The sequence below is a fragment of the Phycisphaerales bacterium genome (assembly GCA_029268515.1).
Classification (GTDB): Bacteria; Planctomycetota; Phycisphaerae; order Phycisphaerales; family SM1A02; genus JAQWNP01.
The window spans coordinates 57,672-173,014 of sequence record JAQWNP010000017.1 but is presented as its reverse complement, the minus strand read 5'-3'; the positions used below and the strand labels follow the sequence as shown (position 1 = coordinate 173,014).

85 protein-coding genes, 3 tRNA genes, 1 other RNA gene and 1 riboswitch (2 of these 90 cut by a window edge) are annotated in these 115,343 nt (G+C 50.5%); of the genes, 45 read left to right on the top strand and 44 right to left on the bottom strand.

Translation table 11 applies throughout. From position 1 onward, the window contains the following. From P8J86_12410 to P8J86_12345, 14 genes are all read left to right on the top strand, one after another. Positions 1-50 carry the end of an ABC transporter permease gene (locus P8J86_12410; protein MDG2055495.1) on the top strand. The gene continues 1,318 nt to the left of window position 1, outside the view, so 50 of the gene's 1,368 nt are visible here — the last part of the coding sequence; the start codon falls outside the window, past its left edge; its stop codon occupies positions 48-50. Positions 51-580: 530 nt separating this feature from the next. Further along, positions 581-2,032, top strand: a complete 1,452-nt coding sequence (locus P8J86_12405) for a hypothetical protein (protein ID MDG2055494.1) — start codon at positions 581-583, stop codon at positions 2,030-2,032. A 32-nt stretch (positions 2,033-2,064) separates the two neighbouring features. Further along, positions 2,065-3,711 (top strand): GspE/PulE family protein, encoded by a 1,647-nt coding sequence (locus P8J86_12400; protein ID MDG2055493.1) that lies wholly within the window; start codon positions 2,065-2,067, stop codon positions 3,709-3,711. Between the two features lie 7 nt (positions 3,712-3,718). Then, a complete protein-coding gene (locus P8J86_12395; protein MDG2055492.1) occupies positions 3,719-4,951 on the top strand; it encodes a type II secretion system F family protein in 1,233 nt (410 codons plus the stop codon). 47 nt (positions 4,952-4,998) lie between these two features. Continuing rightward, positions 4,999-5,421, top strand: coding sequence for a type II secretion system protein GspG (locus P8J86_12390; protein MDG2055491.1), 423 nt, complete (start codon positions 4,999-5,001; stop codon positions 5,419-5,421). A 26-nt stretch (positions 5,422-5,447) separates the two neighbouring features. After that, on the top strand, positions 5,448-6,050 hold the full coding sequence (locus tag P8J86_12385; GenBank protein ID MDG2055490.1) for a prepilin-type N-terminal cleavage/methylation domain-containing protein: 603 nt from the start codon (positions 5,448-5,450) through the stop codon (positions 6,048-6,050). Further along, complete coding sequence (locus P8J86_12380) at positions 6,044-6,511, top strand: hypothetical protein (protein MDG2055489.1); 468 nt, start codon at positions 6,044-6,046, stop codon at positions 6,509-6,511. The genes P8J86_12385 and P8J86_12380 overlap by 7 nt, the downstream gene beginning before the upstream one ends. Continuing rightward, on the top strand, positions 6,504-7,574 hold the full coding sequence (locus P8J86_12375) for a hypothetical protein (GenBank protein ID MDG2055488.1): 1,071 nt from the start codon (positions 6,504-6,506) through the stop codon (positions 7,572-7,574). Before P8J86_12380 ends, P8J86_12375 begins: the two co-directional genes overlap by 8 nt. A 5-nt stretch (positions 7,575-7,579) precedes the next feature. Then, positions 7,580-8,899 (top strand): type II secretion system protein GspK, encoded by a 1,320-nt coding sequence (locus P8J86_12370; protein ID MDG2055487.1) that lies wholly within the window; start codon positions 7,580-7,582, stop codon positions 8,897-8,899. After that, positions 8,896-10,815: a hypothetical protein gene (locus tag P8J86_12365; protein MDG2055486.1), complete on the top strand. Its 1,920-nt coding sequence runs from the start codon at positions 8,896-8,898 to the stop codon at positions 10,813-10,815. Before P8J86_12370 ends, P8J86_12365 begins: the two co-directional genes overlap by 4 nt. Further along, positions 10,812-11,411, top strand: a complete 600-nt coding sequence (locus P8J86_12360) for a hypothetical protein (protein MDG2055485.1) — start codon at positions 10,812-10,814, stop codon at positions 11,409-11,411. Before P8J86_12365 ends, P8J86_12360 begins: the two co-directional genes overlap by 4 nt. Position 11,412: 1 nt before the next feature. Beyond that, positions 11,413-12,369, top strand: a complete 957-nt coding sequence (locus tag P8J86_12355; protein ID MDG2055484.1) for a hypothetical protein — start codon at positions 11,413-11,415, stop codon at positions 12,367-12,369. 28 nt (positions 12,370-12,397) lie between these two features. Next, on the top strand, positions 12,398-15,208 hold the full coding sequence (locus tag P8J86_12350) for a secretin N-terminal domain-containing protein (GenBank protein MDG2055483.1): 2,811 nt from the start codon (positions 12,398-12,400) through the stop codon (positions 15,206-15,208). A 15-nt stretch (positions 15,209-15,223) separates the two neighbouring features. After that, positions 15,224-16,399 (top strand): hypothetical protein, encoded by a 1,176-nt coding sequence (locus P8J86_12345; GenBank protein MDG2055482.1) that lies wholly within the window; start codon positions 15,224-15,226, stop codon positions 16,397-16,399. Positions 16,400-16,436: 37 nt separating this feature from the next. Here the strand turns inward: P8J86_12345 and P8J86_12340 are convergent, their stop codons facing one another. From P8J86_12340 to pheA, 5 genes are all read right to left on the bottom strand, one after another. Then, the gene (locus tag P8J86_12340) at positions 16,437-18,332 is read right to left on the bottom strand and encodes a hypothetical protein (GenBank protein MDG2055481.1); all 1,896 of its coding nucleotides are present in this window, start codon (positions 18,330-18,332) and stop codon (positions 16,437-16,439) included. 34 nt (positions 18,333-18,366) lie between these two features. Beyond that, the gene (locus P8J86_12335) at positions 18,367-20,619 is read right to left on the bottom strand and encodes an oligopeptide transporter, OPT family (GenBank protein ID MDG2055480.1); all 2,253 of its coding nucleotides are present in this window, start codon (positions 20,617-20,619) and stop codon (positions 18,367-18,369) included. A 100-nt stretch (positions 20,620-20,719) separates the two neighbouring features. Next, the gene (locus tag P8J86_12330) at positions 20,720-21,235 is read right to left on the bottom strand and encodes an asparaginase (GenBank protein ID MDG2055479.1); all 516 of its coding nucleotides are present in this window, start codon (positions 21,233-21,235) and stop codon (positions 20,720-20,722) included. A 17-nt stretch (positions 21,236-21,252) separates the two neighbouring features. Further along, positions 21,253-23,661: a DUF255 domain-containing protein gene (locus P8J86_12325; protein ID MDG2055478.1), complete on the bottom strand. Its 2,409-nt coding sequence runs from the start codon at positions 23,659-23,661 to the stop codon at positions 21,253-21,255. Between the two features lie 51 nt (positions 23,662-23,712). After that, positions 23,713-24,945 (bottom strand): prephenate dehydratase, encoded by a 1,233-nt coding sequence (pheA, locus tag P8J86_12320; GenBank protein MDG2055477.1) that lies wholly within the window; start codon positions 24,943-24,945, stop codon positions 23,713-23,715. A 49-nt stretch (positions 24,946-24,994) separates the two neighbouring features. Between pheA and P8J86_12315 the strand changes: the two genes are divergently transcribed. Next, positions 24,995-25,888, top strand: coding sequence for a hypothetical protein (locus P8J86_12315; GenBank protein MDG2055476.1), 894 nt, complete (start codon positions 24,995-24,997; stop codon positions 25,886-25,888). Between the two features lie 20 nt (positions 25,889-25,908). On the opposite strand, the gene P8J86_12310 is transcribed toward P8J86_12315, so the two are convergent. The 5 genes from P8J86_12310 to P8J86_12290 are packed head-to-tail and all read right to left on the bottom strand — an operon-like array spanning position 25,909 to position 32,686. Continuing rightward, the gene (locus P8J86_12310; protein ID MDG2055475.1) at positions 25,909-27,498 is read right to left on the bottom strand and encodes an NADH-quinone oxidoreductase subunit N; all 1,590 of its coding nucleotides are present in this window, start codon (positions 27,496-27,498) and stop codon (positions 25,909-25,911) included. After that, on the bottom strand, positions 27,491-29,167 hold the full coding sequence (locus P8J86_12305) for an NADH-quinone oxidoreductase subunit M (GenBank protein MDG2055474.1): 1,677 nt from the start codon (positions 29,165-29,167) through the stop codon (positions 27,491-27,493). Before P8J86_12305 ends, P8J86_12310 begins: the two co-directional genes overlap by 8 nt. After that, on the bottom strand, positions 29,164-31,377 hold the full coding sequence (gene nuoL / locus P8J86_12300; protein MDG2055473.1) for an NADH-quinone oxidoreductase subunit L: 2,214 nt from the start codon (positions 31,375-31,377) through the stop codon (positions 29,164-29,166). The genes P8J86_12305 and nuoL overlap by 4 nt, the downstream gene beginning before the upstream one ends. Before the next feature lie 5 nt (positions 31,378-31,382). After that, entirely contained in the window at positions 31,383-31,718 is a 336-nt protein-coding gene (gene nuoK / locus P8J86_12295; protein MDG2055472.1) for an NADH-quinone oxidoreductase subunit NuoK, read from the bottom strand. Further along, the gene (locus tag P8J86_12290) at positions 31,715-32,686 is read right to left on the bottom strand and encodes an NADH-quinone oxidoreductase subunit J (GenBank protein MDG2055471.1); all 972 of its coding nucleotides are present in this window, start codon (positions 32,684-32,686) and stop codon (positions 31,715-31,717) included. The genes nuoK and P8J86_12290 overlap by 4 nt, the downstream gene beginning before the upstream one ends. Before the next feature lie 262 nt (positions 32,687-32,948). On the opposite strand from P8J86_12290, the gene P8J86_12285 reads away from it, so the two are divergent. Both P8J86_12285 and P8J86_12280 read left to right on the top strand, forming a co-directional pair. Beyond that, positions 32,949-33,632 carry a CDP-alcohol phosphatidyltransferase family protein gene (locus P8J86_12285; protein ID MDG2055470.1) on the top strand — a complete coding sequence of 228 codons (684 nt, stop codon included), beginning with the start codon at positions 32,949-32,951 and terminating at the stop codon, positions 33,630-33,632. Continuing rightward, positions 33,629-34,138: a phosphatidylglycerophosphatase A gene (locus tag P8J86_12280; protein ID MDG2055469.1), complete on the top strand. Its 510-nt coding sequence runs from the start codon at positions 33,629-33,631 to the stop codon at positions 34,136-34,138. The genes P8J86_12285 and P8J86_12280 overlap by 4 nt, the downstream gene beginning before the upstream one ends. A gap of 43 nt (positions 34,139-34,181) precedes the next feature. On the opposite strand, the gene lysA is transcribed toward P8J86_12280, so the two are convergent. The 4 genes from lysA to gcvPA are packed head-to-tail and all read right to left on the bottom strand — an operon-like array spanning position 34,182 to position 40,116. Continuing rightward, positions 34,182-35,480, bottom strand: coding sequence for a diaminopimelate decarboxylase (gene lysA, locus P8J86_12275; protein MDG2055468.1), 1,299 nt, complete (start codon positions 35,478-35,480; stop codon positions 34,182-34,184). Next, positions 35,473-37,158: a hypothetical protein gene (locus P8J86_12270; protein ID MDG2055467.1), complete on the bottom strand. Its 1,686-nt coding sequence runs from the start codon at positions 37,156-37,158 to the stop codon at positions 35,473-35,475. Before P8J86_12270 ends, lysA begins: the two co-directional genes overlap by 8 nt. Positions 37,159-37,216: 58 nt before the next feature. Next, positions 37,217-38,743 (bottom strand): aminomethyl-transferring glycine dehydrogenase subunit GcvPB, encoded by a 1,527-nt coding sequence (gcvPB, locus tag P8J86_12265; protein MDG2055466.1) that lies wholly within the window; start codon positions 38,741-38,743, stop codon positions 37,217-37,219. Continuing rightward, the gene (gene gcvPA, locus P8J86_12260) at positions 38,740-40,116 is read right to left on the bottom strand and encodes an aminomethyl-transferring glycine dehydrogenase subunit GcvPA (GenBank protein ID MDG2055465.1); all 1,377 of its coding nucleotides are present in this window, start codon (positions 40,114-40,116) and stop codon (positions 38,740-38,742) included. The genes gcvPB and gcvPA overlap by 4 nt, the downstream gene beginning before the upstream one ends. 300 nt (positions 40,117-40,416) lie before the next feature. On the opposite strand from gcvPA, the gene P8J86_12255 reads away from it, so the two are divergent. Then, positions 40,417-42,537 (top strand): M28 family peptidase, encoded by a 2,121-nt coding sequence (locus tag P8J86_12255; GenBank protein ID MDG2055464.1) that lies wholly within the window; start codon positions 40,417-40,419, stop codon positions 42,535-42,537. 49 nt (positions 42,538-42,586) lie between these two features. Here P8J86_12255 and rnpB read toward each other — a convergent pair. Beyond that, an RNA gene (rnpB, locus tag P8J86_12250) (RNase P RNA component class A) lies at positions 42,587-43,020 on the bottom strand. Positions 43,021-43,077: 57 nt separating this feature from the next. On the opposite strand from rnpB, the gene P8J86_12245 reads away from it, so the two are divergent. Continuing rightward, positions 43,078-44,037, top strand: coding sequence for a hypothetical protein (locus P8J86_12245; GenBank protein MDG2055463.1), 960 nt, complete (start codon positions 43,078-43,080; stop codon positions 44,035-44,037). Positions 44,038-44,064: 27 nt separating this feature from the next. Here P8J86_12245 and P8J86_12240 read toward each other — a convergent pair whose 3' ends face one another. The 7 genes from P8J86_12240 to P8J86_12210 are packed head-to-tail and all read right to left on the bottom strand — an operon-like array spanning position 44,065 to position 49,604. Then, positions 44,065-44,808 (bottom strand): hypothetical protein, encoded by a 744-nt coding sequence (locus P8J86_12240; protein MDG2055462.1) that lies wholly within the window; start codon positions 44,806-44,808, stop codon positions 44,065-44,067. Positions 44,809-44,854: 46 nt separating this feature from the next. Then, the gene (locus P8J86_12235; protein ID MDG2055461.1) at positions 44,855-46,093 is read right to left on the bottom strand and encodes a DUF418 domain-containing protein; all 1,239 of its coding nucleotides are present in this window, start codon (positions 46,091-46,093) and stop codon (positions 44,855-44,857) included. A gap of 16 nt (positions 46,094-46,109) precedes the next feature. Beyond that, positions 46,110-46,808: an HAD hydrolase-like protein gene (locus tag P8J86_12230; GenBank protein ID MDG2055460.1), complete on the bottom strand. Its 699-nt coding sequence runs from the start codon at positions 46,806-46,808 to the stop codon at positions 46,110-46,112. 18 nt (positions 46,809-46,826) lie between these two features. Next, positions 46,827-48,026 carry an ADP-forming succinate--CoA ligase subunit beta gene (gene sucC, locus P8J86_12225; GenBank protein MDG2055459.1) on the bottom strand — a complete coding sequence of 400 codons (1,200 nt, stop codon included), beginning with the start codon at positions 48,024-48,026 and terminating at the stop codon, positions 46,827-46,829. 51 nt (positions 48,027-48,077) lie between these two features. After that, positions 48,078-48,734 carry a PH domain-containing protein gene (locus P8J86_12220; protein ID MDG2055458.1) on the bottom strand — a complete coding sequence of 219 codons (657 nt, stop codon included), beginning with the start codon at positions 48,732-48,734 and terminating at the stop codon, positions 48,078-48,080. Positions 48,735-48,765: 31 nt separating this feature from the next. Beyond that, positions 48,766-49,176: a secondary thiamine-phosphate synthase enzyme YjbQ gene (locus tag P8J86_12215; GenBank protein MDG2055457.1), complete on the bottom strand. Its 411-nt coding sequence runs from the start codon at positions 49,174-49,176 to the stop codon at positions 48,766-48,768. A gap of 50 nt (positions 49,177-49,226) precedes the next feature. Beyond that, a complete protein-coding gene (locus tag P8J86_12210; protein MDG2055456.1) occupies positions 49,227-49,604 on the bottom strand; it encodes an FHA domain-containing protein in 378 nt (125 codons plus the stop codon). A gap of 228 nt (positions 49,605-49,832) precedes the next feature. Here P8J86_12210 and P8J86_12205 point away from each other — a divergent pair, with 228 nt between their 5' ends. Together P8J86_12205 and P8J86_12200 are read left to right on the top strand one after the other, a co-directional pair. After that, the gene (locus P8J86_12205) at positions 49,833-50,495 is read left to right on the top strand and encodes a hypothetical protein (GenBank protein MDG2055455.1); all 663 of its coding nucleotides are present in this window, start codon (positions 49,833-49,835) and stop codon (positions 50,493-50,495) included. A gap of 18 nt (positions 50,496-50,513) precedes the next feature. After that, positions 50,514-51,245, top strand: a complete 732-nt coding sequence (locus P8J86_12200) for a phosphatase PAP2 family protein (protein ID MDG2055454.1) — start codon at positions 50,514-50,516, stop codon at positions 51,243-51,245. On the opposite strand, the gene ade is transcribed toward P8J86_12200, so the two are convergent. From ade to P8J86_12180, 4 genes are all read right to left on the bottom strand, one after another. Beyond that, positions 51,221-52,975, bottom strand: coding sequence for an adenine deaminase (ade, locus tag P8J86_12195; GenBank protein ID MDG2055453.1), 1,755 nt, complete (start codon positions 52,973-52,975; stop codon positions 51,221-51,223). The two genes, P8J86_12200 and ade, sit on opposite strands and share 25 nt — an antisense overlap. Before the next feature lie 33 nt (positions 52,976-53,008). Beyond that, positions 53,009-53,917 carry an aminotransferase class IV gene (locus P8J86_12190; protein ID MDG2055452.1) on the bottom strand — a complete coding sequence of 303 codons (909 nt, stop codon included), beginning with the start codon at positions 53,915-53,917 and terminating at the stop codon, positions 53,009-53,011. 2 nt (positions 53,918-53,919) lie between these two features. Then, entirely contained in the window at positions 53,920-54,663 is a 744-nt protein-coding gene (locus tag P8J86_12185; GenBank protein ID MDG2055451.1) for a hypothetical protein, read from the bottom strand. Between the two features lie 485 nt (positions 54,664-55,148). Beyond that, positions 55,149-56,075: a metallophosphoesterase gene (locus P8J86_12180; protein MDG2055450.1), complete on the bottom strand. Its 927-nt coding sequence runs from the start codon at positions 56,073-56,075 to the stop codon at positions 55,149-55,151. Positions 56,076-56,178: 103 nt separating this feature from the next. On the opposite strand from P8J86_12180, the gene P8J86_12175 reads away from it, so the two are divergent. Next, positions 56,179-56,985, top strand: coding sequence for a polysaccharide deacetylase family protein (locus tag P8J86_12175; protein ID MDG2055449.1), 807 nt, complete (start codon positions 56,179-56,181; stop codon positions 56,983-56,985). A 102-nt stretch (positions 56,986-57,087) separates the two neighbouring features. On the opposite strand, the gene P8J86_12170 is transcribed toward P8J86_12175, so the two are convergent. Further along, positions 57,088-58,992 (bottom strand): glycosyl hydrolase family 18 protein, encoded by a 1,905-nt coding sequence (locus P8J86_12170; GenBank protein ID MDG2055448.1) that lies wholly within the window; start codon positions 58,990-58,992, stop codon positions 57,088-57,090. A gap of 480 nt (positions 58,993-59,472) precedes the next feature. On the opposite strand from P8J86_12170, the gene P8J86_12165 reads away from it, so the two are divergent. Together P8J86_12165 and P8J86_12160 are read left to right on the top strand one after the other, a co-directional pair. After that, positions 59,473-60,087 carry a YceI family protein gene (locus P8J86_12165; GenBank protein MDG2055447.1) on the top strand — a complete coding sequence of 205 codons (615 nt, stop codon included), beginning with the start codon at positions 59,473-59,475 and terminating at the stop codon, positions 60,085-60,087. A gap of 30 nt (positions 60,088-60,117) precedes the next feature. Further along, a complete protein-coding gene (locus tag P8J86_12160; protein MDG2055446.1) occupies positions 60,118-61,038 on the top strand; it encodes a hypothetical protein in 921 nt (306 codons plus the stop codon). 497 nt (positions 61,039-61,535) lie between these two features. Here P8J86_12160 and P8J86_12155 read toward each other — a convergent pair whose 3' ends face one another. Continuing rightward, the gene (locus tag P8J86_12155; GenBank protein ID MDG2055445.1) at positions 61,536-62,453 is read right to left on the bottom strand and encodes a hypothetical protein; all 918 of its coding nucleotides are present in this window, start codon (positions 62,451-62,453) and stop codon (positions 61,536-61,538) included. 30 nt (positions 62,454-62,483) lie between these two features. After that, entirely contained in the window at positions 62,484-63,245 is a 762-nt protein-coding gene (locus tag P8J86_12150; GenBank protein ID MDG2055444.1) for a prepilin-type N-terminal cleavage/methylation domain-containing protein, read from the bottom strand. A gap of 167 nt (positions 63,246-63,412) precedes the next feature. On the opposite strand from P8J86_12150, the gene P8J86_12145 reads away from it, so the two are divergent. Continuing rightward, positions 63,413-63,793, top strand: coding sequence for a transcriptional repressor (locus P8J86_12145; protein MDG2055443.1), 381 nt, complete (start codon positions 63,413-63,415; stop codon positions 63,791-63,793). Here P8J86_12145 and P8J86_12140 read toward each other — a convergent pair. Both P8J86_12140 and P8J86_12135 read right to left on the bottom strand, forming a co-directional pair. Next, positions 63,794-63,866, bottom strand: a tRNA-Thr gene (locus tag P8J86_12140). Between the two features lie 5 nt (positions 63,867-63,871). After that, positions 63,872-65,995 carry a hypothetical protein gene (locus P8J86_12135; protein MDG2055442.1) on the bottom strand — a complete coding sequence of 708 codons (2,124 nt, stop codon included), beginning with the start codon at positions 65,993-65,995 and terminating at the stop codon, positions 63,872-63,874. 376 nt (positions 65,996-66,371) lie between these two features. Further along, positions 66,372-66,621, top strand: a riboswitch (cobalamin riboswitch). Between the two features lie 17 nt (positions 66,622-66,638). On the opposite strand from P8J86_12135, the gene P8J86_12130 reads away from it, so the two are divergent. The 4 genes from P8J86_12130 to moaD all read left to right on the top strand — a co-directional run bounded on the left by P8J86_12130 (position 66,639) and on the right by moaD (position 70,107). Then, entirely contained in the window at positions 66,639-67,688 is a 1,050-nt protein-coding gene (locus P8J86_12130; protein ID MDG2055441.1) for a hypothetical protein, read from the top strand. Between the two features lies 1 nt (position 67,689). After that, entirely contained in the window at positions 67,690-68,556 is an 867-nt protein-coding gene (locus tag P8J86_12125) for a type II secretion system protein (GenBank protein ID MDG2055440.1), read from the top strand. Positions 68,557-68,620: 64 nt separating this feature from the next. Beyond that, positions 68,621-69,850, top strand: a complete 1,230-nt coding sequence (locus P8J86_12120) for a molybdopterin molybdotransferase MoeA (protein ID MDG2055439.1) — start codon at positions 68,621-68,623, stop codon at positions 69,848-69,850. Then, entirely contained in the window at positions 69,847-70,107 is a 261-nt protein-coding gene (moaD, locus tag P8J86_12115) for a molybdopterin converting factor subunit 1 (protein MDG2055438.1), read from the top strand. The genes P8J86_12120 and moaD overlap by 4 nt, the downstream gene beginning before the upstream one ends. Positions 70,108-70,121: 14 nt before the next feature. On the opposite strand, the gene mutL is transcribed toward moaD, so the two are convergent. From mutL to P8J86_12090, 5 genes are all read right to left on the bottom strand, one after another. Next, complete coding sequence (gene mutL, locus P8J86_12110; GenBank protein MDG2055437.1) at positions 70,122-71,939, bottom strand: DNA mismatch repair endonuclease MutL; 1,818 nt, start codon at positions 71,937-71,939, stop codon at positions 70,122-70,124. Between the two features lie 24 nt (positions 71,940-71,963). Beyond that, positions 71,964-73,688, bottom strand: a complete 1,725-nt coding sequence (locus P8J86_12105; protein ID MDG2055436.1) for an NAD+ synthase — start codon at positions 73,686-73,688, stop codon at positions 71,964-71,966. A gap of 181 nt (positions 73,689-73,869) precedes the next feature. Beyond that, on the bottom strand, positions 73,870-74,454 hold the full coding sequence (locus P8J86_12100; GenBank protein MDG2055435.1) for a response regulator: 585 nt from the start codon (positions 74,452-74,454) through the stop codon (positions 73,870-73,872). A 267-nt stretch (positions 74,455-74,721) separates the two neighbouring features. Continuing rightward, entirely contained in the window at positions 74,722-76,317 is a 1,596-nt protein-coding gene (gene pckA, locus P8J86_12095) for a phosphoenolpyruvate carboxykinase (ATP) (GenBank protein MDG2055434.1), read from the bottom strand. A gap of 156 nt (positions 76,318-76,473) precedes the next feature. Then, positions 76,474-76,546 (bottom strand) — tRNA-His (locus P8J86_12090). A 250-nt stretch (positions 76,547-76,796) separates the two neighbouring features. Here P8J86_12090 and P8J86_12085 point away from each other — a divergent pair. Beyond that, positions 76,797-76,869 (top strand) — tRNA-Phe (locus P8J86_12085). Between the two features lie 59 nt (positions 76,870-76,928). Here P8J86_12085 and P8J86_12080 read toward each other — a convergent pair. Further along, positions 76,929-77,438, bottom strand: a complete 510-nt coding sequence (locus P8J86_12080) for a hypothetical protein (protein MDG2055433.1) — start codon at positions 77,436-77,438, stop codon at positions 76,929-76,931. Between the two features lie 262 nt (positions 77,439-77,700). Here P8J86_12080 and P8J86_12075 point away from each other — a divergent pair, with 262 nt between their 5' ends. Further along, complete coding sequence (locus tag P8J86_12075) at positions 77,701-80,367, top strand: MMPL family transporter (protein MDG2055432.1); 2,667 nt, start codon at positions 77,701-77,703, stop codon at positions 80,365-80,367. A gap of 21 nt (positions 80,368-80,388) precedes the next feature. Here the strand turns inward: P8J86_12075 and P8J86_12070 are convergent, their stop codons facing one another. The 3 genes from P8J86_12070 to hflX all read right to left on the bottom strand — a co-directional run bounded on the left by P8J86_12070 (position 80,389) and on the right by hflX (position 84,105). Continuing rightward, the gene (locus P8J86_12070) at positions 80,389-81,525 is read right to left on the bottom strand and encodes an aminopeptidase (protein MDG2055431.1); all 1,137 of its coding nucleotides are present in this window, start codon (positions 81,523-81,525) and stop codon (positions 80,389-80,391) included. A 124-nt stretch (positions 81,526-81,649) separates the two neighbouring features. Then, positions 81,650-82,618 (bottom strand): hypothetical protein, encoded by a 969-nt coding sequence (locus P8J86_12065; protein ID MDG2055430.1) that lies wholly within the window; start codon positions 82,616-82,618, stop codon positions 81,650-81,652. A gap of 74 nt (positions 82,619-82,692) precedes the next feature. Next, entirely contained in the window at positions 82,693-84,105 is a 1,413-nt protein-coding gene (gene hflX / locus P8J86_12060; protein ID MDG2055429.1) for a GTPase HflX, read from the bottom strand. Positions 84,106-84,189: 84 nt separating this feature from the next. Here hflX and tsaD point away from each other — a divergent pair, with 84 nt between their 5' ends. From tsaD to P8J86_12040, 4 genes are read left to right on the top strand one after another with little or no spacing between them, the layout of a single operon-like run. Next, a complete protein-coding gene (gene tsaD, locus P8J86_12055) occupies positions 84,190-85,278 on the top strand; it encodes a tRNA (adenosine(37)-N6)-threonylcarbamoyltransferase complex transferase subunit TsaD (protein ID MDG2055428.1) in 1,089 nt (362 codons plus the stop codon). Beyond that, complete coding sequence (locus tag P8J86_12050; protein ID MDG2055427.1) at positions 85,275-85,802, top strand: peptide chain release factor-like protein; 528 nt, start codon at positions 85,275-85,277, stop codon at positions 85,800-85,802. Before tsaD ends, P8J86_12050 begins: the two co-directional genes overlap by 4 nt. 16 nt (positions 85,803-85,818) lie before the next feature. Beyond that, positions 85,819-87,054 (top strand): M20 family metallopeptidase, encoded by a 1,236-nt coding sequence (locus P8J86_12045; GenBank protein ID MDG2055426.1) that lies wholly within the window; start codon positions 85,819-85,821, stop codon positions 87,052-87,054. Between the two features lie 9 nt (positions 87,055-87,063). Beyond that, positions 87,064-89,730: a serine/threonine-protein kinase gene (locus P8J86_12040; protein ID MDG2055425.1), complete on the top strand. Its 2,667-nt coding sequence runs from the start codon at positions 87,064-87,066 to the stop codon at positions 89,728-89,730. A gap of 8 nt (positions 89,731-89,738) precedes the next feature. Here the strand turns inward: P8J86_12040 and P8J86_12035 are convergent, their stop codons facing one another. Both P8J86_12035 and P8J86_12030 read right to left on the bottom strand, forming a co-directional pair. Continuing rightward, complete coding sequence (locus P8J86_12035; GenBank protein MDG2055424.1) at positions 89,739-91,025, bottom strand: dockerin type I repeat-containing protein; 1,287 nt, start codon at positions 91,023-91,025, stop codon at positions 89,739-89,741. A 226-nt stretch (positions 91,026-91,251) separates the two neighbouring features. Continuing rightward, positions 91,252-92,562, bottom strand: a complete 1,311-nt coding sequence (locus tag P8J86_12030) for a hypothetical protein (protein MDG2055423.1) — start codon at positions 92,560-92,562, stop codon at positions 91,252-91,254. 466 nt (positions 92,563-93,028) lie between these two features. Here P8J86_12030 and rplK point away from each other — a divergent pair, with 466 nt between their 5' ends. The 9 genes from rplK (at position 93,029) to P8J86_11985 (ending at position 109,961) form a co-directional block, all read left to right on the top strand. Then, positions 93,029-93,457, top strand: coding sequence for a 50S ribosomal protein L11 (gene rplK, locus P8J86_12025; GenBank protein ID MDG2055422.1), 429 nt, complete (start codon positions 93,029-93,031; stop codon positions 93,455-93,457). A 2-nt stretch (positions 93,458-93,459) separates the two neighbouring features. Then, complete coding sequence (rplA, locus tag P8J86_12020; GenBank protein ID MDG2055421.1) at positions 93,460-94,143, top strand: 50S ribosomal protein L1; 684 nt, start codon at positions 93,460-93,462, stop codon at positions 94,141-94,143. Between the two features lie 24 nt (positions 94,144-94,167). Then, entirely contained in the window at positions 94,168-94,713 is a 546-nt protein-coding gene (rplJ, locus tag P8J86_12015; GenBank protein MDG2055420.1) for a 50S ribosomal protein L10, read from the top strand. A gap of 111 nt (positions 94,714-94,824) precedes the next feature. After that, positions 94,825-95,235: a 50S ribosomal protein L7/L12 gene (gene rplL / locus P8J86_12010; GenBank protein ID MDG2055419.1), complete on the top strand. Its 411-nt coding sequence runs from the start codon at positions 94,825-94,827 to the stop codon at positions 95,233-95,235. A gap of 325 nt (positions 95,236-95,560) precedes the next feature. Then, positions 95,561-99,379, top strand: coding sequence for a DNA-directed RNA polymerase subunit beta (rpoB, locus tag P8J86_12005; GenBank protein MDG2055418.1), 3,819 nt, complete (start codon positions 95,561-95,563; stop codon positions 99,377-99,379). Positions 99,380-99,441: 62 nt separating this feature from the next. Beyond that, complete coding sequence (rpoC, locus tag P8J86_12000) at positions 99,442-103,833, top strand: DNA-directed RNA polymerase subunit beta' (protein ID MDG2055417.1); 4,392 nt, start codon at positions 99,442-99,444, stop codon at positions 103,831-103,833. Positions 103,834-104,136: 303 nt separating this feature from the next. Beyond that, positions 104,137-108,900: a S8 family serine peptidase gene (locus P8J86_11995; protein ID MDG2055416.1), complete on the top strand. Its 4,764-nt coding sequence runs from the start codon at positions 104,137-104,139 to the stop codon at positions 108,898-108,900. Positions 108,901-109,114: 214 nt separating this feature from the next. Continuing rightward, positions 109,115-109,477: an STAS domain-containing protein gene (locus tag P8J86_11990; protein ID MDG2055415.1), complete on the top strand. Its 363-nt coding sequence runs from the start codon at positions 109,115-109,117 to the stop codon at positions 109,475-109,477. 58 nt (positions 109,478-109,535) lie between these two features. Beyond that, positions 109,536-109,961 carry an ATP-binding protein gene (locus tag P8J86_11985; GenBank protein ID MDG2055414.1) on the top strand — a complete coding sequence of 142 codons (426 nt, stop codon included), beginning with the start codon at positions 109,536-109,538 and terminating at the stop codon, positions 109,959-109,961. A gap of 574 nt (positions 109,962-110,535) precedes the next feature. Here the strand turns inward: P8J86_11985 and P8J86_11980 are convergent. Continuing rightward, a complete protein-coding gene (locus P8J86_11980) occupies positions 110,536-113,442 on the bottom strand; it encodes a hypothetical protein (protein ID MDG2055413.1) in 2,907 nt (968 codons plus the stop codon). Positions 113,443-113,744: 302 nt separating this feature from the next. Continuing rightward, positions 113,745-115,040 carry a glutamine-hydrolyzing carbamoyl-phosphate synthase small subunit gene (carA, locus tag P8J86_11975; protein ID MDG2055412.1) on the bottom strand — a complete coding sequence of 432 codons (1,296 nt, stop codon included), beginning with the start codon at positions 115,038-115,040 and terminating at the stop codon, positions 113,745-113,747. 26 nt (positions 115,041-115,066) lie between these two features. On the opposite strand from carA, the gene priA reads away from it, so the two are divergent. Then, a protein-coding gene (priA, locus tag P8J86_11970; protein MDG2055411.1) for a primosomal protein N' crosses the window boundary here: on the top strand, positions 115,067-115,343 show its 5' portion. Its footprint extends 2,108 nt past the window's final position; only the first 277 of its 2,385 coding nucleotides appear in the window; its start codon is at positions 115,067-115,069; its stop codon lies off the right edge, out of view.

Here is a 115,343-nt window from a genome sequence, read left to right as displayed (position 1 = left end):
GCAAAGCTCCATCCCCATTCGAAATGATCCGCTGGATACGGTATCGCTAGATCCGTTTTTCTATGCCAAAATTGGTGTTTTTGGGCATCTGATTATCATCTTGCAGCCCCTTTGACGTCGATCTAAGGCTGCTGAGATGGCTGATATTGGTGGTAAACCGTAGAAATCGAACCAATGGCTGGCCAATCTCGTCTCAAAGACAATACGACCTCTTAAATACCGTTTTTTGACCCCTAAAAACCCCTTTTTTCAATACTCAGCGGATCGATATCAATACTTTGGCAAGTCTGCAGGATCATTCGATTTCTCCACTCACTCCAAAGCGACTCATTTGCCGATTCTCTTGCATAAGAAACTGTTTTTAGACGTTCAACAGCCGCAGCCGGGATTGTTCGTGAATTGGGGGCCAAGAAGGCGGCCATGTAACCCCGGATGAAGTGATGGAGAGTGAGCACTGATGAGTCTGCAGAGCACCCAGATTTGAATGTGCGGAGAGGCCCAAACGGCCAAAAGAACTGGGATACTGCCTTCGAGTCAGCCCAACAATATATGCCTCTTAACAGAGGCAGGAGTTACCACGATGAGAAAGATTAGCCCCCTCTACAGATCACTACGATGCGCCCTTCCAGCCTGCCTGGTGCTCGCCACTTCAGCACTCTTATTGCAACCAGGAAGTGCCAATGCGCAGCTCGGAGAAGCCACCAGCATTGCACGCGCTATGCGACCAGAGTACATGACACGCGACGTTCAGATTTTCGTAGAAGGCTTACAACTTGACCCCAGCCAAGCAATGATCGTCGAGACACTTTTCGACGACTATAACGATACATTTGAATTGGGCCTCGAGGGCATGTCTGCACAGATTGAGGGCATGCGAGAACAAATTTTGGAGATGAAAGATGACCAAGATCGTCTACTCGATCTTGTGCTTGTACCAATCTCCCAATGGCTCGTCAAAAGAGATGCACTCGGCGAAGAGCTTCTTGGAAACGTGCAAGTCATTCTCATGCCCTACCAACTAGAGCTCTATCCTAAATTCGAACAACGGCTTTACCGCGAAAAGCACCTTCATGAAGGACGCTTCTCAGGTGAAAGCACTGATCTCATTCGTATCTACCGCGACATGCAGCTTGATCGCCAATATCAAGAACAGTCAGATCTCGTAGTTGATCAATATGGTCACAAACTTCATGATGTGCTGACGCAGCGCACGAAAGCGCTTTATGGATCTCCTAAAGATATCAAGCGGCTCATGCATCCAACTGCACGAGACGCTGAACAGAACCTCATTGAAATCGATGAAATTTCTCGCCTGCGAGTCCAGGTGCGGGAAGTGAATGATGAGTATGCCCAACTTATTTCAGATGCGTTACCGGCTGCTGAAGCGGACGCTTTTTTCAATAAAGTCATGGAGAAAAGCTACCCTCGCGTCTTTAGATCCACTCCAGCTGAACGAATTTTCGAAGACGCTGTCATCAGAGAGGATCTCGATCCAGATGTGATTACATCTATTGTCGCTCTCATGCAGCAGTACGGCATTGAACTAGAGGCTTCAAACATTGATCTTCTTGAAGCAATACGAAGAGACGAGCCCAAAAAACCTCGAGCCACGGCCGAGGTTGCCATGATGCGTCGCCTCGGCGAGCCAATTCCGCGACAAGGACTCGATGACATTCGCAATGCCATCCGAGCCAGAGATGAGCTTTCACGCCAATACATTTCGCAGCTCAGAGGCCTCCTGTCAGAAGAGCAGTTTGCTGAGCTACCTGGTGCAAGGCGTTGGATTCCCCGTGAAGAACGCCGCGTCAATCCAGTGAGAATCCCAGACAAAGGGGCACAGAATGGAAACAAAGCTTCAGCTGCTAACAATTTCAAATCTACCGGCGAGGAAGTCGACTCCAGAGGCCGCGTTAATGCTACCGGTGCTCCAGGCAATGATGTAGAAAACAAAAAGAAATCTAAAACTCAGTCTGAAGATTCAGACAGTGAAAAAGATTCGACGAATACAGAATCCAGCGAAGACAACTCTTAACTTCTCACTGCACAATTTTTCCATAGGCGACAATGGCTGAAAATCATTCCATTACCGAGTCCACTGAACTGCCAAACACAGTTCAAAATGAGCCTCTAGCGAACTCTAACGACACTGCCTCGTTACGTAAGCGTTGCGAGACATTTGGCATCGATTGGACCGAGGAAAGCCTTGAACCATCGATTGATGCCATCGCACTGATCAGCGCTGACATAGCAGTACGCCTACGTGTGGTGCCATTAGCCATTCTTGATGACGGGCGACTTCGTGTTGCCATGCTGGATCCATTAGATATCACTGCACTTGATGAGTTAACAGCGCTCGTCAGTCGACCAATTATCCGCTTAGGCATGGATGACAAAGATTTTGCTGAGTTAATGAGAGCCCACTACGGCACCACCGCTGCACGTATTGCAGAAAGCCTTGCTGATGAAGATGGTGATCGAGACTCAATGCTCGATCATAATTTGGATGCTATTGAAGCTGATGACTTACACAGAATGGCTGAACAGCCAACACTGGTGAACCTGGTCAATCTCCTTCTACTTGAAGCAGTTCAATCACGCGCTTCAGATGTCCATGTAGAGCCATTCGAAAATGAGCTCAAAGTTAAGTACCGAGTAGACGGCGTGCTGGTTGAGAAACCTCCGCCACCAAAGAACCTGCAGCCTGCGATCATTGGCCGTATTAAGATTATGTCCAGCATGAATATTGCGGAACGCTATGTGCCGCAAGACGGACATATCACGCTTCGTTTTGAGGGACGCAAAGTAGACATTCGTGTGTCCACTGTCCCCACTCTCTACGGCGAATCAGTGGTCATGCGTATCCTTGATAAAAGCACGCAATCGCTAGATCTTCGAGCCCTGGGAATGGGCGATGATCTCATGGACACGGTCGACCACTTGATCGCCAAGCCCCATGGACTTGTGCTCGTCACTGGCCCAACAGGCTCGGGCAAGACAACCACGCTCTACGCAGCTCTCACCAAACTCTACGATCCTCGAAAGAAAATCATTACGATTGAAGACCCTGTGGAGTACGAACTCGCAGGGATCAATCAGATGCCTGTGAACCCCAAACGAGGCTTAAGCTTTGCGACAGGCCTCCGAGCCATTCTTCGACAGGACCCAGAGGTCATCTTCGTTGGCGAGATTCGCGATGGAGAAACCGCAGATATCGCAATTCGTTCGGCACTGACTGGCCACCTGATTTTTTCTACCATCCATACCAATGATGCAATTAGCTCAATTGGCCGCCTTGTAGATATGGGCGCTGAACCATACTTGGTGGCCTCTGTCATCGAGGGACTCTTAGCGCAACGACTCGGGCGAAAGCTATGTCTTCACTGCGCCGTTAAAGTTCCCATGCCCGAAGAAATTCAACATCGACTCACACCCGAAGAACTTTCCAGATTCAATGGCATGTCCCACCAGCCCGTCGGCTGTGACGAATGCGGCAACTCCGGATTCTATGGCCGTATCGGTTTCTTCGAGGTCATCACCATCTCTGGAACGCTTCGACGTGCTATCGCTGATAACAAACAAACAGCAGAACTACGCAAGCATCTGGGAGAAAACTTTGTGCCAATGCGAGAAGATGGCATACGTCGCGCTATAGAAGGTGTCACTACTGTTGAAGAAGTCTTGAGAGCAACCCAGGACACCGAGGATATCTAAGTCAAACATGCCCAGTTTTGCATATGAAAGTCGTACGACGTCTGGAGACCAACGTAGCGGGGTGCTCGAAGCTGACAGCCGCGCAGAGGCTGTCCGTGTACTGACCGGCCGAGGCGAAACAGCTCTTTCATTGAAGCAAACCCGAACCCGTTCTAGCAACCGAGCAACAGAATCAACGGGTGACATACGAGCACGATCATCTCGACCCAGCCTCTCTCGTGCTGAAACAGCAACCTTTATTCGGGAGCTTGCAACTGCTCTTGAAGCTGGCCTACCTTTGATGCAAGCGATGCGTACGATTCGAGAGCAAGCGACTGGCAAAGGGATGCCCTTCATTCTTGACTTTCTCATTGAGCGCGTAGAGGCTGGCGAGCAACTACATCAAGCCGCTCAAAAATACGGCCCCCCCTTTGATCAAATGATTGTGGGCATGCTGCGTGCAGCCGACGCGTCCGGACGCGCAAGTGAAATCATGCACCAACTAGCAGACCTACTAGACCGATCATTAGAATTGCGGCGAGAGCTGCTGGGCGCCACTTTCTATCCACTGATCGTAGCCGTGCTCATTCTGGTCAGTATCGTCGTGCTGGCAACAGTGCTCATGCCACGAGTCATTGCGCCCCTTGCTGGCGACATGGAATTGCCATGGCCCACAAAAGTCGTGCTAGGTGGCTCTGAATTTGTGGAGAGCTATTGGTTTCTTTGTCTGGTTATTATTGGGCTGCTTATTTTCGGTTGGATCAGTTGGGTGCGAATTCCTGCCAACCGTCTTCGCCTTGACACTTTCAAACTTCGAATTCCTCTTATGGGAAAACTCACCCGCGATGTGGCCGTTGCACGATTTACACGCACACTTGGAACGCTCTCTGCTGCCGGCCTACCCATCTTAGAAGGCATGCATATCACACGAGATACCTTGGGCAACGCCGCCCTCATGAAGGCAATTGATGACGTGAGTGAAGAAGTCACCGCGGGCAAATCACTTGCAGCACCTTTAGAAAAATGCGGCCTCTTCCCGCCGATGCTTATTCAGGTCATCAATCTTGGCGAACGCACTGGTCAACTTGAACGCATGCTCTTGCACTCAGCCAATGCATTCGATCGACAGGTCAATGCATCCTTAAAGTTGTTTGCCAAGGCCCTTCCACCAGTTTTATTGATATTTATGGCTGTTATTGCAGGCTTTATTCTGGCTGCGATTCTTTTACCTCTGATTGAACTGCAATCACTTATGGACTAGCCACGTTGTCCATATCAAGGACCAACTAAATGCTTGGAGAAATCAAGATGAATACCCGGCTACCAAATAGGTCGATATACCACATGCGTCAGCAGATTCGACGCGGCTTTACGCTGCTAGAAATTGTGATTGTGGTCATGATTATTGCACTGATGGCAACGCTCATTTTACCTAACGTCATGGGACGGTTTTTCTCATCACAGCGAAAAATTGCAGAAGCCCAAGTCGAGAAGGTCAAGACACAGGTCAGTTTGTACATACTCGATGAGCAATTGGGTGGACTCCCTGATGACTTTGAACTGAGCGATCTAGTCAGTGGTGGCTATCTCGGCGAAGACGATCTCTTAGATCCTTGGCGAAACCCTTTTGAAGTCATCAACGACGGCAACACTTTCTATGTTGTCTCTTATGGTGACGGCGGCGAGCCTGGCGGAGAAGAGAATCAAGAAGATATTGAATCAAGCCACTAAGAAAATATTTCGAAATGATCCGATTAATGCCAACAACTTCTGCCCAAACCCGCCGCAAGCGGCGCGGTTTTACATTGGTTGAAATTCTCATCGCATCACTGCTTCTTGCACTTTTAGCGTCACTCACAATCAGCCGTGTTATGGGGACCACCAAAAGAGTGTTCGACCATACCGTTGAAAGTGTTGCTGATTTACTCATCGTCTTTGCGCAACGCAATCAGTTTTCTCGCAATCCAATTGCCCTCCGCTGGGATGAAGGCGGCAAACAGGGCACGCTTAGAGTTGTCTCACTTAATCGCAACGAAGATCTTGATGATGTTCTTCCTGTTTGGGAGATCGAACCAAACTTCCCTTCGGTCATCTTTCCTGAACCACAAGTGGCAAGATTAGTGTCAGTGAAAGCTGACGGTGAAATGGCTGAGATCGCTGAATACCCCCTACCAATTGGCGCCAACATGCCACGGCCCTCCATTGAAATTCGTTTAGAGGATCCCAACGGGCAGATTCATACGGTCTCTCTTGCCGCTCACGAAATATCTCCCAACATTACAGAAACAAGTGAAGCTGGGATGTCAAAACGTCTACCAATTGACCTTAATGAAACCGGACAAAGATGGGAGGAATGGTGATCAATCGCCAATCTCATTCTCATCGACATGGCGTCGCCCTTCTTGAGGTCGTACTCGGTTCAATTTTACTAGCGCTTGGCCTTGGCGTTGTGATGACTATTGGATCACGATCACTTATTGCGCAAGCTGGCGGCGAACAAAAACTCGTCGCAGCATGGCTCGCTGATGAACTACTCGCGATGGTTGTTGTACAAGGCCCCGACAAGTACCGGCTTGGCACCAATGGAGATTTTGAATCGCCGTTTGAAAGATTCTCATATGAGCTCGACATTGACTACCGCAGTGATCAAGAACCTTATGATGTCGTGGCGATCGTGAGCTGGCCTGTTGGAAAAGAAAAACGCTCTATTGAGGTCACGACGAGCATTGCCCGCCGCATCGGAGAAGAAGAAGAGGAAACCCCAAGAGCCCCAATGCTTCCAGTTGATCGTGATATGAGGTATCTCGAAATCGATGCATAACAAAGGCTCCATCTTAAAGAAGCTACCCTTGCGACGAACCGTTCATCGTGGTGGTTTCACTTTAGTTGAGCTCATGGTTGCCGGACTTGTTGCAGCCATGCTCCTTGGAACCATAAGCACGAGCCTCGGCTCTCTTGCAAACGCCAAGTCAGTGGTTCGGCTTCGGGCCAATGCCTTTGCTCGAGCAGATGCTGCATTAGAATCGATACGGCGCGATGTCATCTCTGTGCTGCGACGAGATGATCTCTTTCAGACTCAGTTACTGTTAGTAGATAATTTTGAGCGAACTGCTGCTGGAGAGATGGCTCGAGATGAACTACTACTCTTTAATCTACGCTTGCGAGACATTCGACAAAGCGACTACGCGGGCGAAGGTGCTGAATATGAAACGCAATACCGAATCGAAGATGACGATGAAGGCTCAGTACTCTGGCAACGACGAGATCCAGTACCAGATACAAACCCATACGGCGGCGGCGTCCTCACACCACTTGTTTTCGGTGTCATCAGTTTGAATCTCGAAGCCTATGACGGCGAAGATTGGGTTGACTACTGGGACAGTGATGAAGACGGCATCCCACATGCCATCCGAATTACAGTGATCGCGACAGGGGAGGATGAGTTAAGCAATGTTTTAGAGAGTCCTCTCGCTACACTGCGCACAATCGTGCCGCTTGATCGAGTCATTCCACCTGCTGATCTCTTCGAACCTCAAGAAGAAGAAGAGGAAGAGGAAGACGAGGAAATCAGTGACATGCGCGATCAAATCAATGCCGCGCAGGGTGACAACGAAGAAAATGGTACCGATTCATCGAGCGGTGACGGATCAAACAGCGCCGGCGGTGAGAATGGAAGCAGCGGCGGTAGTGGCGGCAGCGGCGGCAGTGGCGGTAATACTGGCGGCAGCGGCGGCAGTGGCGGCAATACTGGCAGTGGTGGTGGCAGCGGTGGTAGTGACGGCAGTGGCGGTGGTAGTGACCCCATTGACAGTCGCCCTAGCGGTTCATCGGGCGGCAAGGAAGCGCCCGGCTCCAACCCTGATTCAATTGAAGAGAGAGACTAGTGCTGTTGAGAACGATCAAATTTGTGCAAAGCAATCCAAGAACACCACCGCGACATCGTGGTAGCGCTATTCTGATCGTCATTTGGTCATTGACTATTGGCGTCCTAATCGCCAGTAGTGTGCAAATTTTTGCTTATCGACAAGCTGTTCAGGGGGCAGAAGCTGTTCAGCGCATTCAAGCTCGTTGGGCTGCTCGCGCTGGCCTTGAACAAACAATTTCAGCAATGGCTGACTTCACTGAATCACCCGATCCAAATAACGCCTGGGCAATGACACGTGCATTTGATGCGGTCGCTGATGGCGCCACTAAAAATGCCTCCTGGATCATCCGCCATCATATCGATGGCCAGACCTACCTCGGCCCGATGGATGAGCATGCCAAGCTCAACATCAACGGCAATGCTCGTCAGTTCCTCTTATTCTTACTTGATAGTCCGCCAGTCGGAGTGCCTGAAGCAATTGAAGATTGGATTGACGAAGACGACGAAATTACAGGATTAGTTGGCGCTGAGCGAGACTGGTATAACGGTTTCGACAATCCATATAACCCTCGCAACGGGCCTGTACAAAGCATGGCTGAGATAGAACTGATTGCTGGCATCGATCCAATCGATCTTCGAGGCGAAGACTGGAACCTGAATAATCGGCTCGATGCCAGCGAGAATGATGCCTTGATGACGCTCCCCGAGGATGAGCCGGATGGCATTCTAAATGCAGGCTGGAGCCAGCGCATCACGCCCTACTCCCGCGGATGGGGCGCGACCCAGTCAGGGCTACCTCGTCTCGTTCTTGCTGAGACGCTTCCTGAGGATCTCGCTGAGCGTATTAATATCTCCATCGAACAGGCGGAACAGGTGATCGCTTCATCTGAGACTGAAGGGTTCACACTCGAAAACCTCATCACAAATCCGATCAATTCCAGTGGTGATGATGTCGAGCTGCTCACTGATGATGAGATTGGACGAATACTCAGCGAATGCTCCATGTTCCCTCGATATCAGGTGCAATATGGAAAACTAAACATCAATACGGTCCCAGAGGATCTCCTGAGCGATATGTTCCCCGATGATCCAATGCTCGTGGATGAGATCATCCGCATGCGACGCCGCTCTCAGGGAATTACCAGCATGATGAATCTGCTGGATGGGCCTGATATGGAGCGAGAGGATGTCCAACAGATGTCCTTCTATCTCGATACTTCAAGCAATGTGTTCACAATCAGCTCAATTGGCCGATCCGATCTTTCTGGGCTAGAAGTTGAAATTATTGCCGTTGTCGATCGTTCTACCCTCCCCATCCGGATTCTGGAGTACCGCGAAGAATGATCAAATCGATAGAGGACATCAAGAAGCGATTCGGCTCTCGCGGTAGCAATACCGATGAGGTCAGCGATCGCCAAATTGCCTGCCTTCAGCATGATGGAGATCAGTGGCTGCTGATGATTACGTCATTTATCGACGGCAATCTCGAAGTCGTGTCCACGCAAGAAACGAGCGATCCCGTCAATCTGCTCAGAAGCACTGAAATTGAAGAAGTCGTTTGCGTACTCTCATCGGGCACTATTATCTGCCGGGCCTGCGACCTACACGATGGCTCTAATTTGGAACTCCAATCGGCACTCGCCCTGCAAGCAGAAGCGCTCCTTGAACAAGATATTCCGGCCCATCGAATCGCCGTGACCTTACTAGAACCGGCTCACAAGACTTCTACAAATCAAGGGTTGATTGTTGCATGGCCTGATGGCAAAGATTCGAGTCATCAACACCTTCCTGAGCTGAATTCTGAATGCAGGTACGTCTCAGATGCAGTTGCGATTACCGCGATTGCCCTTCGGACGAACCTCGCCCACCCATTGCTGAGACTCGATCGAGCCACAGGCGGCCTCGCGCTCTGTATGGAGACAGAAACTGGCCTTGCTATTCGTGCGACCCGTGAGCATGTCGCTCCAGGCGCCACAGGCGATGCCTTATGGACTGATGCCGTTGTACGTGCCCTAGGCGAAACCGCTCTCCATGAAGGTATTGATTTAGACACAACGGAATCACAGGTCGCATGGGTTCGAGAACGCATGGTTCATGGCCATATAAATGGACTACTCATCAGCGAAGATCAATGTAATCAGCTGAGCAATGTGATCAAGAACACGTCAAATGATGTTTCTTGGTGGCAACGCTGGGGCACATGCCTGGGGGCACTCCTTGCCTACACAGGCTCAATGACCAATGCGACGGAGCTCTTTTTCACCCCACCAATAGCGGAAAGATCGCGTCTTCGAGAATTCAGTGAGACATTGGGGCACAAGAAAACAGCAAAGATGATCCTCATTGCATGCATTATTCTTCTCGCCTTTGGACCAATCTTCTTTGCAAGTCTACGCCTTGGCGCCCTTTCCATTCGCTATGGCGACATCGATGCTCAACTTGCGGCAAGCCAACCCTTGAATAACACCATGTCTATGTATCGAACACTGAAGAATGAGACATGGCCAATGTCTAAACTCACCAGTGACATCGTGAGACATGCACCAAACGGTGTTGAAATTGACTCTCTCAGACTCATCCACAACAAAGATCTGCAAATCAAAGGTGTCGCTGTTGGACGTGGTAGCGAAGCAGCGGCTTATATGCTTATTCAAAAATTTGGCAGCAATCTTGTAAAGAGCAATATTTTTAAAGACTTTAAAATCAGCAAGGACCCAGAGGGGTCTGGTGGAACCTACACTTTTGAAATCAGTTGCAAAGTAGCAAACCCATACACCATCGCAAAGTATGAGCCCGGCGACTCTACTGATTGGACTGATGACAACACACTTCGACATCGGAAGTTTGGCATGCCATCTTCTGACAAAGAAAATGAAACGATCGCTACAACTTCTGCATCGCCAGCTCAACCTACGCCTACAGAACCCCCCATTGCCAACGAGGACGATCAAGAAGACACCGAGATCGCAGCTCGACTTGATCGCGGACGCAATACGAATACTGCATTCGCCCGCGATGGCGCCGAAAGTCGCGTCGGAGGGGGCGATACAAGTGCACGGTCCACCGGCACGATACCCCCAGTCGTGACTGAAGAGCAGCTCAAATCAATGAGCCAAGATGAACTCCAACAGATTCTACGTGAAGTGATGAATGCTCGACGCTCGTTCAAAAATGATCCTGAACTGGAAAAACGACTCAAAGACGAACAAGGTCTCATTTTTAAATACTTACAAGAAAAGAAGAAAACCGGCGGCTCATGAAACAATACTGGGGAAAATTTGTAGATCAATACGAAGACATGTCACCCACCATGCAGGGGACAACATGGTGCCTTGCATTCGTAGTGGCTTATTTGATATGGGCGCAAACGTTTGGCAGTATCGCTGTCAGACTCAATGCTAAAGCTGATGCCATTGATCAGAAAGTTTCATTGGTTCAGCAATACAGCACGCTGAGCCCAAGCTTACGAACAACTATCATTTCTATTGGCGAGGTCGAGTATCCTGGCACGCGAGGGAATTTAGAACTCGAACTTGAATCTGCAATCAATGAAGTACTCAATACGCCCGAACTAAGCATTCGAAAGCAAACAACAAACACACTTGGCGGCAAACAATATAAAGTCGGGACACTTGGAGGATCTGCGAAGACCCGCCCCATATCGACTGTACGTAGCGTGATGACTCTTGAACTTCCCGCATCAGAACTGGCGGAATTTATTGCTGGCTTAGAAACGCATCCTGTCATTGACTCTGTGAGTGAAGTGGTCGTCAATCGAACCAATACATACGGTGTCCTGAAGGTCACTATTGAAGTTGAAGCGTGGCGCCAAGGCGACAGATCGAGGGGCACTTAATATGACCCCGCACCCACGACAACATGGATCAAGATCCACTTATAAACCCTCCTTTGGCCAGAACAAAACTTTAACGGCTTCTCTTGCTGTCAGTTTGACTTGTATTGGGGTTGGTTTGATCTTTCTGGTCTGGGCAATATCGCCAGTCATTATCGCTATGACTCGGTCAAACCCGGACCCGAAAGCAGCACAAGAACGCCTTGACAATTTGGTTGTAGAGAGTGTTGCCCTGAGGGAATTTAGCATTGAGAACTATGAGGGCCGGTATGCCTTCAATCAACGCGACGTAAAACCATGGCCAACACCAAGACGGGTTGCTCAACGCCCCGCAATCGTGCCAAAGGCAGCTGAACCAGTGGAGCCAGTCGCACCTCGGGGGCCAAGCGAAGCCCCTGCTAACTATGGTGGCCCTGATCTCATTGCACTTGCTGGTTTTGAAGCATGGTTTGACGGTGGCTCTAAGGGACCCATCCGAGTTCGGCTCAACCAAGAAAGCGATCAATTGCGTTTGATTGGCTTTGTCTCATCAAAGGCTGCTCGCGTTGCTTGGCAACGAAACAGCACCACAAAATGGGGTGAGTACGAAGTACCTGTCTTTGAAAGAGACAGTGAAGGCCCATGGTCCAAAGTAGCCACTGGTCAAAAGCCCACTGGCCTAGAGTTAATAGAAGTCCCGGACACCAACAACCCTGAACAATCACCCTTGATGCGACCGATCGGCTCAACACCACAAGATGCTGATGAGTCCAATACTGGTGAGCCCAACGCTGATGCAACATTCGATGGTAAGGCCGGCCTGAGAGCCAAAAAAATGCTAGAGGATTCTCTTTCCGAGGCCACCGATGCGATCAGTAGCGCTGCGCAAGAAACAAGTAAGGCTCTCCAAAGAGCTCTGGAGAATCAGAACTCAGATGAGCCAGAACCAAAGAAAAAGACCGGTGACTCTGATGCCGAGTAAAACCCAATCTGCCTCGAAGGAGAGGAACGTGAGATCTAGACCAATTGCACTGCTCTTAACCGCATTGATTGCTGCCTCTGCACAAGGTGATGACGAGCGACCTTCGCCTGTTCCACCTAGCAGTGCTTCTCCCTCTGCATCGGAAAATGATACACCGGCTGATGTCGCTACCAATACGGACGCTGAGCCTGCGACAGAGGCTCCAGTAAATGAAGCTGACAAAGAAGAAGCTCAGGAACCCTCCTCTGACCCCAAGGATGCTGAGTATCTGCAAGTTGATATGCGTACTTCACGCAGCATGAACGGTCGGCGCGATGTACCAGAGGGCATGGTGCCACTGACATTCAATGCCGCAACGGTTGAGGAAACCCTCCCCTTCATCGCGGAAATCACTGGCAAGATTGTTATTCCACTCGATCAGAAAACGACGCTCAAGAATGCGACAATTACGATCATGAATGATAAGCCCGTGCCCGCCAATGAAGCACTTGATCTTATATTCAATGCATTCAAGCTACAGAATGTTGCGGTCATCGAACGAGAAGATGTCATCATTATTGGCACGCTCAGTAAAATCAATGAACAACTCGGTTCTATACCAGTCATTCCAGCCAGTGAATCAATCATGGGTAGACTGGACCGCGGCTCAATCGTTCTCAAGGTCTTTGCTGTCAAGCAAAGTCCTGCCGAAGCAATTGTCGAACAATTCGAAGAAATCCGGCCCCAATACGCAACAATTTCAGTTGATGAAACATCAAATCAAATTGTTGTATTAGGTGATATTGGCTTGTGCCAGCAAGTGCAAGAAGTAATCAATGAACTTGATCAACTGTGGGTCAATACCGAGATAAGAACGTTCAGACTCAAGCATGCTGATGCTGAAAGCGTGAGCGAGAACATCGCTGATCTTTTTGAAGAATCAAGCACAAACCGATCCTCCTCATCAAATCGTGGCTCATCAAGTCGGGGCAATACGAGCAGATCAAATAGTGGCAACGCGCGGAGCGTTTCAGGACTCGATGTTGAACTACGAGTTGCGGTGAACGTTCAACAGAACACGGTCACCATTTCTTCAGCACCTGAGATTGTTGCCAAGATTGCCGAACTCATTAAGACTCAATGGGATCTACCTCGCCCCAAGGGCACCCAGAGACTTTACGTGTTGAAGTATGCCGATCCGATAGAGGTACGTGATATTCTCAACAATGTACTTGACCAATCCTCCGGCGGCGGTGGTGGTGGTGGTGGCGGCGGACAAGGCAACCAGAACTCACTCACGAGCCTGAGCGGCATCTACCGTTTTGAGGCCTTCCCTGACAAGAACGCCCTTCTTGTTGTGTGCAAAACAGAAGAGAGCTTCGCGTTTCTTGATTCGATCATTGAAGAGATTGATCAACCGGCCGCAGCTGGACTTCCGTTTGTGATTGAACTTGAAAATGCAGATGCAGTCCGCCTGGCAGAAGAACTAAACGTGCTACTGGCTGAAAGAGGTTCAGGTAGCGGGCTCTCTCGCCCAGATGAAGGACTCAGTGGACAACCAGCGGATACTGAACTGGAACAGGCAGGAACTGGACGAGAGGCAACCGAAGGTGGTGAGATTACGTTCCCTTGGCAGTCGGGTGGACGTCAGAACGCGGATAATGCTGATCAATCACCGGAGTCATCATTGATCGGCAAGGTGCGTATTGTGCCTATTATTCGCCGCAATGCCCTCTCGGTGCTTTGCCCTGCATCTCTTGAACAACCAATTCGTGATCTTGTTATGGCCTTTGATCAACCATCAAGGCAGGTCATGATTACTGCAACAATTGTTGAAGTAAGACTCGGTGATGATTTTGCGCTGGGCGTCAGGATCGGCAATGACGACATTGCCTCTAGTTCCCTGGCTGACAATAGAGTAGCGGGCGGTGTCACTGGCGCATTCAACATGGCCGAATTCTTGGGCGGCGTCTTCTCTACATCAACGCTTGATATTGGCACCAGTGTGAATGTGGTCATTCAGGCGCTTGCTGAGCTCACTGATATTAGAATTCTTCAAGAACCTCGAATCTTCACGTCTGACAACGAAGAAGCGGTCTTCTTCGATGGCAAGGATGTTCCGACACTCACGGATACACAGTTACTGGAAACTGGCGTCCAGAATCAGAGCTATGAGTACCGCTCTGTCGGCGTTCAGCTCAATGTCCGGCCGAGAATTACTTCCGTTGGCGATGTTGATCTAGAAATCAACCTCACCCTTGCAGATCTCAGCACGGAAAAGGAATTTGGCGCTTCGATTATCAACCGTCGCCAAACGACCTCACAGGTCATTGTTGAAAACCGGCAAACAGTTGTCATTTCAGGCATTATTACAGAGCTGGAATCTGAGACGAATCGCAAGATACCCTTGCTTGGTGACATCCCCTTTATTGGCGAGCTCTTCAATTCGAATGAAGACATCAAAGAGCGCAAGGAGTTGTTGGCTTTCATAACGCCCACCGTCGTCCATTCTCCATCCGACAACTACGATAACTACAACAAGATTTTCCTCGAGCGTCTGGAGCTTCTGTCGCGTCCACTTGATGCCGCTTTCAAGGACCAAATGAAAGAGGCCCGCTTTGGTGAGATAAGCCCATACGAAAATTCGCAGGTACCAATTACTGAAAGACAGCTTCGCCATCTCGAACAAGAAGGCGTCATTGATTTAGATGAACCCGACCTACCACTGCCTCCAGTGATTCCTAATGACCAGGACAGTAGTTCAAAAACAAAGCCCGAAACAACAACTGAACGCGGGCTTGATCAGGATGACTGGGAAGATCTCTTAGAACCTACAAAAGAGAGTTCGTCTGGCGAATAATGGATAATAAGATTTATGACCCCGGTTCAAAATAGCTTGCTCGTTATCGCCGGTGCGTTCATTTTGGCGATTGGTTGCCAAACAACACCGAAATCCGACGAAACCGAAGACGAAAAACCAGCGATCGGAATGACTGCGGTGCCGAGTAACCAAAGTTCGGTCAGTGGTGCCACCGTTGCGATCTGGCGTCTTGGATCGGTCGACTATGACATGCTTGCATTACCCTTAGTGAGCCCAGACGGACGCTTCCTTGCGGTCGAATCCGGGGTGGCGCCGACTTGGCCAATGGTCTTAGCAGATCCAAATGCTGACCCATCATCAGCCACCCGTATGAAAATATGGACACTCGATCCAATCAATAGAACCATGGCTCAGCATCTCACGCTCGACCAACCCTTACTGTTAGGTCGAGGCAGTAATAATGATGGTTTTCTAGTCGAGTCTATTCAGCCCAATGGATCGCGGTGGATTGGACTCGTCGATTGGAATTCTGGAAAAATCAGCTGGCTTGTTCGCAATGAACACATCAATACACAAGCAGCATTCGGCCCCAACGGACAACTTGCTTATGCTCGCCGTCTAAAAGGCGCTCAACATTTTGAATTAGTCATTCGAACCGGAGCCAGCCAATGGGTCCAGAGCCAACCATCTGCAGATCTACTCATGCCATTTTGGTCAGGATACCGCGATGGTCTGTTCTTCATAAAGCTGCGTAGTGGCCTGCTCGATCTTGTGTACGTAGAAGCATCCTCCGCCGCAGCAGCGCGTCAATCCAAACGCGTACTACCCCTCGCAAAAAATGCGACAGCGAGAACGGCTTATCAAATGCTCATTGGCCAACCCGCTGACATGGTGATGGCGGCGGATAATCGTGAGCAACTTCTGTTCTTCCACCCCTCACGCTATCGCATGGCGATGTGGGCGCCATTTGCGGGGCCAGAATTCTCACCCATGATGCTTGCACCAAACTCCATTGGCGCCGTGCGAGGCCCAACTCCAGACACCTTGATTGTTGCCACAAAGACGCAACTTCTTCGTGAGTCTATTAAAGATAGTAATGCTGAGGCCTCACTCATTTCTGGCCTACAAATTCCTCGGGCCACATCGAGTAAGACCGCGCCGTATCTTCTTTTGTCCCCAAATGAACGGCTTATCTCTATCTCAGCATTCCGAGAACTGACTGAAGATTAACCGAGTTTCTCTGCTCATCAATTGATTCTAGAAGCGGCTAGCTTGACGCACCATCGACTGGTGTGCCCTCTTGCATATAGGTCTTTGGCTTATAGAAAAATAGCATTGGGATAAAGCAAACTGCATCAATCAACATGACAATGGCAAAGAACCAGAAATAACTTGCTCCCGGCAATAAACTTGTACCGTCTGCTTGCTGTATGAATGTATTAACCAGCGCGGTAAATAAGTTGCCAAATGAGATCGCAAGATACCAGATGCCCATCACCAACGACTTGAGTTTGAGAGGTGCTTGCGTGTAGGCAACTTCTAATGCTGTGATCGATACTAGAATTTCAGCGATGGTCAGAAAGACATAAGCCAAGAACTGCCAAGCAACACTCGGCTGCCTTCCTATGGAAGCGACATCGGACGACAGACTCGACAATGAAGCTGCTTCATCTGACGGGATCGCCTCACTGGTCATGACTCGAATGCGACCAATCACATCGGCGTCTCCTCCATGATTTGAGACAACCCTCACAATCAAGTAACTGGCTTTTGTTGGCTTGAATTCAATGGACTGAAACGTCCCCTCAGCTTTGAGCGTTGCGGTAGCGACCTCTCGCCAATCATCTGATTGAGGCGAATCACCGACTAGAATGTTGACTTCTTTGGCATAATCGCTTTTTGATAGATCAAGCGAGGCTGCAGCATTTCCATACGGCGCCGGATTGATCTCGATACGATCGACTTCCCAGCTTCGGAATTCCCGAAGTCGAATCACAATATCTTGGGATCGCTCATCGTCGGCTTTGTCTAGTTTGGCGCTCTGCCAACCGGGGCCACCCTCTTTGCCCTTGAGTACATTCTCTGCTGACCATTGCTCATTCTGAGACTGCGAAGTCACAGAGACAACCTGTCCGCCACTGATTGCCCCCTGAATCAAGGCACTTATGACGAATGCAGCCGCCATCATAAACAAACCAACCGAAATCTTTCGCAACGATGTGACGCGAATCACTTTATTCACCATTGGATAGATGACGTAGTAGAAGATGGGGATCATACTCAAGATAAGAACTGGATTAATGAACTGTATTTGAGATGGATACCAATCGACTCCAAGCCATTTTCGATCCATGGATTCTGCTTGAACAACCCAAGCTGATGCGATCTGGGAATACAGCGACCAAAATGGAATGGCAAACATGAAGATGAGACAGATAGCCAACGTTCTCTTGAGCCCATCACCACTGACCGCCTCTTTAACAAAACCCAATCCACCTGGTGGAATATGGGCATACTTCTTACGGCCTAACCAGAAGATAAGCGTTGCCAGTGCCATCAAAATACCGGGAACACCAAACGCCCAATCCACACCCGCATTGTGAAGTAAGATTGGTGTCACGATCGCTGAAGCTGCCGAGCCCAGATTAATGGCAAAGTAAAACCAACTATAAACACGTGAGAGTAGCTGTTGGTTCATTTGCCCAAACTGATCACCCACATGAGCACCAACACAAGCCTTGACGCCGCCAGCGCCAAAAGCAACAAGAATAAGCCCTATCACTAGGAACGTGAACGGTGCAACAACCTGATTAGCGCCAGGCACCCCCATTAATGCAAGAGATGCATGCCCCGCGACATAGACGATCGAGAACGTCATGATCGTCATGTACTTACCGAGCAACCAGTCGGCAACGATTGCTCCTAATATTGGCATGCCCCATACAGCAGCAGCCCAGTAATGGAAGACCTCTTGTGCTTGAACACCGGAAAGCGTGTCGACTTGTCCCGCGGAATTGGTGAGGAATCGGGTCATGAAAATGACCAGAATGCCTTGCATCCCGTAGTAACTGAATCGCTCAGCACATTCATTGCCAACAATATAAGGAATGCCTTTCGGCATTCCTTTTTGTTCAACAGGTGCGGTCCTATATTTGCTTCTCATAGGAAGACGCCCCTACATCGGCAGCGAAACTCAATTATTTCTTCGCCCAAAGACCTCTTGTCGCGACACGCACAAGCATGATCATAATCAGTACAAACAACACGATACCAATCCAGTCGAGCGGGAATGCATCTGCTGCTGTCCCACCCATTGCGGTGAGGTCCAACGGATTCCCTTTATAGATCACGATTGGTATGGCCAAAATGATGCCCAGCAGCGCTTCACCTGTGATCAAACCCGCCGCAAACAGAAGTCCGTTGCGCTCACCGCTTTGGCGCATATCCATGAGGTTGGCCTTCATCTCACCTTCCATTTCATCACCTTCATCTGGCAATCGTGGATGGACTGCGGCCGAGATCAAACCTCCAGCAAGCATTGGAATTGACAGTTCTACTGGCAGATAGACGCCGACCGCAACGGCGAGTACCGGCAGACGGAATCGGAAGTTACGCCATTCACAAAGAAGATCGAGGGCAATAACAATGGCTGCAAGCACCATGCCCATAAAGATGATATTCCATGGAAGGCCGCCTTCGAACACACCTTGGGCAACCGATTGCATAAGTGATGCCTGTGGAGCGGCCAACGGTTCCTGTCCCGGAACAGTGATATCGCCAATGCCATAGGCTTTCAAAAGTAGATTGAGGATGGGCGCCATAAAGAAGGCCGCAGCAAGCACCCCGACAAATTGCATAATCTGCAGCTTCCAAGGCGTAGCGCCAAGAATATGGCCCGCCTTCAGGTCTTGCATATTATCGCCGCCAATAGCGGCAGCACAGCAAACAACCGCTGCAATCAAAACGGCAGCGCGGGCACCATCACTTCCAACCATCCCAACGGCTAAGAGCAGAAGCGATGCAAAGAGTAACGTTGCAATAGTCACGCCCGAAATAGGATTATTGGAAGAACCCACAAGCCCTGCCATATAGGCCGCCACCGCTGAGAACAAGAAGCCTGCGATCAGCATAATGATCGCCATGAAGGCGGAGATTCCCCACAAGCCATTGGTCACAAGTACAAAAATGAAGTAAATCGGTATCACAGAAACCAAGAGCGCAATCATGATCCACTGCATTGGCGTATCACGCTCGGTACGCTTGACCGTTGTAGAACCGTTTCTGCGCACCTCTCGGTACGATTCCACCCCGGACATCACACCACGGATTAAACTCCGCCAGAGTCGTATCAGCGCCCACAATCCTCCAATGACCATCGCACCGACACCAAGGTAGCGCGTTCGAGAAGACCAGATCGTATTGGCCCATTTATCAGCACTGACCGCTTGCCCAGCCTGATCTGATCCCGGATGAACCGGAAAATCAAACCACTGTGGCTCCGATGTAAGGGCAAAGCCTGGAATGGGAGCATTCACGAGAGCAACACCAACCACATCACCCTTCGCGGCCGTCAAGACCTGGCCAGCGATCGCCGAACCCGACCAATGCCTCCATTCTTCGTAGGTACTCACCTCATACGTAGGCCACTCCATATCACTGGCCATGACCGGAATTGCCACATACCAGTTTAAAGCGCCACCAATGCACACTAAGAGTGCAATATTCAGACCGACGATATAGCCAACACCAATCAAGGCCGGGGACAGGCTGGCCCCAAAGAAGACAATAGATCCACCGGTCAAACTCGTTGCTTTTGCAGTGACACCGTCAGTCAACGTTCCGCCGACACGCTTGGCTGTTTCAACCGTTTCCGACCAAAGGTGAAAACCGGTGGCGCCCAGCTTAAACAGAGCGCCAATCAAGGTGCCAAGAACAATGCTCCATGCCGCACCAGCAGAGACTTTTTCGCCGGTCTTAAGAAGTTCAGCGGTTGCGACACCTTCAGGAAACTTCAACGGCTTGTCGACAATCAGTGCACGCCGTAATGGCACCGTAAAGAGAACACCCAACAAACCGCCTAACGCGGCAATGATTGTGGTTTCCCAGTAATTGAAGTCAGTCCAGGCTCCCATGAGAACCAGGGCAGGAAAAGTAAACACGACACCCGCAGCAAGAGACTCGCCTGCAGAAGCCCCTGTTTGAACAATGTTGTTCTCCAAAACACTACGACGCTTGAACATTCGTAGTAACGCCATCGAAATAATGGCTGCTGGAATCGATGCCGACACAGTCATGCCTGCAAAGAGACCGAGATATGCATTGGCACCAGAAAGAACAACTGCTAGAACGATGCCAAGAATCAGTGCCTTGATAGAAATCTCAAGGACATTCTTGCTCGCAGGAATAAAAGGCGTTTGATTATCTGGGCCAGTGTCTTGGGGGGATGGCATTATTGGTTTCCAGTCTTCTGGCTCATCTGTGCGGATCCTCCAGTGAGGATGCCCGACATTTCAGGAACATGCCCCGATTGTGGGCATGTAGCTCGATTCGTCAAGTGCTGCGGACAAACCGGCCCCGTTCCCGGTCCTTCACCACCCCTGGAAACTGGAGCACATTATTGTGCATAGCCACATAGACCCCCGGATCGAGAAGCATGACTGCTAAAAGAGCCTCAGTGAGGTTCTGACGGGCATCTGTATTGCGAAGGATCCAAGGTCGCATGGCACCAGTAAGAACGACCGGTTTTTTGAGCATGGAAGAATCGACGGCAATCCGCTCACCCGTATGTGCCAGTCGGTCTGTCCCATGAAGCACCACCACACCATCATAGGAGGCCGTGGCACCAATAGCCGCCTCAGCAATCATCTCGTGATCCTCTTCAGTCATATCTCGGCTGTCCTTATTCATCAGACTGAGCCGATCCAAAGAGACACCCTCTAATTGCAACTGACTGAGCATGTAATCCAACACGCTCACACGATTTGATAGTGAGCCAGAAAGCTCGTCATATGTTTTCTCAATGGTACCGCCCGTCAGGATCAGACGAATCCGCTTTTTCTTACTCATCAGTCAGACGCTTCCTACTACTTAGCTTTAATAGAAACTGGTGCCGTTTTTGTTTCTGGCATAAGACACATCTTGTCATTACAAACCTGGTAAGTAACCATTAGTTTCGGCGCACCACGCATGGCGCCAGTTCGCAGAAGCTGAACAGGCACACTAATCGTTCCGCTATGCACATTCACAACACCGTCCGGCCCAGAAAATCTTTTTCCTTGAGGATACATCATCTGCGCGGTTACCCCTTCACCGCCAACCAATTTGACTTCGAGCGGAATTGCAAACTCATTACCAGGCTGATTGGAATTCAAGTGATGACCATCAGCAATTCGAAGCGTCACAGTTACGGTGGCCGAGCCGCCACTTTCAAGATGTATCGTTTCTGGAGACACTTTCATTCTTACCGCATTGGTATTACCCGGCGAGAGAATAAAGGGCTGTCCAATTTCATCCGGATACTCTTCCACAAAGCGATTAAGCGCCGTGGTTGCCACGATGGTACTGACAGGATTTTGACTGATCATTGGTGAGATCGATTCAAGTGTGCGGCTCGCATCAGAAAGGTATCTTGCATCATTGGTCAACTCATACAAGTCGAGCAAGTTACTCACCATGACAGAATTACCGCTGGGCACCGCGCCATCGTATGAAGATCGAGCTCTGACAAATAAGTCACTCTGGCCAGGCAGCGTGTCGAAGTAACCACCCTGCGAATCATCCCAGAATTGATCGTGGGCTTGCTGAGCCAGCACCTTGGCTTCGTCGAGCCACATCGGATCGCCTGTGGCCTCATACAGAGCCAATAGCCCCTTCATGAGAAATGCGTAGTCCTCAAGAAATGCATCAACCCTTGCATTTTCGCCACGACGAACGCGCAAAAGACCACCATCTGCTGCTCGCATATTTGAAAGCACATCATTGCCTGCCGAACTCGCTGCATCAATGTACTGCTGTTCTTTAAGGACCCGGCCACCATCGGCGAACCCGGCGATCATGAGTCCATTCCAACCAGCCAGTGTCTTGTCATCAGTCATTGGTTGCTTCCGCTTATCACGAGCAACCAGCAGTGCTGCATTCACGCGTCGACGTCGATCATTAAAGTCCTCCAGAGACATTCCCATACGCCGAGCGACCTTGGTTGGATCATCCGACAGATAAAGGACATTGCTTGGGGGATCTGATTCATGATGTGGATCTTGAAAGTTCGTTCCCTTGTCTAATCCATACACTGCCAATGCAAATTCGACGTCATCACTCAGCTCTGCATCGCGAAGGGCTTGTTCCATCTCCTCAGGTGTCCAGAGATAGCTTCCGCCCTCGCGTGCATCAACTTCGGCATCTTGAGCACTGTAGAAACCACCTGTAGGGGATGTCATCTCACGAATAACGTAGTCGAGTGTCTCTTGGACAATTTGCGCGTAATAAGGATTTTTGGTTTCTTCATAGGCTCGGGCATACGTAGATGCTAACTGTCCATTGTCATAGATCATCTTCTCAAAGTGAGGGACCAGCCACTTTGCATCGGTGCTGTATCTGTGAAAACCTCCACCAACTTGATCGTACATGCCACCTGTTGCCATCCGCGTCAATGTCTTCTTCACAGAATCTTGTACAGGCCCAAGATTCCAACCTGCTTCTAAAAGAAAATCAACATGCCCAGGCATTGGAAACTTAGGCGCCTTGCTAGGATTACTGACATAACCACCATCTTGCTGATCATATTGAGTCAGCAACTGACCAACCGCCTGCTCTACCTGCGTCGAAGTCACTTGCTGTGACTGGATTGGCTGTGAGAGTTGGTGCGAGACCATCTCAGCAAGCTTATCTGCCTGCGCCGTCACTTGAGGCCGCTGACTTTTCCAGAAACCAGACACTTGATTCAGGACCGTCTTAAAACCAGGACGACCAAGATGATCTTCTGGTGGAAAGTAAGTGCCGCCAACAAAGGGCTTGAGGCTCGTTGGCTCAAGAAAGACATTAAGTGGCCAACCGCCACTACCTGTTATCAATTGCACTGACGTCATATAAATATCATCAACATCAGGTCGCTCTTCACGATCTACCTTAATCGGAATAAAGTTCTCGTTCAGTATCGCCGCCACTTCTTCATTCTCAAAACTCTCTCGCTCCATCACATGGCACCAATAGCACGTTGAGTATCCGATACTCAGAAAGATCGGCTTGTTTTCTCGGCGTGCTGCCTCAAATGCTTCTGGCCCCCATGGATACCAGTCAACAGGATTATGTGCGTGCTGCAGCAAGTATGGACTCGACTCATTCGCAAGTCTGTTTGTATGTTTCACGGTTTTTTTGTCATCAGTTTGATGCTCATTTAAGTCTTCCGTTATTTCCTGAGCTGACACTGTAACCATTTGCAAACCACAGATTGCAAGGAGAACGCCGGTTTTCATGAGTAACGATTGTGGCTTCAAATCTGCTCTCTTTTCTAACAACGATGGGCATTGTTCTACCGTTTACAATTCTCATTTTGTCAAGCTGTACTCGGCTCGTGGGTAAGATCCAAGGACACGCAGTGATACACAGAAGACTTCTGCAGCCTTGATCGCTTCTGCAACCTTCGCATCTTCACGATGCCCTTCTAAATCAACAAAAAAGGTCCATTCCCAGTTAACACGTCCACTCGGCCGCTTGTCAATATGACTTAGGTTGATACCCGCATCTCGGAAGACGCCCAGTACATCGACCAGTGCTCCGGGCTTATGGGCCGTTACGAACATGAGCGTGGTTTTATCCTCACCGCTCGGCCTCGCCGCTTCTCTACTGAGAATAAGAAAGCGAGTCACGTTATTCACTTTGTCCTGAATACATTCAAAGATCGACTTCACACCATAAATATCCCCTGCCAATGCTGACCCGACGGCAGCGCAGCTAGAGTCGACCGCCGCAGCTTTGACCGCTGCCGCAGTTGATGCTGTTTCAATACGATCAACACGAGAATAATGTGCTGCCAGCCATTGACGACACTGTGATATGGCTTGAGGTTTCGAAGCGATTTGGCGGATCTGATCTGGAGCACCATTACATAACAAACACAACACCACCTCAATCATAGATTCTGCATAAATTGAGACCTCATGTGTCTGTAGCGCATCAAGGGTGTCAGTAATGCCTCCACCAATTGTGTTTTCATATGGCGCAAGACCATAATCACACTGACCAGAAGCAACTGCCTTGAAAACATTATCAATGTCATCATGATCGATAAAAGAAACTGACGATCCGAAGTGGCCAACAGCTGCAACATGACTGAAGGTGCCTGGTGGCCCAAGGTAGGCCACACGCAATGGCTGTTCTAAAGAAAAACTGCCCGACATCAACTCGCGATAAATAGCTTCGATGGTGCGATCAGATAACGGACCAGGGTTATTCGCAAGGACCTTCTTAAGAACCGCATGCTCTCGATGAGGCGCATAAATTGGCACATGATCTGACTGCTTTTGCTTGCCAATGTTAACGACAACCTGGGCCCGCTCGCTCAACAGCTCAATGATTGATGTATCTAGCTGGTCAATCTTGGACCGGAGTTCATCGAGCTCATCTGAGGGGTTCTCCTGCCTCGTTGCTTTGTGAGCCCCTGAAGGAGGCTCAGCATCAGAATCTGGTGGATCGATGTGTGGTGGAGGTGTCGTCATGGTCGATGGTAGGTCAGGTAAGAGGGGACAGCCGTACTGCGAATCGCCATCATCGTGAATCACAGGCCCCTCGTCGACCCCTAGAGGGCAAGGATCCCCAAAGAGGACGCTGATGACTGCTCAGGAACTCCTTATGGCCCTATGGGCCGAATTTCCCACTCCCTCTACGCTGCTTGCCGTATTGATTCTCATCGGTGGCATCATGATGCTTGTCGTGGGAAGGCAACTTCTTACTGTCCTGCTCCTGGCCTTGGGCGCAGCGCTTGGCTATGCCCTGGGCTCTTGGTTGGCGGGGCACCTCGATAGCACCCTACCCATCTGGGCTCCTGGCTTGGTAGGTGCCATTGTTGTGGGTGGCATTCTCGTCATGGCCCAACGAGCGATCGTCCCGGCTTGTCTTGCGATTATCTTGGCCCTGGTCGGACCGATTGCTTTTTCTATCTCCAACGCATCAGACACTCGACTCGGCTCGCCGCCTGAAACAACCAGCTCAGTGGTGATGTCCACGGAAGTCCAAACCACCAATATCTCGCTCTCCACTTCACTCGATGGGCAACTCGAAGGTAGCTCAAACCTCACCTCTCATAGCTCACCACTCACGAAGATTCTCGATAGCGTGACGGCCTGGTGGCCAACGCTTACGCCTGGAAACCGTGGTGGCATCATGCTGACTGTATTGGTGGGTCTCGTCGTAGGCTTATTGGTGGGAATTGCACTTCCAAGAATAACTGCAACCTTCATTACCGCGGCATTCGGTGCCGCCATCACCTTGGCTTCAGTTTCCTGGCTCATTATGATTTATCGCGACCTCGCAAACGCGCCGACGCCTAAAGATTGGCTTGAGACTATTGGCCTATGGCTCATTCTTACCACGGCGGGATGCTTATTGCAGTGGGCTTTAGCGCCATCATCAAAAACTACGAGCAAGAAGAAGACCACCATCGGTGCCGCTCGAAACAGATCCTCAAAGCATCTTTCTTCAGGTGATTCGCCTTCGACTGCTTGATCAGCAACCGGCTCAATCCTCTAGTCAGAAGCTGAACTTCCATCCTGAGCTATAACGATCATTTCATCTTTGTTGATAGCGGTCTCTCGAGATGCATCAATACGAGGCTCAACAACCAAAGAGGCGTCTTCGCTCACACGATAGAGTTGAGGCGCAAAGATCGGTAACACAACAATTGCTGCAGCTGTCACAACGCCTACCAGTCGAGGCCATGGCGATGAAGCCTTTCCGACAGTCTCCCCCTGGGCTGTTGGCTGCAGGAGAATTGGAAGCGCCACAAGTCGCAAGTAGTACCAAGCACTAATCGCACTATTAACACCAGCAATAATCACCAATAGCAGCTCGCCTGATGAGATACCCGCAACAAAGAGATAGAGTTTGCCCCAAAATCCCAGCAATGGAGGTACACCAAGTAAAGAACCCGCGCAGATTGCCATCACTGCCGCCATCACCGGATGACGTACACGCAAACCTGCAAGTTCATCAACTGTTTCTATCTCTTCTCCATTTCGCTGTAACGATGCCAATACTGCAAAGGCACCTGTGTTCATCACAGCATATGCAAGAAGATAAAACAGTACTGCGCTCAGTCCAAAATAGGCCGGGCCTGCAATGATTCCTATGAGCATGTATCCACTGTGTGCAATAGATGAGTAAGCGAGCATACGCTTTACTGACCGTTGCAAGAGCGCCCCGATATTGCCGACTGTCATTGTTAAGACGGCAATCATCCATAAAGTAGTCAGAACGGGCTGCGGCATGTCGTCCCAACCCACCAAGCTCACCAGTAGCATCAGCGCGAGCATCCCTGCCGCTTTCGGAACAAAAGCAAGGAAGGCTGCCACTGAAGACGCGGCGCCGTCATAGACATCTACAACATAAACATGAAGTGGCGCTGCCGCGATCTTGAAACAGATGCCGAGAATTGCCAGAATCATGCCAAGCATTAAGGTTGGCTGACTGGCAAGATCAAGTGCTCCATTTTCATTTCTAAGAACCGAAGTCATGTCAGTAAGTACGATTGTGCCAGTGGCGCCATAGAGCAGCGCGAAACCATAGAGAAGGATTGCAGATGACATGGCACCAAGGAAAAAGTACTTGACCGCCCCTTCTTGGGCTCGACGTGAGCCACGGCTCATGGCCACCATGACATAGGTTGGCAGCGAAGTCAGCTCAAGGGCAAGAAAAAGCCAGATCAGATCGCTGGCACTGCAAACCAGCATGACACCCATCAAACTAAGAAGGAAAAAGGCAAAGAACTCTCCGCGGTTTGCGCGCATGGGATCAAAACGTTCTTTGCCCGCAGCAATCCGAGACTCGTAACGTCTATCAATGATGCCGACTGATAAAAGAGCCAACAGAACACCAACAGCACAGACCAAAATCTTGACATACGGCCCGAGCCATGGCATGACCGAACCAATACCAACCAGTGAATCTGTCTTATAGATGAGTGCCGTGACAACTAATGCCGCCACTAAGAACAGGCTGGTGACAATGGCCAGTCTGTCACGCACATATTTTCTCGGGCTTAGCCCGAGAATCATCACCACCACAACACCACCAAAGAGAATCATTTCAGGAATGAGTAGCCATAGCTTTTCAACCATCTTGGTCCTCCCTTCCCTGTACCCCTGGCTGGATCAATTCAAACTGATCGAACTGGGCTGCGATGCCAAGCGGATTGATTAAGACAACCGGATTCTCCGATCGCTCTTTCGCAATTTGTTGCTGCTTAACGATTTTTGGATACATAGCGAGTGTTGACTCCACCGAACCAGCAATTGCATCTGTAAACAAACTGGGCTGCACACCAATAAAAATACAGAGTGCAGCCAATGGAACCAAGATACCGATCTCGCGTGCATTGAGATCCTGCGACAAACCTGCTGAATCGTCATGCTGGGGCGTCGGTGTTCTCAGCGGACCAAACACAATCTTGCCAACCATGATTAACAAGTACATCGCTGCTAATACAATGCCCAATACAGCGATCACGGCATACCAAGGACCAAGTACACCGGGATAGACTGCTGCATCTAGGTTCGCTGCATAGGTACCAATGAGACAAAGGAACTCACTTACAAAGCCATTGAGTCCGGGAAGTCCGACTGATGCAAGAACGAAAAAGACCATAAAGAAAGACCAAACCGGCATAATGCGAGCCAGACCGCCAATTGAACCCATATCTCGTGTGTGATACCGCTCGTACATCATTCCAACTAACAAGAAGAGCGCCCCTGTTGAGAGGCCGTGGTTAATCATGTAGAGAACAGCACCATCAAGTCCCATTGGATTGAGCGCTATCAAACCAAGCACACAAAATCCCAAGTGACTCACCGATGAATAAGCGACCAGTCGCTTTACATCTGACTGCACCCAACAAATCAATGCCGCGTAGAGAATTCCAATCAAGGCAAAAATGCCAATGATGGGCGCCCAGGCAACGACACCTTCTGGCACCATCGGTAACACAAAACGATAGACGCCGTACGTACCCAGTTTCAGCAAAATCGCGGCCAAGATGACCGAGCCTGCTGTCGGTGCTTCCGTATGTGCCAGCGGCAGCCATGTATGGACCGGAAATACTGGAATCTTGACGGCAAACCCCGCAAGTAATGCTGCCAGTATCCAGCCCTGCTCCAGAGCGGTCATATTCACTGCGGTATAGGTGGTCAACGCTTCAATTGAGAAGTTCCATTGTCCATTGTGAGCAGACGCATAGGACCAAGCGACATAAAGCAAACCGGCCAACGCCAAGAGCGAGCCTGTAAAGGTATAAATGAAGAACTTAACGCTCGCGGCCGCGCGATTCTTACCTCCATAAATTGCAATGAGGAAGAACATGGGAATGAGCGTGACTTCAAAGCAAATGTAAAACAAGATGAGATCGCGAGAGATAAACACGCCAATCATCGCTGCCTCAAGCAACAACATCCAGGCATAAAACTCACGCCGGCGCGTCTTAATGTCAGAGAAGGCGCCAATGATCGCCAACAGCGACATGAGTGTCGTCAGCAGCACCAATAACATCGAGACAGAATCTATCCCTAAGCTGAATGTAATATTCAGCATCGTCAACCATTCAAACTGTGCAGCGAACCCATAATCAGCCGTACCCCAAGCGGGATAGATAATGGCGAGGACAATGTTGTAGCCCAGCACCAGAGCGCTAAAGGCTGTCGCCACCCACTTCGCTTTTCCTGCGGGCGCCAACAATATGGCAATGGCACCAGCAAGTGGAATCAACATGAGTAAACCGGGTACAGCAATATTCATGATCCGGTGCCTCCCATCCAATTCTGGAAGACCTCAACAAGATCAGGCAAGTAAATGACAACCACAATAATCAGCCCCGCGCCTCCAGCCATGGTGACAGCGTAGGACTGAAGTACACCATTATGTAGGCCCTGCAATACACGACCGCATAACCGTGGTATTGAAGCAACACCATTGACGATCGCAATATCGATGATGTATCGATCAAACAACGCACAGATACGGCCCAGGATCCAGAGCGGCGTACGGATCACAAAGTCATAAAACTCATCTACATACCACTTGTGTTCCATACAGCGGGGCAACCAACCCGTAATGGGATTACCTCGCAAGATACTACGAAGGCGATCAGCTGATTGCCGGCGCCAGAGATGGAAGTAAAAGGCGATCGCAATCCCAAGTATTGCAATTCCACCTGACAGCACATACATCACAACATGTGGATCACCGCCGAGCAGTGTTGGGTGCTCGTCAATGGCATGTGATTCTGCTTGGTAAAGACTCTGATCTGCTTGGTTCCAGAGCATCTGCGGCACACCCTCACTGGCGCTGGAATCAACGACCGCAGCAGCCACCCAGTTACTACCGAAGAACTTGCCCCATGCATATGGAACCACTGCAACCAAGGCGCCAATGGCAATAACAACCAACACTGAATTGATCGCAATGCGAGGCGCGTGAGGATGAAAATGAGAGGCATCACCACCATTATCATGTAACTCATCACCTGGTTCATAACTAACTGGACCCGCACAGACCCGGAACCAAACCCGGAACGTGTAGTAAGCCGTGAGCAATGCTGTTACCAACGCAATCCATCCCAAGGTCTCAAACCCGTGCCCAGAAGTAACGAAGGCTTCAGCAAGAATGGCATCTTTCGAAATGTAACCGCTGGTAAATGGGAATCCAGCCAAGCAAAGGCAGCCAACTAACATCGCAAGAGCTGTAATCCGCCATCCCTTGATATGAATCAATCCCGAGAGTTTTCGTAAATCAAGCTGCCCTGCAAAGCCATGCATGATCGCGCCACAAGTCAGGAAAAGCGCGGCCTTAAAAAATGCATGTGTAAACACATGAAAAGCGGCGCCATAACTGGTGAGAACACCAAGTCCCAGGAACATATAGCCCAATTGCGAAACAGTTGAATAGGCCATGATCCGCTTAATATCATGCTGAGCCATTGCAATCGTTGCCGCAAACAATGCCGTCAAACCACCAACCCACGCGACCACAGACAGCGTCAGTGGGTATGGGTCACCGGGCACCCAACCCAACGTAAACAGTGGATATGTGCGAGCCAGTAGATAGATGCCGGCAGTCACCATGGTGGCTGCGTGAATTAATGCGCTGACTGGCGTGGGACCTTCCATTGCGTCTGGCAACCACACGTAAAGCGGCAATTGAGCCGATTTTCCAAACGCTGCCAACATCAACAACCAGGGAATGACTGATGCAGACCAGCCAGCCGATTCCGTTAGATACTGACCGGTTGCAATGTGCTCCCAGAGAACAGTGTATTCAACTGTGCCAAAGTTTTGCCAGATGAGATAGATGGCAATAGCAAGGCCTAGATCACCAATACGGTTAACGATGAATGCCTTTTTTGCCGCTGCCACTGCTGCAGGTCGCTGATAGAAATATCCAATCAGCCAATAAGATGCGAAACCGACACCCTCCCACCCCAGATAGAGCATCAGCAGGTTATCGCCCATGACCAAAGCGCCCATGGCAAACAGGAAGACACTAATTCCTGCAAAGAAACGACTGTACCCGCGCCCTTTATCATGCTCCATGTACTCACTGGCATAAATGGCAATTAACGTGCCAATTCCAGTAACAAAGAGCATCCACAACAGGGTTAGAGAATCTACATAGAGCGTGAAGTTTGCAATAAAACTCTCACCATCGCCCCAGCTCAAATCGAACCACTCAAAGAGACGAATGGTTACCCACTCACCATCTGAGTTGTAACAAATAGCCAATGCAACAGTGACTGCAAAAGAAAGGCCAAGGCAGACCACTGTGATCAGCGCTGGCAACTTACTCTTAACTCGAAGGAACCAACACACCCCACAGAGAATCAAGGAAATCAGCGGCAGCCATAAGATGAAACCACCCCACCAAAGATGATCTCCTTGCAAAACTGCCTGCTCAATCGCCTTGAGCATCTCTTGAGCTTGAGCCGTTTGATCTGAGTTTGTGAATGGCATGGAGTTCACTCTTTGATCTCCGACCAAGCTTCAGCATTAAGGGTGTGTTTTCTTCGGTACAACAAAACGACTAATGCAAGTGCAATCGCTGCCTCAGCAGCCGCAATAGTCAGAATGAAGATGACAAAAACCTGACCCGACGCGTTTTGATGAAAACGCCCAAAAGCAATCATGGCCATTGCAGCAGCCTGCAGCATGAGCTCGGTGCAAAGAAACATGACAATCAAGTTTCGCCGAACCAGAAAGCCAACCAGTCCTAAGACGAAGAGCAAAGCACTTGTCAACATAAAGTGATTGAGTGCCAGAGGCCCAAAGGTTTCTGCAGCAAGCATCAACATCATCCGCTACCCCCACCTGAGGTCGCAGATCCATCACCAGCGGCAGCCTTGAGCTCATCTTCACCAATTTCAATCTGTCGACGAGAAAGGACGACAGCACCAAACATGGCAAGAAGCAAAATGATCCCTGCAAGCTCGAGGCTCACCGGGAAGATATGCACTAAAGCCCAACCAATATCTTGTGTATTGCTGGGCAGCATGTCGTCATTCAGATCAACGGAAACCAACTGGCCGCTGGGGGAATTGGCGAGCACATATGCTTGGCCATTTTCTCTAAAACGAATATAGTCGTGATCCGAACCAGAAATCACTAACAGATTTTGAACGGGGAAATCCGGATCGACTTCTTGTATCGAAGCACGAAGCGACTGAGGCAACTGCTCAAGCGTATGGTATGACTGCCTTCGAATCACTTCTGAATCAGGACCTTCTGGAAAAGCGGCAGGACCATTAAATAAAATGCTGCCAAGCGAAGCAATCATAATGAAACCAACAAGGCAAGCTGCTGCTGGCTCTCTTGGTATGCGATCATAGAAAGCCTGTGTATCTTCTTCCTCCGGATCAGGTGATTGCTGTGCCAACATGAGCACAAACATATATGTAATCAAAATGGCACCTGCATAGACAATGATCAATGCAAAGGCCATGAACTCAGCGTCCATGAGTAAAAAGAGCTCTGACGTTGCAATCACAACTAAGACAAAATACAACGCCGAAAAAACTGGCTTGGGATGCGTAATAACTCGGACGGCTCCGCCAATTGCCACTGCAGTGCCTACGTAGTAGAAGAAGCTACTCTTGAGCGTCTCTCCACCAGTAAGCGTGCTTCCCAACTCGACCAAAAGAAATGCAACGGCGGCGGCACCAATCAAGACGCCCAAGGCGCGCACAGAACGATTCCCTGGCTTGATAACAAGGTAGAGAGCGATGCTGCCGACTAGGCAGGCAAGGTAAGCAAGAAGTGGATTCATCTGGACGCAGCAGCAATCACAAGCGGGTGGAGGCCCCGGCCCAGGCAGCCCAGGGGAGGTTTTAAGCCAATAACAGTGGGCAAGGTACGCAGAACCCCGGCTTCTGGCAAGGACATCGTGCATAACTTCACAATCCCAGGCCCTAGACCCCCTTTTCCATCGCATCAAGGACGCCCCAGTATCCCTCTGGCCCGGGCAGAAGATCCGCATTTTTGGGTGGCTGAATAGCAAACCATCTACTGTGTGGTGTACGATCCCGACTATGTCCCAGCATGCCAGCCTCGAATCTCCAGCTCCAGGACTGCGGCAGCATATTCCCAACAGCCTCACAGTACTCAGGCTCGTTCTGTCCGCTGCCTTTTTTGCCACCCTCAATATCTTTCGTTATCCGGATATCGGACAGTTCTGGGGCAACATTGCCATCGGCATGTTTGTGGCAGCTGCCATCACAGATGCGTTAGACGGCGCACTGGCACGAAGGTGGAATGTGATTTCAACCTTTGGTCGGATCATGGATCCGTTCTGTGACAAAATCCTGGTTCTGGGCGCATTTGTCTATTTGGCTGGCCCTCGCTTTCTGATGCCAACAATGGATGCCGAGGGCGCGTTCTTCTCAATGGCCACTGGTGTCTACCCTTGGATGGTGGTGGTTATCTTTGCCCGCGAATTACTCGTCACCGCTATTCGAGGACTTGTGGAAGGGAAAGGTATTAGTTTTCCCTCGAAAGTATCAGGCAAAGCAAAGATGATCCTTCAATCAATCACAATACCCATCGTGATGATCTTTGCGATTAACTGCCATCCCTCTGATCACTCCTGGGCGCTTTGGTTTAACAATGTACTCGTATGGCTGACAGTCATTGTGACAATCTGGTCCGGCCTGCCATATATTACGGGGCTCTCACCACTTCTCAGACAAGAGACTCCGACGGAGCCCCAGTCTTGAACACAATCAAGTTACTTGCGGTAACTGCTGGTGGACTCGGTTTGATGCGCCCCGCGTCAGGCACATGGGGGTCCACACTTCCTGTCATAGTGGCATTTGTACTTCTACTTGCGAATGCAAACGTATGGATCGTCAATGGCGCACTGATCGTCTTATGTCTTATCGCATGCATTGCCTGCATCATCTGGGGGCGATGGGCCGAACAACGCTTCAATCAAAAAGATCCGGGAGCAGTCGTTGCAGATGAAGTTGCCGGACAGTCACTTTGCTTACTTGCCCTGCCCTACTACCAGTTCGATTGGACAGTCACCATCATCATGCTGGCCGCTGCTTTTTTCCTCTTCCGTATTTTCGACATCCTGAAGCTTCCTCCTGCGAACCAACTACAACGTTTACCAGAAGGTTGGGGCATCCTGGTCGATGATCTGGTCGCTGGCGTACAGGCATGGATACCAATGCTGATTGTCTTTTGGCTTATCGCAACCAAGACACCACTGGCTGGATGAATCGACGGTGGTGCTCAAACACTGTGAGCATCGCACGAAATCTCTAAGTTTCCATTGCCACCAAATCAGCATATGTCTCACGGCGGCGAATGACAGTGGCCTCTTTGCCCACAACCAGCACCTCTGGAGGGAGCGGTTGTGAGTTGTACTGGCTTGCCATCGACATGCCATAAGCACCAGATCCAAACACCGCCAGTCTGTCACCTGCCTTTACCTTTGGCAAGGCTCGATTCTTCGCAATGATGTCACCGGTCTCACAAATCGGCCCAACAACACTTACGGGAGAAAGACCCTCTACAAGGACCTCTTGAGAACGAGTCGGCGGAATCTGAGATTTATGAACTCGTGTTGGCCACACAAAATGGAATGCATCGTAAAGCGCGGGGCGGAGCATCACATTCATACCACCATCACAGATCAAGAAAATCTGACCATCAGATTCCTTCACATAGAGCACCGTGAGAAGCAGTACACCAGCATTGGCCGCAATGGAACGACCCGGTTCCAATACCACCTGAAGTCCTTGCGCAACGCGCGATTCAAGCAAAGGCACAATCGCTTCTGCATACACTGATGCTTCTGGCGCCTGGCCAGACTCATAATCAGCGCCAAATCCTCCACCGAGATCAAACATGTCGATGGTATAACCAAGCGATTGCAAACGATCCATCAAAGCCAAGCCCTTTTTGACTGCGGTCACATATGGCTCGACTTCCAAAATCGGCGACCCAATATGTAAATGAATGCCACAGAGCTTGCACCATTCCGAAGAACCATACCTCTCAAAGAACTGTTCCACCTGATCAAGCTGGACACCAAACTTTGTGCCGCGGTGCCCAGTTGCAGTGTGATGGTGAGTGTCTGTTTGAACATCTGGATTGACCCGCAATGCTGCCTGACATGGCCTACCAACCTGCTCAGCAAGTCTTCCAATCAATGCACATTCTTGGCCTGACTCAACATTAAGCCAGCCTACTCCCGCTTCTATTGCAGCAATGATCTCATCTGGCCTCTTGCCAACACCGGCATAGACACATTTTGATGGATCTACACCAGCCTTAAGGGCTCGATAAAGTTCGCCGCCACTCACAAGATCAAGCCCACTCCCGCGTTGCGTAAGAACGCGGCAGACAGATGTGTTTGAACAGCTCTTGACTGAAAAACAAATCAGCGGATCTAACGCCGTGAAAGCTTTGGCCAATCGATCAAAATGACCCTCAAGTGTTGCCTGTGAATACACGTATACAGGCGTGCCAACATCATCCGCTAACTGGTCTAAACAGACATCCTCACACCCCAGCAAGCCCTGCTCACCATCGACCCTGTACCGAAAATCATCCATCCTTGGCGCCACTCGATTGTTCTGTCTTTACTGGTGGAACATGAGATGCCTCTTCAGCCTTTTCTTTGGGGCTAGCATCGACGGGAGACTGAGGCACAATTGAAGGCAACCGGGGCGAACCAATACCCAATGGAATAGGAAAAAATTCCGGTGACTTAAACGTTCCGGAGACCCGATAGGTCACAATTCGATCTGTGACCTTACCCATTAAACTTCCAAACGAACCAAGTGAACTTTCCACTGCCTCAAGCGGCCCACCGTTGAATCGAAAATCAAGGTTGCTATCAAAGAGAATGACGCCCTGGCCTCGCGCAGCAAGACCTGCGCCAGACAAAAGGACATTCGAAAGTTGCACGCCAAGCCCACCTATTTTAATCATTGCAGAAGCCGAGTCGGTCAGTCCATCGGATGCCTTACTGCTTCCAATATTTCTAAAGAGAGGCCCAATCAAAGGAAGCGTCAAGAGCTTGCCGTGCTCTACTGAAATACCACCCTGGCCGACCAAGGTGTATTCGAAGTGATCAACATCTGCCGATGCCATCACTGACAGATCAAGTGTGCCTGCGTATTCAGGGTCCTTGCTACCAGCTGACTTCAAGGCGTCTTGAATCAGCATATTCATGATGTACAGTTCAGCACTGAAGTGTTTCGGCGCCGCGAGATTAAACCTTGAACGAAATTCAAGAATGCCACCTAGTAGATTCATTCTCAAAGGTGATATCGAAAAGACGTTATCACGAAATCGCATCTCAATTGCCAAACGGCCAACTGGCAACGAAAATTGTTTGACACTAAAGCCAGCATTGACCAGCAAGACCTTGGAAACGAGATCAATATCCTTCAACTCTTTAAGTGGGATAATACCTGAAAGCGTAATGGTCAAATTGCCATAGACTTTCCATGCCTCAAGAGTCTCTTGGATACCTGGCGGAAGTACGTGGTACTCACCCTTGGCAATATTTGAACTGAGAGATACTTCTCGCAGGCGTGTTATTCCACTGTCTAAATTAAGCGAGCCTTTGAGCAATAACTCAAAAACACCGGCACGTTTTACAGAAGAGTCAAATCGATAAAGGCCAGGCTGACTCTCATCTAAACTGGCATCAAGTACCAGATCAATTTGATCAAGATCCATCAGTCGACCATTCGCATTTGCATACTCAAAAATTCCATCGTTAATGTCAACGGATCGCATGCGCAAGAAATCGGACGGCTTGGTTGATCCACCATCATCTAAGAGCTGTCCATTGTCGACAATAAAGTTGGAGTAACCAACTATGACACCTTTTTTATTTTCCTGAATCCGAATTTTGAGTCTGCTAAAAATCACGTCCTGCAAGAGCACGGGTTTGCCACTACGTGGAATTTCCGCCAACGTAATCTCAATCTGATCTGCTGACATAATCACGACATCATCCGAAGTCAGCTTGGGATTGATCATCGCAATCGAATAGGGAAAATGATATTCGAGATCATCAAAAGACAACTTGGGCCCGAGGTTATCTCGAGCTATCAACTCAATCTGCTCCTGAGCATATGCTTCGATCGCTTGCAGTACGCTGTACACAACTGGGTACAAGATAAACACAACAAACACCACAAGCGAAAGTAATATGCCGCGAATGATATTCCATCGCCTTGAACGGCGACGTTTTTGAGAATGTTTTTGGCGCCCCATGTGCTTACTCTTCTAACTTGACGCGTTTCCAAAGAAAACAACCACAGAATGATGAGGCCTAGATCGCCTCGTCACTATGCACTGTACGTGGCTTTCGAGCAGCGCTTACTTCATCAGCCCTACGTATGATTGACTCTAGAGGCGCATCAGGCATTGATTCTGGAGATCTCTCGATTTCATCAGCTATTCGCAACATCACTGAAGCAAAGTGGTCGAGCGTTTGTTTTGACTCAGTCTCAGTTGGCTCAACCATCAGACAATCATGAACTGGCCAGTGCATCGTTGGTGGATGAATACCGAAATCAATCATCCTCTTCGCAATATCGACGAGTGAAATGCCATTGCCTAAGAGTGTCTCAGGCACCGTCACAAACTCATGAGCACAAAACTGTCGAGCCGCGGGATCAAAGAATGGCATTTCATAACGATCAAGAAGTAGCGCTGCCGCATAATTCGCATTAAGCACTGCTTTCTCTGACACATTCCGCAACCCATTTGGTCCACAAGCGGAAATATAACTCCAACAACGCACCAGCACGCCAAACTGCCCAATAAAGCTACGAACTTTACCAATTGACTTAGGCCGCTCTTTATCAAGATAGAAGGAACCATCATCAGTCATCATGATCTGAGGCACTGGCAGATAAGGTGACAAATGACCAGCAACAGCAATCGGACCTGCACCAGGACCACCGCAACCATGTGGTGTAGAAAATGTTTTGTGCGTATTGAAGTGCATGCAGTCAATACCAAAATCCCCAGGGCGAGTCACGCCTAAGATCGCATTCATGTTAGCGCCATCAAGATAGACCTGAGCCCCAGCGTCATGAACCATACGCACGATCTGTTCAATTTGATGATCGAAGATACCTGCCGTATTGGGATTGGTAATCATGAGGGCGAGAATATTCTCTGCCCCGTGCGTCTCAATCACGCGAGCAAGATCTTCTAAATCAGTACAACCACCGCTTGTTTTCACTGGTGCAACATTGGCTCCACACATTGTGCAACTGGCAGGATTGGTGCCATGCGCATTATCTGGTGCCAGCACAACCGTCCGTTCAGGTTGGCCGATATCAATGTAATAGGCTCTCATCACCTTGAGTGCTGTGTACTCACCATGCGCCCCCGCTGCCGGCTGCACAGAAACTTCGCCAAGCCCTGAGATCGCCTCCAAGAAACCACGAACTTCATACAAAAGCCTCAAGGCACCCTGAATCGTGTCATCATCTTGCAAGGGATGCAGCTGCGCAAACCCTGGCAACGCAGCAGCCCATTCGTTAATTCTGGGATTGAGCTTCATCGTGCAAGAACCCAATGGATAAAAGCTTCCATCCAAAGAGAGATTTCGCTCTGAGAGATGCGTGAAGTGTGCCACGACATCACGCTGCCCTAACTCAGCCAGATCTGGAGCAACACCAAGAATAGAATCAGGTATTTCTGCTCGCTCCACATCAAGTGGTGGCAAGTCAACCCCTCGCTGCCCTGGCACAGACTTTTCAAAGATGAGTGGCTCTGTCGGCCGCTCGCCTCTGGTCTTCACATCGACTCGAGTGTGAACCATTGCCTCAGTCTCCGCACTCATGATGTCACCTTATCACTGCCTTCAGTGAATGTACGAAAAAGATTCACAAGTGAATCCATCTCTTTTTTTGTTCTCTTTTCAGTAACGGCTATTATGAGTTGGTTTGGGTTTCCAATCGAACTCATTCGACGTCCACTAGGAGCAACGCCAACAAGTATGCCTCGACGTTTACCTGCTTCGACGATCGCGGTGACATTCTCAGGACAAGTCACACAGAACTCATTGAAGAATGGCCCTTCGAAAGTAAGACGAAAGCCTGGCAACTTGGCAATCTGATTCGCCAGATAGTGGGCCTTGTGATAACACTGCTCCGCCATCTCACGAAGACCATTTGTTCCAAGCGTAGACATGAACATCGTTGCACGCAGCGCCAATAAACCTTGATTCGTACAGACATTGCTTGTTGCTTTGGCTCCGCGAATATGCTGCTCTCGGGTCTGAAGCGTCAAACAAAAGCAACGCCGTCCATCAACATCCTTTGTTTGACCGATGATTCGACCTGGCATTTTGCGAAGAAAAGTTGATCGAGCAGCAAAGAGCCCCAGATAAGGACCCCCAAAGCTCAAGGGCACTCCCAGTGGCTGCCCTTCAGCGGTTGCAATATCGGCTCCACAAGCCCCGGGCGAGTGCAACATTGCTGATGCGATGGGATTAAAGACTGCAACTGCAATCGTTTTATCTTGCTCATGCGTCGCATCAAAGCAACCTTTGGAGTCTTCAATCAGGCCCCAAACATTGGGCGATTGGATCATGACTGCAGCAGTGTCATTATCCAGATATGACCGCACTGTCTCAGCAGATACATGTCCATCACTTGATGGCAATTCAATATATTCAGCCGGAAGGTCGCCTAGATATGACTTAATAACCGTTCTTGTATCAGGGTGAACAGTATCGGCTACCAAAACTCGGCGCTTCCCCGTTGCATTGAGCGCCAATAGCACCGCTTCTGCTGCTGCTGTTGCGCCGTCGTAAAGACTTGCATTCGCAATGTCTAAACCTGCCAAGCGGGCAACCTGTGTTTGAAATTCAAAAAAGGCTTGAAGAGAACCTTGCGAGGCTTCAGATTGATACGGCGTGTAAGCGGTCAGAAATTCTCCCCGCCCAACTAACTGATCAATCAATACTGGTGAAAAATGGTCATACGCACCAGCGCCCATGAAACAAGTCATGTCATGCGCACCGTTATTGTGATCAGCCATCTCTCGAAGCGCACGCTGTAACTCGAGTTCTGAAAGCGCTGGAGGCAGATCAAGGACCTCCTTGCATCGAATCGAAGCTGGTATCGCTTCAAATAGCTCGTCTACACTGGACACACCAATCGTGGCCAGCATCTGTTCTTCTTCTTGCTGTGTAATTTGGGTGTAATCCATGAACTCCATCCCAGGATCAAATACATTTTCTGAGCACTGACTATTGAACGGTGATACTGGCCCTGACGAATTGGACCCACTCGCAGATACTCACTTCGCATCAAAGGATACCTATTCTAGCCCGCTTACGGCATCCTATCGCAGCATCACTGGGCCCGTCGATGGCATCTCTTGCTTGAGCATGCTCTATTTCAGGAGCTTCCGCTGACAGAACACACCGCATCCAAACAATACTTGCATAGACACGTTATTCTGGGCAATCTCCTATCCTCTGAACCCATTTCGCATGTGAGTTGACTTATGAAAACTTGGCAACGATCTACACCAATCTTCCGCATCACAGTCATAGTAGGCCTCCTGCTTCCAACTGGCCTGCTAACTGCCTGTGAGACCACAAATAGCGTCAAACCTGCCCCGACAGTGGTGGTCAACACTCCAGAAGAACAGCAATCGAGTACCAATCCGAAGGTCCAGCCCGGGCCAGAGAACATCCGTGCCTTTGACCCAGAAGCCACCAGTCTTGTGGCCGTCCAGGATGAAGATGAGGGTGTCCAGGAAGAGGCCCCGCCACTGACCGAGCAAGAGGCCGAGATGAACCTCCTGTCCACGATGGGGCAGGTCGATCCAGAGGTACTGACCTACTACCAACACGTGATTACGCTCTCAAATCCATACTTTGAAGGGCGAGCCCCAACGACAGATGGTTTTCGAAGAGCTGAGTCGTATGTTGAGTTCTATCTCGATAAGTATGGTTTAGAGGGTCCATTCGAACCAACCGTCGTCTCGACTGACAAGGGTGAAATAGAGACGCGCCATCGACAGAGCTTTACCTTCAGCCAAGGACGCGGAAATACCAAAATTGAAAATCAGTCCGCTCGCGTGTTAGATATCGCGTTCAAACCTGACGAAGACTTCAGGAGCTTAGGCAATGCTGGCAATGGCATGGTGACCGCACCAGTTACGTTTGTGGGTTATGCCATCGATTCTGGTCCTGATGGATACTCAAGCTTTGAGGAAGACACAGATCTTTCTGGCCGCATCGCGATGATACTTCGCTATGAGCCACTCAACGAAAATGGCAAGAGCCTATGGTCTGAGCGACTCTTTTCCAGTAAATCTTCAATCGCTCAAAAATTTGATGCGGTCATCGAACGAGGTGCCGCTGGGATCATCATGATTAACCCCCCAGATGCTCGCGATGGAAGACGGGGACTCGAAACACTGCGTCGGACTTCACGTTTTGAGCCAACGCTAGAAGTGCCTGCAATACAAATGACGCCTGAAGCTGCAAACCAACTTCTTCAAGACATTGATCCCGAACACCGAGATCTGATGACCCTACGTCGTGAAGCTGATCAAGGCAAAATTAAGACACTTAACTTTGATAACAATGCTGACGTCACGTTCGGTGCCGATGTTGTGCGTGCAAACCGCATCACCACTGACAACGTTGCTGGGGTGCTGCCCGGTCATGGTGATCTTGCCGATCAATGGGTTGTCGTTGGTGCTCACCTAGATCATGTTGGCTATGGCTATACCGGCACAAGTTCAAACTATGAAGGTCAACTTCATCCCGGGGCTGACGATAATGCATCGGGATCTTCTGCTCTATTAGTTATGACGAGTCGGCTGGCTCGAGCATATAAGAATCTTCCAGAGGATACACCGCGAAGATCGGTCCTCATGATTTGGTTTGGTGCGGAAGAAGCTGGCTTGCACGGCTCGGATTACTTCGTCAAGAATCCGACGATGCCAGTTGACAATATTCAGGCCATGATGAACTTCGATATGGTTGGCCGCCTTCGCAATAACAATCTCTCGCTCTCTGGAACTGGCACCGCAGTTGAGTTCGATGAGATTCTTCCACCGCATTATGAACGCAGTGGCCTGACAGTGACAACATCACCCGGTGGACTGGGACCATCTGATCACGCCAGCTTCTATCGCGCTGGTGTGCCAGTACTCTTTCCGTTCACAGGACTTCATGATGATTACCACACGCCAACCGACCGGGCTTTCACGATCAATCCTGAAGGTGCCATGCAGGTAGTCAATTTTGCGGAGCCGCTGATCCTCGAGTTGGCACTGATGCCTGAAAAACTGACGATGGACGAAGACGCAGAAGAGGACTCAGCCCCGCCCAGCCGCACTGGGGCAAAGGTTCGACTGGGCATCATGCCTGGATATGGCGACGAGAACGGCAAAGGCGTCCGAGTCGAAGCTGTCTCTAAAGGCACCTCAGCCGACAAGGGTGGTGTGAAAAAGGGCGACATCTTGGTCAAGTGGAATGATACGGATCTCGAAGGCCCACGCGTCCTCGCAGAGGTACTCCGTCAGCATAGCCCTGGCGACACCGTGACCCTCGTCATTCGAAGAGATGGCACTCTCGAAACACTCGAACTCAAGCTCGAAGGCAGGTAACAAAAAAAAGGTGAGGCGGATGGCGATTTCCCGCCATCCGCCCCATTGAGATCACCTGTGGACATAAGCCGAATTCTGTCCCCGCCTAGCTGATCAAACGATGAGCTAGGCCAGTGACGGTCATTCATCTCAGGGCCGCCGTTACCGACGGCCTCTTGCACGCGACCCGTCCTCATACCGCGGACCACGGCTCCGATACCTGAGCATCGGCGAGGACTGCTTGCGCTTGCACGCAGTGGGGTTTACCATGCCCCGACTGTCACCAGCCGAGCGGTGCGCTCTTACCGCACCTTTTCACCCTTACCTGTTGCCTTGACCCGAAAGCCAAGACCCATCGGCGGTTCATTTTCTGTGGCACTTTCCCTAGCCCGGTGATCGAGGGCCGGTGGGCGTTACCCATCACCATTGTCCTGTCGTGTTCGGACTTTCCTCCACCTGAATTCGGACATGCCGAGTACAGGCAGCGACCGTCTATCCACAACCAAAGTGTAACGAAGTATTCATACTAGCGACAGTGGTTCTTCACACTACACTAATGGCATGGGTTCACCTCGACTGCTTGTTTGGACTGTCCCGGAGCACCGTAAGCTGGTTGCTGATGCTGTCTCAACGTCCGGTGCAGAGCTGGTAGGCATGGGGTCAGACTCGCTCGCAGGGGCTGCAGCTTGCAGCCGAGTCCTCGACACCAAACCAATTGCTGATATTCGCGAAGCCATCCAGTGCGATAACGCTGACATCATGTGGATCACGACAGCTATTTCGATTGAAAGCCCACTTCGCCAATTGATGGAATGCCGCCCACGCCGGTACCTTCTCAGTGAACCACCGGCTGGTGCTGTTGCCGATTTACTCTCTGAAACAATGCCCGTACCACAAGCCTCACTTGTTCCGCTCATGCGATTCAGTCCGGGCTACCTCATGGCACAAGATGCATTAAATGAGTTTGGTGAAATTACCAGCGTGCATATGGCCTTCAGATGCGGCGCCGGTGAGGGCGGCCTTGCGGGTCGCTTGTTTGATGCAATGGATCTAGTCGATTGCCTTTGTGGCGAACCTGAAGGCATCTTTGCGACGCTCAGAAGCCCCCTCCCTGGTATTCCTGAGCCACTCGACCAATTGCATGGGCATTTGGGCGCAAGTTTACGAATGGCCGATCATCGCTGTATCACGCTATCACTATCGAATCTCGCAGGAACCTGGTTCCGTGGCGTCACCATCATCGGCGAAGGAGGCACACTGAGGCTCTCCGATAATTCGATGCAGTGGCTTGGACCGGATGGACGCCAGATCGATTCAACACCTTCCAATAAACCCCTTCGCCCTGGCGAGCTTGTGGGGCAACACATACGACGGATTAGTGAAAATCGTGATGTTCTTGATGCACCGTCAAACGACACACACTTATTGGTACTTTGTGAGACGGCGCGACTCAGCTGCCTCACCGGACAGGTTGAGTGCCCTAATTCATTACGTAACATGCTTTATACATCAGTCGGCTAATCGATCTAAGCTCGACCGAGCAGTTATTTAGAGTGATTGAATGGTCTCATGGAGCGGCATGATGACATTGGGAATCACCCGGTCTTCAGCAATACGCTCAATATGACCCGCAAGTGAACCAAAGTCACTAATCAAATCCTCAAGCGATGTACGGGCCCCGGAGCGGCGCACCGTCAGAAACACGCTTATGGGTGTTTCATCAAAACGGCCAGAGCTCACCTCATTTGTCCGAGTGCGTGTCTTGACTTCAACAGATGCCTGCAAGTCACAGTCGTCATTGAGCGCAAAACCGACAAAGGGCTGCGCTTCCAGCAGCGATTCCCGGTCAGAATCGACCAATGCCGTCAATGGCGAGTCTGGCAACAAGGCGCTCATCACAACCTCATTTCGATTCATCGGTGCCTGCAGGTCAAATCCGAAGACAAGTTCGAGGTAGTCCACATCCAATGGACTTATTGACAGGAAATAAGGCGCCACTTCTAAGATCAACTGATGCAGCGAGTAAGCCTCCTCGATGGACTTGGGATTGACCCAGCCGCTACGGATCGATGTCCTTCGAAGTGCAAGCCAACTGTATCGAGCATCTGACTCAACTGATTCCAGCGCGAGCTCACCGTCATACCGCCGAAACTGATCCATGAAAGGCAGTTGCCGCCGGACACGATCAAACATGTCCAAAACAGTGTTCCGGTTTGGCGGAAGATCCATTTTCAACGCCAATTTTTGGTTGACGTAGAAGTCACTGCATATCGCTGTAAAAGAAGTGGTCATCTGCCTCCTTGCTGAATGATCCACTCATACTCTACCCGGAGATGCTTCAATCCCTGCGCCGAATCACCTCGAAGCGCCAATATGTCAACATTCGCCAGATCCACTCCAGCGGCCCGAAGCGGAACCAAGACAGCCAGAGTGAGCACCCCACGAGCAGGCCAATCCAGACCACCACAACGATATAGAACTGCTCCACACGACTCACTTGCCCAACCCAGCCTAGGCCATGACCATAAAAGATCCATCCAGCGATGACTGACTCAAAAATGTAGGCCGTCAATGCCATGCGTCCGACAGGTGCCAGAATGGTCCGCAGCCAACGAAGGCTTTCACTTCGACATAGAAGCAGCACGCCACCAATCCAAGCAGCGGCCAGAGCAAGATTTCCCGCCTCCTTCATGCACTCAATCAGGCCCACGCCGAGAGGTGTGTTGGTGGTGCTCTCATAGAGCTCAATACCCACAATCACCAGTGGTAAACCCAAAGCAAGTCCACCGGCCAACATTGCCCACTCGGTGGCCCGATGTCGACCCCTGAGCAAAGACCATCGCAGCAAAACAGCCCCAATCAGCATCATTGCAATTGTCTTGAGACCAGTCATGACCAGCGTCCACCAGATTTGCACCTTTATCGCAGTCGGAATCCGCCAATTGAGCTGATCTGCAAAACTGCCGGACCGTAGGCTCATTTCCCACTCGATGGCTTCGGGGCTCATTTGCCACAGGTCAACGCCTTTTTCCGCCATCTCACTTTCCATGAAGTGTGTGAAAGAAAACGTCTGTAAGAACCAGATTCCCATACAGGCGCAAGCAATTGCCAACATCGCAGGTATTGGCAAACCAACCAGCAGCCAAACCAGCATACCCAGCAGTGCATAGGAGACTAAGACATCGCCATAAAAGAGAACGTAAGCGTGTAACAGACCAATCACGAGGAGCCATGCAAGACGCCGATATTGAATGCCGCTGGCCGATCTGTGAGCAGCCTTTGCCTTCGCCGCCATCATTGCTAATCCAGCGCCAAAGAGCACCGTAAAGATGGCCATGAATTTGGTATTTGCGAACACCTGAGTCAGATACCAAGCAACGTACTCACCGCTGTTGATCTCCCCCATCGCCATCGGGTCGATATACAAAATCGCTGGCATTGCAAATGCCTGCACATTCATCACAAAAATGCCAAGAACAGCGATGCCTCGTAACACATCTAACTGTTCAATACGCTGTTTTTCTGAGACAGGTTTGATGTCCCCGGACTTCCAGGAGGCTTGCTTGTGATCAGACATGAATTTACCTCACGTATCAGGCCGGCGTCCTGCCAGCATGGGCCAGAATCCAATCCATAATTCCAGCGGTATCAGATAGGTCATCGACAAGTAGGTCTGGTTCACAGGCAGCAAGCGTTTCTTTGGTATCCCCGCCTGTAGCAACTGCAATCGCCCAGCAGCCATTGGCGCGAGCGCAATCAATATCATGGGTGGTGTCACCAATAATGACAACTTCATGAGCCGCGATTGACCGCCCAACCGCTTGCTGGAATCTCTTCATTGCAACTGGTGGCAAGCCACGGCGCGTTTGCGCGTCGGCCCCCCAGGCGCACACCTCAAATGCTGCAGGATCAAAACCAGCTGCATGGAGTTTTATTTCACCCGTTTCCTGAAAGTTGCCTGTCAACAGCCCAGCAGTCATTGCCGCATGATCACCAACAGCTTTGATCAACGCTGCAGCTCCAGCAAGTGCATCAAATCGCGTCCCCCCCTGATCGACACGATGCTTGAGGATCCGGTGATAGCCTTCTCTTAGTTGGTCTGCGTAGGGCTCATGATCTTCAATGCCGTTTCGTTTCGCCAGCGCCTGCCAAATCAGTGGATCTGTACGACCATGTACTTCGACGCCTTCAAATGTCAGTTCTACTTTGAATAGCGATTGAGCTGCTTCTAAGAATGCAGATACCCCAACCCCGCGCGTCAGTAGCATGGTGCCATCAATATCAAAGAGCACAAGCAAGCATTTGTCCAATCAGTTGTTCACGGCTGCTGCCACCTTTGTGGCCGCATCAGCAAGATCAGTAGCACCTTGGAGCGTGGGTATTTCATCTTGAGCAGCACGAAGGATCTCTCGTGCCTCGTCGACATTGGTGCCTTCCAACCGAACAACCAAGGGTACTGAAAAACCGACTTCATTTGCTGCCGTCACAATCGAACGAGCAATCCGATCACACTGCATGATGCCGCCAAAGATATTGACCAGAACACCCTGCACCTTTTCATCGCCAAGGATAATGCGAAATGCCTCTGTGACTGCTTCTTCATCTGCCCCACCACCAACATCAAGGAAATTCGCTGGTTCGCCGCCCGCCAGTTTGATGATGTCCATGGTGCTCATGGCTAAACCAGCACCGTTCACAAGACAGCCAATATTGCCATCTAAGGCCACGAAGTTGAGGCCAGCCTCTTTCGCTCTTTGTTCAGATGGATTCTCGGTGGCCTTGTCATGCAAGCTTTCGATGTCTTTGTGGCGGAACAGCGCGTTGTCGTCAAAATTAAACTTGGCATCAATCGCCAGGAGACGACCATCAGGCGCATCCGCTGTTGCCGGCGTCAAGATCAGTGGATTGATTTCAACGAGTGAAGCATCTTTCGATTCATAAAGTTTGACCAGCTTCATGAAGATACTGGCCGCCTGATTAATCTGCTTGCCCTTCATACCCAGCTCGAATGCCAGCGCTCTGGCCTGATAAGGCTCAAGCCCTCCAAGCGGATCAATCAGCACATGGTGAATGGCCTGCGGATTACTTTCTGCAACGGTCTCAATTTCAACGCCACCCTCTGACGAGGCAATCAGTGCATTGCAGCTGTTGCCTCGGTCTGTGGTAATGGCCACGTAGTACTCATGCTCAATATCCACAGCCTCTGCGACCAATAGCGTCGTGACAGCTAAGCCCTCAGGACCAGTTTGATTTGAGACCATACGATTATTGAGCATGAACGTGCCTGCTTCGACGGCTTCATCAACACTCTTTACTAATTTTACAAAACCGGCTTTGCCACGGCCACCGGCATGAACCTGCGCCTTAACAACAACTTGTTCGGCCCCACTCTTTAGGATCCGAGCAGCATGTGCTTTTACCTCTTCAACTGACTTCGCAACTGAGGCATCTGGTACGGGAACACCCGCGTCAGCTAGTAATTGACGGGCCTGATACTCATAGATTTTCATCTGAGTGGTCTCCTGGAATTAAGCATTAACCTGCCAGTCTAGCAGAGGGACTCAGGATGGGTTTGGATCTCTTAACCCACGATGCTGATCGATGATCTTCTTGACTTCGAATGGCCCAGGAACGTCAGAGACACTAATTTCAGCTGTTGGATCGCTACCACCAGCTGATGAATCCAGAACGATCCGGCCAACCCCAGTCAACCGCTGGAAGAAGCTCTGCTCGATGCGCAAATTACGAACATGTGAGTGGAGTACCTCATTGGTATGCCGAGCGAGAAGCCCCTTGCGATGCATCGTTCGGTGGCTCGTGACTCGAATCGACTCAGAAAGATGCCCGATGTACCAGACCCCCCACCAAATCAAACCAGCGAGCAGTCCCAGCACGCCAAGATACGCAACCACATCGCGCATCCAAGACGCTTCATCATCTGCAGCGATCCCATAAATACCAGCAGCAACTGAAATCACCAGCAGGACAATCATGAGCGAAAATGCCAACGGTCTGGCTCGAAACATGGCCCGTCGAAGGTGCAGTAGCTGGCGTTCATCAGATCCTAAAGATTCAGTCTTTGTCGCTCCCGAGCTAGCCTGCTCCTGGACAGGCAGTCTATTGATATCACCACAATGTGGGCAAGCCGTGCGATCAGCACCTGGCGCGAGCCCTGTGGGTTCAAAATTCTGACTACAATTGTCACATTCAATAACCATGGGTGCATCCTGAAGTAACTACCCCATTACGTCAATCTCCATAGAGATGAATCACCATTTTTCGGCGATGTGGGCTCTTACGATGTTCCCATACAAAGACACCCTGCCAGGTCCCTAAAGCTGGCGCACCATTGACAATCGGAATTGATAATGAAACATCCGTCAACGCTGACTTAATATGAGCAGGCATGTCATCGGGGCCCTCGCAGGTGTGTTTGTAGAGGGGATCATTCTCGGGAACAAGGCGAGCCAACCAGTGCTCAAGATCGCGCCGAGCAGTCGGATCAGCATTTTCTTGAACGGTAAGACTTGCTGACGTGTGCTGAATCATGACCGTCATGAGGCCATCTTTAATGCCCGAAGTAACAACCATCGCTCGCAGTTCTTGTGTGATTTCATAGAGGCCTTGGCCAGAAGTTGTCAGCGTAATGTGATCTATCATTGACACACAATATTTAGGGGGCATTCCCGAGAGTAGACCACTACCTCACATTAGGAATTGTTGGCAAGCTTTGTCCATAAAGAGCGATTGATGAACTTTATCATCGTTTGCCCAATTGCAATAACATCACCATCTTGTAAATGCACAGGCTCCTCTAATAGACGCCCGTTTATGCGCGTTCCATTATGCGATGCTAAGTCACGAACGGTAAAAGTGCTGCCCGCTTGATCAATGATGCAATGATGCCTACTGACATCTTGATCATTGAGCACAATCAAATTGTGAACATGTCGGCCAACCGAGATCGGGCCACCATCAAGTTGTGCCTTTTCCATTTGACTGTGGTGATCACCCTGGCCACTAAACCCGGCAGGGCTACTGGGCTGGATACGCATTGATCCTGATCTGACAATCTCTAGATAGGCCATTGTCTGTCACCCTTTTGGCATCACGAAGACGCGGAACCTGACTTGCAGAATTGTCCCATATCGATCAGCCCAATCCTAGGCCCTTCATGAGTAAATTTTGATCATCCGAGAATTCTGGGCTTCAAGGGGCTACCAGCCATGACACCGTCAGGCTGATACAGTGCCCATGCTGGTAATTTCGTCCATTCCCATGGCTATCACTTTTCAATAGTCCACTGGTTCTCATTTATGTCTTGGAAAATTTTAGAAACACAAGAGTCCTTGAGCATCTTGCTGTTGCTGATCGCAGTCGCTGCCGGATGCTCATCTATGGAAAACGGGACCGGCACCGCAAACTCGACGACTCAAACATCAACCGATACGTTCGTACCGAAAAATAAGCAACCATCATTTATTGGGTATGCCCCATCTGGGCAACTTGAACATGCTTACACCGCTGCTCGAGATGATGCTCTTGAAAGGCGCGTTCCAGCCCACCAAATTGTCGCAGATTCGATCCAGCGTATCTTTGGTGTTTGGGATCCCGCATCAGGAACAATGCGGCTGACAATGCTCTTGATTCCTCAAAAAAACACAGATCCTCAGTCGACAAATGGAACGCTACAACAACAACTCGCTGACCAGGTGGCTGCCCATGCAGTCACAAATCAAGTTATTGAGATTCAACTTTTAGACCTCTGCCCTACCGACAAGGCCGCGAAACGGTTTACAGGACAGGCCGCTACACTTGATATTCAAACGGCTTTTGAAAATGCCGTCGTTCGAGCATTACCAGCGCGTCATGGTTCTCGGAATCCGCTTCACTTTGTGGTTTGCTCAATCGGCGCGACAGATGGCCCAGTCGAGGGGGCTCCTGATGCAGTCGTTACGATTGAGGTAGAGAATCCCTAAACGTACAACATCAAAACCATGATCGAATCCAATAAACAGCCTGGTTCATTACCACGCTGGCTCCAGCCAGCCTATCTAGACGACCCCACCAATCGCCGTTGGTTCTTCTGCCTTGCGGCGACGCTCATCGTCGCTGGTCTTCTTTGTTGGTTTTTTGCAGATCAACAAATGGCTCAGGCAAACTATGATTTCAGATCGAAAGCAACAGTGCTACCGGCAGAATTTTTGACCACCTTTGGTCGCACTGAACCGTGGATTGCAAGTTTTCTGGCGATTTTGATTGCGGCTCGAATTGGTCGCTTTCAAGCAGTCGCTGCATGGGCATGGTTTGGACTTCTATCTATCATTCTCTCTGGTTTGCTCGTACCACTCATTAAGATCACCATCGGGCGTGTCAGGCCCGGCTTGTTTCTTGAGGAAGGCATCTACGGATTTCAGTTCTTTGAGATCGGCTATCACTTCAACAGTTGCCCTTCAGGCCATGCCACCACCATTGCAACTGCATGTACAGTCTTTTGGTTAATGAATCGACGCTTGGGACCACTCTGGGTACTGATCGCTGCTGCAGTTGGTGCCACACGAGTCATACTTGAAGCACACTTTATGAGCGACGTCTTCATGGGCTTTCTGACCGGAGTCACGGTCACACTCTTAATTCAGATGTGGTGGATATCTGACAATCAACGTAAGTTTCTGATGCCATACGAGGCTTCTTTGAAATTACGTCAACGAGCAATGCCAACAATCTGAAACTGATCTACATCAATGAGTCCCTGATCGCTCACTTTGAGATGCGGGATCACTGACAACGGCATGAAACTGAGCGCCATCGTGGGGTCGGGCAAGGTGCAACCAATCTGATCGCAGGCTTGGGCCAACAAACGCCTGCTTTCCACCAAAGCAACAGTCGATTCGACAGAGATGAGACCCGCCAGTGCCAGCGGCACCACAGCTAATACCTGGCCGTTCTGGACAACGCACTGGCCGCCCTGTGTTGCAGCCAGAGCATTCGCAGCGCAAATCATATCCGCATCGTTGGTACCAACGACTGCAAGATTATGAGCGTCATGCCCAACAGTACTGGCCAATGCCCCATTGGTGATACCGAATCCATGCACAAAGGCCAAGCCTATGTTTCCTGTGCCGTGATGTCGCTCAATGACAGCAGCTTTAACAACATCCTGTTCTATATCAGAAACAATCTCCCCGTTAACCACCGCCGGTGTCATGTCCAATGACCCGGTCACAATTTGGCCAGGCAGCATGTGAATCACTTTGATGAGGCCAAGGTCATCGGGCGCACTTACCATAAGTGATTTTTCGGAAAGATCTTCTGGCAGAACAACTGTATTTAACATGTGTTTTGGAACATCGCTTGGCGCCGGAAGGTCTGCGGTCAAACAACCGTCCTGCGCAACGACACGACCATGATGCAACACCATGGTGGCTCGAAGCGTCTTGAGATCATCGCAGATAAAGAGATCGGCATATCGACCTGGGGCAATGGCGCCATAATCCCTCAAGCCATAATGTTCTGCCGTATGCAAAGAACCCATCGCCAATGCAGTTGCGGGGTCAAGTCCAAGACGCACTGATTTGCGAACGACATGATCGAGGTGCCCCTCTTCTTGAAGGTCCACCGGATCACGATCATCTGTGCAGAAGCTAAATCTTGAAGCATTTGCTGGAGTCACAACTGGCAACAGCGCTTCAAGATTCTTTGCTGCACTTCCTTCACGAATATAAATACGCATGCCAGCGGCCAGCTTCTCTTGGGCCTCCTCCGCAGTCGTACACTCATGATCAGAAGAGATACCCGCACTCAGATACGCCTGAAGTCCCATGCCACGCAATTGAGGACAATGCCCATCCACAATCCCATGACTGATTCCTAGTGCGACCTTTGCAAGAACGCTCGGATCAGCATTCACTACGCCTGGGAAGTTCATCATCTCGGCAAGGGCAATGATTTGTGATTCATCAAACAGTGGCGCAAGATCTTCGGCGAGCAAAGTCGTTCCAGAAGACTCTAATGGCGATGCAGGCACACAAGATGATGCTGCAAAGAAACAATTCATAGGAATGCCTAAAGCATCTTCCATAAGAAACTTGATGCCCTCAATACCCAGTACATTTGCAATCTCATGGGGATCAAAAACAGCACCAGCCATACCACGTGGTACGACGACTCGGCAGAAATCCGAAGGGCGCATCTGAGTTGATTCAACGTGCATATGGGCATCAATCAATCCTGGTGACACATAAGCGCCTCCAAGATCAACGACTTCCCGCGCAACACGATAGTCAGGGCCTACGCCTGCTATTCGCTGTCCATAAATAGCGATCTGTACTTCTTCAATGGTACGAGTAAAGACATTGACAACCCGCCCACCAGTCAGCAACAAATCTGCTGGCTCATCACCTCTGGCAACCGCAATGAGCTGCGGATCGACACGGTTCGTCTGTTCATCTGCATTCATAATTGTCCACTCGCTTCTTAGACTTCTCGATGTCTATGCCACGGAACATCCCTCACGAGACGTAAGTTCACTGTAGGCATGGCTAATTCTAGCAACCATACTACCTGCCCCAGGGCATGCACCTGATCCAATACTCCGCCCATCAATCTCAACAACGGCTGCTAGCTCACCCATCGTGCCAGTACAAAAAACTTCGTCAGCTTGATAAAAATCATCCAATTCTAAATCTCGCACTTCGCTGCTGATCTGATGCGCCTCACAAATGCCAAGGACTGTTGCACGCGTAATTCCATCGGGACATGCCCGCACATGTGATGTGCGAACCGTATCATCATGCACAAGAAACAAATGAGTCGCATTGGTTTCCGCTACAAAACCACAATCATCAAGCATGACTGCATCATCAACGCCCGCAAGGTTGGCTTCGATCTTGGCTAAAATTGAATTCAGCAAGTTTGCATGGTGAATGCGTGGGTCAAGCATATCTGCTCGGCAACGTCGAAATGAACTCGTAACTAAACGTAAGCCAGTCTTTTCATAAACCGGATTTTTGTGTTCAGCGAGAACAATTAATGTCGGGCCTGACTGATTCAATCGAGGGTCCATGCCAGAAGTTATCTTGACCCCCCGCGTCAGGGTTAATCGGATATGTACAGCATCGGTCATTGCGTTGGCAGCAAGAGTCCGCCTAATCTGCGTCGTCATCTCTTCATGGGAGGGAATTTCATCGAAAGAAAGTGCTTGAGCAGATGCATGGAGTCGATCCAAGTGTTCTGTCAGCTTGAAGATGCGACCCTGATAGACCCGCAATCCTTCCCATACAGCATCGCCACCCTGCACCGCTGAGTCGAATGGACTAATACCGGCTTCATCCCGGGCGAGCAGTGCACCATTGATGTTAATGAGAATGTCACGGTTTGCCTCGTTGAATTTTTGGAGCATAGTCAGATCGCCGATGGCGCCTCCGGTGAAAGACGATGGGCATAGAGCCGTGCATAAGGCTCAAGACATGCATCGTACAGATCCTGAGCAGTATCGGGAATTGGCTGGGGCGCTGGATTCCACTCACGAAATCCTGTGGAACGCTCAACCTGATCGTACCAGTGTTTCGCCCAAATACCATCTGTAGCGCGACCTCCCGCAGGCCAGACCAACATCTTGAGAGAAAATGGTACACCAACATGTTTACAGAGTGCGTTCAGCATACCTTCTGGGTTCATCAGAACATCCCGAGCATCAAGTACTGGCGGATTAGAACCCTGTGAAACAAGACTCTCAAACAATTCTATTTGCTGGGGCAAACCCGTATCAGAGATTTGTGGATGCTCAAGATGATGCGCTAGACTTGGAACCATCTCACGTGGATCCCTTATCAGAAAACAGTTCGTCATCTGGCAGATCCAAGCACGATCAATGTCTGCGAGCAGATGATGGGCCATGTGCTTTTGGTAATAAATTGAAAGGGGTGGAGGTGGATTACTTTGCAGTGAATCTACCACCCTCTGCCAACTGGATTCATGTACTTCAATGACTTCAGCCGCACCAGGATGATCCAAACCAGTTTCACTCAAGTAGTAGGCATAGAACGGCTCATCAACAACATGTGTATCGCCACGAGCCTGCCATGAGCGCATCATTGCTGTAGAGATGTTTCGCGGCCCCGACCACATAGCAATTCGTTTGATCATCCACCCATGTCACAACAGAGTCGCCGTTATGTAAAGGGGCATACAGATGTTTTGCGGCTGCTAAACAACCCATAAAGGCTATTTTCGCTCGTAAAGCCTTTTTTATGATGCTGTATAATAGGAGGCGAGGGGTATCTAATTGGGGGCAGCTAATGCCAGTTACGCACGGCCATATGAAAACACCCGACAAACACCCAACCCGATTGAGGGGACGGGTCAAGTGGTTCAATACTGCTAAAGCCTACGGTTATATTGCCCCAGAGGATGGAACACATGACATCCTCTTAGATCAGACAGAATCGGCTGGAGAAACCGCACTGCAGACGACCCTTTTCCATCAAGGAGATTGCGTTGAATTTGAAGTGCATTCAAACCACCAACATCGCCCAACAGCCACGAACGTTCGCCGCATTGCAGACCCGAGCGAAAAACACGGGCGAACCAAGAAATAAATTGATCCAGCTAGAAAAGCAGCGCGTACTTGATCACACGTTGACCCAAACGAGATGATCTGGCTCAAGCACTTTCTCGCCATCCCATCGGTAAGCGCAGAGCACATCTCCGCGAGCCACCCCATAATCAATACAAGCAACATTCTTGGCAAGTAGCACTGGCTCAGGATTTGGATGCAGCCCGTAGTGACCGATGAACACCGGCTTGTCGCTTTCTTCGTAAGGACATGGTTTGTCGTCCAGTACCGCCGGCAGTGGGATCTGAGGAAGATCGTTATCTCGTACCAACGCATATTCAGCGTACGTTTTTTCATTGGGCGGCAGATACCAGCGAACCCGCAGGCGTGAACGATAAAAACCATCAAGATCCGTCAACCCCTTGCCCAAAGGCAAACTTTGCTCTTTACCCTTGAGCGTCCATTCGATAGCTCTTGCTAATTTTTTCCCAGGGGTTAAGGCCTTATGCATAAATTCGTCAGTCCATTGGCCGAATTCGGCATGTGCTTTCGAAATTCTTTTGATAGCCCACGGATCCCAACAAGCATGAACAACTCGAATTTCAGGTAAGTCCATATACATTGGAAGATCTCGAATCCAATCGAGCGTACTTTTAATCTCGCTCTTGGAAAGCTGGTTCAATGTCGCTGAAATCTGCTTTTGGTTTTTTTTGCTTCTCGGGCGAAGATAAACGCCTTTGCGATTTGGATGAGGTATATGGTAGGCCAAGGTATTAAACTCGTGGTTGCCCATGACCACCTGAGCCGCCCCACTGTCTTGCATCCGCCGCACCAATTTGATGACTTTTCCAACTGCCTTACCACGGTTTAGAAGATCACCAACAAAGATGGCCTGACGTTCACGATGGGTATACCCAGCCGCACCCTTAACATACCCCATGCGCATCAGCAGTCGCTTGAGGGCATCGTGGCTTCCATGCACATCACCAATAACGTCATACATAGTCAGGGTCTCAAAAACTTTCCCGATAGCATAAACCAATCGAGTCGGGGATACGATCCTAATTTGTAACAACTCTGTTGCCCAGGGCCTGTTAGGATAGAACGTGTCACGCTGGTCTATCATGCTCCTGCTTTACGCCCTTGCCACCATTATCCTGGTGATTATTGCTGGCTTTATTTGGTGGGCGATCGTGATTCCATTTGTGGTGTTTCATGCCTATGTCATCGATGGGGTGTTCAGGCCAAACTCCCAATTTCTCTTACGAAGCATGACCAAAGGCCCTCAAGATTCTAAGAAGGTCGCCCTGACCTTCGATGATGGTCCTGATCCGACCTATACCCCTGCGATTGCCGAACTTCTGAAAAAACATGGTGCCCATGCCACGTTCTTTTGTATCGGCCGATATATCGATGCGCACCCTCAAGTCGCTCAGCAACTTGTTGCTGAAGGACATGAACTGGGCAACCACAGCTATTCACACAGTCGATTACTCAATTTTAGAACGGCTGGCCCAATGCGAAAGGAAATTGCCAACGGTGCTGCCGCCATCGCACGCGTGGGCGGCCCAGCCAACCCGCTCTATCGACCTCCGGTGGGACTCAAAAACCCTGCTCTATCGCATATTGCAACGGCAGATCACCTGAAGGTTGTCCTTTGGTCAGTGCATAGCCGAGAGGCCTGGAGGCAGAATGCAAAGACGCTATCCGCTACCGTATGCAAACGCTTGAAGCCAGGCGATATCGTGCTCTTTCATGATGGCTGTGACAAACCTGGTGTTGATCGCCAGACAACCGTCGACGCCGTCGAGTGCATACTCAAAGAACTTGACCGCCGCGGCCTTCAGTGTGTGACAGTTTCTGAACTCATGAACTTCGAGTCACCCCAATCCAAAGATCCGGCGTCGAAATAACGGTATGCCAATGCCTTAACTTAAAGAGACATGGGTAGGATTCCAAGGAACCCTACCCATGCGTTTAACTCACTTGAGATGTGATTTCACATCACTTTGGCCTTATCTGGCAAGACCATCAGCAATCGCATCAATCAGTGTTTGATTTCGATCAGCAGTGACTTCCCAATACATCATGCCACCGAGACCATATGAATTCACATAATCAATCTTGATACCAATTGACTCAAGATCATCGTAACTGATGAAGTGACCACCAAAGGCGCTCGGGCTATAGAGATATGGCACTTTTGCATAGTCATCCCAGTAGCGCGTGTACTGACCACTGGCAATGAAAGATTCGATTTCAGTAAAATCAGTTACACCAGTCGCGCCACTTGTGCCATCATCCCAGGTACCTGCAGGCACACTTGAAGCAGCCACAAAGAGAATCGATGGCTCTTCATCGCTGCCTTCTTGCTCATCATTGCCCTCCGACTCTTCGGTGTCAGTACTGCCATCACAGGCACCACCATTGAGCTCACATGAGGTGAACTGATCTGTAAAGGCACCGTCGCCTTGGAAGCCGATGGTAATTTCAGCACCTGGTGCAATGCTTGCGTTCCAACCCAAATCGGTCACCGTGTACAGATTGTCTATGAATGTCATATCACCATTCCAGAGCGACGTAATGACGGGCTCATAACCAAATGAAATGGTCCAACCATTGACGGGTGATGCAGAATCATTGCGCAAGACCAGGTTGGCGTTAAAACTCGTCTCCCAAAGTCCTGCTGGCTCAATGCTCGCGGTCAGTGTGCCAGTACCACCACCGTTGTCGCCGCCATTGCCACCACCGTTACCACCTTCAGGTTGCACACCGCCCCAGGCACGGCCATACATCGGCACACCCATGACGATTTTCTCCGCAGGGACACCCTTGGCAAGAAATTCTTGCAATGCCCAATCAACGTTGTAGCGCTCACGAATCAGTTCATTAGCGTCATCATCATTGGGGTTGGGGTACAGAGCCGAATGGTGATTGGTATTGCTCAAATCCCAGGCGCCGTGGAGGTCATAGGTCATGACATTGACCCAGTCCAGGGGCGCTACAATCGCCGCCAGATCAAGATAGGCAAGCTTGTCATATCCTGCAGGTGATGCGATCGTCAATAGATATTGCGTACCATCTTGTGCTGCGGCTACATCCAACTGGGCGCGTAGTTCTTCAAGCAAGAGCACATAGTTATCTGCATCTTCAGGTCGGTAAGTGTTGTTGGACAAACCGCAGCAAACGGGATATTCCCAATCAATGTCGACACCATCAAAACCATAGGCACGAATAAAGTCAACACATGAGGCTGCAAAGTTACTGCGCGATGCCTCTGTCAGAGCCACATCAGAGAACTTCCCTGACCAAGTCCAACCACCAACCGAGATAAAAGTCTTCAGATGTGGGTGCTCGGCCTTAAGCACGTTGTTTATTTGGTTGTAGGTGCCTGCAAGCGGCTGGTCCCAGGTATCACCGGGATAGAGTTTTTCCAGAGCCGCGTATGAATCACCAACTTTGATGGTCAGATCATCACCAATGTCAGCAAAGGCATAATTGATATGCGTGAGCTTGTCACCAGGAATATCCATTGGTTGATAGTCACGGCCGTAAATGCCCCACTCAATGTAATAACCAACGACCTTAGAGCACGGGCCCCAGCTCACTAGCATCTGTGAGAAATCGTCAAGATCCACAATACCGTCTTGATTGATATCAGCTTCTGGATCATCTGACCCAAAGGCAACAAGTAGCTTTGAGAAATCTCCAAGTTCAACCCGGCCACTTCCATCAATATCACTAGCGCACATCGGATTGGCTACCGCTATTGGCGCGGTGGCCAACATCAGGCCGCCGCCAACGAGCATCGAGGCCAATGGCCTAAAACGACAAGAACGCTGTGCCTTTCCAATAGAATTGTTGTCTTTGTCTTCCATCCATCGTCCCCCACCGCTTATCACGTCCGTGATCCGTTCCATCAGTGGTATTCCTTTCAACTTGCACTTGGCAAGGATTCCTATACAGACTCTCGTCCCTTGATACTGCCACTTCCTTGAGGCAGGCTTCACTTGCCACAATGACAAGTAAACAGTTGACCAGGCGTATACGTCGACTCCAGGGGGAAGTGTTCAAAACACCTTGCAATGGCCAACTAAAGCCCCTAAATGGACTTTCAGATCGACTCATTGGGGATCTCAGGCCATTCTCCTTCTTGGCCAATACCACCCCTAAGCCCCTACTTTGGACAGCCTGGATTCCACTTCATCGCCCAAGCCCTCTAAGATCACATCTGCGGCCAGCATGTAAAACGATCTTCTGTTTATTGGAACAAATCCGTGCTCATGGCATCCAACTGACTCAATCCATCGTGAAAGCTATCGCCAACACAGAACCTCTCCCAGACAGAGAGGCTAAGGCACAGTACTTCTAACCAACGATCTAGAACTGGAGTAATACACATGAGGCCGTTGCCCATCGTCGCCATCGTCACTATATCTTTCGTCAGTCTTGGAATCATCAATCAACGCCAAGCCCCTGCTGCTCAGGAATCTACGACGGCTCGCGAGAGCATGGCAATCGATACCACCCATTCAAATGCACACTTCCGTGTACAGCACCTCGGTGCGGGTCGCTTTTGGGGACGCTTCAATGATGTTGACGGTACGGTCTCATGGACTCCAGGCAGCACCGATGATCTAGATTTCGATATCTCAATAGATGTCGAAAGTGTTGATAGTGGCGTTGATCAACTCGACCGGCATCTCAAAAGCCCAGACTTTTTTAATGCCAAAGAATTTCCCAATATGACGTTCAAGAGTCAATCGGCCAAGAAAGTTGACGATGATACCTATGAAGTTAAGGGTGACCTGACGATGCATGGTGTCACCAAGCCGATTACGGCGATGGTGCAGTGGCTTGGTTCCAATGAGACCAGCAAGGGTAAGAAGGTCGGATTCGAAGCAAATTTCAAAATCAACCGTAGCGAGTTCGGCATGAACTACGGCGTAGAAAAAGGCGCTTTGGGCAACGAAGTCGATGTGACTGTGGCCATGGAAGCCAATGTGCAGCCTTAACGTACACACTGCCCGCAAAGAGAAGCGCCCTTGAATCCCCAAGAAGTCCTAGTGGTCGTCGCACTGCCTGCTTTGATCGGCACTCTTCTGACGGCAACCGTTTGGCTCATGCCACTGACGCGACAGGGACGTTCCTGGATCAGTGCTCTGAGTCTCTTGGTTGGGTTTGTCTTGAGCATGTATTTCATTTCGGGCTTCCCACAATCACCGGTGGAGGCATGGAAGTATGTCGCCTTGGCAATGGCGATTCAGGTCGCGGTACTGTTGCCGTGTGTCATCAAACCAAACTCACTTGGCCTCTTTGCCTTGCTGGCCATTGGCGTCGCCATTACTCCATCGCTGCTCTTGAATATACCGGATGCCAACACTCTTCCATGGCGGATTGTGCTCTTTGCCTTCATCGTTGTCACTAGCTTGGTACTTACCAAGCCTGCTAGGCATACGGGTTTTTCAGTGCCCTTCGCGCTTTGGTTTCCAGCCACTGGGCTTTCTTTCTTACTGATTGTGAGTGGGTTTGCAATGGCCGCTCTGATCATGGGCGCCATTGCAGCGATGCTTGGTGGGTTTACTGTTTTTGGACTGATCAAACGCCGCTATATGCTGGGTTATGCTGGCATATCTCTGATGGTTGCCATCATCGCCATGATGACACTTGTGGGATATGGCTATGACTATGACTCCTTCTCTCGGTGGTCATGGATCATCATTGCGATCGCGCCGCTTGGTTTGCTCGCCGACAACTTGCGCCCAGCGACGAAACCATTTCAAGCGACGGTTGCCCGCATTGCCGCCGTTGCACTATTGACCCTCTTGGCGGTGGCCATTGCGATGACCACCGGCGGATCAACTGAGTTGGAAGAAGAGTACGGCGACCTTGATCTCTACACGCTGACAAACGACGCCAGCATCCAACCCGTTGTGCCTGTGAGAAGTGATTTTCCACGCTCATGACTGGCTTATTGTTGTCAGGCTTGGACAGTTTCTGGAAGAACCTCATCCTTGGCGTTCTCGGCGTCTGCCCCGTTGAGATCAAGGTAAAAACGCCTCGAACCAGCGCTTTCACATCCCCATAAATTCATGGCGATATCTGCCGACATCATCATTAATGACTGTAATCTAGCCCCTGTCCTACTTCTGAGGACCAAAGCAGCACTCTCTCTCTCCCTGGTCTGCGGCGCTCTCTCTCACTTGGAGCGTCGTCGGACCGGGGCTCTTTTATTTCATGAATATCCCCGCTGGACTTTTGTGGCCATCGAAGAAGCTGAGCGACTTCTTATCACCAGTCCACCGATAATCAAATCCTAACAATCAACTGTCATCTCGAGGCACACATCAATCACGAATTGGGCTCTGGCTTGACGATTGCCTTCCTAAGATCGTAAATTCCTTAATAGAAAAGGGCGCCGTTCTAAAAACGGCGCCCTTTTATAATTTCAAGAAAACGAACTTTACTTGACCGATCCGAGTATGCCGCCGCGACTGTTTTTCTTTGGCGAAGCCTTCGTAGGAGCTGTCTCAACGACAGTGCTGCGTTCCTCGCAAGTATTGCCGAAGTTTACTAAGAACTCAGAGAAATCATTGACGTCAACGTCTTGATCCTCATCCAAGTCTGCTGACAAGCCATTACCAACGTTGCCAAACTGAATCAGAAACTCAGAGAAATCTGCAAGGTCGACCACATTGTCACCAGTCAGATCTCCAGTGCAGCGAAGTTCATTGGCCATATTCTCTTCGACCCACTCCACCGCGGCCTCGTGATCTTCTTCACTCGCCAAATTGTTAAACACAATCCAGAAAGAATCAGAAGTCTCATAATCTCCAAGAGCATGTAGCTCCAACTCCACAAGATAAATACCTACTGCGGGATCATTGGTGGGGCTATCGAGATAGAAACTGATGTGACGATGAAAACTACCATCTGCCGCAACTACAAGTTCAAAGCCATTGATAGGTGCGTTACCGATCGTAAAGGAAAGACTTGCAAAAGCCACCTCAATGGTCTCGTCAATTCCAGTGTCAAAACCAGAACCGTTCCATCGACCAACGCCCGCTAAGGCGTTCCAGCCTAAGCTAGACCCAGGCTCAAAGGTGCCTGGGAATGCCTCCCAACCAGGCTCATCGGAGAAACCCGGCACACCAGATTCACCCAACTCCGACTCAAAGACACGTTCATTTGATTCGACTACTTCATCATCCTCGACCAATCCAGTATGGATCTTGTCTGCTTGAACATTAATGAAGATATCTCCAGCATGTTGAGCTGCGGCGTCTTGGACAAATGCCAAAAGAGGGGTCACGGTTGCGAATAAAACAAGCGTTCCAACGGTTTTGAATTGACTGACTTTTTTATTAAATGGGAATGACATTAACAAATTCGTCTTTCGTACTTAAAGTTTTTAAAACAAAGGAGCATTTTCAGGGTTAAAGGAATTACGATTGGGATCAACATAAACATCAAAGAAATGCCGGGTTTCGACATGACCATCTACAAATCCATAGTTTGACTTCGCCTGAGATGAATGTGGCTTGCCGGAAACAGCGTTGGTCTGAACTTGATTGGATGCCAAAACTGGTGGGGCGTCTGGATGAGAGTCGCCAATCCACCAATTCTCGACATGAACATGATCAGCTCCAGCAAAAGATCCTGTGGCTGCCATATGCAAAAAATGCACTGTCTTTGCCGGATTCTTTAATTTACTCATCCGATCCACAGCCTGCCTTGGATCGATTGCTGCGTCAGGTGAATGCGTACGGGAAAGATAGTTATTCCAACCGTAACTGGTCCGACGGAATCGATTCGTCGTACCCTCAACTGGTGTTTCCCAGTGTGGACTTGTATCCAGTGGCGATCGAATAACACCATCGAGATCTACATACTCGCCAACGAGATTCAGCCAAGCTATTTCTTCGTTTGCAAGGCCTCCATGAGCAAGCCCTGCATCAGCAAATTTCCCATCTTCGTCTACTGCATACTGATAGTGGGCTATCTGAAGCGAACGAAGATTCAATACATCTGTGGCAACAAACGCTCGATGCCTGAGCCCCGCAATCGAAGGTATGAGAATCGCAGCCAATATCGAAATAATCCCCATCACGACAACCAGCTCAATAACGGTGAACCCGCGATGTGTCCGATTTTGATGACTTGTCAACATCATTGGAGAAGTCTCTTTCGCTCGTAGATCACAAAAAATGCCCTTCAGGCAGCAAAGTTATGGAATATCACCTACTGACAATTGATTGTCAATAGTATTTAGCGCATAATTATGGTTAAGATCCAAGCCTTGAATGAGGTCACCCACCGAGATATCGATGTCTATATGCCATGACCGCTGAGCGCCAAACCAAACAACTTCAGACCATCCGAGCCGCAATCGAGACCGCCGAGCGGCCCCTATCGATTAATGAATTGCATCAACTTGCAAAACAGGAAATCGAATCCATCGGGTTGCGAACGGTCTACCGAGCGGTTCGCCGCTTTGAGGCTGCAGGTGAAATCGTGCGTGTTGCAGTACCTGGAGGCAACGATCGATACGAACTGGCCACTGTGGCTGCCAAGCACCACCACCACTTTCACTGCACGACTTGTGACAGCTTTTTCGATATTCATGGGTGCCCGGGCGGATTAAACAAACTCCTCCCAGAAGGGTTCAAACTCGAACACCACGATCTCACCCTCTCTGGGTTGTGTGCGTCTTGCGCTTGAAGCCACCCACCGGACTTGAACCGGTGACCTGAGCTTTACGAAAGCTCCGCTCTACCAACTGAGCTAGGGTGGCACTGCTTATTTTGGTGTCGGTACGACCATGATCAGATCGCGCGATGAAAGATCCAAAGCGCCAATGAGCGTCGCAACAGCATCTGCCGTATCACCAGTGGCACTCTGATTCAGCATCACTAAAGCCACAACTTGTTGCTGTCGGGCTTGGTTTCCATGCAACTTGACCGATTCAGCAGCACGATCAAGCAAGTCCATTTGTTGATCTCCATTCGCACGGAGGGCCGCATCAATGACGGCCTGTTGAGCCTGAGGCGTGTTACGTAGTAACAGCACATCAGCAACCATAAGCTGCATGAAGTCAGTGGTGTTGTTCAGCACTTCGATCAATGTGGAATCAGCATCTCCAACGTTATAAATGGAACGCTCAGAAGCTGCGAGCTCGCGCATCACTTGAAGTGACTCAATGGCATAAGCTTCAGCCTCTAACTCAGAGATCCGACCACCTGAGGCACGCTCAAGTAGTACATCAATGGCCATTGCCATTTCGCCTTCAGACAGACCGCCTGGGGCCACTTCAATACGCCGATCATCTACATACTTATTTGTCAGCGTAGGAATTTCTGATAGCGGGACCAGGCAAAGCACTGGCGCTGAGGCAATTTTGCCATAATTGCGAACACTCGAAATACTCCGCTCAGCAACCCCGGCTGTCGCAGCACGCATGACAAACAAATCAACTGCTGGTGCCTGGCTGATTGGTATCTCAAGCTCATCGGCTCGTGAGGCGCTCGCCAACACATCAAAACCAAGTGCTTCTAGCTGACTGGCCAGGGCGCGACGGTCTTCTTCTTCTGGCGCCACAAGCATGGCATAGTTTTTGCCGCTAATGCGTATAGAAGACGCGAGCGTTGGTACCACACGGAAGTCGCCTGGGAAGTTCTGTTCTGGGTTTGCCCTTGCAAGCAGGAGCGCTGATTCATATTGCACACGGCGATCCGGGTAATCCGCCAACTCAAGAAGCGGTTGTCTCTGTCCACCTTGAAAGAGGTTGCCGCCACCACTGGTCTTGGAAAGACCAGACAAGGCATCACGAACGAGCTGCGTGTCATCAAGATCAATACCGAGCGCCAAAACCCGCTGCCCAGTGGCAGGGCCAAAGACACGTGCATAAAAAGCTGGGCTGTACTGCAACTGCCCGAAGATGGGATCAACGCCACCTGCAGGCATTTGATTTTGTCGAATGAGGTTCGCGGCAACGAAAAGCGCTAATGCATTCTCATTGGTGTCATCAACCGCCAAAGAACGGCTTGAGAGATCCATAGCGCGCACTTGCTTGAATATTGGCGTTGGCACTGGCGTTGGCCTCAACCCACCGAAGGACTCCCATCCCCAAACATTGTTCGTCGCTTCATTTGGATAGGCAACCAAGACGCTATCACCTTCTAAGTGGCGTCGAGCTGTCAATGCATAGAGACTTGAAAGATCCATAGGAAGGCCGCCGGCATCTCGATAAGCGAGGACTGCTGAGTCACGAACTGGTGGGGTCATTCGATCATCGAGACTCATCGCCAGTAGCACTGGCGTGGCATGGAAATAACCAATGTCACCGAGCACATCAACAACACGGCGTTGATCGGCTGGTGCTAAATGTGGCAGAGCAACTGCCAACGGGTAAACGCCAGGACGACCAATCTCTCGCATGACTTCTAGAACCATGAGCTTTTGCTGCTCATTATTGCTCTGGCGTATTTGTTCAACCAAAGCAGGCATGGCATATTCGCCTGCCGCCATGAGCCGTTGACGGCCTAGAAGTTGATCACGGCGTGTTCCACTGAGCATTGCAATTGCCTGGGCTACGCGGTCAGGATCACGGGCAAGATCACGGCGACCCTTCTCAATACGCAGCGCAAGACGCGATGACAGATCAGAAAGCTCTGGCACGTTTTGTGTTCGAGCAATAGCTCTCTCGAAGCGGTCTAAAGGTACCGGACCATCGTCAACTAATTTTGCTAAGTCTGCATCCGACAGTGGCAGATTCATGAGTGCGTTGCCATTGGCCGCTGCCAGTTGAACATTCGCCGTCAGACCATAGTGGACGAAATCATCTAGATAGACCCGAGCAGCTTCTTCTGGGCCTGCTTGGGCCAGCGCACCGCTGCTCATCGTCATCGCTATTACAAGGGTCATCAACATGGTCCATGCACATCTTGGCATCTCGAAAACTCCGGACAGTCTGGTGCTTGCCTCAACGAAAGAAGTTGGGATGGACAAGCAGTGTCATGGCAATAGATTCACTCACCATTTTCACATGAAAATGCTGAGCAGCAATGGAAGGTAATCCACCCTCCAGAGGGTGTCAACGAACCCATATGATAGCGATGGAACCATGATCGATTGGGCAATACGGCGCAATATCATCGGTATCAGGCCTTGAAGCTCTATCTAAGGCCTGATCATGAGGCGAAGTCGCAGAAAAACCCAGCCAAGGCGCCACCGAAAGTAACCAAACTCCAGAACGCCAAAGAAGCAGCAAGGGCTTGGGAGGAGCGATCTCGATTGAGCTATACTGACCCCTATCAGAGGTATTGGGCCATGTCTGCACTTACACAGGGCCTGATCACGAGGGAAGGCGGTGAAAAGCCGCCGCGGACGCGCCGCCGTAACGGGACCTGCCTGCATTTGCAGCCCACGCGCCCTTTGCCACTGGTCAACGCCCCCAACATTTGTTGGCTGGCGCTCTGACTGGGAAGGCTGGGCACATTAAGTGGGAGCCTCCCGGAGCCGGAAGACCTGCCGCTGATTTTTGGCGCTGCCCGCGCGATCATTGGGCATGAGCGCAGCTTGCTGTGTTTCTTCTCATGACCTTGGTTCGCCTGGCAGTCCGTTAACACGGCCAGGCGCGGTCACCTGGTCTAAGCATCGCTCAGATGCAGCGGATCTTCTGGCACCGACCGCAAGGAACGAGTCTGTGTTTTTAAGATTAACGCTGCTAACCATCACATTGAGTATGACAACGGTGGTCGCCCACACCGATGATCCCTTTGCCGATTCAGTTGTTGTATATGACCAGGGCATCGGGGCCACGCTTGGTTACACCACGCCCGAAACAACCTTGGGCGCACCTGAGCGATTTACTGGCGAACGTTTTCTCCCCGGCGCGGTGACCCCCTTCTTTCCCGCATTTATGACCAATGAGATTGTCTCGATTGGCGCTGGTGGCTCGCTGGTTCTGAAATTCGATACGCCAGTCACAGACGACCCGAATAATCCCTATGGCATTGACCTGCTCGTTTTTGGAAATTCTGGCTTTGTTGATTCCAGCACCGCCGAGGGGACGGTCACCGGAATGATTGGGCCTGAAGGTGGCCTCATTGAAGTCAGTACTGATGGCGTTCTCTGGCACGCCGTTGATGGCATCCAAGCTGATGGGCTTTTTCCCACGATGGGCTACACCGATGTACCGGCCTATAGCGAGGAACCTGGTTTCAGCCCGAGTGTCATGACACGGCCAGTTGACCCACGCCTCACATTCAACAACTTTCTCAATCTGAGCGCCGAAGAGGCCTGCACCTTATATCGAGGCAGCGGTGGTGGCGCTGGTATTGATCTGGCATGGGTAGAACTTCAAGCAATCTCTTATATTCGGATCTCAGTACCCCTCGAGGCTGTCACTGTTCCTGAAGTTGATGCCGTGGCCGATGTTCACCCACGTCGACCCGGCGATGTCAATGATGATGGTCAAGTCGATCTCATTGACTTCTCTGAACTCTTGATTGGCTGGGGCCCATCAATTCCTGGTGGCATACCTGCCGACTTCAACCTCGACGGGAACATTGATCTCGCTGACTTCAGCATCATGCTCATCAACTGGGGGCCTTAGCGTGCCAGAAACTCTCAGAAGGCATCATGGTTGGACGTTGATAGAAATGTTGGTGGTCATTGCCATCATCACAGTGCTTCTCAGCTTGGTCATTGTCACCCTAACCAGCGTAAAGTCGAAGGCTAAAAGCGTTCAGTGCCAGGCAAACCTGGCACAACTAGCTCAGGCAGCACTGCGGTATGCGAACGACCATAGCGATTGGCCAACCGCTATTGCATGGCGCGTCCCTGCAGTCGGTGAGCTCGAACAAACAAGTTGGGATTGGGTGACAAAAACGACAGGCCTGAATCAGACCCCCAAACGTGTCCGAGCAGGTTCATTATGGAATTATGCTGATCAGCCACAGAAACTGTATCAGTGCCCCGCCTGTGAAGATCATGCCTTGCAGTCAGATCAGATGACTGGTTACAACTACAACACCACCTTCATTGGCGGAGAGATGGCCTTCGCGCCACCAAACTTCGACTACACATACCGCGGTATACGGCCAAGCCAATGCCAACGAACAGCAAACTGTGCATTATTCGGAGATGCTGGACGCGGTGGACCAGAAGCACCACTCAACAACTACATGAGAGCACCGACAGGCAATCGTCCTGCACAACCACATCTTGGCCCAGGCCAACATGTGGTAGGACTAGATTTGATATACACCGGTGGACAGGCATTTCGCCACAAAGGCGCCACCAATATTGCCCACTTAGATGGACACACCTCCGCCTTGAATGTGCCATTTCGTGGCGAGCGTTGGGAAGATGCCCCAACATCAATTCAGTCGCTACTGGATTATCCAAATGATGGTTTTCTCTCAAACGATGACCGACTTTACAACCCAAATTGGTCATCTGCGACTGTGACTACGCCGTAGCGGGCCCTCTTCAACTTAAACACGAGCCCATGTCACCAACATTCTGATGCGATAGGATGACCATATGCCAACGGCGCCTCCAACTGCCGCACTACCTAACTACAACGAAGCGATTGAGCGCGCTCAAGTCGGCGTAAAAAGACTGAGTCGAACCGAGCTCGTTCCACTGAGCGATTGCCTTGGTCGCGTGCTCGCAACACCAGTTAAAGCCGATCGAGATTTACCCCCATTTAACCGCTCTGCTTTGGATGGATATGCTGTCCAAGCCGCAGCGTTTTCAAATGATCGAACCTGGCCAGTCGCCGCTACGATTGCCGCTGGCTCACAACAGAGTCCCACTGTTGAATCTAATTGCTGCGTCGCTATTGCTACTGGTGCCCCACTTCCTGCTGGCCTCGATGCTGTGATCCCACACGAACGTAGTGATCGCGGTGATCGCCAGGGCAAACCAGTAACCTTTTCTGTCAGCTCGATTGAAGCCGGACAAGGTGTGCACAAACAAGGCGCCGATGCTCGTACCGGCGACACAATCATCACACCATATTCGACTGTGAATGCTCACCACATTGGTCTGGCTGCAACAGTCGGATCAGATAAGCTCGAAGTCATGTCGCATCCCAGAGCAACGGTCATCACCACAGGCGATGAACTTGTTGCAACTGGCACAAACCCCGCAGCTCATCAGATACGCAATAGCAACGGCCCCCAAACATCTGCATTGTTGCATCAAATGGGTGCCCAGGTACTTGCGCATGAACATTATCTAGATGATTTCGATGTCATCCACGCCGGACTTGCTGAGGCCACCTCAAATTCCGACATGGTCGTTACGGTTGGGGGCATTAGTGCCGGCGATCGTGACCATGTACCAGGTGCGCTTGAAAAACTTGGCATGACCACAGTGATCAAAGGCTGCGCCATGCAACCCGGACGGCCGGTGCTGATTGGCCAATGTAACCAAGCTCTTGTGATTGGCCTTCCAGGAAATCCTGTTTCAGCATTGGTGTGCAGCACACTATTTATATGGCCACTGATTCGTGGCATGCTGGGTCTCGACACGCAGTTACCCTGGCGCAAGGTTCGACTCAACGCTCCAGTTCAACCAAATGCCAAACGACAAGCCTTTCGCCCTGCCCAAGTCACAGGCGATACGGCCCATGTGCCTCAATGGGCAGGTTCGGGCGATCTGAGTCACACATCAAAAACCAACGGCGTCGTGGCACTCCCAATGCAAAGCGAGCCATTACCCAATGGAAGTGAAGTACCCTTCGTACCCTGGCCATCAAGACAATGACAACAACCATGCTTTCAATACGCGTGCTTCTCTTTGCACAACTGGCCGAGGAAACCGGCCAGGACAAACTGTCTTTGTCCTTACCTCAAGGATGCACTGTCAACGATGCGATCAATGCCCTGATTGACATACACCCATTATTCAACGAAAAGAAAAGCCACCTCGCTTTTGCGGTGAACGAGACGTATGCCAATCCACAGCTCGAGCTACATGATGGTGACACCGTCGCCATCATTCCACCTGTCAGTGGTGGCTAAGGCCTACATTTTGCTTATTGATGCGACGTAGAAGTTCGGCCGAACTGCTTCTCTAGCTCGTCTAAACTCAGACGCAACAGTGTCGGACGCCCATGAGGACACCTTGTTGAGCGTTCTGTTTCTTCCAGCGAAGCAATAAGACCGAGCATTTCTTTCTCACTGAGCTCATCGCCAGCTTTTATCGCTGCTTTGCATGCCATCATGTCCACCACTTCATGCAGCGCCGCTTCACTCGATTGAGCGGCATCGTCCTCGCCGCTGCGATCAAGCAATTCGGTCATGAATGCAACTGGATCAACACGCCGCTCAAAGAGTAGCGTAGGGAAGGCATGAACGGCCACAGTTTCAGGCCCCATGACATCTGCTTCGATACCGATGCGGTTGAATAATTGTTCCAATGATGCAACCCGCGCAGCTGCATCTCCCTTGATTTCAACAACTGCAGGCACAAGCAGCCGCTGCGACTGCAAGGGGCCCTCATTAATTCGTTCCATAAGTTGTTGGAACATGACCCGCTCATGCAATGCATGCTGATCAACAACAACCATACCGGCTTCGTCTTCAACGACAAGATAGGTACGGTGTAGCTGAAGCACTTTGACCGCCCGCACCCCTCCAGGCAGTGCATCTACCGACGCTGATTGTTTTTGATCTGTCGTGCCATGCGAGGCTGGTGCCAAGATATGGGCTGCATCAAGATGGGAAGCCACTTGCTGCGCATCAAAACTACCAGCAGCTGCACGATCATCAATAACGGGTGGGCGACCTATGCTGGCGCCCCCTGAACCTGACGACCACTGAGGTGCTCGCCCTGCTGCTCGCTTGAGGTCGAGCTGCGGCGTCAGATCAGCAGCGGCAAGACAATGACTCAGTGCCTTACGAACTGCTCGATGGACCGCACCACCATCACGAAAACGCACTTGTGACTTGGTGGGATGCACGTTGACATCAACTTGGGCTGGATCAACTTGCAACTCAATCAGAAGCATTGGATGACGATTTGGTTCAATAAGCCCACGATAGGCTTCGCGTACAGCGTGCGTGACAGCACGATCAACAATTGGGCGCCCATTGAGATAAAGATGTTGATGCTGTGTGGTCGCTCTCGCTAAACCAGGACGTCCAATGAGTCCCCAAACTCGTACGTCACCAATACGTTCATCAACTTCAAGCAGCTCATCGCGGGTCTCACGCCCTAAGATTTCACAAGCACGATCAGCTGGTTTGACATCGCCAGACAAACTGAGAACGGCACGATCGTCAACTGATACAGAGAACGCTACATCAGCCCGTGTCGCTGCTGCATCTCGCACTGCCTGAACACAGCGGCGAGCTTCTGTTTGATCGGTCTTAAGAAAGGCACCACGCGCTGGCGTATTAAAAAATAAATTACGCACAGTCACCTGCGTTCCTTGCGGCGCTGCGGCAGGCATGACTTTCTCAATCTTGCCTGCTTCAACGGTTACTTTGCTTGCCTCCGCAGCACCACGAGCACGCGACTGTACGGTCATCTGACTAATTGCCGCAATCGATGCCAGTGCTTCACCGCGAAATCCCAGTGTGCCAATAGCGTTGAGATCCTCGATTGATGAGAGCTTACTGGTGGCATGTGCCGTCAGTGCCAATGGTAATTCATCTGCCTTGATGCCATTACCATCATCGCTAATCTGGATGAGCCTTCGCCCCCCCTGCTCCAACGCAATCTCGATACGCGTGGCCCCAGCATCTAAAGCATTTTCAACGAGCTCTTTGACACAGCTCGCAGGGCGTTCAATGACCTCGCCCGCAGCAATTTGATTGATCAAGAGTGTTGAGAGCTGCACAATGGTCATAAGGGGATTGTAATCTGCAAAGCGTTAGTGTGATTCGGCTGACGGCCTTGTCTCAAAGGTTGATTTCATGACCACTGGCATTGGGCGGCCCCGACCAAAGGCTCGGCCGGTCACTTTGAGGATGATGGCCGCCTGATCCCGTTTGTATTGGGCTCTATCGATCGCCTGTGTGTATTGCTCAACCAGAGATGGTTCGATATGACCATTGCGAGCGATTTCATCGACCGTCAACTCAAGATCGATGTGGCCTGTAATGATCTCATCAAGCACTTCGTATGGAGGAAGTGAATCTTGATCGGTCTGGTCAAGTCTTAATTCCGCTGATGGTAGCTTGGTGATGCTCGCCTCGGGTATCGGTGGACACGAGAATCCAAGCTCCTCATGGTGTGTATTGATCCAGCGTGCAAGTTCGTACACCAACGTTTTGAGTACATCACCCAAAACAGCGACAGCGCCACACATATCGCCATAAATCGTGCTGTATCCCACGGCAAATTCTGACTTGTTTCCAGTCGCCAACACGAGTGCATTGCGATCATTGGCCAGCGCCATCAGAAGAACACCACGTATGCGAGCTTGCAAGTTCTCATCTGTGAGCGATCCTATTTTTCCAACCACTGCATTCAATTCGCCCTGGAGTGCACGATGCGGTTTCTCTATTGGAAGCTCTAATGGTGATGGCATACCGAGGTTTGTCGCTAAGGACAATGAATCAGTGAGCGAACCTGGTGAGGAATATTGTGATGGCATCATGACCCCCTGCACATGGCTGGCCCCAAGTGCTGCCACCGCCAATGTTGCGGTCAATGCCGAGTCAATACCACCAGAGAGCCCGATCAATGCGTCCTGGTTTCCCGTCTTCACCCAATAGTCATGAATGCCAAGAACCAGGCCGTGATAGAGCTCTCGCATTGGCTCATATGCTCGCAATAACGCCTTTGCCGCTGTCGGTTTAATAGGCTCTTCTAGTGAGACCGTCTCGACCGCAGCTCGCCAACCGCCCATGGCATGACGCACCGAGCCATCTGCATCAATAACCGCAGAGCGCCCATCGAAAATCAAATCGTCATTGGCCCCTACTTGATTGACGGCCACAATCCGAGTTTGGTGCGATTGCGCTACTGCCTGGAGATGGGCCAAATGCTGGGCACCTTTTCCCATAAAGAATGGACTTGCATTCAGCGCGATCAGCATCTCCGCCCCAGCATTAATAACTTCATCCGTTGGATTACATTGATAACGTGGTGAAGCAGTCACATCACTGGCCCGCCAGAGATCCTCGCAGATTAAAACGCCAATAGAAGTGCCGCAGATGTTCAGCAGCCCCGGCTGATCCCCCGGTTCAAAATACCTGTCTTCATCAAAGACGTCGTATCCCGGCAACAAACGTTTGTCTGCAACTGGCTCTACAAGACCTTCATGAAGTAGTGAAACTCGGTTCACCAAGGGGCGCATCCCTGAAATTGCCGCCGCAGGATGACCAACCAATACTGGCATTTCGCCCGCTTCCTGAGCCAGTGTTTCCAGCATCTCCTGACACCGATCCACCACACCAGAGCGAAGCAACAGATCACGCGGTGGATAACCAATCAAGACCAATTCACTGGTAACCAATAAATCAGCATCTTGGTGATGAGCCACACGTATCGCTTCGGAGATCTGCTGTGCGTTGCCAACAAGATCTCCAACGATCGGATTGAGCTGTCCCAGAGCAATTTTCATGACGACGGATATTGTAGTACGGGCCACAATATTCCACTTCAATCACACGTCAATAAGTGACGACAATCTAAATTCTTGCCCAAGATCTCGATTCAGAAAGCTACAGCGACACCCCTGATACCAACGATTTCTGAACAAAAAAGACAACGGCCTGATGTCGAGCATCAGACCATTGCCTCTCCCCCTTGGCGATCTCAAGACCGCATGTTCAGTAAACCACCGCATGTGCATTCTCAATCGATTCGATCACCTGACGAACGCTAAACGGCTTGCGTAGCACACTCTCAAACCCCTGATGGGCAAGCTGAGCAATTTGACCGTCAGTCAACTTGCCTGTGACGGCAACCACTTTGGTCGAATGTGCCTCTGAATTATTGTTATCAACGAGCTCCATTGCGACTGATTCTTCTTCAGCAGCAAGTGTGAGATCAAGCAACATGACATGTGGACGGAAGCGTTCACATTCGATACCGGCCTTAAAGCAGCTGCTGGCAGAGCGAACTTCATAATTGGTTTGATCTTGAAGAATACGAGCCAGGGTTTGACGCACATCTTCATCGCTATCAACGACTAACACCCGAACAGCACCAGACATGAGGCCATCCATGGGTATGCCATGATCACGCATAAATTTAAGAAGACTCGCAACTGGAATGCGCCGGTCCTTCGAGCCTGGAATCCGATAGCCATTGAGCTGCCCGGAATCAAACCACTTACTGACTGTGCGAGAGGCCACATTACAAAGCTTGGCCACCTCACCTGTTGTCAAAACGTCCTTGTCGAGAAGATTCATGGCCGTGCGCCCCTTCAGTTCATACCAGTCCTAAGACCTAATCCTGTTACATGTTCTGTCTGCAACAGTTCAATCGACCGAAAGAGGAGGCGAGTTAATCAGGGTGGAACGGAAATTACCTTCTGATCAAAAATAGAAGCCAAAAGCAGCCTCTGGACGCAAAAACAGCACCTACCCAGATCAAAGCTGGGTATTTTTTAGATTATCGGTCGCTTCTAAAGGGAATCTGCCCACCCAAACAAGCAAAAAATCAGGCCAGACGATGACCTAGCCTTCTCGCCCAATCTTGGGACCAGCCTGACGAATATCTTCAGGCAGATGGAACAGTGCATCGTTGGCATGAAATCTCTTTGCCAAGTCAATAGCCTGAAGGTCATAGGCATCAACATCCTGCCACGTTCCCCGTGGGCTGAGCATTTCTACTGGGACATCGCCTGCGGCCTTTGGCATATGCAGCCCAAAGATTTCATGCTCCTGGTAAGACGCCTTAAGCAGCTCGCCCGAAAGAATCATGGTGACAAGAAGACGGGTCCACTTGAGTTCGAATCGCTGCCCCTGGCCGTATGGACCACCAGTCCATCCTGTATTGAGAAGCCAAACGTCAGACCCATGTTGCTCAATTCGGTCTGAAAGTAAATCTGCATAAACCATCGGCGGCCTAGGCAAGAATGGCCCGCCATAGCATGGACTGAAGTTTGGAACTGGTTCGGTGACACCGGCCTCAGTGCCTGCTAGTTTTGAGGTGTAGCCATTTACGAAGTAATACATTGCCTGATCGCGTGTCAAGCGGCTCACTGGTGGCAACACGCCAAATGCATCAGCGGTGAGGAAAATAATATGTTTGGGATGAGCGCCGACCGAGGGTATTTTTGCATCGGGGATAAAACTGACCGGGTAAGTCACCCGTGTGTTCTCGGTCTTCGCCGATGAATCGTAATCAGGTAGACGTGTCTCAGGATCAAGCACCACGTTTTCAAGAACACTACCAAAACGAATCGCATCCCAAATCTGCGGTTCACCAGCGCGCGTCAAGTGAATACACTTGGCATAACAGCCGCCCTCAAAGTTGAAGACGCCGTTATCTGACCAGCCATGTTCATCATCACCAATCAATGGACGATGTGGATCTGCAGAAAGCGTTGTCTTGCCCGTACCCGACAAGCCAAAGAAGAGAGCAACGTTGCTTGGATCTACATCATCAACATTGGCCGAGCAATGCATTGGGAATACATTCGCCGCTGGCATGTCATAGTTCATTGCATAGAAGATCGACTTCTTAATCTCTCCAGCATATTCAGTGCCGAAGATGATCACTTTCTTCTGTTCGAGTGACTGCAAGATGCCGACGCCCGAATCTAAGCCATAGCTCTCTGGATTTTCAATTGGCATGCGAGCGGCATTAAGAATTGTCCAATCAGCCGCAAACTTCTTGAGTTCCTGAGACGTTGGTTCAATAAACAACGTGCGGGCAAAGAGACTGTGCCAGGCAAACTCGGTAATGACGCGCACAGACAGTCGGTAATCTGGATCAGCCCCTGCGAAGCCCTCAAACTCAAAGAGATCATCCTTGCCCCGCAAGTACTTCATCACCAGATCTTCAAGCTTGGCAAAGTTCTCAGATGAGATAGGTTTGTTTACCTTGCCCCACTCGATGGAATCATGAATCCCTGGCGTGTCTTCGAGGTACTTATCGTTCGGGCTGCGACCGGTGCGACTGCCTGTATCACAAGCCAGCGCTCCGTTTGCGGCCAGCATGCCTTCTTGGCGTCGCAATGACATCTCTACCAAAGCACTTGTTGAAAGATTGCTATGCAAAGTCACGTTATCGAAATCTAAACGCGCTTTCGGCGTCGCTGTTGTCATATCAGTCTTCTCGGATAGGGTCGTGAAACGGGGTTTGTGGTCTTCCGCTCCCTCGCGGAAATAATCAGTTTGCCTCGCACCTAATACAAGAGTGCGAGTCTACCCCGTCATCGGCGCTATGCCTACCAATTCGGCAAGTTCTTTCTTCCGTCAAAGGGCGAGAGACGGGACTTGAACCCGCGACGTCCTGGACCACAACCAGGTGCTCTACCGACTGAGCTACTCCCGCCAATGCCTGACGCGGAAGCCTATCTGGCCCTTCTGAGCCAGTCAACGCATCCACGGATCAGATCTTCCTAATACGGGATTATGGCCCGCTAGGTGCCCAGATCCTAACAAAAGCGTCCTTCAGGCTGATTATCTAGAGAATTTGCCCTGCAAAGGGCATCATGGGAAGCGAGCGTCAACTGACTGAGTTTGTTGAGAACCGGATCAGGGCGCTTGACATAGGAAACCGGCCCAATAGGCTAGCCCGCTCAGGCGAGGTAGCTCAGTTGGTAGAGCACGGCATTGAAAATGCCGGTGTCCCCGGTTCAAGTCCGGGTCTCGCCATTAAAAACCAAAGGCGGCCCTCAGCCGCCCTTTGGTTTTTTTAGATCACGAGGCCAGAATCAAGCTGCTGGCTCGATCCAGTCGGTCCCACCAAAGACCCCATCGAGACCATGGTCAATGACGACCTGCCCCATTCCAGGCAATGGGTAGTACATACTCAACGACCGAGCAAGTTCTTCCGGTGCCGTGAGAACAACATAAACCGGGCAGCCCATGACATTCGTTGCAAAACGAAGCGCCCGATGAATATGCCCTAATGTCGTCGCCACCATGAGCTCCTCGCCATCAAAGCGAATAGGCATGATTCGAAACTGCCAGGCTTGACGCCGCGTAATCATATGAAGGACTTCTGGCACAACGCCCTCTTCACATGGGTTAATGGTGGCCGTTAAGCCCGCATATTGCTGAGCCCAAGCTGATTCAATTTCTTGCGGATCAATTGCAAAGAGCTCCTCACACAACCAACCAAATGGTCGTTGTGTATTTCGCTGTGCTGCAAGTACCTCTTGAACCTGGTCATCTGTAAGTACGCCCGCCAAGACCAAGTAATCTCCAATTCGTGTTCCCATCCCTGAGTCCCCTTCTATCAAGTGTTGTACTGGAACCATCGGCCATCGGCTTTGCCGGCTTGGCGTCACACATGCGAAGAGGCCAAAAGTAATGGGCAAAACATCCAGTCGTATCGACTTGTGAAGCCAGGTGGTTTGTGCGGTCTCTAAAATCGGTCTCTTTGAGTCGAAATCGAGCCTAATGACTTCCCCTGTTCATTCTGGCTTGGGTCCGAGAACAAGAACTACCGACAGCTCACACATTCCTCTATAAGGTGACGCTGTGTCGAAACGCATCCGCGACAACTTCCTCGGGTTCTGGGGCCGCACTGTAACGAAGCGCCCCCTACTCACGCTGCTGATCTGCTTGTCTATTGCAGCAGGCTCGCTGATCCTGACTTTGGAGCGACTTGAGTTCCATGGTGATCGTGGCGATCTGATGGATCCTAATCTTGCCTGGAATGCACGCTACAACAACTACCGTCTCGATTTCCCTCGATGGGATGATCTCGTGATCTGTTTGGAAGGCGATGCAACTGATGCTCGTATCACCAAACTTGCCATGACACTGGCCAATCAACTTAGGGAAAGCCCGAAAGTACTTGGTGCTGATGCTGGCTTCAGTGCGAACGAAGCAAGCCCCAGGCTCTTCATGGCCGCTCCACAAGTTGAATTTGATAAACGACTTCTTGATCTGCGCGTTGGCAAAGAACTTAGCGAAGCCGCAAATGCTGCGACCGGACTTGAAGTGTTGATGGGACAACTCCGCAGAGATGGGCAAGGCCCTGATGGCATTCAACAACTCAATGACGTAATCACACCCTATCTCATCGGCTTGGAGGGCGGCGAGCCCAGTTTCAATTTGCTGGGCAGTGATTTTGATCAATGGCAGCCATTCGCCACCGAGAGTGGCAGAATGAGATTGATTCAACTTCGTTTCGCACCACAGAAATCAGCAATCAACTCACTGAGTGAGAACTTGCTTTGGCTCAGAGAACAAGTTCGACAAGCTGTCATTCAATCTAAAATCGAGGCGATTGAATACGGCGTTACAGGTATACCCGCGATTGAAGCAGACGAAACAACGCAGTCGATTTATGACTCGACCATTGCATCTATTGTTGCTTTGATCTTGATCACAGTCATGATGCTGATTGCCTTTAGGGGAGTTGTTGTCCCCCTCCTTGCAGCAGGTTGCCTACTCATCGCTATTGCGTGGAGCTTCGGTTGGCTTGTCCTTTCAGTAGGTCATTTACAACTACTTTCAGTTGTCTTCTCTGTTATTCTTCTGGGACTTGGAGTTGACTTTGCCTTGCATCTGGTTTCCAGATTGGAATTAGTCCATCGTCAACATGCCAACTTGCCTGATGCTGTTGCCCGAGTCTTCCGTGGCATTGGCCCAGGAATGATTACAGGAACAATCACCACCGCTGTTGCCTTCGGCGCTACCGCCATGACCGACTTCAAGGGCATGGCTGAGATGGGCATTATCGCTGGAGGCGGGATTATCATCTGCCTATTGGCCATGCTGAGCTGTTTTCCTGCGGCGTTAGCATTGCTGCCAAATTGGCGCCGCATCCTACGCAAGCGCCATCAAGGACAAGGCATGCATTTGGCTGGCGGCCGCTTGAACTGGATCGACCAACATCCACTCGTGACGCTCATTCTCTCGGTGTTGGTGGTGATATGCGCCGCTATTCCGGCTTATCGCGTCAAGTACGATCCCAACGTACTGAATCTACAGCCACCAGATATTGAATCGGTGCGATGGGAATCTCGACTGGTTGAAGATGATGCCCGAACCGTCTGGAATGCGCTGATTCGCACAAGACCAGAAGAAGCGCCAGAACTTGTCACCCAACTGACAGCGCTCCCAACTGTGCATGAAGTTGGTGGAATGGGCCTTCTCTATCCAAAGGACTACGAGACGCGCGCCGCCCAGGTCGCAGAAATTCGCAACCAACCTTCTGCTGTACCGACCATACCCGATACATTCCCTTATCTGCGCGCCCAAATCCAAAAACTACTGCTGGGCCTAAAACTGAGCATTCAAACTGTCACTGGTCCAGAACGTGATGAGTTAGATGCAATTGTCCAGCGAATAGAGCAGACGCTCACAATCACAAACACACTCGCTGAAGACGAAAAAACTATTCGAGCCAAACGCACCAATGAGCGTTTTGATTCTGCTCAGGCCGCACTGAAAACAGTTATTGATGAGTCACTCACCCCTACCCCGCTTTTACCTGACGATCTACCCGAGGCCTTGCGCGCTCAATGGATTGGCGCCAATGGCGACTGGCTCTTGCGGGTCTACCCACAGGCCGATGTGGAATCAATCTTAGAGCCGGCGCGGCTCAAGGCATTTATCCAAGAGATTCGCACTGTCGCACCGGACGTGCTTGGTCCACCGGTTCAAATTTATGAGTCGAGCATTATTGTTGTCACCGCTTATCAGAAGGCCGCCATTTACGCATTTATTGCCATTCTGATTGTCTTGCTGATCGACTTCCGCTCTATTGCAGATGCGCTCTGCGCAATGGTCCCCGTGTCTGTCGGATTTGTCGGTGTCTTTGGACTGCTCGGCCTCTTCCAATTCTCTGTCAACTTTGCCAATCTGATCGTCATGCCCTTGATTCTTGGAATTGGCATGGCTGCCGGTGTGCATATGGTTCATCGTTGGCGATTTGAACCAGATGGACGTCCAGCTGGCCTCAGTGGCGGTACTGGTCGAGCCGTCACAATGACACTGCTCACCACGATGATTGGATTTGGGTCAATGCTCATTGCAGAACACCGAGGCATTCAGTCGTTGGGCGCGGTCATGACCACCGGCCTGGGCATGACACTTCTGGCTTGCTACACCGTCATGCCTGCCATCCTTCAACTACGAAACCGTCGCCGTAAAGCCATCTCCTCGCCATCTGCAACGATGAGCGAGGCTCAATAAGCAGTCCACAACTCAGACCTCCTAAGAGGCTGTCGCGGCAAGAAGTTCCTCAGGATTGAGTGCAGCCAATTCTTCGGTCACAAACAGACCATCACGACGAATGAGCTCCCCGTCAAAGTAAATCTCTCCGCCGCCATATTCGGGCCGCTGGATCAAGACGAGGTCCCAGTGCACCTGAGAGCGGTTACCGTTATCTGCCTCTTCATAGGCGGCCCCTGGCGTAAAGTGAAGTGATCCGGCAATCTTCTCATCGAAGAGAATATCTTTCATTGGCTCGAGAATGTGAGGGTTGAACCCAATGGCGAACTCACCGACATAACGAGCTCCCTCATCTGAATCGAGAATGGAATTAAGCGCGTCCGCATCCCCATCACAAGATGCATTCACAATTTTTCCTTGAGCAAACTCAAAACGTACGTTCTCAAATGTTTGGCCGTAATACACCGTAGGTGTGTTGTAGTGCATGATGCCATTGATGCTGTCACGAACAGGTGCCGTAAAACACTCTCCGTCAGGAATATTGTGCTCACCACAGCATTCAATAGCGGGAATATCTTTTATTGAGAAGGTGATATCTGTATCTCCTGGCCCTTTGATATGCACCTGATCTGCGGCCGTCATGCGTTCTGCGAGCACTCGACCCGATTCCATCATGAGGCCATAGTCCAGGCAGCACACATCAAAATAGAACTTCTCAAATGCTTCTGTACTCATGTTTGCCAGTTGAGCCATGCTCGAAGTTGGCCAACGAAGAACGCACCATTTTGTCTTTTTTACACGTTGTTCGAGATGAACGGGCGTGCGATAGATCTCGGCCATCGCTTTGCGACTCTCATCTGGAACATCGCACTCTTCACTGACATTACTTGCCCCACGAAGCCCTATGTAGGCCGCCATCTTCTTCATTCGATAGAGATCACAGTCTGCCCAGACCTTAAGATTATCCTCGTCGGCATCCCATTGCAGGGCGCGCATGACAGGCTGACTACGCAATTCAATGTGCGGATGGCCACCGGCACGACGTGTTGCCTCAACGAGTTCGATGGCCATCTCATAAGGCGCATCAAACATCTCAATCAGCACGTGTTCACCTGGTTGAATTCTGGTTGAATGATTGATTAAGAGCTCTGCAAGCTCACGTTGTCTTGAATCGCGCATGGTTTACCCTCTAGGCGAGAAATACTTGATAGGTACGTGGTATACGACCCAGCATGCTAACAGGTCAAGACCATCTTGATGTCTCATATTAAGCCTAAATTTAGTGAAGATCGATGATCGCCGATCAACCAGCCGTACGGCATGACTCAGCATCTGGATGCACAAAAAGTGCCTCCAAGAGACCGGCAACGTTGGGTGGCAGATTGGCCTCACTGCGATGCAGCAGTCTTACCTGCAGTTCGTTCGCACTTGGGTTAAGTTTAAACCAACCAGCGCTACGAGCATCGCGACGACGGCGCCCCGACCAAAAACCATCAAGTGCTCGCCCATGTGCGATACGTTGTCCACTTGGTGGATGGGTATCCCATCGCTCGACATGCGATCCCAGCAATGCTTGTTCAAAGTCATCAAAGAATCCATGCTCACCAGATGCGATGAGAATCACATTGGTTTCACGGGGCATGAACTGCCGATGCGCCTTGCAAAGCAGTTTTCGGAGGTGCCCGACTCGGTCAATCGGCCCATGGGGCATGCCAATGACCAACGAAACATTTGGGCCGGGATCTGGAGCAACGATATGAACCGTCCCAAGTCGACGGTCTTCATTGTCACGAATGACAGACTCTTCTCCCAAATGACTACGCTCAATAAACTGACTCGCTTCTGTCACATAGGTTTGCATCTGTTGATCAGACAGGCCCTCATCCCACCAAATACGAACCACGTAAGGGCGCCGAATTTGCTCCAACACCCGTAACCTTGATGAGATTGTCAGTCGATGGGGCTGATCTGAATGAGGCCGAACCCGTTTGACGTGAACATAAAAACGCATCCCATCGCGGGTCACCTCAAAGTCACATTGACGGCCGGCCGGTGTCGGCACCTCCCAACGAAGATCGCAACCTTGGCGATCGAGATGATCGGCAACAAGCACCTCCGCTAAGGTGTCGTCAAAATGCTTTGCATTTTTTTGGAGACAGAGTCTTTGACGCAGCGACGCCAGTCCCACCCGTGTCGACCAGGCATTGACCCGCTCCAGTAAAGGACGGGGAATTCGATCTTCAAGAGGTGGCAGGTCAGATCGTGGTGCCATAGGTGCGGTAAAGAGACTCCCTTTTGGTGCGACCCAGTGCATGGAGCAAGCACTGAGCAACCGGAAGTATTTTATCACTGCAATGGCTTAAAGCCTTGAGTAAATCCTGAGTTTTTTTCATCGTCTATTTCGCCGATGTGCGGCCAGAGTTTACGAACCAACTGATGCGGCTCCTGCCCATCAATTCTTAACTGATGACAGAGTGCTAACACCTGATCCATCTGGCGTTTTCCAATGCGTACGCGCATCACCACAGTTGATGTCTCATAGTCCCGTTCGAGCACTTCAGTACGCCGTTCAAGAAAATTTACTGTCCGAGAGTCCACCAATGGCACTTCTAGTGCAATCTCTCGCAATTCACCTTTCATCTCAGTAAGCACGCGGGCTTTGAGCGCGTCAATCCCCTGTCCAGTCACAGCGCTCACTTCAAAGACCTCAACCATCCGATCCTTGGCCATCGCCCGTAATTGTTCAAGAACCGTTTGATCCCGAACCAGATCAAGTTTATTGAGCACGAGAATCCGAGGCTGATCTGCTGCTCCAATTTCATTAAGTGTCTTCCCCACTGTTTGCAGTTGCATCGGCGCGTTGCGATCTGACGCATCAAGCATGATCAAAAGCAGTTGACTGTGAACAGTTTCTTCCAATGTAGAGCGAAAAGAAGCTACGAGCCGGTGCGGAAGATCCCGAATGAACCCCACGGTATCCGATAACATGACGTGATTCCCACCACCAAGATCCCAGCGTTCAATGCGTGTGGCGAGGGTCGCAAAGAGCTTGTCATGCGAAAAAGCGCCGCCAGTTGTCGCTTTATTAAAAAGTGTTGACTTACCTGCATTGGTATAGCCCACAAGACCAACAGTAAAGTGATCTGTGTTTCGCTGGGAAACTTCACGGCTTTTACGCCCCTGAATCTCTACGAGCTCATCACGCAGTTGAGACAATCTTCGTTTAACGAGTCGACGATCAATTTCAATCTGTTGCTCACCTGGCCCCCGAGTTCCAATACCGACTGGAGAACCGCCAGTCACTTGACCAAGGTGATCCCACATGGCTCGAAGCCGCGGATAGGTGTATTCAAGCTGAGCAATCTCAACTTGAAGTTTGGCCATGGCTGTCGAAGCACGATTAGCAAAGATATCAAGAATCAATTCACTACGATCAATGATCTTACAATTGGTATCCTGCTCAAGGTTACGAATCTGAGCTGGTGTCAAATCATGATCAAAGATGACGAGCGTTGCATTGGTCATTTCACAGAGATCTGACAGCTCCGCCACTTTGCCTTTTCCAAAAAACGTCGCCCCACGCGGGCGTCGCATCCGTTGCAAAATCTCACCAACGATCGATGCACCGGCGGTTTCGGTCAAAGCACGAAGCTCTGCAAAACGATCGACGGAATCAATGAAGCAGCCAGGAAGGTTGACCCCTGCGAGTACAGCTCGTTCTGAAACAACCTTCAATTGCTCTCGATTGGTCTGCGACATGGTTCTCCCATGCTGATTGTACAGATTCACAGATGCAGCGGAGATGGGATGTCTCCATTAAATGACTCACGTTAGAATGACCATATGCCTTGCCCCAATCTCATTCTCGGTTTTGAGACGAGCTGTGATGAAACAGCCATCGCAGTCGTTCGCAATGGTAACGAAGTGCTTTCAAGCGTCGTGTTTTCTCAGCATGAGGTCCACGCGCCATTTGCAGGGGTCGTTCCAGAGCTGGCCAGCCGGGCTCATCTTGAACGCATTGTGCCAGTGTTAGAACAAGCCCTTGATCGGGCTCACTGCCAGCTCAATCAGATCGATGCCCTGGCTGTCGGCAATCGGCCCGGCCTCATCGGCTCACTTCTCGTTGGCGTGAGCGCCGCAAAAACACTGGCATGGACGCTCAACCGCCCATTGATCGGCGTCGATCACATTCTGGCGCACCTCTGGGCTCCATGCTTAGAGAACCAACCATTGGATTTTCCCGCTCTTGGTTTGGTCGTCAGTGGCGGGCACACCACGCTCATGTCACTCACTGATCCATTAACCACGAACATTCTTGGACAAACACGCGACGACGCCATTGGCGAAGCATTTGATAAAGCGGCCACCATGCTCGGACTCCCTTATCCCGGCGGACCCTCGCTAGAAAAGGCGGCAAAGAACGGCCATGATCAGGCTGTGAAATTTCCCATCGCCAGACTTTCCCCAACGAGTCTTGACTTTTCTTTTAGTGGCCTTAAGACAGCGCTACTCTATGAAGTTCGAGGGCAACCACCCTGGCCTAAAGACAAACGAGAAGAGCCCGACCCAGCTTGTTGCCCAGATCGAGCTGCTTCATTTCAGAAAGCGGCCGTCGATGCCGTCCTCTTAAAAGTAGACCGCGCATTAACACAATGGCATCAACTGACAGACATGACTGGTCCACGTAGTTTATTGGTTGGCGGCGGCGTCAGCGCCAATCAGACCTTGCGAGAAGGTCTCAAATCACTCGCTCAAAAGCACAGTATTGCGCTCCGCCTGGCAAATAGTGAATACTGTGTCGACAATGCAGCAATGATTGCAGGCCTAGCTGATGTTTATCTTAAGGCTGGGCGAATCGATGATCTATCACTCTCTGCCTCAGCTCAACGCCAACAAGCCCAACCCTTAAAAGAAACGCGAGAGCCATCATGAATTTTGCGATGATTGATCCTCCGCATCCTGCCTCATTGCCAGAGAAAAAATTCCTGGAGCAATGCGATCTACAAACAGGACGTGGACATGGCCCTGGTGGACAACATCGAAACAAAGTTGAAACGGCAGTAAGCATCACCCATCGCCCAACGGCACTGGTTGCAAATGCTCAAGAACGGCGGAGCCAATATGAAAATCGAAAAGAAGCAATCCGGCGACTTCGGCAAGCGCTTGCCCGCAAAGTACGAACAAATGTGAAACCACATCATTACCGCCCATCATCACTCTGGGAAAAACGCCGCACCGGACGAGCTGTACCCGTCAATGCCAAGCACGTGGATTATCCCGCGCTGCTCGCAGAGAGCCTTGATCTCATCAATGCATGTCATTTCGATGTCGCCCAGGCAGCTGGACAGCTCGGTGTGAGCATGTCACAACTCGCAAAATTGATAAAAAACGATCGCCATGCCATGGTGCTGGTCAATGAAGGTCGTACCCAGCGTGGGCTACGCGCCTTGAAATAAGAATTCACTTTGGGATATGCAATACAATACTGCCATGACCACAATGACCAATACAACCAGCCAAATCAACGATGAAATTGAGCGACTGCTTCCGGAGCTCATCGAATTTCGACACGATCTCCATGCGCATCCTGAGCTGGGCTTTGAAGAGCACCGCACAAGTCAATGTGTTCAAGAAGCGCTCCGATCAGAAAACATTGAATTCCAATCAGGTCTTGCCGGCGGAACTGGTGTTCTCGGTCATCTCGCTGGCAGCGCTAAAAATGCGATCGCCTTCCGAGCTGATATGGATGCATTGCCAATAACGGAGACGCCAGGAAAACCGTACTGCTCAAAAACAAATGGAAAAATGCATGCCTGTGGACATGACGGGCATACGACGATTCTCATCGGGACCGCTCGGGTGCTTGCAGCGATCAGCAAGCAACACCCCCTCCCACGACCCGTCACATTCTGTTTTCAGCCCGCCGAGGAAGGTGGCGGCGGCGGGCTCAAAATGGTTGAGGATGGCTGTCTGGATGGAAGCCAGATCGGTCCACCTGTGTCAGAAATATTTGGCTTGCATGGCTGGCCTGGTCTGCAAGTAGGACACGTCGGCAGTAAGCCTGGGCCGATGTTAGCTGCAACGACCGTGTTTGATATCGAGATCTCTGGCACTGGCTCACATGCGGCCTCACCGCATCTTGGAACTGACCCATTACTCACCGGAACTTCACTTGTGCAAGCGCTGCAGCGCGTCGTTTCACGCAATGTTGATCCAGTCAAACCTTTAGTACTTTCGGTCACCCAGATTCATGCTGGCACCACGCATAACATCATTCCAGATGTTTGCACGCTACAGGGGACTATTCGAAGCCTGGACAGCGATCTTATGAAAGAGGCCAAGTCTCAGGTCGAGAAAATCACAGAGCTCCATGCCAAGTCGCATAACTGCAAGGCAGCGATCGGTTGGACAATGGAATACCCGGTGACCATAAATGATTCCGCCCTTGTCGATTTGTTCCATGAGCAAGCGCGGGCCACTCTGGGTGAGCAGCATGTTTGCCCAATCAGTGATCCAATCATGGGAGGCGAAGACTTTGCCTATTATGGACAAGTTGTACCCGCATGCTTCTTTGCTTTAGGCCTTCTAAAGCATGATCAGGAATCCATGCCAACATTACATCAATGTAACTTTGACTTTAATGACGATGCCATAGCAACTGGAATTGCAATGTTCTGTAATCTTGCATTGAGACCTCAAGACGACTGAAGAATACCCGTGGACAAGTCACCACACAGCGACCATAGACCAGACAGCCCAGATGGGCTCGATATCAATGACGCACCAACGCTCGGTAGCGAGGATGTCACGATTGATGGTCCAGCTTCACCGCCACCTGCTCAACCACCAGACATCCAATCACAACCAGACTCGAAACCCGAAGAAGATGATCTCTGGCAAGACGAACACGTCAGCGATGCGGAAGCCCAGCGGCTGCCCCCTGGAGCTCCGCGTCGCATTGGCCATTACCGCATTTTGCGTGTGATTGGCGCCGGCGGCATGGGCGCGGTTTATCTCGCAATGCAAGACAACCCTCGTCGCGCTGTCGCACTCAAAATTATTAAGGCTGGCGTAACCTCTCCAGATGCCCTGCGACGATTCCTTTGGGAATCACAGATTCTTGGTCGCCTTCGACATACTGGCATCGCTCAAATCTATGAGGCGGGACAACATGATGATGGCACTGGAAGTGTGCCCTACTTCGCAATGGAATTTGTGGCTGGCGCGCAGCCACTCACAAGCTACGCCGACAAAGAAGACCTTTCAATCAATGATCGTGTCACGCTGTTTATGAAGGCTTGCGATGCCATTCACTACGGACATCAAAAGGGAATCATTCACCGCGATCTGAAACCTGGGAATATTCTGGTTGATAATGCAGGCGACCTGAAGATCATTGACTTCGGGGTAGCACGCTCAACCGATGCTGATATTGCAACCACTACCATGCAAACCAATGTCGGGCAATTAGTCGGCACTGTTCAGTACATGTCACCAGAACAATGTGATGCGAATCCTGATGACATTGATGTGCGGAGTGATGTGTATGGCCTGGCAGTTGTGTTGTACCAATTGCTCACGGGCGAGCACCCCTACAAACTTCAGGGCGTACCAATCTTTGAGGCAACACGGATCATTTGCGAAGAACCGCCTATTCGACCTACCCAATTCGCTGAGACACTTCCAAGAGATCTTGAGACCATCGTCCTCAAGGCCATGGAAAAAGACCGAAACCGTCGCTACCAGTCTGCATTGGAACTTGAACAAGACTTAACACGCTACTTAGATCGAGAGCCCATTACTGCCAGGCCTCAATCAACGCTCTATAAATTTCGTTTATTCACCCGTCGCAATAAAGTGATTGTGGCTAGTGCAGCCGCGATCTTACTTGTGCTGATTGCCGGTATCGTCATTAGTGTCAGCTTTGCTGTTTCTGAAGCAGAGCAACGCAAGACTGCTGAAGCAAGCTTAAAACGTTCTAATAGTATTCAGCAGTTTCTCGGGAACTCACTCAAGGCTGGTGATCCTGATCGCGCAGGCACAACCGAAATCTCTGCCCAGAACCTCATTGACGACATGGCCGTACGCGCTGGAGATACTTTCAGAGATGATCCACAAACACTGGCTGAATTACGCGACTTGATCGGTGATGGATATTTAGCCCTTGGCAAATACAACCTTGCTCAACCACAATATGAAGACGCGGTTCGCATTCGTGAACAAGAGATAGGAGACGAGGGCCTCGCGATCGCTGGTTCATGGCGAAGATTGGCAGAGACCACACGCGCGATGGGGCACGCTGACCAAGCACTTGTCATCCATGAGCGAGCTCTTAAGCGAGCCTCTGAACTCATCAATCAGAGCGAAGAAACAAATGACATCAAACTGCTCTCCGAAGCGCTGTTGGCTCGGGGAGATATTCTCCAACAGATTTCTTATTGCTATCGCACGCTCGGCTCTTTTGACGCTGCACTCGAGGCCGCCCAAGAGAGCACCATGGACTTCGAGACACTTGAATCACTGCCAGGTGATCCCATTGCACAAATGAGCCCTTCGAGGCAAGATGATCTCCGTGAGTTCACGATCAATGCGGCAGTAGAGAGTGCCATTAGCTTACGCAAACTCCGGCGGAGTGAAGAGGCCATCGCCCAATACAAAAACGCGTATGCCAAACATGGCGCGTTATTCCCAGATCGTCCCTATCCTGGCAAAGCAATAATCCTTCAAAGCTGGGCTTTGGCATTACGTGATCTAAAGCAGTTTGACGCAGCCAGAGGCAAGCTCGATGAAGTCATCGACATTTATCTTAAAGCCGGCCTCGGAGGCCAACCTGCACCGCGATTAGGCAGCGCACGATCCACACTCTCATCGATTCTCTGGGGGCATGCTCAGAGCCTTGAATCACAAACACCAGAAATGATCCAACAGCGAAACCAACTTGTTCAAGATGCCGTGCAACAAGAACAAGAGGCTCTGTCCATTCGCATGGCTGTCTATGGAACAGAATCACCCAACCACAGGTTGATCGAAACATGCCATCGCAAACTCGCCATGTTCTACGAAGACCAACAGATGTGGGAAGATGCGCTTCGTGAAATGACAAAAATGCGAGATATATACGCAGCAACAATTAGTCCTGAAGATACCAATTACTGGTATAAGGCATGGGCTGAAAGCCGAATGGGAGAAGTACTTCTCGAACTAGAGCAGTATGAACAAGCAGAACCACTCTTACTCGGAAGCTACACCGTACTCAAGGCAACGACAGATGTGGATCAAGAAGAGATAGACAGAGCCTTAAGACGCATCATCGATATGTACGAACGACGCGGCAATGAAACTTCAGCAGCGCACTATCAACGAATGTTGAACACTACAAATTGATTCAAGTGCTACTCATAGCCGACACGGAAGGTACCACGCCCTCGATCGCCCGCTTCAGCGCCACCAATGCGGATCACAAAGGTCTCTGTACCATCTGTACTAAATGAAACTTTGGATGTTCCATTCGTACAGCCGGGCGCGTTATCTTGGCAGGCCACAAGCTCAAGATCCGGCTCACAGAGTCCAAAGTAGACCAAAAAGATGCTGAAATCTGTGGTGTCAACCATTCCGTCACCATCAAGGTCTGCCTCGGGACCACTTGAACCCCACTGAGTCAGCAACACTGAAAAATCGTCAACATCAACCGATCCATCACTATTGATGTCGCCGATGCAAAGTCCCATCAACTCATAAACAGCGATAGCTGAATCAAAGTCCACGCTATCGCAGGTTGAAACGCCCACAATGCCGGGTTCTAAAGGTTGGTATGACCACCAAAGGTCTTCATACAAAACGCGACCGTCTCCATCCGGAGAAGTGCATGTCACATCAGCCTGCGATTCAGTTGAAGCCATGACCGTATAAATGGGCCAGACACCTTCGTCGACATAGGCATTCGTTGGCCAGACATCGTTCTCCGGTGTTCGAAGTGGGAATGCAAAGCCAACACCGTCAACTGCAATATCATAGAAGCCAGCAGCGGGCGTTCCCTCCCAAACACCCTCTCCTTCAGTAAATCCGCTCATCCCGCCATCTCCATCTGGACCGGACACTTCATTGGGAACAAAAAAGTCAAACACAGGCAAAGGCAGTCCGGTCAGCATGACTGCGGGATACCGTGTGGCACTACTGACTGCAAGCATGTAATAACCAGGCTCGGTAATCATGGCACCAGTGGTATCTGTTGCCGCTCCAGGCAGAAAAGCACCGAGCAGATCAACATCTTGAACACCGAGAAGTCCGAATACTTCTGTAAACTGGCTAAGCTCGTGGACGTCAGCCGAATCTGTGGTAAACAAATAAAGCGATGAGTCAAAAGAGGCGCTGCCATTATCGACGGTTCGCAATGATGCTTTAAAAGACTCGGGGTTTGCAATCCAGATGATGAATAGATCTTCCTGGTCTTGCGACATTGAACGGAACGAACTGACACTACTCAGAAAGCCGCTTACTTTTTCGGTCTTACCGCTGCCTCTGGTTCTTTGGGCCGTTTCAGGGCCACTGCCAGCATCGTCGTCTTTGTCTTCGCCCCAACTCGCCTCTTGCCCCAGAGCAGCAGAAGATAAAAGAAGACCGACTGCCAACGTCGACAAAATCTGATGGCCCCGAAAAAGTTTGATTGGTGAAGTAGCCATGAGGGAAGGCTCCTATCTATTGCCCGTAAATTTCGCCGCATGCACGGCTCAATGCTGCTGGAGCCAAAAGAGGTGATGGCACCAAACAACAATGCGAAATCCAAGGATGACACGGGCAAAGAAAGGCCTAAAGGCCTCTGGAGGAGCCTATTTCACGTAGTGATTCACCGCCCTGATCGATAGGCAATATTGATTTATTAAGGCTCAATTGCGAGGTGCTGATTGATTAAGGTGTTGGCCCAACCTTCAAGACAGCAGAGCCGATTCCTGTATTGTCAAAAGTACCAAGCCGCAGAAAGAACCGGTCACCTGAATTGGCAAACCACTCCAAGTCGCTACTGCCATCCTCACACTGCGATGCATCATCATTACAGACCACTAATTCGGGCACCGGAACACACTCGCCAAATCCAACGAGAAACAACTCAAAGTCAGCCAAGCCTACCAAGCCATCATTGTTCAGATCAGCTTCCGGACCAGTCGACCCCCACTGAACCAGTAATGTGCTGAAATCATTAAGTCCGACAAGACCATCACCATTAATATCACCTTGACACAAACCACTGTCTTTATACACACCCAAAATAGAATCGAATTCTGTTTCGTTGCATGTCGATAGCCGGTAGGACCCGGTGTCTTTTGCTTCAAAGTTCCACCAGAGGCTATTGAAAAATTCAATAGCGTTACCATCTTGATCAGTACAACCGCCACCAACCTCAGGCCTTTCCAAGATCGTGGTTGTCACAGGATATTGACCGTCTGAAACGATCGCACTGGGTGGAAAGAAGTTACTGGTTGGATTTTCGAGCGGAACCGCAAAGGCGATACCTTCGAGACCAATCTGATAGTTCCCCCCCGTTATCGTAGACGTCCACGCGTAATTCCCCTCGGTGACAGGAATGCTGCCACCCTCACCATCCGGGCCCGACACTTCGCTACTGGTTAAGAAACTAAACAGTTCTAATAAATTACCTTGAACATCGGTGACTAAAGGCCGAGATCCTGCACTGGCCACTGCAAGCACGTAATAACCACGGGCAGCCACTTTGGCGGCAGTGTTATCTGTTGCTTCACGTGGAAGTACCGCGCCTTCAAGGCCGGCCTCATCTCGGTTACCGAGTAACGCCTGCATCGAATCAACAACGATTTCCGGATCTGGAAAACGAACTCCAACATCAAACAGGTATAACGAACTGGGAAAGTTGGCAAAACCGTTATCAATCGTCTTAAGCGAAGCGTTAAACTTCTCTGGATTAGCGACCCAAATGAGGTAGAGATCTTCAAAATCCTGGCTACCAACATGACGCGATCTACCCCGGGAGCCACTGGCATTGAATGCAGCAGAAACAGTTGAGCCACTGACCTTCTCGACTTTGCCGGAGCCCTTCGTCCTCTGAGCCTCACGAGGCCCACTACCAGCATCGTCATCCTTGTCCTCGCCCCAACTTGCATCTTGCCCGAGAGCTGGACTGACAACAGCCAAACAAAAACCGAACAGGGCTGCTGCCACTAGATACGAACGCTTGCCATGCAACATCTTTTATTCTCCCCTGCAGATCTGGCCCCGCAGGCTCACTGACTGGGATCCAAGCCACCAGCAGCCCGGGCTCCAAAATAACCTCTTCTTAACTACTGATATACGACGCGTCCGGCATGAGATCCAGTATTCGCCTCCAAGATTGAGAATCCTCTTTTGAAACCCCCGTTTTTTGCTTCGTTTTGCGGCATCAGATAGCTGGGCGACATCTTCCTCTTGGATTTCCAGGCCAGCTCCGGATATGGGCTTGAGCCTTGCCATTAGGGCCATTCTTGGCTGAGAGCAAAAATGCAGTAAATATGGATGGCGCTTGCAGAAACGCCCCAGCTCGGTATCCTGCCCCGTTCGACACGTCAATGCCGAAGGCACCACACCCGTGTCAATGCCACCCTCAGGCCAGAGGGTGAGGCTGGCGGAATCTTTGGATGATTCCGCTCGTGGGTGTGGGAGGTTGAAGGAGGTGTCTATGGCCAAGCAGATCACTAAAGTATTTAAAGTAACTGCGCCCGGTGGCCAGGCAACTCCAGCGCCTCCGCTGGGTCCCGCACTTGGTGCCAATGGCGTCAACCCTGGCCAGTTCATTCAAGCGTTCAATGAACGAACGAAAGAACTCAATGGCAAGATTGTTGGTTGTGTTATTACGGTCTTCCAAGACCGTACCTTCGAGTTTGAAATCAAGTCATCCCCTGCTTCCGTACTAGTGCGTGATGCACTTGGACTAAGCAAAGGGTCTACTGCACCAGGCACGGAGGAGGTTGGCACTATTAATGCGGATCAACTTCGTGCGATCGCAGAAGAAAAAATGGCTGATCTCAACGCAGGAAGTGTTGAAGCTGCCATGCGTACCATTGCAGGCACCGCCCGATCCATGGGCATTGCGGTAGAAGGACTCTAAATATGGCAAACTTCAGTAAAAGAGCCAAAGCAAACAGAGTCATCGCTGAACAGCATGAAGGCCCACAGACTGCCGAAGATGCGATGAAGATTCTCAAGTCATTCAAAGGACCTTCTTTTGATCAGACTATTGAATGTTGTATGCACCTCGCAATCGATCCACGTCAAGCCGAGCAGCAGATTCGTGGCTCGGTGTCAATGCCGAAAGGTGTTGGCAAGACTGCTCGTGTGATCTGTTTCTGCGGAGACGATAAGGTTGAGGCGGCCAAAGCAGCAGGCGCTGTGGAAGCTGGTGGCGAAAGTTTGGTTGAAAAAGTAGCTGGCGGCTGGTTTGAATTTGATGTCGCTGTCTCTTCACCTGACATGATGCGTGTGGTCAGTAAGCTTGGACGTGTCCTTGGCCCGAAAGGGCTCATGCCTTCGCCAAAGGCGGGCACGGTGACAGCAGACGTTGCAACTGCAGTGACTGAATACAGCGCTGGCAAACTCGAATATCGAAATGATGACACTGGAAATATCCATTGTGTGATTGGAAAAATGAGCTTTGAAGAAGCTGATCTCATGGCCAACTTCAATCACTTCTTTGGAATCATCGAAAAGTCCAGGCCCGCCACAACGAAGGGTGATTACATCAAAAACTGCGTGCTCAGCGGCACGATGACCCCATCGGTTCAGGTTGCCGTGTAATCTCGATCGCAAGGAACAAATGATATGAGCAAGCCTGTCAAAGAAATGTTGATGAAGACCTACCAGTCGCGCTTTGGAGAACTGGAGTCGGCTGTTGTTGTTGATATTCGTGGCATTGAAGCGAATGACAACAATGACCTGCGTCTAGACCTATTAGAGAATGACATTCGTGTCATGGTTGTTAAGAACACGCTTGCACGCCATGCTTTCGAAGGCACGAAACTTGAGCCCTTAAGTAACTCGCTAGAAGGTCCTTCAGCACTCGCTTATGGAGGCGATTCGGTTGTAGACGTTGCAAGATCCCTTGTGTCTTGGGCCAAGAAAATCAAAGATCTGGAGCTCAAAGCTGCAATTCTGGATGGACAGGTCTTTGACGGTGAAGCGGGCGTTAAGCAACTCAGCAAATTCCCAACCAAGGAAGAGGCGCAGGCCAAGGTCGTTCAATTGGTGCTCTCGCCAGCTGGCAATGCCATCGGTGCTGCGAAGGGCCCCGGAGGCCAGATTCTCGGAATCATCAAAGAGATCGAAACACGTTTGGAAGAAGGAAAGACAATCGAAAAGGTTGCCTGAGAACCTTCCTGATCACAAGACATCATCTCATCCAACTGGCCTTTCGGGGTTAAAAGTCGTATGACGGCTCCTCTTGGATGGATAAATTCGTTTGGAGTTAAGAGAAAAGTTATGTCAGAAGAAGCAACTGCAACAAAAGAATTTGAGGCTAACGTCACAAAGATCGGCGATGAGATCGCCTCATTGACGCTTAAGCAAGCTGTCGACCTCGCGGACTACATGAAAGATGCCTACGGCATCGAGCCTGCTGCTGGTGGTGCTGTCATGATGGCTGCAGGCGGTGGTGAGGGCGATGGTGGCGCCGAGGAACAGACGGAATTCGACGTCATCCTAGAGAGCATCGGCGACAAAAAGATCCAGGTGATCAAGGCTGTCCGCGAGGCAACTGGTTTGGGCCTCAAGGAAGCAAAAGCCATTGTGGATGAAGCCCCTAAAGCAATCAAGGAAAAGGCCAGCAAGGACGAGGCCGATGCCCTTAAGGCCAAGCTTGAAGAGGCTGGCGCTCAGGTCAATGTGAAGTAATTGAATTTTAATGTGTGGCTCAAGCTCTTTTTTTATCTTTCCAAGATAAGGGCTTGGTGCCAGGCTAATGGGATCTTCTATGCGTTTTTTGGCTCATTATGAGCCCTCTGACACCAAAATCACCTTATTGAGCTCTACCGTAAGTGCCCGGATCACTGCGTTACGAGACCCAATCAGTGCTGGCTATGGGTTGATGAGTCGTTATTGGGGCGTTACCATGCCTTGCTCGGCGGTAATAGGTCTTTTTAACGAAAAAATACGTATAGATTGATCGTACGCATCCTTACGACGGCAGTGTAATCATGCCGATTTTTGAGGTGGATCGATGACTGAAGTGACGGTGCGCTGCTTCTCAAAGCGCGGCGATGCGGTACCTGTACCTGATCTAACCCAGGTTCAGCGGCAGGCCTATGAACGTTTTATCCAGAACAAGCACACGCACGAAACTCGTGACAAGCACACTGGGCTTGAAAGTCTGCTTCGGGAGGTCTTTCCCATTGAGTCTTATGACGGCTCAATGCGGCTTGAGTACCTCTATTACAAGCTGGATGAACCACGGTATACACGGGACGAGTGCAAAGAGCTCCGACTGACATTTGGGTACCCCTTCCGCATAGGCGTACGCCTGGTGCGCGATGGTGTTTCCGAGATCGTTGAGGAAGAGATCTACCTCGGCGAAATCCCTGTCATGATGGGTGGCGGAGAGTTCATCGTCAATGGTGCTGAACGCGTCATTGTCAGTCAACTTCATCGTTCTCCAGGTGTCGACTTCTCTGTCGTTACCGACATTGGGGATCGGCCATTGCACTCAGCCAGAATCATTCCAGAACGTGGAAGCTGGATTGAGGTAGAGGTGACACGGAAAGATGTACTCGCTCTTCGGATTGATCAATCCGCCAAGATTGCGGCAACAACTTTCCTACGGGCGCTATGGGACCCGTCCAACGAAGATGACAAGAAACCGCCGCCATTTAGTACCACCGACGGCTTACTTAGTCAGTTCTATGACATCAAGGAAGTTCCTGCCAAGAAAGTCAGCCCTGAGCACTATTCTGCTGACCTTATTATTGATCAGGAAACCGGTGAAGAGTTATGCCGTATCGGGGAGTTGATTGGTGATGGCGCTGAAGCAATTCAGTCCTCCGGCTTCAAGAAAGTTCGAATCATTGAAGATCCTGCTGATCCTCTGATCCTCAATACACTTGCCGCAGAGCGACTCGACTTCCTGGGTGATATTTCTGAGCATGAAGCAGCTTTGCTTCGTATCTATGGACGTCTTCGCCCAGGCAACCCACCTCAGATTGACAAAGCCAAAGCACTTTTCCGTGAGAAGTTCTTTGACGAAAATCGCTACCGACTTGGAAAAGTTGGACGCTTCCGTATCAACCGTAAATTTGAACTCGACGTACCAGAAGACATTATGTACGTGGGGCCAGACGATTTCCTTCGTGTTGTCAAATACATTATGGAACTTCGAGCCACACGAACCAAGGCGTTGACCGATGACATCGATCACCTAGGCAACCGTCGTCTGCGTACCCTTGATGAACTCGCGGTTGAAGAGATGCGCAAAGGCTTCCTTAAGTTACGTCGCACCGTTCAAGAACGAATGAGCGTCAAGGAACCCGATGAACTCAGCAAGATTGCTGATCTGGTTAATTCCAAGTCAATCAGTAGTGCCATTGAGTTCTTCTTCGGACGAAGCGAACTTTCCCAAGTCGTTGATCAAACAAATCCACTATCGATGCTTGTACATGAGCGCCGCCTCTCAGCCTTGGGCCCTGGCGGACTCAACCGAAAGCGAGCTGGCTTCGAAGTGCGTGACGTTCATATTTCTCACTACGGAAGAATCTGCCCGATCGAGACGCCTGAAGGCACCAACATCGGACTGATTGCTTCACTGGGTCTCTATGCAGAAATCGATGAATACGGTTTCCTCAAGACGCCCTACCAGAGAGTGACGAAGGGTAATGTGACTGGCGAAGTCGATTACCTGCGTGCTGATGAAGAAATGCGTAGTGTGCTGGCCACCAAAGATGTCCTTGATGAGAGTGGCCAAATTGGCTCAGGACTCGTCTTGGCCCGTGTTGGCGGCGAACTTGCACAGGTGACTGCTGAAGAAGTCAACTACATTGACATCTCTCCCAAGCAGATCGTTGGTGTATCTGCCTCACTGATCCCCTTCTTAGAGCATGACGATGCCAACCGAGCGCTCATGGGATCAAACATGCAGCGACAAGCTGTTCCCTTGGTCAAAGTCGAGCCACCACTGGTCGGCACCGGAATGGAAGCATCGGCTGGCGTGTTCTCCGGCATGCTTGTGAAGGCGAATCGAGGTGGCACCGTCACCTATGTTGATGCCGAACGCATCATTATTGATGACGCTGATGAGTACGAACTCCGAAAGTTCCGAGGCCTCAACGAACGCACTTGCCAAAATCAACGCCCATTGGTTCGCCTCGGACAGACGATCGAAGAGGGTCAAATCCTTGCCGATGGATCCTCCACATCGCTCGGCGAACTGGCGATCGGCAAAAATGCGCTCGTCGCTTTTAGTACCTTTGATGGCTACAACTTTGAGGATGCGATCGTCATCTCCGAACGTCTTGTCAAAGATGACACCTTTACATCAATTCATATTGAATCATTCGATGTTGAGGTCCGCGAAACCAAACTAGGCCGCGAAGAATTCACACGTGACATCCCGAACGTATCTGAAAAAGTGCTTCGCAATCTGGATGAGCACGGTGTCATCCGTATTGGTGCCTCTGTCGGCCCTGGCGATGTCCTGGTTGGCAAGGTGAGTCCAAAGAGCAAGTCTGAGCTCACACCAGAAGAGAAGTTGCTACATGCGATCTTCGGACGTGCTGGCGAGGACGTAAAGAACGACTCTCTCGAAGTCCCCGCTGGAACCAATGGTGTTGTCATTGGTGCCAAACGCTTCAGTCGTCGAATGCACTTTACTGATGAACAGAAGGCTCAACTCAAAGTTGACATGGTGGACTTTGAAGCAGAAATGAATGAGAAGGCGATTGCTCTTTTCAAGCAGATGATTCAGAAGATGAACACCATTCTTGAGACTGAGATGGTTGATGCTGCGACCAGGCAGCGGGTTGGTGCATCTGATATCCCAGAAGTCATCTTGGAGCAGATCGAAAACTTTGATGACAAGTGGATCAAGGGCAACAAAGATGGCAAAGCTGCGGCGATCAAAGTCAGAAGTCAATTCTGGCCACGTATCGAAGCGATTGAGACGGAGAAACAGCGACGCCTTGCCCATATGAAGCGTGGTGACGAACTACCTTCGGGTGTGCTCGAATCTGTGAAGGTCTACTTAGCCACCAAGCGCCAGCTTTCTGTTGGCGACAAGATGGCAGGCCGCCACGGCAATAAGGGCGTGATTGCTCGAATTGTGCCAGAAGAAGACATGCCCTTCCTTGAGGATGGCACGCCCGTTGACATTCTCCTCAACCCACTGGGCGTTCCGTCTCGAATGAATGTAGGCCAGTTGCTTGAACTCCACTTAGGCTGGGCTTGCAAGGTACTGAACTTCAAAGCTCGCACACCTGTTTTTGATGGAGCCACTGAGACAGAAGTTCTCGCAGCAATCGAAGAAGCCAATGCACATGTACGTGATCGCATCAAGAAGTTCGAGAGCGGTGAAGCAGATGCAGGCACGCCTCGAGAAATACTTGCCGAAGTACCATTTGATGGCAAGGTGCAGCTTCACGATGGTCGTACTGGCGAACCATTCCACCAGAAGACATCTGCTGGTTACATGTATATGTTGAAACTCCATCACCTGGTGGATGATAAAATTCATGCTCGCGCAACAGGCCCTTACAGCTTGATCACGCAACAGCCACTGGGCGGCAAAGCTCGCACTGGCGGCCAACGCTTTGGTGAAATGGAAGTTTGGGCGCTCGAGGGTTACGGCGCGGCTTATATGCTCCAAGAATTGCTCACTGTAAAAAGTGACGATGTTGAGGGGCGAACCAAGATCTTTGATTCCATGGTTAAGGGCACGAATGTTCTTGAAGCCGGCATGCCCGTCGTATTCGACGTGCTCTGTCATGAGATTCGTGGTCTTGGAATGAACATCTCGCTTGAGAAAGAACAAATTGACGGCGGAAGCCTCCTGTAATAATGCGACGAGCGAACGTCACAGCTAGTACATGAGAACTTTTTGCCGAGGAGCAGCCTGTTATGGTCGATACGGTCTTTGATCGAGTCAATGACTTCGGATCTGTAAAGATTACTCTTGCAAGCCCCAACGACATTCGTAGTTGGAGCTTTGGTGAAGTTAAGAAACCCGAGACAATCAACTACCGCACCTACCGCCCTGAAAAGGACGGCCTGTTTTGCGAACGTATTTTTGGTCCTGAACGGGATTATGAATGCGCCTGCGGTAAGTACAAGGGAACCAAGTTCAAGGGAATCATTTGTGACCGTTGTGGTGTCAAGGTCACACACTCCCGCGTACGTCGAAAGCGGATGGGGCATATCAACCTCGCCGCTCCAATTGTGCACATCTGGTTCTTCAAGGCGCTTCCAAGCCGCTTAGGAACCCTGTTGAGTATGAAGACAGCTGATCTTGAGAAGGTGATCTACTTCCAAGACTATGCCGTCATCGATCCAGGCACGACAGATCTTGAGCCCCGCCAAATCCTCACCGAAGATGAACACCGCACTGCGGTTGAAAAGTATGGTTCATCTGCATTCCGTTGCAGCATGGGCGCAGATGCAGTGCGTGAACTTCTTGAAGAACTCGACCTTCACGAAGTCGCCGCTACTATTCGAGAAGATCTTGAGAAGACAAGATCAAAACAGAAGATCCGCGATCTTTCCAAGCGGCTTAAGCTTGTTGAGCAAATTAAAAATTCTGAAAACGATGTCACATGGATGGTCATGGATGTTGTTCCGGTCATTCCTCCAGACCTCCGCCCACTTGTCCTTCTTGAATCGGGCAACTTTGCGACCAGTGATCTCAACGACCTCTATCGCCGAATTATTAACCGGAACAATCGACTCAAGAAATTGATGGACCTCAATGCACCTGAGGTCATCATTCGAAATGAAAAGCGAATGTTGCAGCAGGCTGTTGATGCTCTGTTTGATAATGGTCGCTGTCGCCGTCCCGTTTTAGGTAGCTCAAATCGACCCCTGAAATCATTGACCGATATGATCAAGGGTAAACAGGGGCGATTCCGCGAAAACCTGCTCGGCAAACGCGTCGATTATTCAGCCCGTTCAGTCATTGTCGTGGGCCCAGAACTCAAACTACATCAGTGCGGTCTACCAAAGAAAATCGCGTTAGAGCTTTATCAACCATTCATTATCCGTCGCCTTAAAGAACATGGCCTGGCAGATACGATCAAGTCAGCCAAACGTATGCTGGAGCGACGTGATCCTGAAGTATGGGATATTCTCGAGCAGGTTATTTACCAGCACCCCGTCTTACTTAACCGCGCGCCTACGCTTCACCGCATGGGCATCCAGGCTTTTGAGCCGGTCTTAGTTGAAGGCAATGCGATTACGCTACACCCGCTTGTGTGTACGGGATACAACGCAGACTTCGATGGTGATCAGATGGCCGTCCACCTTCCACTTTCATTGGAAGCTCAGGTCGAAGCCCATGTTTTGATGCTGTCGACACATAACATCTTCTCGCCAGCTGATGGCCGGCCAATTGTTTCGCCCAGTCAGGATATTGTGATGGGCGTCTATTTCCTGACCACGATGCTAGAAGAGCCAACGCCAGAGAAGACGCGCTATTCCGTCTTCGCTGAACCCCATGAAGCAATTCTTGCTTATGACCATAAGACCATCGATTTACATGAGCCTATTTACGTACGCCTCAAGAATGCAACAGAGGTTGTTGACAATGAGGGCGGCACACCATCACCAATACAGTCGAACAAACGTGTTCTCACCACAGTAGGCCGCGTACTCTTCAACGATGTTCTAGATCCACAGATTCCCTTCTACAACTGCACGCTTGGCAAAAAAGGCTGCAGTGCTGTCATTGACGATACTTACAGGTACTCGGGCCGCCCCGCCACACTTGAGCTTCTTGATGCAATGAAAGAGGTCGGATTTAAGACATCAACAGTCTCCGGACTTTCAATCGGTATTGCTGACATGCGAATACCGACATCAAAAAGTGACCTGATCGCTGAAACACAAAAACGTGTTGACCGAGTTGAGAAAAGCTACAGCGCTGGTGCAATCACAGAACGAGAACGCCATAATCAGCTACTTGACCTCTGGGCACACTGCCGCGAACAGATCACACAAGCACTGGTTGAAACACTCAAGAATGACCGTCGTGATCCTACGACAGGCGATGAAACTCCAATCAACTCCGATGAGGGTGCAAAGTACCTGAACCCTGTTTATCTCATGTCAACATCTGGTGCCCGTGGCAACATCAGCCAGATGCAGCAATTAGCTGGCATGCGTGGCCTGATGGCCAAGCCCTCAGGCGAAATTATCGAAACACCAATTCGGTCCAATTTCCGTGAAGGCTTGAATGTTCTCGAGTACTTCTCTTCAACGCACGGCGCACGAAAAGGACTGGCTGATACAGCACTTAAGACCGCTGACTCCGGCTACCTCACACGTAAGCTTTATGACGTTGCTCAGGGAATGGTTATTACGGAACAAAGCTGCAAGACCAAGCTCGGGGTACCCAAGCGTGCGGTCTACAAAGGCAAAGAGATTGACGTCCCGCTACGCGAACTGATTCTTGGCCGAACAAGCCGCCAAACCATCATCAACCCAATGACTGACAAGCGCATTGTCGCTGAAAACCAGATCATTACTGCGGACATTGCAAAGCGAATCGAAGAACTTGGAATTGACTCTGTCCAGGTACGCAGCCCACTTACTTGTGAAACATCTCGAGGTTGCTGCGTCGCTTGTTACGGCATGGACCTTTCAACTGGCCAAGCCGCTGAAGAAGGCCTTGCTGTGGGCACCATTGCAGCTCAGTCAATCGGCGAGCCAGGTACCCAGCTGACCATGCGAACATTCCATACCGGTGGCGTAGCGACTCGTGCAACACTAGATCCTTCGCACCGCGCTGAAAATAGCGGCACCGTTGAGATCAGAGACTGCAACGAGGTCGATGTTAAGAATCCAGATGGCGTACAAACGATTGCACTTAAGCGTAATGGTGAAGTCGCTGTGATTGATGATCGAGGCCGTGAGCTCGAGAAACACAAAGTGGAGTACGGATCAGTCATTCGCGTGAAGGCTGGCGAAACGATTCGTAAGGGCAAGGTGCTCGTCGAATGGGATCCCCACCGAACACCGATTCTGGCCGAACGAACCGGCACCGTCCGCTTCAAAGACATTCTGACCGAAGACACCGTCCGTGAAGAGGAAACACCTGCTGGCAAAGAACTTATCGTCGTGGCTCATACCGGCGAAAAACACCCGCAGATTCTCATCGAAGATGAATCGGGCAATGTTCTGGACTTCCACCACCTACCCGCAAAGGCTCGCATTGAGGTTGAAGAAGGCCAGCCCATTAATATGGGTGAAATGCTTGCAAGACTCCCCTCTTTAGTTGCAGGCTCAGCTGACATTGTTGGCGGCCTTCCACGTGTCACTGAAATATTTGAGGCTCGTATTCCCAAGGATCCTGCAGTAACCAGTGAAATATCTGGTCGTGTCGAGCTACATCCAGACAAGCGCAAGGGCAAGATGACCATCCGGGTTATCAACGAAGCTGGCCTGGAGCTTGATCACCATGTGGCACAGGGCAAACGACTCTTGGTTCATACCAACGATCATGTCAAAGCAGGCGACCGACTCACCGAAGGTCCTGAAATACCATCAGACATTCTTAAGATTAAGGGCGAAGAAGCGCTCTACAGCTACATGCTTGATGAGGTTCAGAATGTCTATCGTGCTCAAGGCGTACCCATTGCTGATAAACACATTGAGACCATTCTCACCTGTATGCTCAGTAAAGTTCAGATAGAACAACCGGGTGATACCTATCTGCTGCCGAATGATGTCGTTGATAAATATGCGTTCCGCGATGCCAATCGAAAGATTGCCAAGCAAGTACGTGTGACCGATACCGGTGAGACCTCGCTCGTAGCTGGCCAAATGATTGATAAAGATGCTTTCAAAGAGGCCAATGACCTCGCTGAAGGTGACGGCAAACAAGCCGCTAAGTCAAAGAGGGCCCGGCCCGCAATGGGCAAGACGCTCCTCCTTGGCATCACCAAGGCGTCCTTACAATCCGAGTCGTTCCTTTCTGGAGCAAGTTTCCAAGAAACCACCAAGGTCCTCACAGAAGCCTCACTACGAGGTGCCGTGGATAATCTGGTGGGGCTCAAGGAAAACGTCTTGCTCGGCCACCTCATTCCAGCGGGGACGGGTTTTGATCCCTACCTGCGAATGCAGGTCCAGAGACTGGTTGAACCACCAATTTCGATGGAGGAAGAAGAGGAGGCCATGCTTGCAGAGGCTGTCGAGGCCGCTGAGGCCCTTGGCGCTGAACCATTAGATTCAGGCTCCGGCTTTCCTGACGACCAGATCCCAAATGAGGCGGCCTCCTTGGCTGGCGAGAGTGAGGCCTGAGCATAGGGTGGGCACCACCTCAAGCTGAAGAGTCCAAGAAGTTGAAACCACCTTTTTGAACGCTTGGCGGTGGTTTGTGTGATACTATTGATGTTGTTAGGGACGGGTCGCAGGCCTCCAAGGTGGAGCTCCCTGCGATGGAAGTACCCATGCGCTTAAATGGCCGATCAAAGGCCGAAATAAGTGGTGGGTAAAAGGCCGATGCAAGGATCTTCTCCTCCATTGCAGAACTCTAAGTGAGTGCGCAAAAAGTGAGGGGCAGTTGAGATGCATCGACTTGAAAGTTCAATGGAGTAATTCGGCATGACGCGCCTGCAATCCCCTGCTAAGAGCCTCTTCAAAAGCTGCATCCTTGGAGTTCTTTCAATATCTCTACTGACCATAGGCAATACTGCCCTGGGTCAGGTTGAAGATCGTGAAAGTCGAGCACCCACAGCTCGAACGAACCAACTCAGCAAAGACATTGCTCTTGAAGAAATGAGTGAAACGGACATTGAGGAAATTAATGGGCGACCACTCATTTCACGTCAGATAATTCCTAAAACCAATAAGCTCATCAAACCGACTGGTTACGACGCAAGATTGATCATCAAGTTCGCAGATGACATGAAAGCCCGGCCTCAGGCTGACGGCATGATCATGTCTCGTTCCCGCCAAAGTACCTTCGAAGTCGATGTCTTAGCTCGAAGGTACGGGGCGATATTCAGCTCACCATTTCGAAAACTCCAAGAAGGCGATCTCAACCGCATCCGATCAAAAGCGGCGATCAATTCTGGCAAGGCCCAACCTGATCTAGCTGGCATGATGTATATCGAAGTAGCAGATGCATTCTCGCAGCAACTTGCAAAAGAATTACAAGCGCTTGATTGTGTCGAGTGGATTGCTTATGAAACCAAACCTGAGCCACATGGCTATGTCAATTCGTCACCACCAGCGGCAACACTCGCCGCCAGTACGATGGCCCCAGTCCTAGGCGCAGGCGCTTGCTGTGTGGGAACAGGCTGTATTCAAGCAACTCAAGCAGACTGCAATAATGTTGGAGGCAACTTCGTTGGTGGCCTATGTGCAGCAGATACATGTACCGGTGCCTGCTGCTTTCCTCAGGGATTTCAAAATGCCTGCTTGCTACTCACCAGCCAGGAATGCGCTGTCCAAGGCGGCACGTTCAATCTAGCGACTATCGGACAAGGTCAGGCGGCCTGTGCAACCGGCTGCGAAGGTCGTGGCTGTGAGGCCGATGGCACTTGTGTTGACAACGCCGTCAGCAATCAGTTTCCACAAGCAGATTTTGTTATTGGTGGCACTTGTGCCCTGAATCCTTGCCCTCCAGCACCAGGCGTTGGCGCTTGTTGTGTCCCTGCTCCTGCTGGCGAAGCACTCGAAGCAGCAGAATGTGAGGAGACAGACGCTGCCACATGCGGTGCCATCAACGCCATCTTTCAAGGCGGCCTTACTTGTGATGAAGCGCTCTGTCTTGAAGGTGCATGCACCTCAGATTTCATTGACCCAAATGCGACCATTACCATCACGACACTGGCTGATTGCGCCAATTCGTATGATCCACTTACCAACCCCAATCCTAGCTTTGCGGGCTTTGGACATAATGAACAGACAGACGTCTTTGAGCTAGCACGAGACGGTTTTTTCGGCTCTTGTTGCCTTGGCACGAGCTGTATGATTACGTTTGGAGTGGATATCGAGGGTGCGACTGAGGCATGTTCGGCAATTGGAGACGAACTGGGCGTGCCCTCATTCTGGACGCCACCAGAGTTTATTAATGACGAGCAGGAAGTCAGGAACTCACTGTGCACTGAATTAGATAATCAAGGCGTCCCATCAGGTCGCTGTAGAGAAACCGGCATCTGTGCCATTCCAGGCGAAGGCTGTTTTACGACGTCTGTTGCAATCTGTGTAGGTGCGGTCGAGGGCACGTTCATCGCTTGGCGCGATACCACTGGAAACTTCCCGCCTCTTGAATGCGGCGAGCCACTTTCACCTGAAGTGGCACCGGGTGATGAAGTCCTCTTTGGTACTTGCTGTGCACAGGGGGCACCCGCGTCAAATGTTGCTAACATTCCGGCCTCGCCTTTTAGTTGCCTCAGCAACATACCAACCTTTCAAAATATCATAACCGGCGCTCGAGTTCGTCCATACGCTGTGTACGTTCCAGACGACGAAATTCCAGAGGGCATCCCCAAGGCAATCTGCGATCGCCTTGGATTCCCATGGGAAGTGATCTTTACAAGCGGCTCAACTGACTGTATTGATCTGCCTTGCCAATTTGATTCGGGCCTTTTCCCTTGTGGTTATGACTGGTGGTGGCTTTCATGGACTGGCCAGGCACCGGTTCCCGGCTGGACACCTCCTGCAGATAACGTCCCGAGCCAACGATATCAAGGCCCCTGTCACCAAGCGTTGACGTTCTACAATTGCTGGGATTATGGTGATACCGATACACCTGGAACTGCATGTTGTGACGATATTGTCGGACTCTATGCAGGATGCAGTGGCCAACCAGGGCAAGAGCTTGCTGAGATCTGGAACACATGGTGCCAACAGCTGGCCATGTCCGTTTGTGATGATGCCCAGGATCTTATTGAACAAGTTGCATTCCCCCCGCTTGCAGAATGCCCTGTGGTGTATGCCGGCCTCGGACTACCACGACCTTTGAGTGCCAATACCTTCGGCTATTGCCCCTGTATTGGTTCTGTTCTCGCGGGGCCATGTGACCAGCCCAATGGAACCAGAGGATGTGAGAACGCACAATGCTGCACCACCGTGTGTGCTATTGAATCGTTTGGCTACTGCTGTACTGCAGGATGGGATTCGGGTTGTGCTGAAATCGCGAGCATCATGTGCAATCGATCACAAGAAAACAGTTCTGATCCACTCTTCCCTCCTATTCCACGTTGCAGTGACCCAATGTGTGCCGATTACGACACACCAGACTTCACCGATGGACAAGGGTACTTGACACCAATTGCGTATGGCTTCAGAGAGACGTTCTACGGTGGACAGGTCAGTTCTGACTTCCCAACACTTGCATTCCCCACCCCAAGCTTCGTACAGCCAAACCTTCGTGGCATCCTGCCCGCTTGCACCGGGTTTGAGTCTGGCGTCAGTGGCTACATGGGCCAAGGACTCTACCTAGAGGAGTGGCGAAAAAAGAAACTCGATCCCTTCTGGTACAAGTGGGCTGGCCTCTATGGCATTGGCGCCGAGTATCAGCAAGAATATGGTCGTGACCTCGCTTCAACTGACGGCGTGATCTACAACAGAACACGCGGATATGGCGTACGTGTTGCAGTGATTGACTATTCCTACATTGAGATGCATGAAGATCTCAATGTCACCCTTGAACCAGACGTGACCATGCAGTTATTGCCCGAACCCTACGGGCCCGCGCACGGCACGGCTGTACTAGGGATTATCAATGCAGTGGACCAGACGCGCCCCAATCCAGGGCTACCCAACAATGATCAGCCAAACAATCTGGAGCAGATTGGCGTCGTTGGCATCGCACCAGAAGCTGAGGCCTATTTCTTCCCACTTCAATCTCTTGAAGATGGCCCCCGAGAGCTCGAGGCATGGACCAATGCGCTCAACACACTTTCTATTGGTGATGTTATCTGTGCGCCGTATGGACCTAATGGCGGTGGTGATTGTCTCAATACCATTGAGCCGGTCTGGCAGCTTGCCGGAGTTGCCGCAGATCTCGGAATCACCGTGGTTATGTCAGCAGGCAATGCCAGCCAAGATCTGACTGGGCAACCAGATTTTGGCGACAACGGCGCCATTATTACGGCCGCTGGTTCCCCAGGTGGCGCCTCTTCCAGTTCTGACGATGTCGTGATACCTGAATGGGATGCTTCTGTAACCCAAGGATCGATACCACTCTACTTCAGCAGCTATAACTCAGAGGGACCAACTGGCGCCGGTGATCCCAGCGGATGGCCAGACACTGGTAATCAAATCAGTCTGTTGATGTGGGGACGTAACGTATACACCACTGGTGGAACAACACCAATTGTGGACCTGGCCTTCAACCCAGACTTCACCCAGGGGATTGGTAATTTGGACTGCTATGACCCAATTGATCCATTCCCAATAGGACCAAACTGGAATCCATGCCAGAAGGCGGAGTCGAACGTCGCGTATGGAACGCGCATCCTGGAACGTGCTTATACCAATGATTTTAGTGGCACCAGTGCTGCCGCCGCGATGGTTGCTGCAGTCGCTTGTGATGTCCAGGGCTTTCATAATCAATATTATGGAATTGACGCGTCACCCCAACAGCTTCGCGCTGCACTGACGGCAACAGCTCGAGGGAACGCTACACCACCGATTTCCGCCGGTGCTGGCGAGGAGGGACCCTTCTACGGGTTTGGTAGTCCACGACCGCGTGAAGCTTGCTTGGCCTTAGTAGCTCAAAGCGATCTGGCTTACGATGACTCACCTTGGCTTGATGATATATATGTCCTCACTGGCGTCCACATTGGTGGCAACATTTTCAGCGTCAAGGGTGAAGGCGACAACAATTCGTTCATCGTCCGCACCAAGCGAACACGTGGCACCAATTCAACTGACGCCCCATTCCCATTCAACGAAGTGACCTACCCAGTATCAGGCCCTATCACTGACATTGGCGTCGTCGTGGATAGCGAGGCGAATCGTTTTAGTGCTGCGGACGTAACGGTGGTGATCGGAACCCCTGGTGTTCGAACTGCCTTCTTTAGTTATATCTACAACCCAAATACTTCAAGATGGGATTACCTTTACTACGAGCTTCTAGAGTCCACGGCCGAAGAGCCACCTGAAGATGACTACATAACTATTGATATTCCTATCGAGTACGTCAACTGGTATGTCAATGACGGTGATATCAATCTCCGCTTCTGGACTTATCAGGTTGACTTCGGTGGCGCAGGGCTTTCGACCCCCGGCCAAAATCCATCGGATGACCCACACCCAAGTGACTACTCACTGATGCGATACGAGTTCATCGGCTTTGATATTGATAATGGTGGTTTGGGAGATGGTAATAACGGCGGGCCGATCTCGAATTGAATTGGCGACTAAAGTCAGGGGCGATTGATTCCAGAGATGATCGCCGATGGAAGTCGTACTGAAACCCCTCTGTCTGATTGGATCATGGGGCCGATGTGGAACCGAAACGAGTGCTCCGGTAGGATGAGCCGTAGGTGAGAAGAAAGTTCCCTCTTGCCTGATTCATAGAACCCCTGGCAACGATCACGTTCGCCAAAACTGCGGAGCCTGCTAAATGATGAATCCCGCCCAATCACGCGTTCGTGTTGAGGAAAGAGATGGCGTCACCTGTATCCTCTTCGTTGATCGCAACATTCTTGACGAAGCCAATATTCAGCAAATTGGTGCAGAGATATCAGAGATTATTGATCAGCGAGATACCCCCGCCATACTGATCAGTTTTATGGAGGTTGATCACCTTTCCTCTGCGGCCTTGGGTGTACTGATCACACTCAACAAGAAAGTTGCCGACAAGGGTGGTCAATTGAGACTCACCAATATTGACCAACAGATTATGGAAGTCTTTAAGATCACTAAGTTAGACCAGCTCTTTTCGATTCACGATACTGTTGAGGATGGGCTCGCCAGTCTCAATTGATCAAATGCCCTAGCAGGCCCCCACTTATACCGGTGATTTTGACACCGTTTGAGCCGTCATGCAAAGTGCCTCTCATCAAGTAACTCTTGCAGACCTTGAGCAAGCTACGCAGCTGCTACTGGAGCAACTTCTGCCCGCGCTTGAAGGGGCCGGCTACTCCGAAACGAGTCGCTTTGCTATTCGGCTTGCACTCGAGGAAACCTTGACCAATGCATTTCAGCATGGCAATCAAGGTGACCCCCGTAAAAAAGTATCGCTGAAGTGGGCCTTTGATGACCAAGCAGCCAACTTTGATGTCATCGATGAGGGCGATGGGTTTGATCCAGTAGCAGTGCCTGACCCAACGGTTGAAGAGAATCTAGAGATTCCCGCTGGGCGCGGCCTGATCTTGGTACGCTCATTTATGACTGAGCTACAAGTGATTGCCCCAGGCAATCACATCAAGATGCGCTACGTAGTGCCGACAGGCCAAGAGCCCGGCTAAGGAGATGCCTTTCGTAAAGGCATGCACTTCTGCTTGCAATGAGCGACAGAGATATGTTCTCCAGTCCTACCCACTAACTGACATTGGGACTGTCCAAGAATAGCCATCACCTTGCGGTGGCATCTCTGAGTTCAACGAATGCCAAGCTCTGAAAGTATTTGACATTCTCTTTCGCATAGTCGAGAGCGGTCTGACTTTTCGCATCTTTGATTTGTGGATTAGCGCCAGCTTCAATCAGCACGTGCAACACTTCAGGGCTTGTTCCCCACTGATCCGCAGCAATCAGTGGCGTCTGCCCATCTTCGCCTTACTAATTCAACTGAACACCAGATTCAACTAAAAGTCTGAAGACTTCTGGGCGGTGATTTCGTTTCACAGCCAACCGCAAAGTTGTCGTAGCAGGATTCTTACCCGTCAGGCTATTGACCAGAGAATCTTTATTGATCAACAGTCCCACTACTTCAGCAGTGTTATTTCTAATGGAAAGCTCTTGTTAAATGAACAACCGCCATCATCATCTGAGCGATGAGGATGGCGGTCATACTAAGCTTGAGCACGTTTCTGAACGTGTGTTTTAGCGAATATACGAGCTTGAGGTCGAAACTGAATCAGAAAGACCTGGGAACAAGAGGTCTTCATTCTCTTGCTGCACAATAATCTCAGGTCGCACAAGAATCAGTAGGTTCTTTTCTTCCTTTTCAGTCACACGATTTGTGAAGAATCGATTGAGCCAAGGCACCTTAGAAAGAACTGGAACACCCACCTCGACTTCGATTTCAGTCACCTTACGTTGTCCACCAATAAGCACGGTTCCCTTGTCAGGAATAGAGACCGTCGTATTAACGATTGTCAACTGCGTAATAGGCAACTGAATTTCACCGTTAAAATCGTTCGATTGACCTGGGATCACGTTTGCACCAGTCGCACCTGAGTAATTGAGTGACTCAAGTTTCTCTAGGACAGAGTACTGCCATCGAACAGTCATCGTGACATAACGTCGATCCGCAGAAATCACCGGATCAACGTCGAGCACGAAACCGTAGTCAAGAATCTCAACATCCGGTTGGAATGCACCCGATGCTTCACCAACGACTGGAATCAAGTTAGCAACGTATGCCTGCTGTGTGATAACCGCCACATCTGCCCGCTGACCATTGAAACAAGTAAGCCTTGGTGCAGTCAGCGTTACATTACGGCGATCAGCCTGTGTTGCCTCAATCAAGAGATCAACTTGAATATCGTCGAGAAACTGAATACCTAGTCCAATTGCGGGGTTTGCATTGAGAATCTGACCACCGAAGTTCGTCACACCCGCGAGCAGATCTGTAAGTCCTAATGAGTTTTGTTGTACCCCGATAGGCGCAAATCCTTGTCCGTTTTGCAAGGCAATCGGAGTGCCCACTGGCCCCTGAATGTAATTAACCTGACCACCACCAGCCGGTACACCAACTGCAGTTCCAGTTGAAATCGTATTGATGTATGGAGGGGCTGCTGGGTTAATTGTGTCACCGATGCCACCGTAGATCACGGCAGGATCTTTGGCAAAGAACTGCCTCGCGCCGGGTGTTGTATTGAAGAAGTCTGATAGGTGTGCGTTTGGATCCGCCGACAACATGTCACTCCACATGTCGTTGTTGGTGTTGAAGTAGAGATCCAGATCAATACCAATTCGCTCAAACCAGTTTGTTGCAACACTCAGAAAACGTGCTTCAATGTTGACCTGTAGGGCGCGAACTTCGCGAAGTTCGCTGAGTAGCCCAGTAATATCCTGGTGATTTTTAGGCGTATTGGTAATGATCAGATTGCCATTAAACTCGTTGATGCGACCAGTGGTACCGCCCATACTCTGCCATCCAGCAGGGTCTATATTCTCTTGAATAATGGATACCACTCGATCAATCGTATCCTCACGTGTTGGTTTATCTGCTTGATCATCGTCATCAAAGAGCGAGTCAGACGAGGCCATGGACATATTCGTACCGTTGTACGATCTACGCTGGGTGCCTGGTGCATTTCGATCAAGTTCTGGGGCCGAGTCAAATTGTGGTATTTCGGCCAACAGATCACGAATGTCATAAACGTCTGTTGTCGTTCGTCGGCGTAGTGCTGATTCGGTAGAAACAACAACCATTCCATCTTCAACAACCCACTCTGGGCGTTCAAAATCATCACCCATTTGCTCAAGGACACGTGTCAGTGCCCGGGATGCCGGCATCTCTGCGAGATGCACATCAACTGGAGTGTCCTTTGCCACGCCGATCGTATTGAGCGCCTTCCAATCAACATACATTGGTGCTTCAGTCACCTGCTCAAAGAATCGCATTGTCTGACTAAAGTCATGCTGAGCAAACTGCACAGGGACCGCAGTATTGTCCATTCGGTGCATTGCAATTTGATCTTCGGCTGAAAGATTCGCCCAACCCTCGCCGGCTCGCATCATGGTGATCTGTGGCCAATCTTCGGGATAGCTGATAAGGCCGCTCTTAGACTTTGGCCCCGGCCCGCTAATGTTAGGTGCGATTCCGATCGTGGCTGCCATACCCTTACGATCCATCTCTGCATAAGTCCACTCACGCAATCGCGTCATCTCTGCATAGTCAACATAAAGCTCTGTTGTCATCATGATGTCACGCAGCGTGAGGGCCGCAGCATTGTTTGGATCAATAAAGAGAATTTCATCAATCACTTGCAGCGCTTCGCGATATTTCAGTTCCATTTGGAGCTGTCGCACACGACGCATATTCTCAGCGATAAGCCGCTCGCGTTGAGCTGATGCCCTTCGCTCTGCTGTGGACTTGTCCTGGGAAGCCTGCTCAATCCGAGCCTGAGCCTCAAGAGCAGCCTGAGCAATACGCTCTTCTTCAATCTGCTCAATCAATTGTGATGATTTCAGATTCAATCGCTCAAACTCTGCCACCGTCAGGACGCCACGACTATTGCTTAGTTTTAGTTTGGCCTGAACAATCGCTCTATTGGCAATGACGTAGTTCCCTTGTGCCAATTGGGCCTGAGCCTGGGCAAATGCATCATCAAACTCAATGAGGGCCTTCTGACGTTGCTCACGAATACGCTGCTCTGTGTCAGTGAGCGTGCTCTGTTGGTTCAACATCGTTTGGGCTTCTGCTAAACCATCCATTGCGGCTTGGTTATTAGGCAAATAGTTCAAAGTCTCTGCATACTTCGCAGACGCGCGAACCCAGTTGCCTTGCGAAGAAAAATGCTCTGCTTCTGCAAGCGCCGCTTCACCGCGCGTTCGAGCAATCATTCGAGCCTCTTCATCCTGCGCCTCTTGAAATGCTGCATCAGATGCTGAGTCGTTAATTTCCTCTTGCTCGCGCTCTTGGACCTCTTCTGTTTCATTGCCCCCACTTGGCGCTGGTTCATTTTGCCCCATTGCTGATTGCTGTTGTAAAGCAATCACGGGCAAACCAAATAAGGCAGCTGCAATAATCAGCGTGCAAGATCTTTCCATCGTCTTCATACATCACTCCCAAACCACCGCCGATAAGCACTTGCTTACCACGCTGGCCTACTTCTGAATAACCACGTTACGTGGATATCCAAGGTTGGTGTGTTGGCCCCATCTCCGACCTGGAAATAAATCACCAAACACAGCCTAAAGACAGACAGATCGTGGGTGAGTGACGAAAAAAAACGACACTCGGAACCTCGTACCCCAAACCACAGATAGGCGATTCCACCACCAGGCTATCCTCGTCTCAGCAGAGTAGCGTACTTGCCCCGCGAATCGCCTGCAAGGTATGAAAACGCCCATTCTGAGCATTAGGTGAATGCCATGCTTGAAGATTCGAGAAGCATCTCAGCATCAAGCGGTCTAGGACGTTCCATCATGCTCCGAAAGCACCGAAAAAGGTCCTGAGCATCATGAGGCCCAGGTGATGCTTCGGGGTGATACTGAACACTGAAAATTGGTCGCTGAGGATGCCTGAAACCTGCCACAGTGCCATCGTTGAGATGCCTGTGAGTCACCTCAAGGCCAGCAGCCTCTAAAGAGCCTTCATCAACACAAAAACCGTGATTTTGGCTGGTGATTTCGACTCGACCAGTCAGTAGATTTCGAACCGGCTGGTTGGCCCCTCGATGGCCAAAACTAAGCTTATAGGTTGTCGCCCCTAAGGCCAACGCTAATAGCTGATGACCAAGACAGATACCGAAGGTTGGAATTCGCCCCGCGACCTTGCTCAGAGCCTCGATCCCCTCTGAAACCGCGGCAGGATCCCCTGGACCGTTAGATACCATCAAACCATCGATTTCACCACGCTCAATCAAGTCCTCAAGGCGTTGGGCAAGATTCCCCGCCGTCACGGCCTCCACATCACATCCAATATCACATAAGTTTCTGTATATATTGAACTTAGCGCCACAATCCATAGCCACCACACGCATCCTGGATGACTTGGCATCTAAATTTGCATTGCATCTGCCCCACTGCCCCAGTGTTTCGACCCAGATTCCAGAGGCTGTTGGAGCAACCTCATCTACAAGATTCCGGCCCTCAATCGTATCTGCTGCCTGAATCGACTTAATAAGCGCCTGGTCACTGACTGCTGAATCGCTACAGATGGCACCCCGCATGACCCCCTGGGTTCGCAGTCGCCTCACCAGTGCCCTGGTATCAATGCCCGTGATCGCTGGAACCCCTGCCTGATCCCCATTCCCAGATTCCAACCACTCTTCAAGGGACTTGTCCGCTCGGCAATTCGACCAACGGCGAGCCATTTGACGCACCACGAAACCCGCCACACGTGGCCCTCCGGATTCAACATCGTCTGGCGCGACCCCATAGTTACCAATCTGGGTTGCGGTCATGACCAGAATCTGCCCCGCATAACTGGGATCCGAAATCGCCTCCTGATACCCAGTCAAGGCAGTATTAAAGACAACCTCACCAAACCAGGTTCCAGCCTGAGTGGACCCAGCGAATGCCTGCCCATGAAAGATCGTGCCATCTTCCAGAGCTAAGCGTGCCGTTGAGTCTTTATTCGAAGGTGTTTTCATAATGCACCAACGGAAGTGTAGAGCCTGACCGACCTGCTTGCCAACAAACAACACACTCATACACATCAGTACCATTGAAGATCGCTATGCCTCACCTTTTCCCCCAAGCTCAGCCGATTGCCTACGCCCACATTGCTGTGGAGCGAAGTGTTGATCGATATCCCAACGGCCTGACCTATGCGATCCCACAAGAACTGGAATATGTGATGCCAGGACGTCGGGTGATCGTCCCTCTTGGATCGGGCAATACGCCAACACCTGGCTATGTCATTGATCGATGCACACAACTCGCAGACTTGCCCAATGCACCCCAAGATCCAGAGTCGATCAAACTCATTCTTGAAGCCAACGAGCCCTCCAGCT

Coding starts and splice junctions, on each gene's coding strand:
- P8J86_12400 (MDG2055493.1), top strand. CDS start 2,065: ATGGCTGAAAATCATTCCATTACCGAGTCCACTGAACTGCCAAACACA.
- P8J86_12215 (MDG2055457.1), bottom strand. CDS start 49,176: ATGATAGATCACATTACGCTGACAACTTCTGGCCAAGGCCTCTATGAA.
- P8J86_12290 (MDG2055471.1), bottom strand. CDS start 32,686: ATGAATCCACTTCTTGCTTACCTTGCCTGCCTAGTCGGCAGCATCGCT.
- P8J86_12285 (MDG2055470.1), top strand. CDS start 32,949: ATGTCCCAGCATGCCAGCCTCGAATCTCCAGCTCCAGGACTGCGGCAG.
- rplJ (MDG2055420.1), top strand. CDS start 94,168: ATGAGCAAGCCTGTCAAAGAAATGTTGATGAAGACCTACCAGTCGCGC.
- P8J86_11985 (MDG2055414.1), top strand. CDS start 109,536: ATGCAAAGTGCCTCTCATCAAGTAACTCTTGCAGACCTTGAGCAAGCT.
- gcvPA (MDG2055465.1), bottom strand. CDS start 40,116: ATGGATTACACCCAAATTACACAGCAAGAAGAAGAACAGATGCTGGCC.
- P8J86_12070 (MDG2055431.1), bottom strand. CDS start 81,525: ATGCGCGATTCAAGACAACGTGAGCTTGCAGAGCTCTTAATCAATCAT.
- P8J86_12305 (MDG2055474.1), bottom strand. CDS start 29,167: ATGAATATTGCTGTACCCGGTTTACTCATGTTGATTCCACTTGCTGGT.
- P8J86_12330 (MDG2055479.1), bottom strand. CDS start 21,235: ATGAGTAAGAAAAAGCGGATTCGTCTGATCCTGACGGGCGGTACCATT.
- P8J86_12270 (MDG2055467.1), bottom strand. CDS start 37,158: ATGGGGCGCCAAAAACATTCTCAAAAACGTCGCCGTTCAAGGCGATGG.
- P8J86_12390 (MDG2055491.1), top strand. CDS start 4,999: ATGAATACCCGGCTACCAAATAGGTCGATATACCACATGCGTCAGCAG.
- P8J86_12135 (MDG2055442.1), bottom strand. CDS start 65,995: ATGACCCTTGTAATAGCGATGACGATGAGCAGCGGTGCGCTGGCCCAA.
- rplK (MDG2055422.1), top strand. CDS start 93,029: ATGGCCAAGCAGATCACTAAAGTATTTAAAGTAACTGCGCCCGGTGGC.
- P8J86_12045 (MDG2055426.1), top strand. CDS start 85,819: ATGCAATACAATACTGCCATGACCACAATGACCAATACAACCAGCCAA.
- P8J86_12150 (MDG2055444.1), bottom strand. CDS start 63,245: ATGATGTTGACAAGTCATCAAAATCGGACACATCGCGGGTTCACCGTT.
- P8J86_12360 (MDG2055485.1), top strand. CDS start 10,812: ATGAAACAATACTGGGGAAAATTTGTAGATCAATACGAAGACATGTCA.
- carA (MDG2055412.1), bottom strand. CDS start 115,040: ATGAGTGTGTTGTTTGTTGGCAAGCAGGTCGGTCAGGCTCTACACTTC.
- P8J86_12240 (MDG2055462.1), bottom strand. CDS start 44,808: ATGACCACTTCTTTTACAGCGATATGCAGTGACTTCTACGTCAACCAA.
- P8J86_12200 (MDG2055454.1), top strand. CDS start 50,514: ATGATCGAATCCAATAAACAGCCTGGTTCATTACCACGCTGGCTCCAG.
- lysA (MDG2055468.1), bottom strand. CDS start 35,480: ATGGATGATTTTCGGTACAGGGTCGATGGTGAGCAGGGCTTGCTGGGG.
- tsaD (MDG2055428.1), top strand. CDS start 84,190: ATGCCTTGCCCCAATCTCATTCTCGGTTTTGAGACGAGCTGTGATGAA.
- P8J86_12220 (MDG2055458.1), bottom strand. CDS start 48,734: ATGGTTATTGAATGTGACAATTGTAGTCAGAATTTTGAACCCACAGGG.
- P8J86_12155 (MDG2055445.1), bottom strand. CDS start 62,453: ATGTCATTCCCATTTAATAAAAAAGTCAGTCAATTCAAAACCGTTGGA.
- nuoK (MDG2055472.1), bottom strand. CDS start 31,718: ATGATGTTGATGCTTGCTGCAGAAACCTTTGGGCCTCTGGCACTCAAT.
- P8J86_12315 (MDG2055476.1), top strand. CDS start 24,995: ATGACTGCTCAGGAACTCCTTATGGCCCTATGGGCCGAATTTCCCACT.
- P8J86_12130 (MDG2055441.1), top strand. CDS start 66,639: ATGAGCGCAGCTTGCTGTGTTTCTTCTCATGACCTTGGTTCGCCTGGC.
- pckA (MDG2055434.1), bottom strand. CDS start 76,317: ATGACAACAGCGACGCCGAAAGCGCGTTTAGATTTCGATAACGTGACT.
- sucC (MDG2055459.1), bottom strand. CDS start 48,026: ATGAAAATCTATGAGTATCAGGCCCGTCAATTACTAGCTGACGCGGGT.
- P8J86_12210 (MDG2055456.1), bottom strand. CDS start 49,604: ATGGCCTATCTAGAGATTGTCAGATCAGGATCAATGCGTATCCAGCCC.
- P8J86_12100 (MDG2055435.1), bottom strand. CDS start 74,454: ATGAATCTTCTCGACAAGGACGTTTTGACAACAGGTGAGGTGGCCAAG.
- gcvPB (MDG2055466.1), bottom strand. CDS start 38,743: ATGAGTGCGGAGACTGAGGCAATGGTTCACACTCGAGTCGATGTGAAG.
- P8J86_12375 (MDG2055488.1), top strand. CDS start 6,504: ATGCATAACAAAGGCTCCATCTTAAAGAAGCTACCCTTGCGACGAACC.
- rplL (MDG2055419.1), top strand. CDS start 94,825: ATGTCAGAAGAAGCAACTGCAACAAAAGAATTTGAGGCTAACGTCACA.
- mutL (MDG2055437.1), bottom strand. CDS start 71,939: ATGACCATTGTGCAGCTCTCAACACTCTTGATCAATCAAATTGCTGCG.
- P8J86_12170 (MDG2055448.1), bottom strand. CDS start 58,992: ATGGAACGGATCACGGACGTGATAAGCGGTGGGGGACGATGGATGGAA.
- P8J86_12355 (MDG2055484.1), top strand. CDS start 11,413: ATGACCCCGCACCCACGACAACATGGATCAAGATCCACTTATAAACCC.
- P8J86_12165 (MDG2055447.1), top strand. CDS start 59,473: ATGAGGCCGTTGCCCATCGTCGCCATCGTCACTATATCTTTCGTCAGT.
- P8J86_12310 (MDG2055475.1), bottom strand. CDS start 27,498: ATGGTTGAAAAGCTATGGCTACTCATTCCTGAAATGATTCTCTTTGGT.
- P8J86_11980 (MDG2055413.1), bottom strand. CDS start 113,442: ATGAAGACGATGGAAAGATCTTGCACGCTGATTATTGCAGCTGCCTTA.
- P8J86_12050 (MDG2055427.1), top strand. CDS start 85,275: ATGAATTTTGCGATGATTGATCCTCCGCATCCTGCCTCATTGCCAGAG.
- ade (MDG2055453.1), bottom strand. CDS start 52,975: ATGAATGCAGATGAACAGACGAACCGTGTCGATCCGCAGCTCATTGCG.
- P8J86_12365 (MDG2055486.1), top strand. CDS start 8,896: ATGATCAAATCGATAGAGGACATCAAGAAGCGATTCGGCTCTCGCGGT.
- P8J86_12145 (MDG2055443.1), top strand. CDS start 63,413: ATGACCGCTGAGCGCCAAACCAAACAACTTCAGACCATCCGAGCCGCA.
- P8J86_12180 (MDG2055450.1), bottom strand. CDS start 56,075: ATGTATGACGTTATTGGTGATGTGCATGGAAGCCACGATGCCCTCAAG.
- P8J86_12385 (MDG2055490.1), top strand. CDS start 5,448: ATGCCAACAACTTCTGCCCAAACCCGCCGCAAGCGGCGCGGTTTTACA.
- rpoB (MDG2055418.1), top strand. CDS start 95,561: ATGACTGAAGTGACGGTGCGCTGCTTCTCAAAGCGCGGCGATGCGGTA.
- P8J86_12380 (MDG2055489.1), top strand. CDS start 6,044: ATGGTGATCAATCGCCAATCTCATTCTCATCGACATGGCGTCGCCCTT.
- P8J86_11990 (MDG2055415.1), top strand. CDS start 109,115: ATGATGAATCCCGCCCAATCACGCGTTCGTGTTGAGGAAAGAGATGGC.
- P8J86_12395 (MDG2055492.1), top strand. CDS start 3,719: ATGCCCAGTTTTGCATATGAAAGTCGTACGACGTCTGGAGACCAACGT.
- P8J86_12405 (MDG2055494.1), top strand. CDS start 581: ATGAGAAAGATTAGCCCCCTCTACAGATCACTACGATGCGCCCTTCCA.
- P8J86_12255 (MDG2055464.1), top strand. CDS start 40,417: ATGAAAACTTGGCAACGATCTACACCAATCTTCCGCATCACAGTCATA.
- P8J86_12030 (MDG2055423.1), bottom strand. CDS start 92,562: ATGTTGCATGGCAAGCGTTCGTATCTAGTGGCAGCAGCCCTGTTCGGT.
- P8J86_12120 (MDG2055439.1), top strand. CDS start 68,621: ATGCCAACGGCGCCTCCAACTGCCGCACTACCTAACTACAACGAAGCG.
- P8J86_12185 (MDG2055451.1), bottom strand. CDS start 54,663: ATGATCAAACGAATTGCTATGTGGTCGGGGCCGCGAAACATCTCTACA.
- P8J86_12340 (MDG2055481.1), bottom strand. CDS start 18,332: ATGAGAAGCAAATATAGGACCGCACCTGTTGAACAAAAAGGAATGCCG.
- hflX (MDG2055429.1), bottom strand. CDS start 84,105: ATGTCGCAGACCAATCGAGAGCAATTGAAGGTTGTTTCAGAACGAGCT.
- P8J86_12035 (MDG2055424.1), bottom strand. CDS start 91,025: ATGGCTACTTCACCAATCAAACTTTTTCGGGGCCATCAGATTTTGTCG.
- P8J86_12190 (MDG2055452.1), bottom strand. CDS start 53,917: ATGCTCCAAAAATTCAACGAGGCAAACCGTGACATTCTCATTAACATC.
- P8J86_12235 (MDG2055461.1), bottom strand. CDS start 46,093: ATGTCTGATCACAAGCAAGCCTCCTGGAAGTCCGGGGACATCAAACCT.
- P8J86_12205 (MDG2055455.1), top strand. CDS start 49,833: ATGTCTTGGAAAATTTTAGAAACACAAGAGTCCTTGAGCATCTTGCTG.
- rplA (MDG2055421.1), top strand. CDS start 93,460: ATGGCAAACTTCAGTAAAAGAGCCAAAGCAAACAGAGTCATCGCTGAA.
- P8J86_11995 (MDG2055416.1), top strand. CDS start 104,137: ATGACGCGCCTGCAATCCCCTGCTAAGAGCCTCTTCAAAAGCTGCATC.
- nuoL (MDG2055473.1), bottom strand. CDS start 31,377: ATGCCATTCACAAACTCAGATCAAACGGCTCAAGCTCAAGAGATGCTC.
- P8J86_12080 (MDG2055433.1), bottom strand. CDS start 77,438: ATGGGAACACGAATTGGAGATTACTTGGTCTTGGCGGGCGTACTTACA.
- P8J86_12065 (MDG2055430.1), bottom strand. CDS start 82,618: ATGGCACCACGATCTGACCTGCCACCTCTTGAAGATCGAATTCCCCGT.
- P8J86_12335 (MDG2055480.1), bottom strand. CDS start 20,619: ATGCCATCCCCCCAAGACACTGGCCCAGATAATCAAACGCCTTTTATT.
- P8J86_12345 (MDG2055482.1), top strand. CDS start 15,224: ATGACCCCGGTTCAAAATAGCTTGCTCGTTATCGCCGGTGCGTTCATT.
- moaD (MDG2055438.1), top strand. CDS start 69,847: ATGACAACAACCATGCTTTCAATACGCGTGCTTCTCTTTGCACAACTG.
- P8J86_12245 (MDG2055463.1), top strand. CDS start 43,078: ATGGGTTCACCTCGACTGCTTGTTTGGACTGTCCCGGAGCACCGTAAG.
- rpoC (MDG2055417.1), top strand. CDS start 99,442: ATGGTCGATACGGTCTTTGATCGAGTCAATGACTTCGGATCTGTAAAG.